102 protein-coding genes, 1 tRNA gene and 1 pseudogene (1 of these 104 running past the window's edge) are annotated in these 115,343 nt (G+C 44.7%); 49 read left to right on the top strand and 55 right to left on the bottom strand.

Features of this window, described 5'->3' with window-relative positions:
• Positions 1-616 carry the 5' portion of an SDR family oxidoreductase gene (locus tag ABDW16_RS03900; protein ID WP_343667841.1) on the bottom strand. Its footprint begins 110 nt before the window's first position, so the window shows 616 of its 726 coding nt (coding positions 1-616); it begins with the start codon at positions 614-616; its stop codon lies off the left edge, out of view.
• A 61-nt stretch (positions 617-677) separates the two neighbouring features.
• Positions 678-1,559: an AraC family transcriptional regulator gene (locus tag ABDW16_RS03895; protein WP_343667839.1), complete on the bottom strand. Its 882-nt coding sequence runs from the start codon at positions 1,557-1,559 to the stop codon at positions 678-680.
• A gap of 98 nt (positions 1,560-1,657) precedes the next feature.
• Between ABDW16_RS03895 and ABDW16_RS03890 the strand changes: the two genes are divergently transcribed.
• A complete protein-coding gene (locus ABDW16_RS03890; protein WP_343667838.1) occupies positions 1,658-3,451 on the top strand; it encodes a sugar-binding domain-containing protein in 1,794 nt (597 codons plus the stop codon).
• A 45-nt stretch (positions 3,452-3,496) separates the two neighbouring features.
• On the opposite strand, the gene ung is transcribed toward ABDW16_RS03890, so the two are convergent.
• The gene (gene ung, locus ABDW16_RS03885; protein WP_343667836.1) at positions 3,497-4,168 is read right to left on the bottom strand and encodes a uracil-DNA glycosylase; all 672 of its coding nucleotides are present in this window, start codon (positions 4,166-4,168) and stop codon (positions 3,497-3,499) included.
• Between the two features lie 104 nt (positions 4,169-4,272).
• Here ung and ABDW16_RS03880 point away from each other — a divergent pair.
• Positions 4,273-4,346 (top strand) — tRNA-Arg (locus ABDW16_RS03880).
• Between the two features lie 221 nt (positions 4,347-4,567).
• Positions 4,568-6,097, top strand: a complete 1,530-nt coding sequence (locus ABDW16_RS03875; RefSeq protein WP_343667835.1) for a phage integrase SAM-like domain-containing protein — start codon at positions 4,568-4,570, stop codon at positions 6,095-6,097.
• 148 nt (positions 6,098-6,245) lie between these two features.
• On the opposite strand, the gene ABDW16_RS03870 is transcribed toward ABDW16_RS03875, so the two are convergent.
• Positions 6,246-7,634, bottom strand: coding sequence for a Fic family protein (locus tag ABDW16_RS03870; protein WP_343667834.1), 1,389 nt, complete (start codon positions 7,632-7,634; stop codon positions 6,246-6,248).
• Positions 7,635-8,580: 946 nt separating this feature from the next.
• Between ABDW16_RS03870 and ABDW16_RS03865 the strand changes: the two genes are divergently transcribed.
• The 4 genes from ABDW16_RS03865 (at position 8,581) to ABDW16_RS03850 (ending at position 11,285) form a co-directional block, all read left to right on the top strand.
• The gene (locus ABDW16_RS03865) at positions 8,581-9,099 is read left to right on the top strand and encodes a hypothetical protein (protein WP_343667833.1); all 519 of its coding nucleotides are present in this window, start codon (positions 8,581-8,583) and stop codon (positions 9,097-9,099) included.
• Between the two features lie 79 nt (positions 9,100-9,178).
• Positions 9,179-9,706: a hypothetical protein gene (locus tag ABDW16_RS03860; protein WP_343667832.1), complete on the top strand. Its 528-nt coding sequence runs from the start codon at positions 9,179-9,181 to the stop codon at positions 9,704-9,706.
• Positions 9,707-10,155: 449 nt separating this feature from the next.
• Entirely contained in the window at positions 10,156-10,761 is a 606-nt protein-coding gene (locus ABDW16_RS03855) for a hypothetical protein (RefSeq protein ID WP_343667831.1), read from the top strand.
• 2 nt (positions 10,762-10,763) lie between these two features.
• Positions 10,764-11,285 (top strand): hypothetical protein, encoded by a 522-nt coding sequence (locus tag ABDW16_RS03850; protein WP_343667829.1) that lies wholly within the window; start codon positions 10,764-10,766, stop codon positions 11,283-11,285.
• Between the two features lie 6 nt (positions 11,286-11,291).
• Here ABDW16_RS03850 and ABDW16_RS03845 read toward each other — a convergent pair whose 3' ends face one another.
• A complete protein-coding gene (locus ABDW16_RS03845) occupies positions 11,292-12,167 on the bottom strand; it encodes a hypothetical protein (protein WP_343667827.1) in 876 nt (291 codons plus the stop codon).
• Between the two features lie 148 nt (positions 12,168-12,315).
• Positions 12,316-12,711: a helix-turn-helix domain-containing protein gene (locus ABDW16_RS03840; protein WP_343667825.1), complete on the bottom strand. Its 396-nt coding sequence runs from the start codon at positions 12,709-12,711 to the stop codon at positions 12,316-12,318.
• Between the two features lie 133 nt (positions 12,712-12,844).
• Between ABDW16_RS03840 and ABDW16_RS03835 the strand changes: the two genes are divergently transcribed.
• On the top strand, positions 12,845-13,285 hold the full coding sequence (locus ABDW16_RS03835; protein ID WP_343667823.1) for a nuclear transport factor 2 family protein: 441 nt from the start codon (positions 12,845-12,847) through the stop codon (positions 13,283-13,285).
• Positions 13,286-13,468: 183 nt separating this feature from the next.
• Here the strand turns inward: ABDW16_RS03835 and ABDW16_RS03830 are convergent, their stop codons facing one another.
• Positions 13,469-13,633, bottom strand: coding sequence for a hypothetical protein (locus ABDW16_RS03830; RefSeq protein ID WP_343667822.1), 165 nt, complete (start codon positions 13,631-13,633; stop codon positions 13,469-13,471).
• 263 nt (positions 13,634-13,896) lie between these two features.
• On the opposite strand from ABDW16_RS03830, the gene ABDW16_RS03825 reads away from it, so the two are divergent.
• Complete coding sequence (locus ABDW16_RS03825; protein WP_343667820.1) at positions 13,897-14,646, top strand: 1-acyl-sn-glycerol-3-phosphate acyltransferase; 750 nt, start codon at positions 13,897-13,899, stop codon at positions 14,644-14,646.
• 21 nt (positions 14,647-14,667) lie between these two features.
• Here ABDW16_RS03825 and ABDW16_RS03820 read toward each other — a convergent pair whose 3' ends face one another.
• The gene (locus ABDW16_RS03820; protein WP_343667819.1) at positions 14,668-17,310 is read right to left on the bottom strand and encodes a putative LPS assembly protein LptD; all 2,643 of its coding nucleotides are present in this window, start codon (positions 17,308-17,310) and stop codon (positions 14,668-14,670) included.
• A 419-nt stretch (positions 17,311-17,729) separates the two neighbouring features.
• Here ABDW16_RS03820 and ABDW16_RS03815 point away from each other — a divergent pair, with 419 nt between their 5' ends.
• From ABDW16_RS03815 to ABDW16_RS03775, 9 genes are all read left to right on the top strand, one after another.
• A complete protein-coding gene (locus ABDW16_RS03815) occupies positions 17,730-19,325 on the top strand; it encodes an N-acetylmuramoyl-L-alanine amidase (RefSeq protein ID WP_343667818.1) in 1,596 nt (531 codons plus the stop codon).
• Between the two features lie 203 nt (positions 19,326-19,528).
• The gene (locus ABDW16_RS03810; RefSeq protein ID WP_343667817.1) at positions 19,529-20,527 is read left to right on the top strand and encodes an MlaD family protein; all 999 of its coding nucleotides are present in this window, start codon (positions 19,529-19,531) and stop codon (positions 20,525-20,527) included.
• A gap of 8 nt (positions 20,528-20,535) precedes the next feature.
• Entirely contained in the window at positions 20,536-22,554 is a 2,019-nt protein-coding gene (locus ABDW16_RS03805) for an OstA-like protein (protein ID WP_343667815.1), read from the top strand.
• A gap of 292 nt (positions 22,555-22,846) precedes the next feature.
• On the top strand, positions 22,847-23,305 hold the full coding sequence (locus ABDW16_RS03800) for a hypothetical protein (protein ID WP_343667814.1): 459 nt from the start codon (positions 22,847-22,849) through the stop codon (positions 23,303-23,305).
• Between the two features lie 63 nt (positions 23,306-23,368).
• On the top strand, positions 23,369-23,881 hold the full coding sequence (locus tag ABDW16_RS03795) for a hypothetical protein (protein ID WP_343667812.1): 513 nt from the start codon (positions 23,369-23,371) through the stop codon (positions 23,879-23,881).
• A gap of 72 nt (positions 23,882-23,953) precedes the next feature.
• Positions 23,954-25,468, top strand: coding sequence for an NAD(P)H-hydrate dehydratase (locus ABDW16_RS03790; RefSeq protein ID WP_343667811.1), 1,515 nt, complete (start codon positions 23,954-23,956; stop codon positions 25,466-25,468).
• Between the two features lie 133 nt (positions 25,469-25,601).
• Positions 25,602-27,815: a sodium-translocating pyrophosphatase gene (locus ABDW16_RS03785; RefSeq protein WP_343667810.1), complete on the top strand. Its 2,214-nt coding sequence runs from the start codon at positions 25,602-25,604 to the stop codon at positions 27,813-27,815.
• A gap of 232 nt (positions 27,816-28,047) precedes the next feature.
• Positions 28,048-28,461, top strand: a complete 414-nt coding sequence (locus tag ABDW16_RS03780; RefSeq protein WP_343667809.1) for an Rrf2 family transcriptional regulator — start codon at positions 28,048-28,050, stop codon at positions 28,459-28,461.
• Between the two features lie 52 nt (positions 28,462-28,513).
• Complete coding sequence (locus tag ABDW16_RS03775; RefSeq protein ID WP_343667807.1) at positions 28,514-29,143, top strand: NAD(P)-dependent oxidoreductase; 630 nt, start codon at positions 28,514-28,516, stop codon at positions 29,141-29,143.
• Positions 29,144-29,161: 18 nt separating this feature from the next.
• Here the strand turns inward: ABDW16_RS03775 and ABDW16_RS03770 are convergent, their stop codons facing one another.
• Positions 29,162-30,160: an AraC family transcriptional regulator gene (locus ABDW16_RS03770; protein ID WP_343667806.1), complete on the bottom strand. Its 999-nt coding sequence runs from the start codon at positions 30,158-30,160 to the stop codon at positions 29,162-29,164.
• A 94-nt stretch (positions 30,161-30,254) separates the two neighbouring features.
• Between ABDW16_RS03770 and ABDW16_RS03765 the strand changes: the two genes are divergently transcribed.
• From ABDW16_RS03765 to ABDW16_RS03735, 7 genes are all read left to right on the top strand, one after another.
• The gene (locus ABDW16_RS03765) at positions 30,255-30,470 is read left to right on the top strand and encodes a hypothetical protein (protein WP_343667804.1); all 216 of its coding nucleotides are present in this window, start codon (positions 30,255-30,257) and stop codon (positions 30,468-30,470) included.
• A gap of 135 nt (positions 30,471-30,605) precedes the next feature.
• Positions 30,606-32,984 (top strand): TonB-dependent receptor, encoded by a 2,379-nt coding sequence (locus ABDW16_RS03760; protein WP_343667803.1) that lies wholly within the window; start codon positions 30,606-30,608, stop codon positions 32,982-32,984.
• A 5-nt stretch (positions 32,985-32,989) separates the two neighbouring features.
• On the top strand, positions 32,990-33,868 hold the full coding sequence (locus tag ABDW16_RS03755; protein WP_343667801.1) for a DUF4249 domain-containing protein: 879 nt from the start codon (positions 32,990-32,992) through the stop codon (positions 33,866-33,868).
• A gap of 99 nt (positions 33,869-33,967) precedes the next feature.
• Positions 33,968-34,603: a hypothetical protein gene (locus tag ABDW16_RS03750; protein ID WP_343667800.1), complete on the top strand. Its 636-nt coding sequence runs from the start codon at positions 33,968-33,970 to the stop codon at positions 34,601-34,603.
• Positions 34,604-34,844: 241 nt separating this feature from the next.
• Positions 34,845-35,237 carry a BlaI/MecI/CopY family transcriptional regulator gene (locus ABDW16_RS03745; RefSeq protein ID WP_343667799.1) on the top strand — a complete coding sequence of 131 codons (393 nt, stop codon included), beginning with the start codon at positions 34,845-34,847 and terminating at the stop codon, positions 35,235-35,237.
• Positions 35,238-35,248: 11 nt separating this feature from the next.
• Positions 35,249-37,204, top strand: a complete 1,956-nt coding sequence (locus ABDW16_RS03740; protein WP_343667798.1) for a M56 family metallopeptidase — start codon at positions 35,249-35,251, stop codon at positions 37,202-37,204.
• A 119-nt stretch (positions 37,205-37,323) separates the two neighbouring features.
• On the top strand, positions 37,324-38,457 hold the full coding sequence (locus ABDW16_RS03735) for a C1 family peptidase (protein ID WP_343667796.1): 1,134 nt from the start codon (positions 37,324-37,326) through the stop codon (positions 38,455-38,457).
• 240 nt (positions 38,458-38,697) lie between these two features.
• Here the strand turns inward: ABDW16_RS03735 and ABDW16_RS03730 are convergent, their stop codons facing one another.
• The 14 genes from ABDW16_RS03730 to ABDW16_RS03665 all read right to left on the bottom strand — a co-directional run bounded on the left by ABDW16_RS03730 (position 38,698) and on the right by ABDW16_RS03665 (position 51,399).
• Positions 38,698-38,976 (bottom strand): acylphosphatase, encoded by a 279-nt coding sequence (locus ABDW16_RS03730; RefSeq protein WP_343667794.1) that lies wholly within the window; start codon positions 38,974-38,976, stop codon positions 38,698-38,700.
• Between the two features lie 315 nt (positions 38,977-39,291).
• Positions 39,292-39,903, bottom strand: coding sequence for a 2'-5' RNA ligase family protein (locus ABDW16_RS03725; protein WP_343667793.1), 612 nt, complete (start codon positions 39,901-39,903; stop codon positions 39,292-39,294).
• A 215-nt stretch (positions 39,904-40,118) separates the two neighbouring features.
• A complete protein-coding gene (tpiA, locus tag ABDW16_RS03720; protein ID WP_343667792.1) occupies positions 40,119-40,880 on the bottom strand; it encodes a triose-phosphate isomerase in 762 nt (253 codons plus the stop codon).
• Between the two features lie 31 nt (positions 40,881-40,911).
• The gene (locus tag ABDW16_RS03715; protein ID WP_343667791.1) at positions 40,912-42,081 is read right to left on the bottom strand and encodes a putative sugar nucleotidyl transferase; all 1,170 of its coding nucleotides are present in this window, start codon (positions 42,079-42,081) and stop codon (positions 40,912-40,914) included.
• 72 nt (positions 42,082-42,153) lie between these two features.
• Entirely contained in the window at positions 42,154-42,405 is a 252-nt protein-coding gene (locus ABDW16_RS03710; RefSeq protein ID WP_083723668.1) for a type B 50S ribosomal protein L31, read from the bottom strand.
• Positions 42,406-42,566: 161 nt separating this feature from the next.
• On the bottom strand, positions 42,567-43,058 hold the full coding sequence (locus tag ABDW16_RS03705) for a YajQ family cyclic di-GMP-binding protein (protein ID WP_343667789.1): 492 nt from the start codon (positions 43,056-43,058) through the stop codon (positions 42,567-42,569).
• Between the two features lie 170 nt (positions 43,059-43,228).
• Positions 43,229-43,945 (bottom strand): head GIN domain-containing protein, encoded by a 717-nt coding sequence (locus ABDW16_RS03700; RefSeq protein ID WP_343667787.1) that lies wholly within the window; start codon positions 43,943-43,945, stop codon positions 43,229-43,231.
• Positions 43,946-43,970: 25 nt separating this feature from the next.
• Positions 43,971-45,059, bottom strand: a complete 1,089-nt coding sequence (locus ABDW16_RS03695) for a hypothetical protein (protein ID WP_343667785.1) — start codon at positions 45,057-45,059, stop codon at positions 43,971-43,973.
• Positions 45,043-45,594: a hypothetical protein gene (locus ABDW16_RS03690; RefSeq protein WP_343667784.1), complete on the bottom strand. Its 552-nt coding sequence runs from the start codon at positions 45,592-45,594 to the stop codon at positions 45,043-45,045. The genes ABDW16_RS03695 and ABDW16_RS03690 overlap by 17 nt, the downstream gene beginning before the upstream one ends.
• Positions 45,594-46,166: an RNA polymerase sigma factor gene (locus ABDW16_RS03685; protein ID WP_343667782.1), complete on the bottom strand. Its 573-nt coding sequence runs from the start codon at positions 46,164-46,166 to the stop codon at positions 45,594-45,596. The genes ABDW16_RS03690 and ABDW16_RS03685 overlap by 1 nt, the downstream gene beginning before the upstream one ends.
• A gap of 175 nt (positions 46,167-46,341) precedes the next feature.
• Complete coding sequence (locus ABDW16_RS03680) at positions 46,342-48,789, bottom strand: TonB-dependent receptor (protein ID WP_343667781.1); 2,448 nt, start codon at positions 48,787-48,789, stop codon at positions 46,342-46,344.
• Between the two features lie 276 nt (positions 48,790-49,065).
• The gene (locus ABDW16_RS03675; protein WP_343667780.1) at positions 49,066-49,494 is read right to left on the bottom strand and encodes a hemerythrin domain-containing protein; all 429 of its coding nucleotides are present in this window, start codon (positions 49,492-49,494) and stop codon (positions 49,066-49,068) included.
• A 2-nt stretch (positions 49,495-49,496) separates the two neighbouring features.
• Positions 49,497-50,795, bottom strand: a complete 1,299-nt coding sequence (locus ABDW16_RS03670; protein ID WP_343667779.1) for a prolipoprotein diacylglyceryl transferase family protein — start codon at positions 50,793-50,795, stop codon at positions 49,497-49,499.
• A 190-nt stretch (positions 50,796-50,985) separates the two neighbouring features.
• Positions 50,986-51,399: a BrxA/BrxB family bacilliredoxin gene (locus tag ABDW16_RS03665; protein ID WP_343667778.1), complete on the bottom strand. Its 414-nt coding sequence runs from the start codon at positions 51,397-51,399 to the stop codon at positions 50,986-50,988.
• Positions 51,400-51,632: 233 nt separating this feature from the next.
• Between ABDW16_RS03665 and ABDW16_RS03660 the strand changes: the two genes are divergently transcribed.
• Positions 51,633-52,100 carry an Hsp20/alpha crystallin family protein gene (locus ABDW16_RS03660; protein WP_343667777.1) on the top strand — a complete coding sequence of 156 codons (468 nt, stop codon included), beginning with the start codon at positions 51,633-51,635 and terminating at the stop codon, positions 52,098-52,100.
• A 123-nt stretch (positions 52,101-52,223) separates the two neighbouring features.
• On the top strand, positions 52,224-53,063 hold the full coding sequence (locus ABDW16_RS03655) for a hypothetical protein (RefSeq protein ID WP_343667776.1): 840 nt from the start codon (positions 52,224-52,226) through the stop codon (positions 53,061-53,063).
• Positions 53,064-53,459: 396 nt separating this feature from the next.
• Here ABDW16_RS03655 and ABDW16_RS03650 read toward each other — a convergent pair whose 3' ends face one another.
• Both ABDW16_RS03650 and ABDW16_RS03645 read right to left on the bottom strand, forming a co-directional pair.
• The gene (locus tag ABDW16_RS03650; RefSeq protein ID WP_343667775.1) at positions 53,460-54,857 is read right to left on the bottom strand and encodes an arginine decarboxylase; all 1,398 of its coding nucleotides are present in this window, start codon (positions 54,855-54,857) and stop codon (positions 53,460-53,462) included.
• 237 nt (positions 54,858-55,094) lie between these two features.
• A complete protein-coding gene (locus tag ABDW16_RS03645; protein WP_343667774.1) occupies positions 55,095-55,727 on the bottom strand; it encodes a WbqC family protein in 633 nt (210 codons plus the stop codon).
• Between the two features lie 329 nt (positions 55,728-56,056).
• Here ABDW16_RS03645 and ABDW16_RS03640 point away from each other — a divergent pair, with 329 nt between their 5' ends.
• The gene (locus ABDW16_RS03640) at positions 56,057-56,512 is read left to right on the top strand and encodes an LEA type 2 family protein (protein ID WP_343667773.1); all 456 of its coding nucleotides are present in this window, start codon (positions 56,057-56,059) and stop codon (positions 56,510-56,512) included.
• 69 nt (positions 56,513-56,581) lie between these two features.
• Here ABDW16_RS03640 and ABDW16_RS03635 read toward each other — a convergent pair whose 3' ends face one another.
• Positions 56,582-56,959: a cation transporter gene (locus tag ABDW16_RS03635; RefSeq protein WP_183288121.1), complete on the bottom strand. Its 378-nt coding sequence runs from the start codon at positions 56,957-56,959 to the stop codon at positions 56,582-56,584.
• A gap of 39 nt (positions 56,960-56,998) precedes the next feature.
• Positions 56,999-57,637 (bottom strand): orotate phosphoribosyltransferase, encoded by a 639-nt coding sequence (pyrE, locus tag ABDW16_RS03630; RefSeq protein ID WP_343667770.1) that lies wholly within the window; start codon positions 57,635-57,637, stop codon positions 56,999-57,001.
• A gap of 181 nt (positions 57,638-57,818) precedes the next feature.
• Here pyrE and ABDW16_RS03625 point away from each other — a divergent pair, with 181 nt between their 5' ends.
• Positions 57,819-58,445, top strand: a complete 627-nt coding sequence (locus ABDW16_RS03625) for an NUDIX domain-containing protein (protein ID WP_343667769.1) — start codon at positions 57,819-57,821, stop codon at positions 58,443-58,445.
• A gap of 28 nt (positions 58,446-58,473) precedes the next feature.
• Here the strand turns inward: ABDW16_RS03625 and ABDW16_RS03620 are convergent, their stop codons facing one another.
• The 8 genes from ABDW16_RS03620 to ABDW16_RS03585 all read right to left on the bottom strand — a co-directional run bounded on the left by ABDW16_RS03620 (position 58,474) and on the right by ABDW16_RS03585 (position 64,090).
• On the bottom strand, positions 58,474-58,905 hold the full coding sequence (locus tag ABDW16_RS03620; RefSeq protein ID WP_343667768.1) for a hotdog fold thioesterase: 432 nt from the start codon (positions 58,903-58,905) through the stop codon (positions 58,474-58,476).
• 18 nt (positions 58,906-58,923) lie between these two features.
• Positions 58,924-59,394: a pantetheine-phosphate adenylyltransferase gene (gene coaD, locus ABDW16_RS03615; RefSeq protein ID WP_343667766.1), complete on the bottom strand. Its 471-nt coding sequence runs from the start codon at positions 59,392-59,394 to the stop codon at positions 58,924-58,926.
• A gap of 7 nt (positions 59,395-59,401) precedes the next feature.
• Entirely contained in the window at positions 59,402-59,953 is a 552-nt protein-coding gene (locus ABDW16_RS03610) for an RsmD family RNA methyltransferase (protein ID WP_343667764.1), read from the bottom strand.
• Positions 59,944-60,819 (bottom strand): DUF3822 family protein, encoded by an 876-nt coding sequence (locus ABDW16_RS03605; RefSeq protein ID WP_343667763.1) that lies wholly within the window; start codon positions 60,817-60,819, stop codon positions 59,944-59,946. The genes ABDW16_RS03610 and ABDW16_RS03605 overlap by 10 nt, the downstream gene beginning before the upstream one ends.
• Before the next feature lie 69 nt (positions 60,820-60,888).
• The gene (locus tag ABDW16_RS03600) at positions 60,889-61,644 is read right to left on the bottom strand and encodes a hypothetical protein (RefSeq protein ID WP_343667762.1); all 756 of its coding nucleotides are present in this window, start codon (positions 61,642-61,644) and stop codon (positions 60,889-60,891) included.
• Positions 61,645-61,699: 55 nt separating this feature from the next.
• The gene (locus ABDW16_RS03595) at positions 61,700-62,050 is read right to left on the bottom strand and encodes a dihydroneopterin aldolase (RefSeq protein ID WP_343667760.1); all 351 of its coding nucleotides are present in this window, start codon (positions 62,048-62,050) and stop codon (positions 61,700-61,702) included.
• Between the two features lie 61 nt (positions 62,051-62,111).
• Positions 62,112-63,065, bottom strand: a complete 954-nt coding sequence (trxB, locus tag ABDW16_RS03590) for a thioredoxin-disulfide reductase (RefSeq protein WP_343667759.1) — start codon at positions 63,063-63,065, stop codon at positions 62,112-62,114.
• A gap of 167 nt (positions 63,066-63,232) precedes the next feature.
• On the bottom strand, positions 63,233-64,090 hold the full coding sequence (locus ABDW16_RS03585) for an RNA polymerase sigma factor RpoD/SigA (protein WP_012793808.1): 858 nt from the start codon (positions 64,088-64,090) through the stop codon (positions 63,233-63,235).
• 328 nt (positions 64,091-64,418) lie between these two features.
• Here ABDW16_RS03585 and ABDW16_RS03580 point away from each other — a divergent pair, with 328 nt between their 5' ends.
• The 3 genes from ABDW16_RS03580 to ABDW16_RS03570 are packed head-to-tail and all read left to right on the top strand — an operon-like array spanning position 64,419 to position 68,688.
• Positions 64,419-65,441 (top strand): GntG family PLP-dependent aldolase, encoded by a 1,023-nt coding sequence (locus ABDW16_RS03580; RefSeq protein ID WP_343667747.1) that lies wholly within the window; start codon positions 64,419-64,421, stop codon positions 65,439-65,441.
• Positions 65,442-65,486: 45 nt separating this feature from the next.
• Complete coding sequence (locus ABDW16_RS03575; RefSeq protein WP_343667746.1) at positions 65,487-68,138, top strand: valine--tRNA ligase; 2,652 nt, start codon at positions 65,487-65,489, stop codon at positions 68,136-68,138.
• A 58-nt stretch (positions 68,139-68,196) separates the two neighbouring features.
• The gene (locus ABDW16_RS03570; protein WP_343667745.1) at positions 68,197-68,688 is read left to right on the top strand and encodes a hypothetical protein; all 492 of its coding nucleotides are present in this window, start codon (positions 68,197-68,199) and stop codon (positions 68,686-68,688) included.
• 121 nt (positions 68,689-68,809) lie between these two features.
• Here the strand turns inward: ABDW16_RS03570 and ABDW16_RS03565 are convergent, their stop codons facing one another.
• The 3 genes from ABDW16_RS03565 to ABDW16_RS03555 all read right to left on the bottom strand — a co-directional run bounded on the left by ABDW16_RS03565 (position 68,810) and on the right by ABDW16_RS03555 (position 73,756).
• Positions 68,810-71,599 carry a hypothetical protein gene (locus tag ABDW16_RS03565; protein WP_343667744.1) on the bottom strand — a complete coding sequence of 930 codons (2,790 nt, stop codon included), beginning with the start codon at positions 71,597-71,599 and terminating at the stop codon, positions 68,810-68,812.
• A gap of 197 nt (positions 71,600-71,796) precedes the next feature.
• Positions 71,797-73,227: an L-serine ammonia-lyase gene (locus tag ABDW16_RS03560; protein WP_343667743.1), complete on the bottom strand. Its 1,431-nt coding sequence runs from the start codon at positions 73,225-73,227 to the stop codon at positions 71,797-71,799.
• Positions 73,228-73,264: 37 nt separating this feature from the next.
• Positions 73,265-73,756, bottom strand: coding sequence for an FKBP-type peptidyl-prolyl cis-trans isomerase (locus tag ABDW16_RS03555; protein ID WP_343667742.1), 492 nt, complete (start codon positions 73,754-73,756; stop codon positions 73,265-73,267).
• A 154-nt stretch (positions 73,757-73,910) separates the two neighbouring features.
• Here ABDW16_RS03555 and ABDW16_RS03550 point away from each other — a divergent pair, with 154 nt between their 5' ends.
• The gene (locus ABDW16_RS03550; protein WP_343667741.1) at positions 73,911-74,696 is read left to right on the top strand and encodes a 2OG-Fe(II) oxygenase; all 786 of its coding nucleotides are present in this window, start codon (positions 73,911-73,913) and stop codon (positions 74,694-74,696) included.
• Between the two features lie 27 nt (positions 74,697-74,723).
• Here the strand turns inward: ABDW16_RS03550 and ABDW16_RS03545 are convergent, their stop codons facing one another.
• From ABDW16_RS03545 to ABDW16_RS03525, 5 genes are all read right to left on the bottom strand, one after another.
• A complete protein-coding gene (locus ABDW16_RS03545; RefSeq protein WP_343667740.1) occupies positions 74,724-75,986 on the bottom strand; it encodes a hypothetical protein in 1,263 nt (420 codons plus the stop codon).
• Entirely contained in the window at positions 75,958-76,872 is a 915-nt protein-coding gene (locus ABDW16_RS03540) for a FecR domain-containing protein (RefSeq protein ID WP_343667739.1), read from the bottom strand. Before ABDW16_RS03540 ends, ABDW16_RS03545 begins: the two co-directional genes overlap by 29 nt.
• A 2-nt stretch (positions 76,873-76,874) precedes the next feature.
• Complete coding sequence (locus tag ABDW16_RS03535; RefSeq protein WP_343667738.1) at positions 76,875-77,435, bottom strand: RNA polymerase sigma-70 factor; 561 nt, start codon at positions 77,433-77,435, stop codon at positions 76,875-76,877.
• Between the two features lie 141 nt (positions 77,436-77,576).
• The gene (groL, locus tag ABDW16_RS03530; RefSeq protein WP_343667737.1) at positions 77,577-79,211 is read right to left on the bottom strand and encodes a chaperonin GroEL; all 1,635 of its coding nucleotides are present in this window, start codon (positions 79,209-79,211) and stop codon (positions 77,577-77,579) included.
• Between the two features lie 56 nt (positions 79,212-79,267).
• Complete coding sequence (locus ABDW16_RS03525) at positions 79,268-79,549, bottom strand: co-chaperone GroES (RefSeq protein WP_072356767.1); 282 nt, start codon at positions 79,547-79,549, stop codon at positions 79,268-79,270.
• 357 nt (positions 79,550-79,906) lie between these two features.
• Between ABDW16_RS03525 and nusB the strand changes: the two genes are divergently transcribed.
• The 6 genes from nusB to ABDW16_RS03495 all read left to right on the top strand — a co-directional run bounded on the left by nusB (position 79,907) and on the right by ABDW16_RS03495 (position 86,295).
• Positions 79,907-80,803, top strand: coding sequence for a transcription antitermination factor NusB (gene nusB / locus ABDW16_RS03520; RefSeq protein WP_343667736.1), 897 nt, complete (start codon positions 79,907-79,909; stop codon positions 80,801-80,803).
• Between the two features lie 14 nt (positions 80,804-80,817).
• Entirely contained in the window at positions 80,818-81,252 is a 435-nt protein-coding gene (locus tag ABDW16_RS03515) for a DUF1573 domain-containing protein (RefSeq protein WP_343667735.1), read from the top strand.
• Between the two features lie 44 nt (positions 81,253-81,296).
• Positions 81,297-81,641, top strand: a complete 345-nt coding sequence (yajC, locus tag ABDW16_RS03510) for a preprotein translocase subunit YajC (protein WP_343667734.1) — start codon at positions 81,297-81,299, stop codon at positions 81,639-81,641.
• Positions 81,642-81,715: 74 nt separating this feature from the next.
• Complete coding sequence (gene coaE / locus ABDW16_RS03505; RefSeq protein WP_343667733.1) at positions 81,716-82,312, top strand: dephospho-CoA kinase; 597 nt, start codon at positions 81,716-81,718, stop codon at positions 82,310-82,312.
• Positions 82,313-82,331: 19 nt separating this feature from the next.
• Positions 82,332-85,178 carry a DEAD/DEAH box helicase gene (locus tag ABDW16_RS03500; RefSeq protein ID WP_343667732.1) on the top strand — a complete coding sequence of 949 codons (2,847 nt, stop codon included), beginning with the start codon at positions 82,332-82,334 and terminating at the stop codon, positions 85,176-85,178.
• Between the two features lie 22 nt (positions 85,179-85,200).
• On the top strand, positions 85,201-86,295 hold the full coding sequence (locus ABDW16_RS03495) for a glycoside hydrolase family 5 protein (RefSeq protein ID WP_343667731.1): 1,095 nt from the start codon (positions 85,201-85,203) through the stop codon (positions 86,293-86,295).
• 289 nt (positions 86,296-86,584) lie between these two features.
• Here ABDW16_RS03495 and secDF read toward each other — a convergent pair whose 3' ends face one another.
• On the bottom strand, positions 86,585-89,776 hold the full coding sequence (secDF, locus tag ABDW16_RS03490; RefSeq protein ID WP_343667730.1) for a protein translocase subunit SecDF: 3,192 nt from the start codon (positions 89,774-89,776) through the stop codon (positions 86,585-86,587).
• A gap of 220 nt (positions 89,777-89,996) precedes the next feature.
• On the opposite strand from secDF, the gene ABDW16_RS03485 reads away from it, so the two are divergent.
• The 5 genes from ABDW16_RS03485 to ABDW16_RS03465 all read left to right on the top strand — a co-directional run bounded on the left by ABDW16_RS03485 (position 89,997) and on the right by ABDW16_RS03465 (position 95,707).
• Positions 89,997-91,217, top strand: coding sequence for a serine hydrolase (locus tag ABDW16_RS03485; protein ID WP_343667729.1), 1,221 nt, complete (start codon positions 89,997-89,999; stop codon positions 91,215-91,217).
• 41 nt (positions 91,218-91,258) lie between these two features.
• Positions 91,259-91,972 (top strand): DUF4397 domain-containing protein, encoded by a 714-nt coding sequence (locus tag ABDW16_RS03480; RefSeq protein WP_343667728.1) that lies wholly within the window; start codon positions 91,259-91,261, stop codon positions 91,970-91,972.
• Between the two features lie 148 nt (positions 91,973-92,120).
• A complete protein-coding gene (locus tag ABDW16_RS03475; RefSeq protein ID WP_343667727.1) occupies positions 92,121-93,749 on the top strand; it encodes a S8 family peptidase in 1,629 nt (542 codons plus the stop codon).
• Between the two features lie 103 nt (positions 93,750-93,852).
• On the top strand, positions 93,853-95,052 hold the full coding sequence (locus ABDW16_RS03470) for a pyridoxal phosphate-dependent aminotransferase (RefSeq protein WP_343667726.1): 1,200 nt from the start codon (positions 93,853-93,855) through the stop codon (positions 95,050-95,052).
• A gap of 178 nt (positions 95,053-95,230) precedes the next feature.
• Positions 95,231-95,707, top strand: a complete 477-nt coding sequence (locus ABDW16_RS03465) for a hypothetical protein (protein WP_343667725.1) — start codon at positions 95,231-95,233, stop codon at positions 95,705-95,707.
• A 91-nt stretch (positions 95,708-95,798) separates the two neighbouring features.
• Here ABDW16_RS03465 and ABDW16_RS03460 read toward each other — a convergent pair whose 3' ends face one another.
• Positions 95,799-96,725, bottom strand: coding sequence for a M23 family metallopeptidase (locus tag ABDW16_RS03460; RefSeq protein WP_343667724.1), 927 nt, complete (start codon positions 96,723-96,725; stop codon positions 95,799-95,801).
• A 124-nt stretch (positions 96,726-96,849) separates the two neighbouring features.
• Here ABDW16_RS03460 and ABDW16_RS03455 point away from each other — a divergent pair, with 124 nt between their 5' ends.
• Together ABDW16_RS03455 and ABDW16_RS03450 are read left to right on the top strand one after the other, a co-directional pair.
• On the top strand, positions 96,850-98,397 hold the full coding sequence (locus ABDW16_RS03455; protein ID WP_343667723.1) for a methylmalonyl-CoA mutase family protein: 1,548 nt from the start codon (positions 96,850-96,852) through the stop codon (positions 98,395-98,397).
• 27 nt (positions 98,398-98,424) lie between these two features.
• Positions 98,425-99,321 (top strand): class I SAM-dependent methyltransferase, encoded by an 897-nt coding sequence (locus ABDW16_RS03450; protein ID WP_343667722.1) that lies wholly within the window; start codon positions 98,425-98,427, stop codon positions 99,319-99,321.
• A 100-nt stretch (positions 99,322-99,421) separates the two neighbouring features.
• Here ABDW16_RS03450 and ABDW16_RS03445 read toward each other — a convergent pair whose 3' ends face one another.
• Positions 99,422-100,252: a M57 family metalloprotease gene (locus ABDW16_RS03445; RefSeq protein ID WP_343667721.1), complete on the bottom strand. Its 831-nt coding sequence runs from the start codon at positions 100,250-100,252 to the stop codon at positions 99,422-99,424.
• A gap of 466 nt (positions 100,253-100,718) precedes the next feature.
• On the opposite strand from ABDW16_RS03445, the gene ABDW16_RS03440 reads away from it, so the two are divergent.
• On the top strand, positions 100,719-103,478 hold the full coding sequence (locus tag ABDW16_RS03440) for a S8 family peptidase (RefSeq protein ID WP_343667720.1): 2,760 nt from the start codon (positions 100,719-100,721) through the stop codon (positions 103,476-103,478).
• A gap of 115 nt (positions 103,479-103,593) precedes the next feature.
• On the opposite strand, the gene lpdA is transcribed toward ABDW16_RS03440, so the two are convergent.
• The 3 genes from lpdA to ABDW16_RS03425 form a co-directional block, all read right to left on the bottom strand.
• Positions 103,594-105,000, bottom strand: a complete 1,407-nt coding sequence (gene lpdA, locus ABDW16_RS03435) for a dihydrolipoyl dehydrogenase (protein ID WP_343667719.1) — start codon at positions 104,998-105,000, stop codon at positions 103,594-103,596.
• A gap of 327 nt (positions 105,001-105,327) precedes the next feature.
• Positions 105,328-105,999 (bottom strand): outer membrane lipoprotein carrier protein LolA, encoded by a 672-nt coding sequence (locus ABDW16_RS03430; protein ID WP_343667718.1) that lies wholly within the window; start codon positions 105,997-105,999, stop codon positions 105,328-105,330.
• Positions 106,000-106,170: 171 nt separating this feature from the next.
• The gene (locus ABDW16_RS03425) at positions 106,171-108,750 is read right to left on the bottom strand and encodes a DNA translocase FtsK 4TM domain-containing protein (protein ID WP_343667717.1); all 2,580 of its coding nucleotides are present in this window, start codon (positions 108,748-108,750) and stop codon (positions 106,171-106,173) included.
• A 70-nt stretch (positions 108,751-108,820) separates the two neighbouring features.
• Between ABDW16_RS03425 and ABDW16_RS03420 the strand changes: the two genes are divergently transcribed.
• Positions 108,821-109,081, top strand: a complete 261-nt coding sequence (locus tag ABDW16_RS03420; protein ID WP_343667716.1) for a hypothetical protein — start codon at positions 108,821-108,823, stop codon at positions 109,079-109,081.
• A 52-nt stretch (positions 109,082-109,133) separates the two neighbouring features.
• Here ABDW16_RS03420 and ABDW16_RS03415 read toward each other — a convergent pair whose 3' ends face one another.
• Genes ABDW16_RS03415 through ABDW16_RS03400 form a run of 4 tightly spaced genes read right to left on the bottom strand, consistent with a single transcriptional unit; the run spans position 109,134 to position 112,109 of the window.
• Positions 109,134-110,558 (bottom strand): alpha/beta fold hydrolase, encoded by a 1,425-nt coding sequence (locus ABDW16_RS03415; protein ID WP_343667715.1) that lies wholly within the window; start codon positions 110,556-110,558, stop codon positions 109,134-109,136.
• 8 nt (positions 110,559-110,566) lie between these two features.
• Entirely contained in the window at positions 110,567-110,968 is a 402-nt protein-coding gene (locus ABDW16_RS03410; protein WP_343667714.1) for a DUF423 domain-containing protein, read from the bottom strand.
• Positions 110,961-111,470: a shikimate kinase gene (locus ABDW16_RS03405; RefSeq protein ID WP_343667713.1), complete on the bottom strand. Its 510-nt coding sequence runs from the start codon at positions 111,468-111,470 to the stop codon at positions 110,961-110,963. The genes ABDW16_RS03410 and ABDW16_RS03405 overlap by 8 nt, the downstream gene beginning before the upstream one ends.
• Positions 111,471-111,494: 24 nt before the next feature.
• Positions 111,495-112,109, bottom strand: a complete 615-nt coding sequence (locus tag ABDW16_RS03400) for a 4'-phosphopantetheinyl transferase superfamily protein (protein WP_343667712.1) — start codon at positions 112,107-112,109, stop codon at positions 111,495-111,497.
• Between the two features lie 47 nt (positions 112,110-112,156).
• On the opposite strand from ABDW16_RS03400, the gene dcd reads away from it, so the two are divergent.
• Complete coding sequence (gene dcd, locus ABDW16_RS03395) at positions 112,157-112,693, top strand: dCTP deaminase (RefSeq protein ID WP_343667711.1); 537 nt, start codon at positions 112,157-112,159, stop codon at positions 112,691-112,693.
• Between the two features lie 165 nt (positions 112,694-112,858).
• Here the strand turns inward: dcd and ABDW16_RS03390 are convergent, their stop codons facing one another.
• Together ABDW16_RS03390 and ABDW16_RS03385 are read right to left on the bottom strand one after the other, a co-directional pair.
• Positions 112,859-114,787 (bottom strand): c-type cytochrome, encoded by a 1,929-nt coding sequence (locus ABDW16_RS03390; RefSeq protein ID WP_343667710.1) that lies wholly within the window; start codon positions 114,785-114,787, stop codon positions 112,859-112,861.
• Positions 114,788-114,815: 28 nt separating this feature from the next.
• Positions 114,816-115,343, bottom strand: a pseudogene (locus ABDW16_RS03385) (DUF1080 domain-containing protein); the annotation flags it as partial.

The raw sequence follows: 115,343 nt of genomic DNA, 5'->3' as shown, positions 1-115,343 counted from the left end.
CCGGGGTACTGGTACCCTGGTGCCCTGTAAAATCTGTTTGTGTATATCCCGGGCAAACTGCATTGACTTTAAATGCTGTATCGCGAAGTTCGTAAGCCAGGTTCACCGTATACATATTTAAGGCAGACTTGGAGGATTGATACACTACATAGCGCTTTGGATAATTGTCATTGAAAATATCTGCTGCTGCAGAGAGAGAGGCCATCGCTGTGCTTACATTCACAATTCGTGGTTCGGGTGCATTTTTTAGCAGATCAATAAAAGCCTGGGTTACTCTTACTACACCAAATACATTGGTATCGTATACCTGTTGATACTGATCTGCTGTAGACGTCAATGCTGATTGTTCAAAGCCCCCGGCAATGCCGGCGTTGTTCACCAACACATCCAGGGAACTGATTGCCTTTCTTGCTGCATCTACTGAAGACTGACTGGTGACATCCAGTTGCAGCGCTGTAATATTGGTCAGCCCCTGGGCTTTCAGCTTTTCTACCGCCGCCTGTCCGTTTGCAAGGTTACGACTACCTAAATAAACAAAGAAACCTTTTTGCGCAAGTATTTTTGCTACTTCAAAGCCAATACCTTTGTTAGCGCCTGTGATTAATGCTGATTTCATACCTTCTGATTTAGGAAACGAAGGTAGCAGGCAGGAAATGAGGTGATGGGGACAAATCGTTCTAATTGTGGGACAAATCCTGTAATTCAGCCAGGTAGGCACTTACACTCTTTCCTGTACTTTTTTTGAATACGCGGGAGAAATAACGGGGATCAGTAAAACCCAGTTCATAGGCCAGTTCTTTCACTGACATTTTCGAATATTGCAGCTTTCTTTGTGCTTCCAACATAAGACGGTTTGTGATCCACTCTTTCGGAGAAACACCTGCAAATTCCTTCACTATACCATACAGCGTGCTGGATGTCAAAGCCAGTCTGTCTGCAATACCCTGTACATCATGCTGCTCTGAGAGGTTTGTTTCAACAGCCAGTTTAAAAGCGATATACTTTGATAACTTAGTACCTGTATTCACTTCTTTCCGTTCGTACCTTTCAAAATAAGCAGTATTGAATTCGGTCAGCACAGCATGTAAATGTGCGAGAATGACTTCTGACTTCTTTTGTTTTCCAGGAGCGTGCAGGAGCTGAAACAGGCCGGATAGCAGGTTCTTCACACGCTGTTGGGCAGCGGTGTCAAAAGAGATCGTATTGGCGTTGTAAGGATTGATGAGGAATGGGTAGGTACCAGGCAACAGCATCAGGGTACTTTCATCGAAAGAGAGTGCGTATTGCTGCATGTTTTTGTCGTAAGGCAATTTGGTAAATACCTGGTTAGGCAGGCCAAAAACCAGTCCGCCATTGCCGACGGTAAATTGCTGCAGGTCTGCTATAAAAGTTGCGGAACCCTGCACGATGTACTGAAAATAATAAAAGGAGAGCCGGTGAGGTTTTACAAGGATCTCCATTACATCACCTGGTAATGGAATTGCACAGTTCTCATTCAACGCGATAGATAGTTTATCGTGATGCCTGATCTTTTCCATCATTCCTCTTGTTTCTTCCATTTTTTTAAATACAAAGATCAAATATACATCAGATATCTTTAGTTTTCGGGGTGTTGATACACTTTCCTTCCTTCTTTAAAATTTGTATTTTGTTTTTTATGAAAACACTGGTTTACTTATTATTCCACGGTCTCCTCCTTCATCATGCTGTAGCCCAGACCGCCCAATTACCTACCCGATGGACAAAAGCTGCGATGGCAGCAGCAGTCCCTTTTCCAGAATATCCACGTCCGCAGTTAGCGCGAAAGGAATGGTTGTGTTTGAACGGAAAATGGGATTATATAGGAGGCAGGCAGGTGACGAGTGCCCTGAACCCTGTGAAGCCCATTACCTTTGGTGATAAAGTGGAAAAGATATTGGTTCCTTACTGCCCGGAGTCAGTGCTTTCAGGCATTGAGCGGAACCAAGAGATCAATATGTGGTACCGGCGCACATTCGAAATTCCCGCTTCATGGAAAGGGAAGCAGGTGATCATCAATTTTGACGCGGTGGATCACGATGCAACCTTATTTGTAAATGGGGAAAAAGCAGGATCGCATAGTGGCGGGTATAGTTCCTTTCATTTCAATATTACAAAGTATTTAAAGACTGGTAGCAATACGATCATTGTAGCGGCTCATGATCCGAATGATGGAAGAACGCCTTCGGGTAAAAATGGCCCACGAGGTGATTATACCTTTACATCAGGTATCTGGCAAAGTGTATGGCTGGAACCTGTGAGCGAAACTTATATTAAAAATGTTCGTCTCCTGCCTGACCTGGTGAATAGCCGGCTCGAAGTATTGGTTGATGCTGCTCCGGCACAGGTAAAGGCAGTTGCATTGAATGATGGCAAAGTAGTGGCAGAGGTTTCAGGGCGGTCAGGAGCTCGTTTATTTGTGCCAATAAAAGACCCTGAATTATGGTCTCCTGATCATCCATTTCTATATGATCTGAAAATAACACTGGTGGATAACAAAGGAAATATCACGGATGAAGTCAGCAGTTATTTTGGGATGCGCGATATAAAATTGGGCAGTGTGAATGGGGTGATCAGGCCACTGTTGAATAACAGGTTTGTAATGCAGGTGGGCTTACTGGATCAAGGGTATTGGCCCGATGGTATTTTGACAGCGCCTACAGAAGAGGCATTGCAATCTGATATCCTGTTCACTAAAAAAGCGGGGTTCAATTTAATCAGGAAACATATGAAGACGGAGCCCAGGCGGTTCTATTATTGGGCCGACAAGCTTGGGCTGCTGGTATGGCAGGACATGCCAGCTATATGGTACCAACATGAAGATACGGCCAGGAATAGAAGCGTTTTCAGGAAAGAATTAACTGAAATGATGGCTGATCTTTACAACGCGCCTTCTATCATTACCTGGGTACCATTTAATGAAAACTGGGGAGCATTTGATGTGAAGGAGATCACTGACTGGGTGAAGCAAATGGATCCATCCAGGTTGGTGAATGGTAATTCAGGGTTTAATAACAACCCGGGATACCAGGAGGCAGCGGGTGATCCGGGGAATGGAGATTTTGTAGATACACATATTTACGTGGGCCCTTATGGCGCTTCAGTACCTGATGAGAAGCGGGCGGCATCGTTGGGTGAGTTTGGAGGTGTGGGTATGTTTGTAAGAGGACATATGTGGCCGGTGGAGAATAACGCATATGATTATGAGGCGACTAAGGAGCGGCTAACAGATAAGTATGTGCTTTTAATGAACCAGGTGGAGCAGTTGATGCGGTATAAGGGATTGAGTGTGGCGATATATACACAGACGACGGATGTGGAACATGAGGTGAATGGGATGCTGACTTATGACAGGGAGGTGGAGAAAATGGATATGGGGAGGGTGAAGGAGGTGAATGAAGCGGTGGTGAAAGCGGGAGATGCTTTAAAATAAAAGATGTCTACTTGTTGTACGCTATGCAACAAGTAGACATTATGGTTATAAACGCCAGTCCACAGGTTCGATCCCTGCTTTTGCCAGGAGTTCATTTGTTTTGGAGAAGTGTCTGCAGCCGAAAAATCCTTTATCGGCACTAAAAGGCGATGGGTGGGCTGCTTTCAGGATATGGTGTTTGGTCGCATCTATGAGCACTTGTTTGTCCTGTGCAAACCGGCCCCAGAGAATGAATACCACGTCTTTTTTATTTTCTGACACCTTTCTGATCACGGCATCTGTGAAGTTTTCCCAACCGGCTTTTGAATGTGAAGCAGGCTCATTGGCGCGTACGGTCAGGAATGCGTTGAGCAGCAAAACGCCGTGGTCGGCCCATTTGGTGAGGTTTCCACTTTGTGGGATGGGCAGGCCAAGGTCTGCATGCAGCTCTTTAAAAATGTTTACAAGGGAAGGTGGAGGTTTTACGCCATCCTGTACAGAAAAGCATAAACCATGTGCCTGCCCGGGGCCGTGATAAGGGTCTTGTCCTAATAAAACAACTTTAACTTTATCGAAGGGAGTTTTGTCGAAAGCATTAAAAATAAGGTTGCCGGGAGGGTAAATGGTCCGGTTTAAAGCTTTCTCCTGCCTGAGGTGGAGGGCGATTTGCTCAAAGTAAGATTTCTGGAATTCATCTTTTAAAACTTCTTTCCAACTTGCTTCAATTTTTACGTCCATACTTTTTTTTTATTTTGAATGGCAAAAACTTGTTTTATAAAGGGAATTTTCACTAGATTTGCACTCCCAAATGAAACGGTAAATATACGGGAAATTTGGGAAATGGATCGGTAGCTCAGCTGGATAGAGCAGCTGCCTTCTAAGCAGCAGGTCATTGGTTCGAATCCAATCCGGTTCACGAAAGCGCAACGAGAGTTGCGCTTTTTTTGTGTATATAACTTCACTGGTAGCGCGTTTCAGCGGATTTAAAACATTAAAATATATCATTCTGTATTAAGGCAAATGGTGGCTTATTCAGTGACCATTTCGGTGACCTATCTTCATATGGTCACCGAATTAAATGATGTGAATTGCTAATCTTTGGATAAAACAATTTTTAATCGAATTAAATCTTGATTTATGAATTTTAAGCAAAAATTGGCTATTCTTTTCTATGTAAAACGGAGTAAAGCCTCAAAAAACAGTAAAATACCTATATATGTCCGTATCACCATTGATGGTTTGGACAAGGATTTCTCCTCCGGCTGTAAGGTACTGGACAGAGATTGGGATTCCAAAACCAAAAAGGTCCTGACTAAAGACAAATCCCATAAAGAAATCAACAAAAAGCTCTGTCAAATCCAAACCGATCTCGAGCGCCATTTTGACCTTGTTCAGGTAAAACATGGTGTCGCCACTCCAGTCTTAGTCATCGAATCTTACAAAACGCCTCTTAATGGCAAACAATTGCAGGAAGAAAAGGTACAAAACCTTGCCTTTAGTGAAAAACTGGATGATTTAATAAATAAATACATTAAATACTGCGAGAAAAAGAGAAAAGCATATGAATTTGACCAAATTCCCTCGCCCGAGAAAAAAGTACTTCTTGAAAAGGAAGAATCTGATTTAAAGGAGGATTTGGGCAAAATAGTCAACCAGGCTAATACCATTTTTGATAATAAAAATCACCAGAAAACACTGGTCATCGCCATAGATGAATATCATTTAAACTTCCTGCAGTTGGTATCGGTAAACAAACGATCGATAAACAGCCTTGAAAAAATGATCGGAAGAAAGCGTCGCTTCCTTGAATTTCTTAAATATCGTTACAAAAAAGAAGATCTTCCGCTGTCTATCCTCGAATATAAATTTATAACCGACTTGTATAATTATCTGTTAATAGCGCACCAGGTCAATGAAAACACTGCCAGTAAGTATGCGCAGGTAATGAAGGAGATTATGGACAGAGCAGTGGCAAATGGCTGGCAAACTCACAATAAATTTGCCTTATTTAAGTGCTCTTATACTATTCCAGAACAAGACCTGCTTGAATTGGATCACTTAAGAATTTTACAGGAGCATCTTTTTGAAAAGCCAATTCATAATACCATACGGGACATATTTATTTTCTGCTGTTATACAGGCTTTTCTTATCAGGAGGTATACAATTTAGGTCCTCATCATGTAAGAAAGAGTGACGATGGCGAATTATGGGCATCTATCAAACGTCAGAAAACCAGCAATAGAGAAGGTGTTCCCTTACTTCCACCAGCTGTCCGGCTTATAGAAAAATATAAGGACCATCCTGTTGCAGCAAGAAGAAACAGGCTTTTCCCGGTACCAGCGAATCAAACTTTCAACAGAGAATTGAAGGTAATGGGCACAATATTAAATTTTGAGATAGAGCTGGATACTCACGATGGAAGAAGAAGCTTCGCTAATGCAATCACCTTTAATAATGGCGTAAACTTAAAAACAATTGGTGGTTATTTAGGCCAGTCATCAATTAAAACGACGGAAGTCTATGTAAAAAACAACAAACGTAATCTTAGTGAAAATATGAAAATGGTGAAAGAGAAATTGTTTGATGAAAATGGAGAATTAAAACCAACTACCCCTGTAGTTGATATAAATAAACCACTGAAAGTAGTCCATATAGCAAGTAAGTAAAGTTCATAACGGAAAGTACCTTGTCTAATAGCAAAGTACTTTCCGTTAAAGATTCAGTAGATTTTTATAACTACCTAAATACCTTTAACGCTAAGTATTTCATGGATAGATCCTTTTCCCTGAGGATACCACCAATACTAAATTGTCTTCAAGATTTTTTCCAGATTGCTTCCCAATTTTTAAATTCTGTCGGTCGAACATAATAAGTTGCAAAATTACCTTCGTGGAGGGACAACAATTCTGTGTCAACAGTTTCAATGAATCTCTGCTGATCTATCAGGGGAAGGGCTGCAGCTTTCCTGGCTATCAATTTCCCAGCTTCTTTCGGAGGTATAGCGTTTGCAACTATTTCAGTAATAAGGCTACGAATATCATTTCTATACCTGATTCTGAAGGGGTCCGGTTCTCCTAATGACTGGCGTAAAGATGCATAGCGAAGTGCGGAACGTTCATATGCCCACATGTAAACATCTTTTAAAAGTTCAACGCGATTGAGCTCATAGACTCCTAGTGTTCCCATTATATAAATATCATTAGGCACATCAACAAATGCCAGTGGAGCAAGGTTATATCTGTTTAATGATAAATTCGCCGCAAGGCGGGAAACCCGTTTATTTACATCGTCAAAAGGCTGGAGGTAAGGCAAATGTACCATTACAAAAAATGACTGTTCAAAAGGGTCTTTAATTTCCCTTGCCTTTTCAAGTATGATTTCAAACATTTCTTCAATACCCTGTGGAATCGCCAACGGGGTAAACACTGAATTGCTGATACCTACGCCAAATGTCCGCAATCGCCCTCTTGCTCCGGGATCCGGCAATAAGTTATTGGACAACAAAGCGTGCAGATTAGTTATCGTATAGCGATTGTATCCGATATCCTCAGTGGTTTGGACCATAAATTCAATTGCATCCTTATGATTGAGTATCATTTGAGCTTCTGCAGCTGATTTTTCGTCAGCAAGTTTTCCGAGAGAGATCAATTGTTGCGTATCTAACAGGCTGTATGTATTTCCCTCAAGGCGGCTAGAGTTCCATGATAGATCTATCAACAGGCGTTGCAGAATTTCTTTAGCATATGTGCCTGCGGGCTGGTCCAATCTTGCTGTCTTTCCTAGCGTGGCGAGTTTACGTTTGTCTTCCTCAGTAAGATAACTATCAATATTAGGGCGGTATGAAAGTAAAAAATCACGCTGATATCCTACAGGATAACGGGTATTGGTCGGTCGGGAAATAATCTCCTGTATTTCTTTTCCTCCTTCTGATAATGGGATAGTATTATTTGCTAGACCACCATTTTGCTTCTCGACAGCTGGAGTGGGAATTAAATGATACAGCCGGGCTTTAGTTTTTCCAGAAGTAGTAATTATTCCTTCATCTATCAGTTTTTCCAAACGTCTTTGTAAAGTCCGGAGTTCTATGTCTATATCCAGCGCATTTTTTATCATCTCAATGGTTGCGCCATCCCCGAAACTTTCAAAGGCTTTTCTAATAAGTTGTAATTCCTTAAGAATCTGAGCTTGACTTGTTTTGGACATATATTATAGATTACGACAAATTTACGACAAAAAAATAGGTTTATTGTCGTAAATAATATTTTTATGACATAAAAAACAGGATCAATGGTTGGACAAAACTCTTGGCGAGAAAACCCATTTCTGAGTTTAATTACGACAAAAAACTGGAGAAATTGTCGTAATTAAATTATTGAAAATCAGAAGTATTATTTCAAAGACTCCTTCATAATTCACTATATATCAAATGAATAAAAAAGAACACGGATAAGAAAAATGAATGATAATGGCATCCGATAGATTCGAACTTCTTCATTAATTTCAGGTCGCAAAAGTTCTTTACAAAGAATAACAAAACGCATCATTTTGTACTGGTGCCCTATTCGGTGCCCCATGTCCAAAACGGTCAATAATATATTGATAATCAGTCATTTGAGACACATTTCGAATATCCGGTTCACTAAGGTGCGACGAGAGTTGCGCTTTTTTTATGCATATAATCTTACTGGCAGCGCGTTTCAGCGAAATTAACACATTAAAGTATATCAATCTATATCAAGGTGTTCGGGACCCTATCTTCGTGGGCACCAACCAAAATGGTGTGTTTTGTAACCTTTAGAAAGAGCGATCTTAAGTTCTATTAATGGCAGCCAATCAAAATTTAGCCATTCCTTTTTCCCTTAAAAGGGGTAAAATCACCTGCGAGAAAAAGAGAAAAGCATATGAATTTGACCCAATTCCCTCGCCCGAGAAAAAAAACTCCTTGAAAAGGAAGATTTACCGGCTTGCCGGAAGTAGATGTCAGGTCATTCCTGCATTAGCGTAAAATTACATAGGGATCAGTGCCGCAGTGGCCCGCAATTTATCCATCAAAGGCATAATAATTCCAAGATGAAAAGTTTACTTTTTTGTAAATAGTTTACATAATTGTAAATTATTTACATATCTTTAGATAGTAAATAAGTACTGGATGATAGATGCACCATTGAATGTACGACTTAAAAATCTGAAGACGGGAGAATTGGTTGAGGCTGTCATTGAACCCGTCGTAGTAAAGGATTTTACCTTAATAAAAAAAAGTAAGGACAGATTCGATAAGTTTGATTGGAGTAAATATAAAAAGAAAGAGGTTTATAAACTAAGGTTGAAAGAGGATGATTTGATAGTGGGACTGCTCTGCTTAATTGACCACGACGATCCAGGAGTAGATGCAATCGAAATTGAGTTGTTGGAAGCTTCAATTGAGAATATAGGTAAAGGAAAAACGTATGATCAGATTGGGGGATGCTTAATTGCCTTTGCCTGTAGAGAATCATTTAAAAGAGGGCATGGAGGTTGTGTATTTCTTACTCCTAAAACATCATTAATTAATCATTATGCCAGTAAGTATGGCTTTAAATATGAGCCAATCAGGACACATGGCAGACCTAATGGATTTATGGTTCATTATGAAGAAGGTGCCCGAAAAATGATTACTGATTTTTTATAGATGAAATAATTGTTCGATAATAGTTAGCATTCCTAATGCATGGTGTTCCCAGTTTTTAAATAATAAACCGTCTGTCAATATGAAATCGAAGAAAGAAACAGAAAAAAAACATACTCCAAAGGAAATAGCGGAATCCATTGTTTTCCCCATGTCAGCAGATGCCAATGAACGCAAAGAGATGATATCGGCTTTTAGTGAAATTCGAAAAAGGTATAAAGAACAACAATCTGAAGAAAGCAAATTAATAGCCAACTTACTTCAGTTAAGATTCTTAATTGAAGACTATCTGAAAGCAAATAGCTTTAATAAGGAATTATATTTTGGATATTTCTTGAAGGAATATATTGTCAGGTTAGAAAAGAAAAACAAGCAATTTGCAAATGAAATTGATGTGGATCCAACTGAATTAAGCCAAATCATTAATAGACATAGAAAGCCAACAGATAAGATTATATATAGGCTGGAATTACATTCAAACAGAAATTTTCCTGCTGTTATGTGGTTTAAGCTATTGGAAAAAGAAAGAGAATATGAACTAATGCATAATAGTGCTATCATTGAAAGTGAAAAAAAATATGTGAAAGAGCATCTGCCTTTTTCTTTTTAAGCATTTCACAAATCATTATAAAATGCAATCCTTTTAATAGCTACTAGTCTCCATAAGCGTTTTTCATAAAAACTGATCTTTTATAAGTGTTTTTCCAATCTTATAAGCACTTTTCCAAAAAGATGTCTATTTATAAGCGTTTTTCCAAAATGCCAGAATGAATTTGCGAAGATAAAACGGATATATTCTACGCACTCCATACGTAGAATATATCCGTTTTTAGCTGGATGTTATTATGATTTACTCCAAATGGCTTTTCAATTCCTGAACGCCAAAGGCTTTATGAAAATACCAACTACTTTGTATTGCCTGACTCAAATAAATTCAGGAAATTTGAAACAGAACAGCAGATGTAATAAACCACATTTCCGGCAGATCATCCCAAAGACCCAAAGCAATTGTGTATCCTTAGCCGGACCTAAAGCAATTTATTAACCTTAATATACTATATGCCCGCAATTTGTTATTGGTGTAGCATTAAAGGAACTAGTGTTATATCAAACCCTCTAGGAAAACAGGATCATCCATTTGGTTGCTGCTATAACTGCCATGTCCTGGCTTGTGGTTACCACGCTGTCAGAGATAATGCAGCGAAAGAATTTGTCTGCTTTGATTGCGATAAAAACAACCTTTGTAAAATGGTAGCGAATATCGCCGGCGTGGCCGATAACAGCTTTACTGTTAGAATAAGCATTTCTCCGCACGATATCCTCTTAAAATTATTAAAAGAATTAGGCCTTTCAGGCCAACTAATTCTTCCCCAAAACTTTCCAACTGATGTATCAACCTTCTACGAACAGCGCCCTGGCTATAAGGTGTGGTTTGATAAATTTCAGGTCAATGACTTCAGCAATCAATCATTTACCAGTCAACTCATCAATTCCGGAGTTGCCTACGATACCAGGTTAGTTTTAGAAGAGCTACCTTACCATGCAAAAGGATTGCTGATAGCAGCTGCCATTATCACGGATCATATGTACACCGGGAGCCTTCGGGAAGAGCAACCTGAATTACTGTTAGATCTGGCAAAGGCTTTACATAAACTGCAAAAATAACAATGGCCTCAGAAATAATAATAACCTCAATGCCGGATTATAAACTCCAACACCGCACTGATTTAAAAGGACAGGCTGTAAAAAAATTTGAAGCCCATTTTTCCAGCACTGTAAATGGGGAAAAAATTCCTGACAAAGACATTACCGGCTTTTTCCGGGTTTCCTGTGGCCCCTACTCTGCCTGTGTAAAAGGGAAGCCGTACAATGGTAATGATGTAATTTTTGTAAATCCTGCAGTAATAGACGTAGCGGAAAATGCAGCGGTTACCAGTGTTGAAAGGATTTCTTCGGGTGAGTACGTCAGAAATAAAATCAAAGAAGATACAAATGAGAAAATGGCTTTTTACGGTTTTCTCATTGCACTATCAGGACTTGGTGTTGATTTAATTATTGGCTTTACAAAAATTGAAAATCATTTTGCCTGGCTTAAAGAAAACATACTATACATTACTATATTGTCATTTATTCTAAAAGCAATAGGACTATTCCTCGTTTACATAAAAGGCATACGGGAATGGAAGTAACATAAATTACGAAGTCGCTTTTGGCGTATAAGTTATATTTGTCCGCTTCTCCAGTAAGGATACCCCGAAAAGCACTACAAATATCACCAGTGTTAAACTCATCTCAAACCAGTATTCATAAGGTTTAACCCATATCTCATTCAGGATATTCCACCTTCCCATGATCTCTATGAAATTCCAGAATATTACTACTGTTGGGATGGCGTATCGGATGGCATATCCCATTTGTTTTATCCTGAATAAATTGCGGATCAGGAATAGTGACCATAACAATGATCCGAAGGCAATCAGGTATGTTACGGGATGACGATCTCCAAAAAAGGTATGATCATAAGAGAATAACAATACCAGGTAGAATGTCCATAATAACGCTATTAATTCTACTGTTGTAATAACGGCAAAGTTCTTATGTGCCTTAATGGGTTGATTACGGGGAACAGGTATCCGTAAACGTTTCTGTAACCAGCAGAAGAATACACATCCTGTTTTTGTACTGAACAGGTAATGTAAAATCATGATTACAAGAAATCCCGCGGAAGCAGGCATGATCAGGTATTCAGGTTTGGTGACTACTGCTCCGTTTTCGATGAGGGGTTGTACATTGTACCGGTGTGCAATGTAAACGAAACCAAATTCTATCCAGCCTGTCCAAATGAACAAGCCGGCAAATAATCCGGCAAATGTGCTTTTATTCTCCGTTTTCAGCTTGCTGCCGAAGATAAGGAGCAGTAACCCTGCGAATCCAAGCAGGAAGGCTGCCAGGTACACATGTTCATGACCAAAGGTTTTCTCCATTACAATCATCAAAGCATGCCCAAGAGGCATAGTGAACAAAACGATCAGGAATCCGAGCAGCCCCGTGAATCTTGTCAGGTATTTCATTTTTATTTATTTACGCTGATAGAATAGACGGGGCGATGAGTGGAGTAATTCATCTATTGGAGTATTCCGCCTTCGGATGTAAAAGTAATGTATTTGTCAGAAAATTGTAATGGATTTATAATTTGTCATGATATATTTTATAAAATCTTTAAGATTTTGAAGCACCCGAAGCTGCTATATCATTCTTTATCTTCTCCCGGTGCTGCATTCCCCACCGGGTCATCGCCCCAACAACTTCTTCGAGCGTATGACTGTAAGGCAATAATTCGTACTCAATGCTAACCGGATAGCCCACAGAAACCTTTTTTACAATAAAACCGTTCAGCTCCAGCTCCTTTAACTCATTTGAAAGAACCCGCGCAGAAATTCCTTTGACTTGTCGCTGAAGTTCGGTAAATCTGTTATTGCCCCTCGCCATAGCAATTATTATCATCAGTTTCCACTTACCGCCAATGGCATATAGCGCGTCGCTAACCGCCGCCAGTATTTTGCCACATTCCTCTGTAAATTCCTTGTTTACTGCTTGTTTGTCATTTGCTTCCATAATCGATATTATTCAGATTAGTTCCTAACCTTTAGGTAACAACTAATAAATAGTAAGCAAGTGTAGGGTAATTTTGTCAAATAAAAATAAATCAAGGCGGTTTTGCCATTATTAATTTTAAAGGACAAAAATCATGACATTAGAAACTTTAAGAAGCAAAGAAGAATTAAGAGATCTGGTAGATGCTTATGCCACTTTGGGTGACGAAAAAAAGATTTCGGAACAAATGACCTTACTTATGCCGGACGCTAACTATACAGTTTACATGAACGGCGTTGAGGTCGCCAATACGACCGGAACTGATAAACTGGAAAAAGAATTTAACGGACACGCTGCCCTTGTAAAAACCTATTTTACATTGAATGGACAACATACGGTAAAAATAGATGGCGACACCGCAACAGGCGTTTCATTTTCACAAATTAAGATGATAAGGGAAACTGACGGAAAAAATATTCTTACAGATTATAGCGTCAGATATGATGATGAGTATGTGCGCCAAAATGGAAAATGGTTCATCAAAAACCGTATCGGTCACTTCATCATCATAGAGGCAAGACCTGTTTCGTTATAAAGTATTGCATGATGTTAAATAATTCAGGATAAAATATGGGGGCTTTCTGTTTCGGCAGGAACCTCCTTTCATCCATGCCCCTCTCAATGATCCCTGTTCATCCCCGCCATCTTCAATGCACGCCTATATCTCGCAAAAGACGGTCCTGTTATAAATCCGATATTCAACTGGACCCTGATTCCATTATACCTTCTCTAAACCTCCTATATAAGGATGATATTTAGATGTCCATACATACTTAGCAGAAAAATCGTAAGCCAGGCGTTTCCCCACCCGTGTAAATATCTCCGCTCCGGCTTCCAATGCAAAACGCTTTTGCGAATAATCCGTTGCATCTATATCAGCCATACTACCTTTAATTTTTATCAGTGTTGTATTGACTGCACATAGGGACGCTGTTTACCCTGATATTAGTGCCCTGCATGTATATGATTATTGATGGGTGGCGGTGAAAGTGAATAGGGCTTTTTCCATGAAATGATTTTATTCATCCGTATAACATGGTTTCATATATAGAAGACCATATTCCTGTGGCTCCCTTTTTTGATTTTTTCCACACCTAAAAAATATATACCATTTCATAATTATATTTATAATCTGAATATACATCTATGAACTGGCTTAAAAACCTGGTCGGCAGAGTTTATGCTTTATATGTACTGATTATTTTCACCATATTTATGCTGATTTTCCTGCTCCCAATGTGGTTGGTATCATTCTACTCCCTGAGAATCCGCGTACGCAAATTTGTCAAATCAGGCCGCCTCTGGTGCCGCCTTATGATGCCGCTGATCGGCTGCCCTGTCCGCACCAAAGGCCGCGAAAATTTCGCCCCCGGACAGACCTACATCATCGTCTGCAACCACAACTCCTTTATGGATATCCCTGCCACCTATGCCGGCATCCCGGGCACTCACAAAAGTCTGGCGAAAAAGGAAATGGTAAAAGCCCCCATCTTTGGTATTATGTACAAGATAGGCAGTGTGCTGGTAGACCGCAAAGACCCTGTAAGCCGTAAACATAGCTTTGTGGAAATGAAAGAAGTGCTGCAGAATGGTATGCATATGCTGCTGTATCCGGAAGGCACCAGGAACAAAACAGGTCAGCCCCTGAAGGAGTTCTATGACGGGGCATTTTCGCTCGCTATTGATACTAAAAAGCCGATTTTACCTACTGTCATATGGGGAACTAAAGAAATTATGCCCCCCGGAAAGACTTTCTTTGCCTGGCCACATGCTATCAAAATGGAATTCCTGCCGCCTATATCGACCATTGGATACACCATGGATGATGTAGAAGAGCTAAAGGCCAAGGTATTCCAGATCATGTGGGAACATTATGAAAAAGGGAGGTTTCTGTAGAAACCTCCCTTTTTCATAATGTTATAAATCATAGAACGTTCGGGACCTGTTAATCCTCAGATCCCTCAGAATACCTGCCTTCGGACTGATCGTAATACTAAACTGACGATAAGTACCAATTGGAATCAAATTAATTGACATCTGCCAACAGTGCAAATCACGGGAAATATACATATTTGTATACCCCAGCGCATGATTGATGAAGTCATAACCACTGTTCACTCCTATCTTCCACTTTGGCGTCAGGCTGAAGTCACCGCTAAAAGTCAGGTACTGGTAGAAGCTTTTCACCACCCCCCCTGAATCCGCTGAGATCGTATTACTATAAGTAAGGCTATAAGATAAATCCAACTTCCACGGAATATCAAAGTCTACATATTCACCCGGATTCTTTTTCACCGTAGCCAGCTGTCGCTGCTGTGCCTGGAATGCCGCATCCGTACTTTCTGCATTCTCTATATTATTAATCTGGTCCTGCTTGGCTTTCGCCTTCTTATCCGGTGAAGTCAGGGAAGTACTCAGGGCAATTGTCGCACTTGCCAGTCGGCCCGGGCTGAATTTACCTGTATTCCATACGTATTTGTCAATCTTCTTCCCCCTGTTATATACATAAGGGTCGATACTACCACTGGCCGTGATGTTAATTTTATCAAACAGGTTCGTACGGGCGTACAGACTGAAAGTAGACAATTTAAAACTGTCTGCCAGCAGGTTGTAGGAGCCGTTGAAACCAAAACCATCCAGGAGTTTGATCTTCTTCTCATGGTTTGCCGACGTATCCTTTTTCGAGAACACCTTCATTTCCAGGTTATTATCCAAGCCGAATGAGATGGACCCGGCTCTACCCTCCGAAGGCACCCCGACCGACGAGCTGGTAAAGTAAGATGCACGCTGGGAGGCACTATCCCTGTTATAATACAGGTTGTAATAAGCATTACTGGCCAGATCAGGTTGTGCACTGATACTCAGTGTCGGGCGCATCACATGGCGGATGGCCCTGACCTTAGACCCTTTCGGGAACACATACATACCATATATTGCCGTTGACAATGAAAGACTTGCACTCGCCTGGCGCGCTGCAAAGAATCCCTGCTGATAAATCGTATCCAGACCACCCAGTGAATCGACACTCACACGCTTGTTGGGATTCCATCTACGCTCCGTCTTTTTGGTATACCAATACTCTGCATAACTGATACCCGGAGACAGGGTAAAGTTTTTTAAGACAGGTATCGTAAAGGAGATTGGAATGTTCTGTTTCATACCTGACTGCAATGCATCCCACATCTTTGCCTTACCGAACACGGAATCCTTGAATGTCACGTTATTAGCCAGGACAGCGGTATAAGAAACACCCAGTTTGTGATACCATTTTGACTTCCCGACCAGTTCCTTTGGCTGGAAGGGGTACTGCGTATTCACATTGAAAGTGGCAGATGGGAAGGAAATAGACACATCACGGGTAGTCAGGTTCTGAGAGTGTGTAAGGCCCGATGTAAAGTTGTACGGCTTACCCTGCCAGGTTTTTGAGAAGCTGATAGAGGATCCGATATTATTGTTCACACGGGTAGCATAATCGTATACGTTGTAAGTATTATAGCTGGAGGTCCCAAAGTTCACGTTAGCGCCAAAGTTCACACCCGGTCTGGCCTTACTGTCCATACTATGGTTCCAGGTAACCCTGAAGTCACGAGAGCGGCTAAACTCGGACTTTACCGAAGGATCGCCGAAACGGGTATTGGCAAAGCTAAGGGTCATACCACCATTGTAATGGTAGCGCTTGCGGTAGGTCGGACTGGCAGTGAGCGACCAGCTACCATAGGAGTAGATGTCTCCCCGCATGGTGAGGTCAAAGTGCTCGCCCAGACCTAAATAGTAACCTCCATTCTCCAGGCCCATCCCCTTCTGGGCGTTCACAACATAGCCTGGTACCAGGATACCGGAACGCTGTCCCTGGGTGATCGGGAAAATGGCAAAAGGGATGAATAATGGTGTGGGAATACCTTCAATTTCCAGGTTTGCCGGACCGGAAATAACCAGTTTGTCAGGAATTACCTTGATCTTTTTAGCCCTGAACTGGAAGTGGGGCGTATCCAGGTTACAGGTAGTGTAACCGTTTTTGAAACCAAAGATGCTATTGTCAGGCAGGCGTTTGGTCTGCTCGCTATGCACATAGCCTTCTCCGTACTGGGATTTGGTATTATAGATTTTTGCTTTCTTGGTCTCCATTGCAAAGCGCAGGGTATCGGAATCGAATTCCTGTCCACCGTCTTTGAAATGCGGGCGGCCGAACGGCTTACCGGCCGTATCCAGCGCGGTAGTGGCTTCCATGATACCTGTTGCCTGCAGGTAGGTCATGCGTTCTGCTGTAACCTCCATCGTTTTATATTTGGTATTGGCAGTGCCATACATATAAAACTTTTTGTCTGGTATCACCAGGATGATAGAGTCCTTCGCTTTGTAAGCAACTGGCGCATCCAGGCTATCTTTGGAGAGCTTAGGGCCATGCAGGCTATCTATTCCCGTGGTGTCCGTCGAAGAACCAATGGTATCGATACGGGTTGGAAGCGGTGTATCAGTTTTTGCCCGTTCAGGCGTTTTTATAGCAGGAGTGGCTGTATCCGCCCCTTTCGGCACGGTATCTGCGAAAATATTTGAGGACACAGTGAAATTGGACCTCGGCGAGGCCAAACTGGTAAAAATTACAGGAACGGCAATTAATATTCCTCCAAATACCAGGTATATCTGTCTCAAAAACTTTTTATAATTATTTTTGTAACTCGGGTGCATGTGTTAAGTGGGCACAAACCTACAAGTTTTTGTACAAATTATTGTCAATTGTAAAATGAAAAAGAGTGCTGCTTGATATTATTTAACACCTTATATTAGGACGAAAGACGGATTTTAAACGATGAATTACTTGAGAAAAACCAAGAACTCCCTGTAAATTACTGACTGTGGGAGGTACCGGACAATACAAGTTTACTGTGTGGACCCCGGCCCCGTTGGAAAAACTCGATTGTAATTCGCAATTATTTTTTTATTATGACTAACGCCCATTAAATTAAAATAAAAACTGAGTCATGCGCTGGAACCGATTTTGGATTTTTTTAAGTTGTGCAACATTTTTTGGAAGTTTATTTCTTTACGCCAGGAACAAACCTGAACCAGCAGGCAAAAAACAAAATCCGCCCCTAAGGACTATCGTTATTGATCCGGGGCATAGTGCTACTACGCCGGGGGCAAAAGGAAAATTTTCCACGGAGGAACAGGTAACACTGGATGTAGCCCTTAAGCTGGGCAAGCTGATCGAAGCCAATATGAAAGATGTACGGGTGGTGTACACCAGAAAGACACCCGCTGCACTGGCAGGCTCGCTGAAGGCAGACCTGAATGAAAGAGCCAATATTGCCAACAGGGAAAAGGGAGACCTTTTCATTTCTATTCACTGTAATTCTGCAGGACCTACTCATAAAGTAACCGGCTACAAGACAGTCATGGTGAAGAAGGGGAAGAAGAAAGTGGCCACAAAGCGACCCATTTACTCGACCTCTCCCAGCACTGCAGAAGGTACTGAAACCTATGTATGGGCTACGGGAAAGAACAATGCCAAGACAGAATCCCTGCGTGAAAGCTCCGTTATCATGCTGGATGCTGAATCGGAAGGAGCCAATTCTGTGCTGGATATGTCTGACCCGGAAACCTTTATTCTGCTGAACACCTTGCGTAACGCCTATTTTGACCAGAGCCTTCGCCTCTCTTCCCTGATTGAAGATCAGTTTACAGAGGTAGGCCGCATCAGCCGTGGTGCCCGTCAGCGTGACGAAAAAGGTATCTGGGTACTGCAGGCGACTGCTATGCCAAGTGTGCTGGTGGAATTGGGCTTTATCTCCAATCCACAGGAAGAAAAGTACCTGAACTCTGAAGACGGGCAGCAGGAAATGGCACTCTGTATCTTTAAGGCTATCAAGCGCTACAAGGAGGAACTGAACCGCTACGATGGCGACCACCACTCTGGCAGCGAGCAGCCCTCTACCCTGCAGAACAATGCCACTACTACCAAAAGCAAATCGGTATATAAGCAAACTGGCAGGGAAGTGGTGAGCAGCACACCCGTGCAGACAAGCAAGCAATCTTATGAGGTACAACTGCTGGTAACCGAAAAGACCTATACCAGGGGTGCTACTATATTTAATGGTATGCACGGTACCATCAGGAAGTATTCGTATGTAAAAGACAGTAAGAAATTAAATAAATACATCTGGGAAAATTTCCGGACCGAAGCTGAGGCCAAGGCTGCATTGCAAAAAGCAAAGCAGCTTGGCTTTCGCCAGGCCTTCGTGATTAATAAGGATGGCTCCATAGGTAGTTCAAAATCAACAACTCCCGTACAGTTGGCTAAAACTAAATCGGTGAGCAAGCCGCCTGACTATAAATATAATATACAACTCCTCGTCACAGATAAGAAATACACCCGCTCCGCCCCGATCTTCAGCAAATTGAACGGTTATATTAAAAAACAACCAGTGTCTATTAATAATAAGACACTTAATAAATATGTATGGGGCACTTTTGGCTCCCTGAATGAAGCAAGGTCTGCGCTCTCCCGCGCCAAGAAAGCCGGTTTCTGGAACGCCTTTATTATGGACCCTGAGCAGAACAGCCTCGCCCAACGTTAATTCTTTCCCACCCCCCCTATCCTTTTTAACCCCACGAACCTTTCCCCAACTTTTTTCCCAAACTGATCATTTCCAATACTTCACGTTATATTTACCTTTTTAAATATTAGTTAAAACAGGTGTGCTATTTGCAATTGAAAATCAGGAATTGATTGCTCGCATCCTTTTTTGATTATTTTTGCAAGAACGTATAACGTATTCACATGCTTAAAGTATCGAACGAAACTAAGGTTGGCATCCTGGCGGCAGTAGCCATCGCTATGCTGATTTTAGGTTTTAATTTGTTAAAAGGTAAAAGCCTTTTTTCGCATAGCAAGACTATTTATGCTGTATATACTCAGGTAAATGGCCTCCTGCCTTCCAGCGCCGTGCAGGTAAATGGCCTCGTGGTAGGTAATGTAGCCAACCTGGACGTAATGGATAACAATGCAGGCCGCATCCTGGTAACACTGACTATCAAGAAGAAAATTGATATTCCGCGCAATTCTGTTGCCCGCATCACTAGTGACCTGCTGGGTACCAAGACCGTACAGATCGCCTTTGGTAACGCGAACGATTATCTCAAAGACGGCGATACGGTGTATGCAGCCGTAGACGGTTCTGTAACCGATGCCCTGAAAGAACAGTTGAACCCATTGGTACAGAAGCTGGAAGGTACACTGGGCTCAGTAGACTCCGTACTGATGACCGTAAACTCCATCTTTGACACTACCACCAAAGGTAACCTCAGGGAAGCGATCGCGCACCTGAATGCCACTATGGGCAACTTTACCCGTACTTCCGCATCCCTGAATGGTATGCTGGATCCTAAACATGGTAATGTGTCTGCCACTTTCGACAACCTGGAAGCACTCACTGCCAACCTGAAAGCAAACAACGATAAGATCACCGCTATTCTGAGCAATGCAGAGAAAACAACTGCAGCCCTGTCTAACGGTCAACTGGATAAAACACTGCAGGAACTGCAGCAAATGGCTACACGCCTGAACGAAACAATTGCAAAACTGAATAGTACCGATGGTACTGCAGGTATGTTGCTGAACGACAAGAAGGTATATGTGAACCTGCAAAATTCATTGAATAGCCTGAATAAATTGTTGGAAGACCTTCGCGTAAATCCAAAAAGGTATGTACACTTTTCTCTGTTCGGTAAGAAGTCCAAACCTCAGCCCATACCATCAGATACTGCTACGGCACAATGATTTTAAACATGCAGCATTTAGCTAAAGTCGGGCTTATCCTCGCCGGGATCTGCCTTGGTAGTATATTCTCTGCCAGGGCACAGGATACCCCTCAGCAAAAGACTGATACCGGGAAAGTGATTCACATCATTCACGCTGACTCGTTGAATGTTGTAACGAAGAATGGGGTTTCGCTGAACCGATTTATAAACGATGTCATTTTCCGCCAGGGAAATACATTGTTCTATAGTGATAGTACATTTATTGACAAAGCGACCAATGTACTTGATGCCTACGGTCATATTCACATTAATCAGGCAGATAGTATTCATATTTACGGCGACTACCTTCACTATGAAGGTGAAACCAGGCTGGCCACCATGCGTGACAATGCCCGCCTGACCGATGGTAAAGTGACCATTTCTGGTCCTGAGCTGCAATACGACATGAATGCCAGGATCGGTACTTATACCAAAGGTGGTAAACTCGTAAACGGTACCAGTGTGCTGACCAGCCAGGAAGGTTTTTACTATGCCGATACCAAAGATGTTTATTTTAAAAAGAATGTATTGCTCGTAGACCCGGAGTATACCCTGACTACAGATACACTCTTATATAATACCATTTCCAAAGTGGCGACCATCGTAGCCCCTACTACGATCAATGATGGTAAGACCATTATGTACACCACTTCAGGAGATTATAATACGGAGACCGGGGAAGGTAACTTCGACAGCCGCCCAACCATTGAAGATAGCACCGCTACCATCACTGCCGACAGGATCATTATGGACAAAAGAACCGGAATGGCTTATGCCTACGGGAACATGGTTTATAGAGATACCGCGCAGAAAATGAGCCTGCTCTCCAACTATGGTACGGTGAACCAGGCGAAGAAAACCATACTGGCTACACAACATCCGCTCATGATACTGGAAGGTAAAACGGATACCTTATACCTGTCAGCCGATACCTTGTATTCTGCCATACTGGGGAAGGATAGTATCGTGGTGAAAAAGCCATTGAAAGATACCATTCCTGTTGTGCTGGAGAAACCTGTTGAGAAAGGAATGCCGGACCTGGCAAAAGCGGATAGTATAGCCAAAGCATTACCAGACAGCACTGCAAAGGCATTGGCAGATAGTATACATGCAATTGTAAAAACAGATAGCGTGGCAATACCCCTGGTAAATAATCCTCCTTTCCTTGATACAAAAAGTGACACCACTGGCAAAAAATTCCAGGAAAGCCTGCAAAAAGCCAATGGCCTGGTTGATCGTGAACGGGATAGCCTCATGAACATTACTGACACCGCGAAACTGGCCGTTACCAATCCTGCCCTTTCAAAAGAAGTAAGGGATAGCCTGGTGAAAGCTGGTCCTGGCGCATTGCAGTCCAAACCGGATACAGCTGCAAAAGATACAACAGAGATCAGGTACATCATGGCATGGCACAATGTAAAGATCTACTCTGATTCATTGCAGGGTGTGGCAGATAGCGTATATTATTCAACAAAAGATTCCATCTTCCGCTTTTACCGCAACCCGGTATTATGGGCAAACGGTACGCAGCTGAGCGGAGATACCATTCACCTCTATACGAAAAACCAGACTGCTGATAAAATCTTACTGACACAGAATAGCCTGATCGTAAAAGAAGTGGACAAGGATCTGTACGACCAGATCAAGGGAAACTTCATAACCGGCTATTTTAAAAACCAGACACTCGACTGGATGCATGTAGATGGCAATGCAGAGAGTATCTATTATGTACAGGATGATGATGGTTCTATTATCAGTGTGAACAAAACACTGAGTGGTATAATCAATATGTACTTCCAGGGCGGACAGTTGCATCACGTGAATTTCATCAAGGATCCGGAAGGTACGATGTATCCATTTGGGCAGCGTCCTATCGATCAGATGCAGCTACCGAATTTTAAATGGGACATCAAGCGCAGGCCAAAGACCAAATATGAACTGATGGGTGGTGCGAGCGAAAAGCAACCTGCAGCAGATACTACGACAGTAACAACTACTTTACCGTAAAATAACAAACGAATCTTCTGTCCTTTTTACATCAGGTACAGCGACATCCCTGCTACTGGCTAATTCTCCTTTTCAGGAGAGCCGGTTGCAGGGATTGTTTCTTTTATAGCTGTTAAAACACGTATTGCGCATTGCCTTTTCAAGACTGTTGGTCACCATTATTAACTGGCAGGTATACAGTAAGATAGCGGTTATGGCCGCCGGATATTTTTATTTATGCAAAAGATAGCTATCTCATCCGCGCAATATTCCGTATCTTGGCACCGTTATTGCGAAGCATTGCAAATAACCAATGAAAAAGATCCTGTTCATAGCCTTGCTCCTGGGGTTGTACTTTAGTAACACAAAGGCACAAACAAAAGGCAATCCGCAATTAGGTTTGCGCGCTGGCTTGCCATTTGGCGCTACAGTACGATACTTTTTCGACGATGCCAACGCAATAGAAGGCATCGCAGGAGCTTATTCCAAAACTTACACTGTCACCGGATTATACGAACACCACTTTGACCTGTCGGCGTTGACCACGCAAGGATTTGCATGGTTTATAGGCGGCGGGGCACATATGGGTAGCCGGACGGTGGCGGGAAATACAAAAGTAATTGGTGGTGTGGATGGTATTGCTGGTGTAGACTACACCTTCCCTACCCTTCCGCTGAACCTGAGTATAGATTGGAAGCCTGCAGTTCATTTTAATACTGATGATGACCTGACTGATTTTGCCATATCGATCAGGTATACGTTTGGAAAATGATTTATTGAAAACACCTTTATAAAGATTATTGAAATAACCTTTTTTTAAAAACCAAAAACAGATATGAAACAACTTGTGTTATTATTCAGCCTGTGTACCGTAATGGCATTTCAGGCTAATGCACAACGTCGCGGTAGCGCTTCAGACTACGAAAACGCGATAGGCGTAAGAGTAAATCCATGGGTCGTAGGTGCAACTTTCCAGCACTTCTTTACTGAAAATCATGCTTTTGAGGCACTGGCTTTTACCAATTACAACCGTCGTTCAAATGTAACTTTCACTGCATTGTATGAGTACCATTTTGACCTGGGCGATACCCCCCTCCGTATGTATGCGGGTGGTGGTGTACACTTAGGTATTTACGATCGCTGGGATTATGATCGTGACCGTTATTGGAACCACGGTGATGGTTCTTATGCATCTCCTGGTATCGATGGTATCATTGGCCTGGAATACAAATTCAACAAAATTCCGCTGGTGATCAGTGCTGACCTGAAACCATATGTAAACTTCGTAGGTGGTACACACCACATTGGCGAAGAGATTGGTGGTGCTTCGGCAAGGTTCACCTTCTAAGAGGGAATATACTTTATTAGTGAAAAAGCTTCTGTCGCTGACAGAAGCTTTTTCTTTTTTATATTTATAACTATGAAGATTTTCTCTGCGCAACAGATTCGCGAAGCAGATGCATATACCATCGCGCATACGCCCATTAGCAGCCTGGACCTGATGGAAAGGGCCGCGGGTGCATGTACAACATGGATTTGCAGGCACTATGCTGCTGACACCCCCATATACATTTACTGCGGTATGGGTAACAATGGCGGAGATGGACTGGCCATTGCCCGCCTGCTCAGAAACAGGGGTTACAATGCCCATGCATTTATACTGCACCATAGTGAAAAAGCTTCTGTGGATCATGTCGCTAACAGGGAGGCGCTGCTGCAAAAATACCCGGACGCCCTGCATGATATTCCAGACACAAATTCTATTCAGGCACCACCAGCGAATGTGCTGATTGTAGATGCCATACTTGGAACAGGACTCAGCAGGCCCACGAGTGGCTGGATAGCGGGTATTATCCAACAGCTGCAGGCATTGTATGCGACCCATACCATCATCGCCATCGACCTGCCTTCAGGCATGCGGGCAGATAGCTCTTCTGTGAACACGCCTGTGGTAAAAGCGCATTATACGCTGAGCTTTGAATTTTATAAACTCGCTTTTTTATTTCCTGAAAATGCGGGGTTGACAGGCGAGGTACATATATTGCCCATTGGCCTGCATCCGGATTATATCCGGCAGACTCCTACCCCATTTCATATCAGTGAAGCAACCCTCATCAAAAGTATTTACAAGCCCCGCTCTCCCTTTGCACACAAGGGTACTTATGGCCATGCCCTGCTCATAGCAGGCAGTGAAGGAAAAATGGGTGCAGCAATATTGAGTGCCAAAGCCTGCCTGCGCGGGGGTGTAGGATTGTTAACCTGTCATGTACCTAAGTGTGGGTATACTATCATCCAACTGGCCGTGCCACCAGCCATGTGCATGGTAGACGAGCAATACGACCACAGCTCTGGCTTTCAGACGGATACTTCAAAATATAAAGTGATCGGGATAGGTCCTGGTATAGGCACTGCGGCAGGTACGGCCTGGGCGCTGGAAAGACTCTTTGAACAATATCGTGAACCCATGGTACTGGATGCCGACGCCCTCAACATTATTGCGACCACGCCGGGATTGATAGACAAAGTACCTGCAGGCAGCCTGCTCACCCCACACCCTAAAGAATTTGAGCGCCTGTTTGGCAAAACAGCCAACAATAGAGCGCAACTACAGGTTTTATCTCACAATGCGATTGAAAAGCGTCTCTGCATCCTGTTAAAAGGCAGATATACAGCCATGGCGTTTCCGGATGGCAACATTTATTTTAACACAACAGGCAATGCAGGCATGGCAACAGGAGGAAGTGGAGATGTATTAACAGGTATTTTGACCTCATTGTTGTCACAGGGATATAGCTCAAAAGATGCGATGCTGATGGGCGTATATATCCATGGCCTGGCAGGTGACTATGCCGCTGAAACCCTCTCCCAGGAAGCAATGACGGCAGAAGACATTATAGACAATCTCGGCAAAACCTTTCTGGGCCTGCGGGAATAAGGTACTGCATCAACATACACCTCAAAAAACCTAGAAATAACGGCTTTTTCCTATCAGTTACTTATCTATTTCCCATCAGACAATTCTTAATGGAATAAAGTTTATATTTATAGAATTGTAAAAAATCACGTATATGAATATCGTTTACCTCGTTCCATGTTTTGGCTTGCTTGCCCTGCTATTTACTGCAGTCCGCAGTGCATGGGTATCCCGTCAGGATGCCGGCAATGAAAGGATGACAGAAATAGCCCGCTACATTGCAGAAGGGGCAATGGCTTTCCTAAAAGCTGAATACAAGATCCTTACCTATTTTGTAATTATCGCCGCTATCCTGTTGGGGATTATGGGGGCTTCCCACAAAAACTCTGACTGGACTATTGCCCTTGCATTTATCATTGGAGCTGTATTCTCTGCTACCGCTGGTTTCATTGGAATGAGAATCGCAACGAAAGCAAATGTACGTACTGCCCAGGCTGCACGTACCAGCCTGTCACAAGCCCTCAAAGTTTCCTTTACCGGTGGATCTGTAATGGGTATGGGCGTAGCCGGACTGGCTGTATTAGGTCTGGGTTCCCTGTTCATTATTTTGAAATCTTACTTTGGTGCAATTCCCAACACCGATGAGATGATCAAAACCATTGAAGTATTGACAGGCTTCTCACTGGGTGCGGAGAGCATTGCGCTGTTTGCACGCGTGGGTGGTGGTATCTATACAAAAGCTGCGGATGTAGGCGCCGACCTGGTAGGTAAGGTGGAAGCCGGCATTCCGGAAGATGATCCCCGTAACCCCGCTACTATTGCGGACAACGTAGGTGACAATGTTGGTGACGTAGCCGGTATGGGTGCTGACCTCTTTGGATCTTATGTAGCCACTGTACTGGCAACAATGGTATTGGGGAGCGAGATTGTATCCAACGACAAATTTGGTGGTCTTGGCCCGATCCTGCTGCCAATGATGATTGCAGGTTTTGGTATCGTGTTTTCTATACTGGCGACCGTTTTTGTAAGAATCTCCGAAACTGCGGGCCTGAACACCAGCACTGTACAGAAAGCGCTGAATATGGGTAACTGGGGGTCTATCGTACTCTCTGCTATTGCCAGCGCAGCGTTAGTTTACTGGATCCTGCCTGAAGGCTCGATTTACCTGAAACGTGATTATTTACCAGGAACAGGTGATTTACGTGAAGGGGCCAAAGCGATTACGCAGGGCGGTGTAGTGGGAGCGATCTTTGTGGGATTGGCAGTAGGTACGCTGATGAGTATCATCACTGAGTTTTATACTGCGATGGGTAAGCGTCCGGTGTTGACTATTATCCGGCAGTCTTCAACTGGTCATGCTACAAACGTGATTGGTGGTCTGGCTGTGGGTATGGAGTCTACCATGCTGCCTATCATCGTGCTGGCTTCAGGGATCTACGGATCTTATGCCTGTGCGGGTCTTTATGGCGTAGCGATAGCAGCTGCGGGTATGATGGCAACGACTGCGATGCAACTGGCCATTGATGCCTTTGGCCCTATTGCAGATAATGCAGGTGGTATTGCTGAAATGAGCGAACTGCCTAAGGAAGTGAGAGAAAAAACTGATATCCTGGATGCGGTAGGTAATACAACTGCTGCTACAGGTAAAGGTTTTGCGATTGCTTCTGCTGCACTGACAGCGCTGGCACTGTTTGCAGCGTTTGTAGGGGTAGCAAAAATTAACGGTATTGATATCTATAAGGCGAATGTACTGGCTGGCCTGTTCGTCGGCGCCATGATTCCGTTTATCTTCTCTTCCCTGGCAATCCGGGCGGTGGGCGAAGCGGCGATGAGTATGGTGGAAGAAGTGCGGAGACAGTTCAGAACTATTCCGGGTATTATGGAAGGTACCGGCAAACCTGAGTATGATAAATGTGTGGCGATTTCAACACAGGCTTCTATCAAGAAAATGATGGTGCCGGGGGCGATTGCGCTGATTACACCAATCGTAGTTGGTTTTGTGTTTGGTCCGGAAGTACTGGGTGGTTTCCTGGCAGGTGCTACCGTAAGTGGTGTACTGATGGGGATCTTCCAGAACAATGCCGGTGGTGCATGGGATAACGCGAAGAAGAGTTTTGAGAAAGGTGTGGAGATCAATGGAGAGACTTACTACAAAAAGTCTGAACCACACAAAGCATCTGTAACTGGCGATACCGTAGGTGATCCGTTTAAGGATACTTCAGGTCCTTCCATGAATATCCTGATTAAGCTGATGTCTATTGTGAGCCTGGTGATAGCGCCGACATTGGCAGATATACACCATACAGGACAGGCTGAGACTGCGAAAAAGCAACAAGTGAAGACAGAGCAGGTGATTGCTAAAAAGTAATTATTTGAAGTTTATTTTGAAAGCCCTGGCTACTTAGCCGGGGCTTTTTAATTATACAGTAATCGAAGAAGCGTCGAACAAGCATCGAACAAGCATCGAAGAAAGCTTATAGCGAGCTTATAGAAACCTTATAGAAGCACTAGCTAACCAGCTGGTTTTGATTTAATTATTAATTTATTTGCTGGAATTGAAAAACTCCTTACCTTTGTACTGTAATCATTTTAATTACAGTATGGTCAAAAGTAAGTTTGCAATATCGGTTCACATTCTCAGCCTGCTCAGTCTTTCTGAGTCAGAATGGCTGTCGAGCGATATCATTGCAGGCTCACTCAATACCAACCCTGCGCTGGTGCGCAAGGAACTGGCTGCACTGAAAGAAGCTGGTCTTGTAGAAGGCAAGGAAGGCAAAAACGGGGGTAGCCGGTTGACTAAATCTCCAAACAATATTTATTTATCCGATGTTTTCCAGATAGTGAAGGAAAACCACATCTTCGGCTTCTCTCCCAACCTCCCGAATCCAGACTGCCCGGTGGGCAGGGATATCAATGGTGCGCTGGAAGGCCTTTTCGACGAAATCGACCAGGCAGTATTTGAGAAACTGAAGCATACTACACTGGCGCAGTTCAGTGCCCAGTTCGTGTCTTGATTTTTTTTATACCAAACTGTAACAATTTTAATAACAATAAAATCATAATACAATGAAACTGACTATCGTAGGTGCGTCTGGCTTTATCGGCGGCGCTTTATTGGCTGAGGCCCTGGAAAGAGGACATGAGGTAACTGCTATTGTGCGTAATCCTGAAAAGGTCACTGTTACGAATCCCAGGCTGACTGTAAAGCAGGGTGATGTAGCGGATGCAGACAAACTTGCAGAATTGATTAAAGGTACTGAAGCTGTGATCAGCTCTTTCAGTGCGCATGATACACCTACTTACCTGAAACTGATTCAGGGTCTGGCAAATGGTGCGAGAAAAGCCGGCATCAGGCGTGTACTGGTAGTGAGTGGTGCAGGTAGCCTGGAAGTAGCACCGGGTGTGCAACTGCTGGATACCCCTGAATTCCCTGCAGAGTGGAAAGGTGGTGCTACTGCTACCCGTGAAGGTTTCTACTGGCTGAGACAACAGAACGACCTGGATTGGACCGTAATGAGCCCTGCTGCCTACATCTTCCCTGGTGAGCGTACGGGTAAATTCCGCCTGGGTAAGGATACCCTGGTAACTGATGCAGAAGGCAACAGCAGGATTTCAAATAAGGACTACGCGGTTGCGCTGATTGACGAAGTGGAGAAAAACCAGCATGTAAAGGCAAGGTTTACTGCTGCATACTAAACATATTTAAGGGGGCAATTATAGCCCCCTTAATTTTATGGGACTGACCCCGAATTTTTTTCTGAAAGCTGTACTGAAATGCTGTACTGATGAAAACCCCAGCTGCTCTGCTATCTGCGTCACGGATTGTGCCGGCGATTGCAATAACTGCCGGGCATGTTCCATTTTATGATCATTCAGGTATCCATACACGGTATTATCAAATACCAGTCTGAACCCGTTCTTCAGTTTAAATTCATTTATTCCTGCTGCTCTTGATAACTCTGTCAGCGAAGGTGGCGCCTGCATATGGGTCAATAGAAAATCCCTGGCATAATAAATCCGTTCTCTATCTACTGCAGACAATGCAAACCGCTCTCTCCGTACAGCTTCTGCCTGCTCCTGCTGCTCGCATTGCAATGCCAGTAACTCTATCACCTTTGATTGCAGGAATAGTTTTTTATGTCCGCCCTGGAACTGGCAATTCCGGATATCATCCAGGATCATGAGCATGCGGGCGGTAATGGGATGGTTACTTTTTTTATTCAGTATAATGGGCCTGTTGCCAGCCACATTGTTTGCCAGCATATCCAGGACCCGGCCGTTATTGTTTGCCAGCTGCAGGAACCGCTCTTTACTGAAGTTCATACCTACTACTGCCAGTCCGTCCTGTTTGGAGATGTGTGCATGCTCCACGCCTGCCGGGTTAAAAAAAAGATTGTGCTCCCGGGAAGCAAACAGGCGCTCACGTTCATTTCCTACATTGGTATTAAACTGTCCGCGTACCATAAAAAACAGGGACACAGCCGGCACGGCTTCTGTAGAATCTACATGCAGGTTCTCGTATACAGAGGCATCGCCGGAGAAAATATGGTAACCGTCAAAAAAGGTTTCCCGGAATACCGCTTCTCCAAAGTGGTATTTGATTTCCTGCTTCTCTTCTACCAATATGGTAGATACGAGTTTTTCCTGCAGGTCGTCCCCCATCTCCTCCTCGAGCAATAATTCATTTATATCATTTCTGATCTGGACACCCATAATAATCCGTTAAATATAAAATTTTATCCTTTTCATGTAACAGTTAGCCGGACGAGGTGCATCACCTTTGCACAAAACTAAATATTATAATTACATGATCGGAATATTCAAAACAAATATCAATACAGACCTGGATAAGTTGAAAGTTATTTCGGCCATCCACCAGGAGTTCCGGGTTCAAGCCTGTACTGTAGATATTGAAGATTGCGATAAAGTATTACGGGTTGTGGGCCAGGGAGGTCCTGTGAACGAAGGAGAAGTTATTTTTCTTTTACAACGCATGGGTTATCAATGCGATATACTGGATTGAGGATTATTTTTTTAAAATTTCTACGCCAACCTATAGGGGTAACCCCAATATCCCACGTCATATATGCGTGTTTAGATTTACACTAGCGCACCTTACAACCATTTTGTAAAAAATTTATAACTATCAAATCCTTTTATGAAGACAAGGCTAGTAAAGCTCCTGTCCATTGGCATCCTATTGCTTTGGGCGCTACAGACTAATGCGCAGCAACGGTTTACATTAAGTGGATATGTAAAAGACCAGCAAAACGGGGAAAGCCTGATCGGCATTTCCGTTTCCAAAGCAGGAACAGGCATTGGTACAGTGACCAACGAATATGGCTTTTATTCTCTCACATTACCTGCCGGCGACCATGACATTCAGTTCTCTTATGTAGGGTATGCTCCTATTAAAACCCACATTTCCCTGAAAGGAAACCAGACCCTGGACATCAAACTGGATAAATCCAGCAGTCAGCTGAACACCGTAACAGTGATCGGCGATAAAAAAGAGAAAGCAGTCAATACACTGAACACGAGCATCAACCGCCTGGACATTGCCCAGATGAAAAAGATGCCCACCTTTATGGGTGAAGTAGACGTACTGCGTTCCATCCAGACCCTACCCGGCGTACAGACCGTAGGTGAAGGGGCCAGCGGCTTCAACGTACGTGGTGGCGCGGCAGACGAGAACCTGATTCTGCTGGATGAGGCACCTGTATACAACTCCACCCACATGCTTGGATTCTTCTCTGTATTCAACCCGGATGCAGTAAAAAGCGTAAACCTCATTAAAGGTGGTTTTCCGGCTGAATACGGTGGTCGTACCTCGTCCGTACTCGACATACGCATGAAGGATGGGAACAACCAGAATATGGCTGTAAATGGCGGTATCAGCAATGTATTTAGCCGTCTCTCCATCGAGGCACCTATCGTGAAGGATCAGTCCTCCTTTATCGTCGCTGCCCGCCGTTCTTATATCGACATTCTCATGAAGCCATTCCTGAAAGGAGATATGAAGGACACCAAATTAAACTTCTACGATATCACCGCTAAAGCGAACTTTAAACTGAACAAGACCAATACCCTCTTTGTGAGTGGTTACCTGGGAAGGGACGTATTCGGATTCGGCTCGCAGGTGAATATGAACTGGGGGAATAAAACCGCTACTGTAAGATGGAACCATGTGTTCAACAACAGATTGTTCCTGAACCTGACTACTTTTTATAGTAACTATGACTACAGTCTTGAGTTCAACAACGGTACTTCCAAAAACGAAAGTGATAATTACCAGGCTTATAACTGGACTTCCAACATCATCAACTACGGTCTGAAACCTGGCTTTACTTACTATATAAATGCAAAGAACAGTGTGCACTTCGGGGTACAGGGTATCTACTACACTTTCAAGCCGGGTAAGGGTGTGAGCCAGGACGGTGCGAGCATAAACGTAAAGAACCTGACACTGCAACATGGCCTGGAAGCAGCTGCTTACATTGATCATGAGTGGAAACCGAGTAAGAAATTTGGAGTGCAGTATGGCCTTCGCCTTTCTGAATACCAATACCTGGGTAACAGTACCGCCTACTACTACAATGATACCACACCCGGTATTCGTAAAACACTCATAGGCAGCAAAACTTATGGTACCAATGAACTGATTAAAGCTTATAACTACCTGGAGCCAAGAATCAATGTTCGCTATGGCATCAATGACAACAATGCCCTGAAAGCATCTTTCAGTCGTACTACGCAGTACATGCACCAGTTGTCAAATACCGCCTCTCCTACGCCACTCGATATCTGGACGCCAAGTACCAACAATGTGCAACCACAGGTTGCCGATCAGTACACAGTAGGTTATGCATACGATGCAACTTCAGGCAGGTATGAAATCTCTGCTGAACTGTTTTACAAAAACATGAACCACCAGCTGGACTACATTGACAATGCGAACCTGCAGCTGAACCAGTACATTGAAGCAGACCTGCTGCCAAGCAAAAGCCGCTCTTATGGTCTGGAAGTGATGGCGAAAAAAGAAATCGGTTCTACTACAGGCTGGATCAGCTATACCCTGTCTAAATCTGAGCGTAAAACTGAAGGTATCAACCAGGGTGAATGGTTCCTGAACCGCTACGACCGTACACACAATGTGAATGTCGTAATGACGCATGAAATCAACAAACGTACTTCCTTCTCTGCTAACTGGGTATATGCGACAGGTACGCCTACCACCTATGCAGACAGCCGCCTGGAGTACCAGGGTTGGGATATTCCATACAATAGTACTGACAAACGTAATACTTACCGCCTGCCAGCCTTCCACCGTCTGGATGTATCACTGACGCTGAAAGGTAAGCAGCTGCGCCGCTGGAAAGGAGAATGGGTGTTCTCGCTGTACAATGTGTACGCACGCCGCAATGCCTACTCTATCTACTTCCGGCAGAATGAAGATGACAAGAGCAAGAAAGAAGCAGTTCGCCTGTCTATCATTGGTTCTATCATCCCAGGTATTACTTACAATTTTAAATTTTAACCGCCATGAAGCAGAGATTTTTCCAACTTAGCATATTAGCAGCTTTCATGACAGGGATGAGCGCCTGTACGGATGTAATTGACCTGGATGTTCCCAATGGTACTTCTTATCCCGTGGTGGATGCATGGATTACCACTGAACCGGGTACACAATATATCAGGGTTACAAAGTCAGTTTCTTATACACAGTCAGGTTCAGCACCTGTGGTCAGTGATGCAACCATTACATTGTATGATGAAACAACCGGCGATATTTATCCATTTGTGTTTGCAGATTCAGTATACAAATGTGATCCGGGTAGCAAACAGATTGGTCAGGTCAATCATACTTACCGCCTGCGTGTGGAGTACGATTCAAATACATACGAAGCCACGGATACCATCAAACCGGTAGCCGCCATTTCAAAAATCGATTATAAGTACAAGGAAGAAGGGGATGATGGTGTAAGCAATGCAGGTTACTATGTACGATTCTATGCAACTGATATGGCAGGTCAGACAGATTATACCTGGGTCAGATCTTACAGGAATAATCTGAATAATAACAATATCGTAGAAGATTTCTATGTCATTGACGGTGGATTCTCTGAAGGTTTGTCTGACGGACAGGAGTTCCCACTGTTTGTAGGAGAGAGTGTGAATGATGACGAACATCCTTTTCTGAAAGGTGACCTGGCGATTGTGAAACTGCGCTCACTGAGTTATCCGAGCTATTTCTGGGTAACATCTGTGCAGTCACAGCTGGAATCAGGCGGATTATTTGCTACTGTACTGGCCAATGTAGGCACTAACCTCAGGAACGTTACAGATGGTGGTGGCAAAGGAAAGCTGCTGGGATGGTTTGGAACCTCCGCTGTAAGTGCTGACTCGATTACCACGAATTGATTTTCTTCTATAAGGGCGGGGGTCAGTAAGGCCAATTCAACACACCTTGACTGACCTCTCTCCCTCTCTTCTCTCTCACTTTTCTTTAAACTTAATTTTATGAAAAAAGCGCTGTTGGCGCTGCTGATACTGTCATCAGTACAGCAGGCCTGGGCTCAGACTGCCCAGACGGAAACGTTATTCTCTAAAAAGTCTACATCTGCAAAAATTGGTGCATATGGTGTGCCTGCGGCCAATTTAACATCGATAGATGGTAATTTCGCGGTTATGACCGGCGGTTATGGCGGGGTGCTGATAAACAGGAAGTGGATGTTTGGTGCGGGTGCCTATTCACTGGTAAACAATATCACTTCTACGTATGCACCAAGTGCCACCACGGGTTATAAGCAATATTTGAATTTCTGGTATACCGGGCTTGCTGTGGAATATACCCACAATACTGATAAACTGATCCACTGGACAGCAGGTGCGCTGGTAGGCGGCGGGGCCGTAGGAAGAAGGAACAAAGCAACTTTCGACCTTGATGACGACGATAGGCATTATCATTCTTACGACAGGAGCGGATTGTTTGTGGCAGAACCATTTGCCAATATAGAGCTGAATGTAACCAGCTACCTGAGACTGGACCTGGGAGCTACCTACCGCTTTGTACAGGGATCTAATACACCGAATATTTCTAACGGGGATCTGAGCATGGCATCTTTCCATTTTGGAATTAAGGCCGGGAAGTTCTGATAAAAGATACTTGTGCCAGGCATTGCTATCTGTTCTGTCTTGCTGTAATGGGTGGCCGAAGGATGGCATGCCTGTTTTTAAAATAATCACGACTTTTTCGAATAAACAAACCAGGAATACGGCCTCTTCCTTTCGGAAGGGGCCTTTTTTGTGTTTTCTGAAAAATAAATTTTGCAATTACGAAAAGTGTCGTACATTTACTTACGAAGATATTCGTAGATCAATAATCATTGAAAATAAAATGAGCACAGCAAAAAATAGCAAACCGACGGAAAGTGAACTGGAGATTCTGGGAATCCTGTGGGAGAAAGGCGCCTGTACGGTAAGGGATGTGCACGAAGAGCTGTCAAAAAGCAAAGATGCGGGGTATACTACCACCCTGAAGCTGATGCAGATTATGCATGACAAAGGCTATTTAAACAGGGATGCCAGCAGCAAGACGCATGTCTACACTGCTGCGATTTCACAGGAAAACACCCAGCAGCAATTGCTGAACAAAATGATTGATACCGTATTTAATGGTTCTGCTTCTCAGTTAGTCATGCAGGCCCTTGGTCATCATACTTCTTCGAAAGAGGAACTGGACAAGATCAGACAGTACCTGAATGACATAGAAGACCAGCAAAAAAGGTAAACTCAAGTCTTATGACAGCACAATTTGTTCTCCCGACTATTCTGATCCAGGCATTTGGATGGGCGCTTTTACATTCCCTGTGGCAAGGGTTTCTGATCTTCGCCTGTCTCCGGCTGGTACTGTATGTGTGGCCGCACATGAGCGCCAGGATCAAGTATAACCTGTCGTACCTGTCACTGACCGGCATTTTTGCCTGGTTCGCCATTACGCTGTACCAGCAGGTGACTGCTGCACTGCGCATCCGGCAGGCTACCTGGGTGATGATTGAAACCGGTGTACGGCAGCGGCACCTCGATGTTCCTCCGATATATCACAGTCAAAGCACTATTAAGCACTTCATTCCACAGCTGGAAATGTGGTTTCCTGTGCTGGTTGCCTTATATGTGACTGGAGTAGCTGTCATGAGTATCAAACTAATTATGGACCTGGTGCAACTGAAACAGATCCGGAACAAACAGGTGCTGCCTATAGATACAGCATGGGAAAAGCACCTGGAGCGGCTGGCTGCCCAGTTACGGATTCCACGCAAGGTGCAGTTGCTGATCTCTACACACATCCAGGTGCCGGTTATGATTGGCTTTCTGAAACCATTGATCCTGCTGCCTGTAGCCATGTTCAACAACCTGACTGCCGAACAGCTGGAAGCCATTCTCCTGCACGAACTGGCACACATCAAACGCAATGATTATCTACTCAATATCTTCCAATCTATTGTTGAAACAATCCTGTTTTTTAATCCTTTCATCTGGTGGATCACAAAAAACATCCGGCTGGAAAGGGAACACTGTTGCGACGACCTTGTTATTGCAAGCCAGGTGCAACCCCTGCAATATGCCAAAGCGCTTGTAGCATTAGAAGAATACCGGTTAACAGTTAATGCACTGGCCATGGCAGCGGCAGATAATAAACAACATCTATTTCACCGCATTAAACGCATCATGGAAATGAAAACCAAGAACATCAATTATACACAGAAACTTTTGGCGGTACTGATTATCGCCGTTAGCCTGGTCGCTATTGCATGGTTGAATCCCATTCAGGCACGGGCAAAAAAGACAAACAAAAGTACACCGGCACCTGTACTGACTAAAATATCCCGTACGCTGCTGGGTGATACGACTGTGCCAAAAACGAATGCTCACACAGAAGAGGAGCAGGATAAGGATCAATTGGACCACGAAGCTAAGCTTGCAGATGAACAGGCAGCTGCCGCCATGGCTAATATCAACTGGGATGACGTGAACAACGATATCGCCAATGCCATGAAAGAAGTGAACTGGGATGATGTGAACAGGGAGGTTGAAAACGCGATCAGGAATATAGACTGGACCCAGATCAACAAAGATGTTGAAAAGGCAATGAAGGATATTAACTGGAATGAGATCAATAAGGAAGTGAAGGAGAGTTTGAAAGATGTGAATGTGCATCCTAATGTGAATGTGAATACTAATGTAAACATCGATACCAACGATATCCAGGAGAGTATTCGCATAGGCCTGGATGCCGCCAGATCTGCAATCAAAGATGTAGCTATTCCTGCGGCCAAAATGGGTATAGAATCTGCCAGGGCGGCCATGAACAGCCAGGAATTTAAGGAGGCGATGGAGAAAGGTCGCCAGGAAGCAGCAAAGGCGATGAAAGAGTCCCGCGAGCAAATGGCACTCGCAATGGCGACCGCAAAAGCTGAGATGAAGAAAAAGCACATCGCTGAATCTAAATATCGGGAGGATGCGGTTCATGCCAAAGCTGACGGACAATACAAAGAAATGATTGATAAAATGGCTGCTGATAAGCTGATCGACGCCAGCAAGGGTTACACCATCCAGAAAAAAGACGGGGACCTTTACATCAATGATGTAAAGCAGTCTGCCGAAGTAGCTGACAAATACAAAAGCTACCTGAAGAATGCAAAGAAACTGTTGATTGCTGGTAAAGAGGACCGTCTGAGTATTAGTGTAGAAGAATAGATTATAGGGGGGCTTTCCGCCAAAGCCTGTTATTTATACTGCGCTACTGCCGTTCCTACGGCAGTAGCGTTTTTATTTGATGGTTCCCCCTTATCTTTATGTATTAAACCACCACAAGGATGAAGAAGATTTCCCAAGGGATACTGATGATGCTTTTAGCTACGGGTGCTGTAGCACAGGATTTAAATAAAACACTCCTGGACTTTACCGTCATTAAAAATAATGCCGCCACACCGGTAAAAAATCAGGGAGAAACCGGTACCTGCTGGTGTTTTTCGTCTACTTCGGTAGTGGAATCAGAATGCCTGAGAAAAGGGTTGCCAGCACTTGATCTCTCCGAAATGTACATTGTACGTAATATCTACCTGGAGAAGGCGAAGAACTATATTCACAGGCAGGGATTCACCCGCTTTGACGAAGGTGGTCTGGCGCATGATTTCCTGCATGCTGCAGCCATCTATGGCCTGATGCCTGAGAATGTTTACAGCGGTCTGAAAGATGGGCGCACCAGTCATAATCATGGGCCGATGGTGGAAGAGATGAAAAACTACCTGGATAGTTTGCTGAAGGTAAAGAGACCTTTGCCGGATAACTGGACGGTGCGTGTGAACAGCATCCTGGACAATTATTTAGGTACAGTTCCGGCTTCATTTACTTATAATGGCAAGACCTATACGCCTGTAACTTTTGCGAAAGAAGTAGTGAAGTTTTCACAGGACGATTATGTGAACCTGACCTCATTCACCGACCATCCTTACTATGCGCCTTTTATTGTGCAGGTGCCTGATAACTATTCTAATGGTGCTTATTATAACCTGCCACTGGAAGAGCTGGTGAATGTGGCAAAAGCTACGGTGAATAAAGGGTATACAGTATTGTGGGATACGGATATGAGCAACAGGGGATGGGTGCTTGGTAAAGGATATGGATTATATCCTGCAGAAGATTCCTTGTTGAAGAAAGTACCTTTCAATCCTGATATGAGTGAGAAGGCGTATAATGCAGCAGACAGGCAACGTTTGTATGAAGAGCTGGTGACGGAGGATGATCATCTGATGCAGATTACGGGGTTAGGTAAGTCAGCCGGTGGTAAGGAGTTTTTCATTGTAAAGAATTCATGGGGACCGAAGGCCGGGCCTTTTGATGGGTATATGCATGTGTCTATTCCTTATTTTGCGATGAATACGATTACGATGGTGGTGCCGAAGGCGGTGCTGGATAAGGCGATGTTGGGTAAGCTGGCGTTGAAGTAAGTTGGTGAGAATTGCTATAGGTTATGAAATGACAAGTCTATGAGTGAATCGATTTTGATTGGAATGAATTGCTATTGACAAAGAGAAATAATAAGCCTGCTGGTGAACCGATTTTGACAGGTAAGATGGCTTAAAATACTAATCAATAAAAAACCGCTTCTGCCTACGGCAGAAGCGGTTTTTTATTAGCTGGCATAGGTTGCAAAAGGCAATATATTTATCTGTAAAATGAATGAAAGATTAGTGATGCGAGACTTCGAAGGTCCTGAAGTCCTGTACTTCACCGGGTTCTATTGTAATGCCTGTTACTTTGGCAAGTGGAGGCCCCTGACGGCACCAGGCGATGAAAGCTTCCATTGGCGCCTCCTCTCCTTCTGCAGCAATCCAGACACTCCCATCGGGCAGGTTTTTGACCTGGCCTTTGATGTCAAGCCCATCTGCGGTCCGCTTGGTATTAGTTCTGAAGAAAACACCCTGCACCTTGCCTTTTACAATAATGACTTTGTGTATCTTTTGCATTGTTGTGCTGTTACGGTTGTAAAATATGTATTGTGAACATATTAAATCTACGAACAGTCAGGGGGAAATTAAAATTAATCTGCCGGGGGGCAGGGAGAGCTGACGAATGCTGGTTTGGTAATGGTTGACAAGGGTTGGGAACGCTGATAAGGATCATTTGATGAATGAGGATCATTAAAAGATCATTTGATGAGCAGGGATCATTAAAAGGTCATTCGATGAGTAAGAATCATTAAAAGACCATTTGATGAGTAGAAATCATTAAAGATCATTCGATGCCTGGGAATCATTATTAAACAGAATGCCCCCATCTCCTTACGCTGCGTAATTAAACAACGTATGCTCATGTCCGCGCATTGCCTCATCACCAAAGAAGAATTCCTTTACCGTTTCATACTGCCCACCTGCTGCTGGTTTCCGCAATAAAGTGAAACTCTTGCACTGAAAGCTGCGTACAAATACCTGGTTGTAAAAATGATCATATACCTGATCAAACTCACGGGTATTCATCCCCCTCGCTATCGTGATATGTGGCTTATATGGACTGGATTTGATATCGAACTCCTGTAAGATCCTTTTGTGCAGTTCTACAAGTGGCTTGGGATTCGCCACATTGATAAAGATCGTGCGCCTGTCGTGCTGCTGCTCGAAGTGATCAAAACGGGAAGTATATAAGGTAAAACCTGATTGTCTGCTTGCTATACTATCCAACAAGCTGACAAAGTCATCCTCAAAACGCACTGGAAATACAGAACGGAAAAGACTGATATTAGCCTGTGAAAACCGGGTATCACTAATGCCCAGCTCCTGTGCTACCATCCGCTTTAAAGCCATTACATCATTGTTGATATGAGTACCGGGATTAACTACTAATAAGTAGTCATACAATAATTCCTGTTCAGGAATAACGTTATTATTTGTAATCATAACCAAATAAGTTTTGAACTTAAAGTGTATTGGTTATTTGAATATTGACATTACAAATATAGAATCTTTATTTCAATAATACTAATTTATTTAGCATTTTTTACTAATTATTTTTGTTTAATACTAAAAAGTATAGCACCCGCAGGTATAAAAAAACCGGTACAGCAGCCATTTAAACGGCTACCATACCGGAGTAAAATAAATATGTAATTGGCTTATGCCAGTGCTTTAATGATTGCTACGAAATCAGCAGCTACCAGAGATGCACCACCGATCAGACCACCATCCACATCAGGGCAGGAGAACAGCTCAACAGCATTAGAAGGTTTTGCACTACCACCGTACAGGATAGAGATGTTCAGGGCAGCTTCACGGCCGTATTTAGCAGCGATCTGTGCCCTGATAAATGCGTGCATGTCCTGTGCCTGTGCTGCACTTGCAGTCAGACCAGTACCGATTGCCCAGATTGGCTCATAAGCAATCACAACATTCTTCAGTTGCTCAGCTGACAGGTGGTACAGGCTTTCTTCCAGTTGTTTTGCAACATATTCGTTCTGGGTTTCAGCTTTTCTCACTTCCAGTGGTTCACCGCAACAGAAAAGAGGTTTTAAACCGTTTGCCAGTGCCAGGTCGATCTTTTTAGCCAGTACTGCGTTACTTTCCTGGAAGTATTCTCTTCTTTCAGAATGACCCAGGATCACGTAGTCTACGCCTACAGACTGCAGCATTTCTGCTGATACCTCACCAGTATAAGCACCGGATTTTTCTGACGCACTGTTCTGTGAAGCCAGGAAGAAACCAGGATTGTTCTTCAGCAATGCTTTCGCTTTCACCAGGTAAGGGAAAGGGGTAGCAAATACAACTTCCTGTCCTTCCTTCAGATGCAGACCTGCCGCCAGTACGTCATTGATCAGCTGCTCACCCTGCGCCAGGGTCAGGTTCATTTTCCAGTTTCCTGCAACGATTTTTTTTCTCATGTTTATCGCTATTGTTAATGATATATTGAATCTAAGATTTTACTGCTGCATATACAGCTTTCAGCAAACGTTCTTCCACGTCTCCCAGCTGCTGACCTTTGAACTGCATCCACTGACGGGCATCCCGCAAAGCCTCCTGTTCCCTGTAAGGTCCAGGTTGTACCCCACCCCATGAAAAGGAGGGTACGAACTTAGGCGGAAATTCGCCTCCAAAGATATTACACGAAACGCCAATTACAGTGCCTGTGTTAAACATTGTACCAATACCGCTCCGGCTGTAATCGCCCATGATCAGTCCACACTTGGTACCAGCCGGTATCGCCTCGTTCCGGGCTTCGACCCAGATCCTTACTGTACTGGCGTTATTTTTCAGGTTTGAGTTCGTGGTATTTCCGCCCAGGTTGCACCATTCACCCAGCACCGAATCTCCCAGGTAGCCATCATGGCCTTTGTTGGAATATCCCAGCATTACCACATTCTTGATCTCTCCGCCCCCTACGCTACCAGGTCCCAGGGTGGTAGCGCCATATATTTTAGTGCCCATCTTCAGTACCGCACCTTCACAAAGCGCCAATGGGCCCCTGATCAGGCAGCCCTCCATCACCTCTGCTCCTTTGGCAATGTAGATCGGCCCCGTCTTTCCATTCAGGATACTGTGTTCTACCACAGCTCCCGGCTCCAGGAAGATATTTTCCGCGCCACTGACCTGGTTTGAACCCGATATCGGGGCAGAAATACGACCTGCTGTGAGCAGGGCAAAGTCCTGGCGCAAAGCACTATCATTTAATCGAAATATATCCCATGGATACGTCAGCTGCTGTACTGATTCCTGATAGTTAACCCGGTCACCGGTGGTGTTTTTTTGCAGATCACTACCAGCCACAGTTTTGGCCAGTAATATATTGTCTTTATACAGCTCCGCCCCTGTTTTTAAGGTCCTGATAGCCTGTACCAGCTGAGTATCGGGCAATATATGACCATTGATCAGCACGCAGTGATCACCAGGAGTAATAGATTGAAGGGGAAATTTTTCCTGCAGATAAGGAAGGGTCAGGAAGCTGGCGCTGGCATTGAGCCATCGCTCCCATTTTTCTCTTATGGTAAGTATCCCTACACGGATGGCCGCTACCGGCCGGGTATGAGTGAAAGGGTACAACAAATCGCGTGCAGGAGAGTCAAATAGAATATAATGCCGCTCCATAAGGGGATAAAAATAGAAAATCCCATCGAAAAAGTCGATGGGATTCTCATTAAATTATTTGACAGGCCTTTACTAGGCTTTCTTTCCGTAGCGTTTGTTGAACTTGTCGATACGACCTGCTGTATCCACCAGCACGTTCTTTCCGGTATAGAAAGGATGTGAAGTATTGGAAATTTCAAGCTTGATCACTGGATATTCGTTACCATCTTCCCACTTGATAGTTTCTTTAGTAGGAGCGGTAGACTTGCTCAAGAAAGTATGTCCATTAGACATATCTTTGAATATTACAAACCTGTAACTTTCCGGATGGATTCCCTGTTTCATCAGAATTTTAGTTTTCTTTGTTTTTTACCAGATGCAACCGCGCATATTCATTCTTCTTACAGTTGATGAACGCCCATGCTAGGTTTCATACCAATATTTATAATACAGGCTGCAAAGGTAATTATTTATTTTAAATTTCCAGACTTTAAGACTGAATTTTTTTAATCTTTCATGTTCACATACTGGAGGGGTATGTTCAGATTGCCCGATCTGAGCAGCTGTATAACCTCCTGAAGATCATCTCTTTTTTTGCCGGTTACCCGAACGATGTCGTCCATGATGGCCGCCTGTACCTTGGTGCCGGAATCTTTAATCATTTTGACAATCTTCTTGGAATCTTCCTGTTTGATACCATTGCGTACTGTGATATCTTTCTTTACCACCTTACCGCTCTGGTAGTGCTCTTTGCTCAGGTCATAAATGTTCGCATCCAGCCCCTGCTTTATAGTACGGCTGATCAGCACGTCAATCACCTGGTCCAGCTTCATCTCACTCTCTACTTCAATAGCCAGGCTCAGGTCTTTTTTATTGAGCGCAATATTGACATGAGAGCCTTTGAAATCGTACCTGTTAGTGATTTCTTTATTTACCGTATTTATCGCATTGTCAAGTGTCTGTGTGTCCACTTTGCTAACAATATCAAAGGATGGCATAATGAGTTATTTTTTTGTGACAGAAGGCAAATATAAATATGAATTAGGAAATAGCGACCATGTAGCTTATAAAATGAAAAACCCCGGGACGTTTCCCGGGGTAATTCCCTTCCTAGGCAGGGAACAGTGTCACTTGATATTTACAAGCGACCAACAACTCTCTTTCTTTATCAGTCGATCTTCGTCACCTTGGAGGAGCCTGAAGAAGACTGGTTAATGGAAGGATTACCTTTGTAACGTACTTTGGCGCCACCGCTTACACTGATATCCAGTTTCTTTGCTGCATATACAGCCAGGTCGCCACTACCTGATACCCCTACTTCCACATCCTGTGATTGCAGCGCCAAAGCGTCTACACTCGCTGATCCGGAAATACCATATTCAACATCTGGGATACTACCTTTCAGTGTGATTTTGGTTGAACCAGATACACCAACTTCCAGCTTATCTGCATTCAGATCCAGATCTATGATCACACTACCACTGATCCCCAATTCTACTTTGTTACCTTTCAGCGTACCCTTGCTATAGAAGCCACCGGAGCCGCTGGCAGCGAGAGACTTCACTTCGGCCATCGTCACATTTACCGTGATTTTCTGGGAAGGCTTGATGTTGTATCCTTTCTTTACATGCAACTGCAATTCGCCGTCTTCTATATCTGTCACGATGTAAGGCAGTATATTATCGTCTGCTTCTATCTCAATGCTACTACCTGAACCAGGTGTGATGTATACATTGAAACTACCTGAGGCAGCAATGCTTTTAAATGGAGACGCAGACCTTGATTCTTTCTTAATGGTTCCGCTACCGGTTATATGCTCCTTCTGTGCAAATACGGTCACGCTGGTGAATAAGAGCATCAGGAATGCAATAGTTGTTGTTTTCATAATTGTGTTATTTAAAGGATGGATTTTAGTTCGTACCAAATGAAACATCACTGTATGTACCATTTATTGTCAGTGTAGGCGACTGATCATTGCCACCTGCGGAGATGGCGTTATAGGTGAGTTGTGATGCTTTCTTTACAGAGCTTTCACTCTTCATAGACAGACCGCCGTTGTGTACATCACCGTTGTGCAAACTGATCCTAAACTGTAAGCCAATGCGCGAAGGCATACCCATCAGTTTAATATCCGCGTAAGTGAGCGTGATCCTACCGCCTTTGAAACCATTCCCTATGCTCTTTACTTTCAGATCACCATACACCAGTTTTGCATTTACTTCTGCCTGTAGTTCTGCAATATTGAAATCAGAATAATTGCAGGTGATATTGACAGAGGCAGCTCTGGCTACTTTGTAATCATCGTAGTTAGACTTTGAATCCAGCACTCCGACAGTACCGAGTTCGTATTCGGAGTAGTTGGAGCGGGTATTGAGAGAGCCGATATTATCACATTTCAGATTGGAATAATTAGCGTGTACAATCAGTGCATCGGCCTTGCCAATGCGGCCTTTATCGCAATAGTTCATACTCAGCGTTAAAGATTTTTGCACTTCCCTGATATCGTAGGTACAATAATTTAAGCCAATAGTAGCCGGGAAACTCAGCACATCTGTCAACACATCTCCGAAGCTATTATCCAGCGCCAGTTTGCGCAGATCTTCAGGTACGTATACTTCGTAGTCGATGTTTACATAATCTTTGCTATCTCTCCTGGCGCCCCAGTTGAATAGTCTGCCCGTGGAACCCAGCGGGTGATAACTGGTTTGCAGCGAAATATTTCCATTGGCATTGCTCTCATCAATATCTACCATATTCGCTGAGTTCTGTGCCTCGTCGGGATTCTTTCCAAAACCGGTAATGGTGATGGTTGCTTTAACATGATTCTGCTTCCAGGTATGGATAATGATCTTGCCGTATTTATTAGATATGGACAATACTGAATTACTTCCATTCGCATAATCTTTCGAAATAACGCGCTTGAATTCACTGTCCCCTTTTTTACCAAATGCCATTATGGGCAATAACAGTAGTAATAGTATTTTACATTTCTCTTTCATAATTTGACTGCTTTTGCTTAACGGGCTGTTTGTCTCTCAACTCATCAAGTATTTTATCAAGAAGGTCCAGCTTCAGTTGATAGTAGCGGACCATGGCTGCTTTAATTCTTTCATTTCCCGGGTTCTGAACCAGTTCTGCTTCCAACACCTTGTAGGTATCGTTGCGTAGTTCCAGTTCTTTGCGGGCGGCGCTATCCAGGCCCAGTACGGCCGGTGGATAAGCCTTGATTTCAGACAGGCGCTTCTCTATCTGGGAAGTATAGTAAATACCGGCTTCCTGCAACTCTGGCGAAACGGCGGCTACCTGCTGCTGTTTCTTCATTTGCAGAAACTGGAAGATGACAATGGTATTCACCACCAGCACCAGTACTGCTGCTACTTTGAGCCAATTGCGCCCCAACATTTGCAACACCTTTCCTTTTTTCTGTGGCGCAAGTTCCTTCTCCAGTTTATCCCACAAAGCGGGTCTGGGTCCGGGCTGCTCAAAATCTGAACGGTGCTGCCTGATAAATTCTTCAAAACTCTGTTCTGGCATCAGCGTATTGCATTTTTTTGTTTAATGATCTGCCGCACTTTGTCTTTTGCACGCATGTACTGCGTCTTCACAGTAGATTCAGATATATCCAGCATGGTAGCAATCTCCTTGTGGGAGTACTCTTCAAAGATGTAAAGGTTCAGCACAGTACGGTAACCATGCGGCAATCCCTGTATGGCATCTTTGATAGCGGAAACTGTCCAGGTGAAGCTATCTTCGTCCATTTCTGCTTTGTCTTCTGCGACATCTATATTGTCCACTTCTTCAAAATACACTTTCTTTCTGCGCAGGTGGCTCAGGCAATGGTTGACCACGATCCTTTTGATCCAGGCCGTCACGCTACCCGTATTTTCCAGGCGGTCAATGTTCCGGAACACCTGTATAAAGGCCTCCTGCAGTGTATCTTCAGCATCAGCTGCGTTACCAGTCATACGTAAACAGATGTTATACATTGCTTCCGAATAAGCATTGTACAGCTCGCGGAACGCGCGAACCTCTCCCTTTTTGCACTGGGCTACCAGGTGATCTGTTATAATGGTCTGATTCAAGTTGTTGTTGGCTGATGCTTGCATAATAAAGACAATATTTTTAAAAAAGGTTGCACCGCTGATGGGAAATTTTTGGGGAATTATGAATTAAAAGCAGTCAAAATGTTAGCAATCAAACGATTATGATTTGAAAAAAAAGGACGCAACCATGGGGTTACGTCCTATCCATCCTTATATGTACCTAAAAAACAGGCCGATGTTAGTTCGTCTTCACACGGTTTTGTTCGTCTTCCAGGCCGGTCTGGTGGTTACGGGCAGCCTTGATATTCATATTACCGAAGCGGTAGGTGAATGCGAGGCGAACCTGCCTGGATTCCCATTTGGAATTCACTGACATAAAGCGACCGGCGTTGGTGAAGGTGCCGCGGAAGCGCTGATTATTAAATACGTCGTTTACATTCAGCTTCAGGCTACCTTTCTTATGCAGGATGGATTTGGATAATCCGCAGTCAAATGCATACATCGGTTTCATTTTCATGAGTCCTTCATCTGCAATCTGGGAAGACAAATAGAAGAAGGTAGCTTCTGCTGTGATGCCGTAAGGCAGTGTGAACGTGTGCTGGGTACGGCCCATAAAACCACCGGATTCCACACTCACCAGGTTATTGTCTACCATGGTTTCGTACTTAGCATACAGTGCCTGGAAGTAAGTGTAGCTGTTCCACCACTTCGTGATCGGGAATGGCACAGAGATACTGAAGGTGAAGTTGTCAGACTTTGCAATGTTCAGGTACCTGTAGCGAAGGATGGATGTATCGCCGGTTGCCGGATCTTTTTCTGACTCTGCCACCTGTGTCAGTTTATCTGATGCATGTGCATACGCCACTGAAGTAGTCAGGAACTGTTTGAACGTATGGGTTACTTCAAAGTTGTTGCTGTAAGACGGCTTCAGGTAAGGATTTCCTGCAATCTTGGTATACCTGTCCAGGTAGAATTCGAAGGGGTTCAGGTCTTCGTAATCCGGACGCTGTATACGACGGCTGTAGGAAATACCCAGCTGATGGTCTTTGGCCACGTTGTAGCTCATGAACAGGCTTGGGAACAGGTTGAAGTAGGTAGTATCTGTCACTTTAGAGATGGTTACAGAGTTCCCTTCGATATGTGACAGTTCACCACGCAAACCTGCCTGCAGCGTGAGTTTCTTGAACTGTTTGGAAAAATTGACATAACCTGCATTCACATTTTCCTTGTAGATAAAATGGTTGGAACGGTTATAGTCATACACCCAGTTGTTGTAGCGTAAAGAGTCAAATCGTGCATCGTTATCAGATTTTACAAAGCTGAGCTTCACCCCTGCTTCCAGTTTTGCCTGGTGTTTCAGAGGATTGACATAATCAGCCTTGAAAGTTTTGATTTCGATTGTAGATGGCTGCATATTACGGGTAGTATCGCCGTGTGTAAAGTTTTTACCGCTGGCATCAAATGTGTTTGAATAGGTATTTAAACGTTTGCTATCGTGGTTGTGCGCATAGTCCAGGTCAATGCTCAGTTCCTTGCCGGTAGTATCCAGTATACCTTTATAGTTCAGGTTATAGGCCATCCTGTTCCAATCGCCAGGGTTCTTTGAATCGGTGCGCAGTGTAGAGTCAATAATACCATTTTTACCAATGTAGGTCACGGAATGGGAAGGCATGGTATAATCTCTCAGCGCCCCGTCTATCATGACACCGATGGTATGGTTCTTATTGATGAAATAATCGAATCCCAGTTTGGCGCCATTGTACTTTGAAGTCTGGTTATGGGTGTTGTGGTTATTGAACTCATTCACACTGCCTTCAGCAGGATAGCTGCGATACAGGTCCAGCGACTGGTTGTTCCGGCGGTAGTTATAGTTGTAAGAACCGAATACGTTGTACTTAGCGTTGCGGTGGTTCAGGTTCAGGCTACCATTATATTTAGGCGTTTCGCCATAGCCTCCACCAAGCGTAATGCTACCATTGGTACCTACGGTATTGTTCTTTTTCAGTTTGATGTTGATGATCCCGGCGTTGCCCGCTGCATCGTATTTGGCGGAAGGATTGGTGATCAGTTCTATTTGCTCAATATTGCTACTGGGCATACTTTTCAGCAGCGCGGCAACGTCCTGGGAACTCATGTTGGTGAGCTTTCCATCAATCATGATAACAACGCCGTTTTTTCCTTTCAAGCTGATGTTATCATCTTTATCTATAGTGATACCTGGTGATTTTTCCAATACCTCCATGGCATTGGCGCCGGCTCCTACTACACTGTTTTCAACGTTTACAACCATTTTGTCTACGCGCTGTTCTACGAATGGCTTTTTACCAGTCACGTTTACGGCTTTCAGGTTGCGGGTATCAGTGCTTAAGGTGAGGGCGTTCACTTTAACAGGTGAATTTTTTACTTCGAATGGCTGGCTATATGCTTTGGTCATACCTACATAAGCGGCAGCAACGAGATACTTACCATCTTTTACAGGTTCGATTTCATATTTACCATTTATATCTGCGATCGCTCCTTTTACCAGGGAGGAATCGGATGCTTTTAACAAGGTAACGATGGCAAACTCGACCGGCTTATTACCGGTCAAAACTACCTGGCCGGAGACTTTCCCCGAGCCTGGGGTTTGAGCCTGAGAAGCGATGCCCAGGGTCATAATTGAGAAAAGTAAAGCTATTGTCTTCATATAAGGCGGATTAAGGATTTCTAAGTTTCTGTTTTTTAATTAGTTAATTATTTAGAACTTTTACTTCTATAGTTCCTTTGTTTATCAACTACAGTGTAAAGGTAGGTAGTTTGCATTGCATAGTACATAGTTTTACATAAACGGTAACCAGATAGGGATGATTGGTAAAATTTGTTAAGGGCTATTTAACAGAAGACGAGGAAGGTGGGAAAAGGTTGCAAAAAAAATCGCTTCTACTCAGTGTAGAAGCGATTTATAATAAGGAAAGTATGAATTTTACCATTTGATGCTTTCCAGTACATCGGGTAGTTCGGTCTGTACTTTTTCGAAGAAAACTCGTTCTTCTTTGCGGATGTGGTCTTCGAGGCTACGCGCCAGCAGGTCCAGCGCGTCTATCATATCTTTCTCTTCGGTAACGGTGAGGGCACTGTACATGCGGGAGATAGCAGAATGTTCCTGGTATAGTTCTGCCAGGAGGTTGTCTATCTCAGCATTTTTGCCCTGGCACAATTCAAAGAGGTATTGTTCTTTTTGAATGTGTGGTACCATTACTTCCTGGAATACTTTTACGATATAAGCCAGTTTTGCATTAGTTTCAAGTGGAAAGCCTTCATAAGGAGCAGCATCTTTTTTAAGATAGCGGCATACAAATAATAAGCGCTGGTGCTCCTGCGAGAGAGGCACTAAGGTAGAATGACGTTGCATGTTCAGGATATGGTTTTAGCCGATGTATAAAGTTTACGGCAATACCAGATCAGCACAGCTCCGCCTATTACCATGAGTGTAGAAATAATTTCAGCCTGGGTAGGGTGAAATCCGAAAATATCATATTTAGTGTTCACTCTAATCTTTTCAATAAAGAACCTTTCAATACCATTCAGGATCAGGTAAATACCGAAGACCATACCTGGCACCTTTATTTTTTTGCGGATACTCCATAATAATGCAAATAACAGCAGGCAGGCGATGATTTCATACAGCGCGGTCGGATATACAGAGATGGGCAGCACACTGCAATATTTGCCTGTACAACCTGGCATCAGTACGCCTTCATTAATTACATTGTGCGGATAACCGTAAGCAAAGAACCAGTCAGGCAGGAAACTGAGGCCCTGAGGTTTAGCAAAGGCTGCATGTGGAATATGTTCCAGACCACCATACTGGCGGGCGAAAAATTGCTCATTGGCTTTAAGTACTTCCTGGAACCTGGAAGGATCTACCTGTGCTACCTGGCCGGTAGCATCTGTGATGTAAGCACTGTTGTAAATACCCCAGTCACCATCGCCGGAAAAGTGACAACCCATACGGCCTACGCCATAGGCCAGCATCAGACCTGGCGCAGCACTGTCAATCAGGTGATATACATTGATCTGTTTTTTGCGGGCGTAGCGGATGATTACAAAACTCGCTACGATCAGACCACCATAGAAGGTGAGCCCACTAAAAGATAATAGGGAACCAATCGGATCCTGTACGAAGTCGCCCCAGTTTTCCAGGTTGTGAAACACTTTCGCACCGATCAGCCCAGCGATTGCCGCCATCACTGTAAAATCAGGTACACGCTGGTGCGGGTATACCAGTTCAGTTACGGTGACTTCTTTCTCAGCTTTTTGTTTCTGACCACTTCTGTATTTAAAGTACGCTACAACAGCACCAACGATGATACCACCGATGAAGCTACCTCTCGCAGATAAGACGAATGATTGGAAGTCCTGGGATATATTTTCCCAGTCGGACACGATTCCTATTATTTTAAAACCAAGAATAAAACCAACTACACCATTAATAATGATGTCAGTGGTGCTTACAGGTTTGCCCTTTGTAATTTTTTCAGGAATACCTTTCAATAACCCAAGGCGTTCTCTCCTTTTCAACTCACTGGTTAGGGTATAGGCGGCTGCAAGGAATGCAATTGCTACAAAGAAACCGAAGGTCTGAAACAGTTTTAAAAAAGGTAGCTCTAAACCCAACAGATCCTTGAATGCGTAATATAAATTAGGATACATAGCCAAAAAAAATTGGTGATCTGAGTTTTCCTATGAACAAAGCCGAATTAGTCAGGAAGGAAAATCAAACCACCAAAGTAAGCTGTAAAAATCGCAAATTCCAAATCATATTTACGTTTAATGTGAAATGCCTGACACAAAAATCAAATATATTTAGCGCCAGGCATTCTACATCTTACGTAAGCTGATCTTAACAATATTGTTCGAAAGCGTCTACCAGGTTCGCTGCAATCATCTGTGCAGGGCGACCTTCGATCATGTGACGCTCGATGAAATGCACCAACTGTCCATCTTTAAACAGTGCGATAGCAGGTGAAGACGGAGGATAAGGCAGCAGGTGAGTACGGATCTGCTGAATAGCAGCGGTATCAAAGCCTGCAAAACTTGTAGTCAGTCTGTCTGGTTTCTTTTCGCTATGCGCAACAGCCAATAATACACCAGGACGTGCACTACCAGCGGAACAACCACATACGGAGTTGATCATCACCAGTGTAGTACCAGCACCTTTTAATGTTTCATCAACCTGTTCAGGTGTCAGCAATTCTTCAAAACCGTTATCTGTTAACTCTGCCTTCATCGGCATTACTAATGCTGCTGGATACATATGAATATAATTTTATTGTTCGTCAAATTTTTACAAAGTTAAACAATCAGCGGATAAATAGAAAAACTTGAATGAATATGACGTTTTGACTGTTCAATCCAATCATTTAAGACAATTTGTCTTATTAATTTATTGATTTCCTAGCAAAATAGCAGTTTTTATGCCATGGTATTCCATTTGCATATGCCTAATCGTTCAAATTTTTAAAACAAAAAATTAAAACTCATAAAACCATGACATACGTAAAATTTAATCAGCATCCTGCAGCAAAAGCATTTGGCGGTTTAGTAGAAGAGATTTTTAATAACAACGGATTTAAGCAGGCCCTGAAAGACGACTTTTTAACCAACGACTTTTTTGGCGCACATCCCCCTGTAAATATTTACGAAGGTAAAGATGGTTATACCATCGAACTCCTGGTACCAGGTTGGGCAAAAGAAGAAATTAAGATCAACGTTGAAAACAAGGCCCTGACCATCAGTGCCGAGAAAGCAGAAAAAACTGCTGAAAACAAGGACGAAGCTCCAAAACAAACCCGTAAGGAATTTGGTATCCGTTCTTCTTTCAAACGTTCCTTCAACATCAACGAACAGGTTGATGCAGAAAAGATCCAGGCCAAATATGAGAACGGTATTCTCAAACTGGTTCTGCCTAAGAAAGAAACTATACAAGCCGCTGCCAAAGCGATTGTTGTGGAATAAGGATTAAACGTAATAGCTATAAATCCCCTCTGTATTTACAGGGGGGATTTTTTTATAATTCACACAAACGTTTAAGAGTTATCCTGTTTTTATGGGATAATTTGCCATACAACCATATGGCCTATGCCTCAACTATTTAAAAGTATACAATCCCTGGCTGGAAAAATATACGTCACTACAGAAAATGCAGTGATAGGCAACGCTTTACAGGTTACTACCAACACGAGATTACAATGCCGGCTCAAGCTGATTTTTGATTATCTCTTTTTCCATATACTCCTGCTGATCCCCAAATTACTTGTATCACTTTATTATCAGAATAGCACGGACCTGTTACTCTTGTCAGGATATATTATAATATTACCTGCCGCAATGCTCCTTTTGAAAAACGGCACATCACCCAAAATGGTTAGTTTCCTGGTAGCCCTCGCTACATTGATGCTGCCTATGGCTTCGTCCTTCTTCAATAACCAGGATGTATCGCCTAAGTATACCATGACCTGGTTACTCAGCCTGCTCTTTTGTTATATTACCATCAACAGGAGAACGACTCTCTTTTTAGGCGCTGTATTGTGTGCTTACCTGGGTGTGGTATCATGGATCAAAGTGCATCACCTGGCATTTCCGGTTTCGGCTGGATATGTACCTGAGCAGTTGTCTCCATTTATGGCCATCTATGCCGGAATGTACATTTTATTCCTGATGCGGGTATTTGGCAAGCACTACCGTAATATATTTATGCTGGAGCATGAGCAGACCCTGCAAAAACAGAAACAGCATTCTTCTTTACTCAACCAACACCTGACCAAACAATTTATCATCCTGAAAGGACTGAGCCGGTCGGGTAAGTCGAAATACCTGGATGGAAATAAGGAATTGCTGGAAGCCTGCCTGGTGGAGATTGAAAAACAGTGCGAAAGTGCCATTGACTACCTGGACAATGGGAAGTTGCCAGAAAGCTGAGTAGGGTGCCTACACGTCTGTGTGAGCGTTACGAAATGAATACAGGTTTGGTTTTAACAGGATTCAGCCAAAATGAACCAATAAACAGGTTAAAAAATTACAACTTTCGGGTATTTTTCTATGACTTAGTCCAGACTATCTTTGTTTCATCATAGAACAGGAATCCTATTCTCCTGATACACCACAACGTTTATTTGTCTTATTCTTCCCTATACGAACGTACCTTATATCCCTACTTGTCTTATTTTCCTTTATGCTTTCGATGATAAACCTATGCCATGAAATAGGCTTCTCTGTATTGCTGGGGGAGCCTTTTTTTATTTGCAGGAACCTGATAAAAAAAAATAACCCCGCGAGAAATCGCGGGGTGTTTCAGTGGATTACTAACCCATTTTTTTAATAACCCAAAATCTTTAGCATACTCTGGGCAGATTGTTCCTTGGCATAGAGCCAGTCTTTCAGCTGCCCATTTTTATCATATCCAATGATCACGTGCTTAGGTGACGGGATAAGGCAGTGTTTGATACCACCATATCCACTCAGTTGATCCTGGTAAGCGCCCGTATGGAAGAACCCGATATACAATGGCTCTCCATTAGTCACTTTCGGCAAAAACACTGCATTGATATGTTCTTCAGATGTATAGAAGTCATACCCGTCGCAGGTCAGCCCTCCCAGGTGCACTTCCTGGTATTCCTGGTCCCATTTATTAATAGGTAGCATGAGGAACTTCTCCCCGATGCCCCAGGTGTCAGGCAGTGTGGTAATAAAAGAACTGTCGATCATGTACCAGATCTCACGGTCGTTCTGCATCTTCTCGCCTACTACGCTGTAGATAACAGCACCACTCTCACCCACTGTGAACGAACCGAACTCGGTATAGATATCCGGCACCGGTACCTTGTTCTTTTTACAAACACTCTTAATGGTCGCTACGATCTCATTTACCATGTAATTGTAGTCATAGTCAAAACCCAGGGAGTGCTTGATAGGAAAACCACCTCCTATATTAATGCTATCCAGTTCAGGACAGATCTTCTTGAGCTGGCAGTACAGTTGCAATACCCTATTGAACTGGCTCCAGTAATAAATATCGTCCTTGATACCTTTGTTCATAAAGAAGTGCAGCATTTTCAGCTCGAACTTCTCATTGCCTTTCAACTTGTCTACATAAAACTCCAGCACATCGCGGGAACGGATTCCCAGGCGGGAGGTATAAAAGTCAAAGGTAGGTTCTTCTTCAGCTGCAATACGCAATCCCAATTTAACCCTGTCCTTTGTCCGGATGAATTTCTGATAATCCTCCAGTTCTTCCTTGTTATCCAGTACCGGAATTACATTTTTAAATCCGGTGTTGACCAGTTTGGAAATGGCCCTTGTGTAAGCTTTGGTTTTGTAACCATTACAGATCACGAAGGTTTCTTTGTTGATCTTTTTCCTTTCATACAACTTGGTTATAATATCAATATCGTATGCAAAGGATGTCTCAATGTGTATCCCATGTTTCAAGGTCTCTTCCATAATAAAGGAAAAGTGAGAACTCTTGGTACAGTAGCAATAGTAGTAATTTCCATCGTACCTGTTCTTCTTGATTGCATCCTGGAACATCTTCTTGGCCTTGTTGATCTGCATGCCAATTTTGGGCAGATAAGTCAGTTTGAAAGGTGTTCCATATTTATCAATCAAAGCCTTGATATTCACCCCATTAAATTCCAGGTAGCTATCCTGTACGTCAAACCCTTCCTGGGGGAACTCGAAGGTTTGGTTAACGAGATCTGTGTAGGTGCTGTTCATTTAAACCTGCGATACATTGTTTAAGGATTAGTAAAAAGCATATCACAACCCTCGCTGGAAAACTCCTGGTTTACACACCTACGTCAGTTCTTAAAAACCCAGCAAAATTGGTTGCAAAGCTAAATATTTTGTCCAATTGGCCGGACAAAAAGTTTCTTTTTTTTTTAAATGGTTAGATATTATGCTAAATCTGTCGCTTTCAATATGTTAAACTCTATTATATATGTAGATTTTCCCTTATTTAAATAACGTCAGGCTGCGTTTTCCCTCACAAAAAATAAGGTCCAGAATGCTAAGATTTGGCAGGAAGCCTACCCTTTCCTGGAATACCTGGGTGTATTCCGGCAGGTCGGTTTTGGTACTTTCCCTACCCGGTACCATGATATCGCGGGCATCTGTCAGCATCAGGTCGGTATATTGCTTACTATATTCAGTAGTATATGTGATAGGGGAGGATAACCCGATGACCTTGTTAGCCCATTCGAAGCATGCCTGGTTCCAGTCCATCAGGTAATCAAAAGGGCGTTCGTACAGTTGACCCAGTTCCTCTTCATAATATTCAAACCAGGGTGAACGACGGTAGGCGGAGACCAACGTCTTCCAGTGCTGTGCCTGCCATTTTTCTTCATTGCTGATTCTCACATCTTTCATCACTGTTCGTTGGTTCTTGCCGCGGGCCAGGGGAACACTCAATAGTATGCTTCCATTCGGACCGGCTATATAGCAACGGTTCCTGAAACTAAGCTTTTGATAGTGTTCATATTTCTCAATCAACAATATGTCATGCTCAATTAAAGTCTTATAGAAGAAAAGATTCGGAAAGTATTGAGATTCAATCAATAAAGTTTTTCGAGTTGCATCAGCTGCCATGTTGTCAAATTTTGTTGTTTTAGACCAGAATAGCCCTCATTTAAGAAATGGAGTTTACTTATGAATAAGTATCTAACAATTATTTGTAAGTGATTGTTAAACAGTTCATAGCACTCTCAAAAATATGCTAGTGGATTTAGCATTTTCACACTTAAAGTAAAAATTCAGGTAGCTGCAAATTTACTAAATAGTTTAGTAGGTTTTTCATTCATTTCAAGGGGTTTCTGCTTCAAGTAAAATCTGAAGAGGGAGAGTTATTTAGAGAACGTTAAATCGAATGCCGAGGGGAAGAAAATGCATTAACTTTGACGAAATCCATTTTAGACATCATGAAGTATTTACGTCTATCGATATGCGTTTTCCTGATCTGGGGCATGGCAAGCTCTTGTGAAAAGTTCAAAGACCTCGAGTTTGTGAGAGTAGCCGGCCTCAATCTTGACAACCTCGGTTTTCAAAAGAGTATTGTACGGATGACTTTGGCATACTATAATCCAAACGGTTTTAACCTGAAACTGAAAGACGCCAATTTTGACCTCTTCTTTGACGATACCCAGGTCGGCCATTCCATCCAGGACACTATGATTATGATTCCTGCAAGAGACACATTTTACTTTCCCGTAAAGCTGGAAGTGAATATGGAAAATGTATTTAAGAATGCACTTGGCGCACTCATGAATAAAGAAGTGACTATCAAGGCTTCGGGAAATTGTAAAGTGGGTAAAGGGGGCGTTTTTCTGCCTTTTCCGATAAAATGCGAGACAAAACAGCCACTGAACTTCTTTTAAGTTCTTACAGCAAAGAAAATAAAAAAAGCCACATTCACGGTGGCTTTTTTTGTATCTACTTACTAACGCTTAATTTTTCTTCTTGTCCGGGTTACCGCCATCTTCTGGTTTTTTGCAGCAGGTAGGCAGTTTTTTGTAAGATTCTTCGTTAGCTGTCACATTATCCGCATCGTAACCCGCGTTTGCAATAGCAGTCTTCACGTTTTCGATATTGGTACGGTCACTGTAGAATTTTACTGTGGTGAGTCCTTTCTTAAAATCCACTTTGGAAGATTGTACACCTTCTTCGCCGGAGAGGTATCTTTCGATACGGTTTTTGCACTGTTCGCAGCGTACAGTTGGCGTTGCGATTTTCGCAGTTACCAGTGTACCTTTCTTAGTCTGGGCCATGGCAGTCATTCCAAAGCAACCCAGCATTAATACCATTACTAATCTAACAATACGCATGTTTTACGTTTTATAGTTCTAATATAGCAAAAACTTTGCTTATTTACCGGTCCATTGGTCCGGAGCACTTCTCCAGGCTTCCAGCAGGGCCAGATCATCGCCGGATACCACGCCTTTTTCAACGGCCAGTTCAATCAGCGCACCGTAGTTGCTCAGGGAGTAAAAAGGTACTCCGGCAGCTTCAAATGCCTTCACAGCTACGTCAAAACCATAGTTAAAGATGGAAACCATACCGATTACCTCCCCTCCTGCTGCACGGATGGCATTTACAGCTTCCAGGCTGCTTTTGCCGGTCGAGATCAGGTCTTCTACTACTACCACAGGCTGGCCTGGCTGCAGTACTCCTTCGATGAGGTTACCCATCCCATGTTCCTTTGCCTTGGCTCTTACATAAATGAAAGGCAGCTTCAGCTGGTCAGCTACCAGGGCGCCCAGGGGAATACCACCGGTGGCTACTCCTGCCAGCACCGCGGCTTCAGGAAATGTTTCAAATACCACGTTGCACAGCTCCGACTTTACGTAGTCGCGCACGTAAGGGTAAGAGAGGATTTTACGGTTGTCGCAATAAATGGGTGATTTCCAACCGGATGCCCAGGTAAAAGGGGCTGCCGGGCTTAACTTTACGGCTTGTATCTGGAGCAGTTTTTCTGCTACCTGTTTTTCGCTGATCTTACTCATAATTCGCAAAATTGCGGAATTAAGTGCAACGGCGTAAAACTTTTTGTCAACTTTTTCGACATTTCCTGTTAATAAATCAACATCCAATGTTTATTTAGTTACATTTAATGCAACTTTTTCTACAAAGGCCGTCAGAATTATCCCCCTTACTTAATTACCCCCGTTTCCTTATTTTTGCCCCATGCAAAAGGATACTGTAATTTACCTCAACGAACGTCCGCTGTTCATCCTTGCCACACATCAGGCCATACCAGCCGAATATAAGGAAGCAGCCCTGTTCACGGAACCCGACACAAAGACGATAGAAGAAATCCTCCAGTCCCTGGAAACAGGAAAATCCCCTGCCGCCATTTTCATACATCCGGACCCGCATGAACTGCTGGAAACGGTCAAAAGCTACTTCACCGTACTCGTAGCCGGCGGTGGCCTCATCACCAACCCGGAAGAAGAAGTACTCATGATGTTCAGAAATGACAAATGGGACCTGCCAAAAGGTAAACTGGACGATGGGGAAAGTCTCGAAACCTGTGCTTTAAGAGAAGTAAGGGAAGAAACCGGCCTTCACAATGTGCGCATCGAACACAAGATCATGGAGACCTTTCACTACTACACCTACAAGGAAAAGAAAATATTGAAACACACCTACTGGTATAAAATGAAGTTTACCGGTACGGAACTGACCATTCCCCAGATTGAAGAGGGCATTGTCGATATTCAATGGATCAAACCGGAGCACCTGGGCAGGTACCTGAAGTTCTCCTACCTGAATATAAAGGCGGTGTTTAAGATGGATGGTTATGCTGTATAAAGATAAAAAGACGGGGTGACCCGTCTTTTTATCTTTTATCGCGTATCGCTACTGTAAGGCGACTTATGCAAACCAGTTTATTGTGCTCATCACAAATCCTGATATCCCACACATGCGTGGTCGACCCCAGGTGCAAAGGCTTTGCAACTGCATGTACATACCCTTCTTTAATACCACGAATATGGTTGGCATTGATGTCCAACCCGACACAGACCTGTTTTTCAGGATCTATTATCAGTGCAGAAGCCACACTGCCCACCGTTTCGGCCAGGGCTGCTGAAGCTCCCCCGTGCAATAAACCGTATGGCTGACGGGTACGTTCATTCACCGGCATCATCATACGCAGATAGTCAGGCCCGATTTCCGTAAACTCCATTCCAAGAAAAGCTGCCATCGTGTTCTCCCCATTCTCATTCAACTGGTCCAGAGATATATCCAAAGAACGCCAGATCGGTTTCATTGCTGTTCTGATTAATAGTTAATGATTAATATGTTTTAACACCTGCTCAGGCAACAGGGGTGTTGCATCGCCCCCATACTTCAGCACGTCCCGCACCAGGGAGGAGGCGATCGTAGAGTATTTAGGTGTACAACTCAAAAATACGGTCTCCAGCTTATTGTCCATCATCCTGTTTACATCTGCAATGGCCTTTTCATATTCAAAATCCACTACCCCACGGATCCCTCTCAATATGAAACGGGCGCCGATCTCCTCGCAGAACTTAGCTGTCAGCCCGGCGTAGGTGAGCACTTTCACCTTAGGGGTGTGGCCATAAATGTCCCTGATCCACTGCATACGTTGTTCAAGGCTGAACATAGGTGTTTTGCTGGAATTGGTGCCGATACCGATCACAATCCCGTCGAACAGGTCCAGGGCACGATCTATTATATCAGTATGCCCCAATGTAATAGGATCAAAAGTGCCTGGAAATAAAGCAATGCGTTGCATGTTGTAATTATTTCTTCAGTTCCGGCCGGTTGATGAAGATGGAGAAAATGGTGGTACCATAGTTCCTTTCATCCCGGTAATATGGATATGATTTGTAGTTATTGCGGGGAGTATGTTCCAGCACGAACCAGCCTTCCGGTTCCAGCAGTTCCCTTTCAAAAATCAGGATAGGCAGCTGGTCGATGGTAGTGAGCGCATATGGAGGACCTGCAAAGATGAAGTTATACTTTTCTGTACACTGCTGCAGGTATTTGAACACGTCCATTTTAAACAGCTTCAGGGGTACATTCAGTTCCTTTGCTGTTCTTTTGATAAACTCTGCCATCTCATTGTCCTTCTCCACGATTGTCAGGTCTTCTACGCCACGGGAGTTCAGCTCATAACTGATGCTACCAGTGCCACCGAAGATGTCCAGTGTCTTCAGCGAAGGCAGGTCCAGGTTATTTTCAATGATATTGAACAGGCCACCTTTTGCAATGTCCGTGGTGGGCCTGGTATGAGGCATGTTTGCGGGTGGCTGAAATCGTAATCCCCCCTTCTCTCCTCCAATTATACGCATAATGCCAGGGAATAAAGATTGTTGAAGTAATAGCCGGGAATTTCTTCCATTTTACTGATGTACCAGAAACCTGTAAGACGGGGTACCCATTCCAGTTTGGGAACAAAGCGGTGCAGTTCCTCATATATCTGAGAATCCGGGGTCACAGGCCCTCCTACTTTCACTTTTACCTGCGATTCGTCCAATCCTGCCTGGCGAATGGTATTGATCAGGTGATATACCACATCCAGCCCGGTTTGGGAATTCATTTCCTGTTGTAATAACAGTTTGCCGAAGCGGTAAACGGTCAGTGTAAATTTATGTTGCTGGATATCCAGGTAGATGATGCCGTTCAGCTCCAGGTAGTCATTATCAAAACGGTAGCCTTTCAGCAGGCCGGTGTTCACATGCGCAAACTTATCAGTAGAAAACTCTTTGCGCAGGAATCCGAACAGGTCTTTATCTACGGAATAGACATTGACCATTTGCTGATCGGGGATGGTATCTGCCATCACCAGTTCCTGTGCCTGTTCAGGGTAGATCAGGTGCAGGTAGTCTTTTTTAATGGCAGGGTCAAAATGCACTTCGGGCACCAGGGTGCTGTTGCCCCCGTCAAATGCCAGCAGTACGTCACTGAAATTGGTAAAAAGCAGCTTATCTGTATCAAACACCTGTTCTATTACCTCGATATCCGCTATCGTGGCTTTCTGGGGCGTGAAGCGGTACGACTTCAGGGCCAGGAACTTCCTGGCAGCCGGATTGTATACCACATAGTTAAAGGAGCCCTTCCCCACCAATACCAGCAACTGGCAGGTGGTGAGGTCTGTTTCAAGCAGCGATGCATCATCCGCGGCAAAAGCAGGATGTATGTTATACGTCACAGACATTATTAATACATTAGATATGGCACAATAATAACCAAAAATAGCGACTTTTAACCCTATGTAGTAAACGAGCTACTGCAACGCGTCGAGCATTTTCCTGCATTCCACTTTCACATTAGCATCGTCCGGGTATACATTTCGCAGGCCCACGGCTTTCTTCAGCACTTCAATGCATTTGTCCTGTTCGTCATTATCCTTATAGGCTTTGGCCAGTTCAAAGTAATTTAAAACAATGGAGGGGTCCAGCTGACGACACTTTTCATAGTTATTAATGGCTTCCTGCAGGCTCCCTTCGGGCAAACCGCCGAAGAGCAGCTTTGCCGCTGTTTTTTCCAGGGTGCTCAGGTTGACCATTTCATAGTTCCACCTTCCCAGTACATGGTAGGCTTTAGCATGATTGGGATTGAACTTAATGGCAAGATCGGCATAGCGCTTTACCTCTCTGGCCGCCGTTACTTTCTCTTTGGCGCCTGCTATCAATGCCTGACGGCCCATGGCCATTGCCATTACATAATTGGCATCCGCATTTTCCGGTGCCAGTCTTACCGCCTGCTCGGCGTAGGCTTTGGCATCGTTATAATCCTTTAATCGCTCATCTTTGTCGGTCGTGCGGTACCCTTCGCGGCTACAGATCTCGCTGGCTGCAATAAGAGCGGTAAGATTATCGGGTTGGATTTTCAGCACATCTTTGTAAAGGCTTAGTGCTGGTGCCTCTTTCATTTGCTTTTCCAGTGATTTGGCCTGTTCGATCATTTCATCGGCCGTTTGTCCATACGCAATTCCCTGAGTGAGTAATACAAAAGCAAGTACCAGTGCTTTATTCAACATAGGAAGGAGTTTTTCATATATTAAAATAACTAAATTTAATGAAATTCAGGTAGATTTAATAAGTCTTTTCCAGGGAGACAACAGAATTACGTACAGAAGCGCCCATTGGAGGGTTCATTTTGCGCAGGGAAATAACGGTTTTCTGCACTTCCGGGTATTTATGTTTGATCGCATCAGTAATAGCGTACACCACCTGCTCCAGCAGGGGCTGGGGAATTTCCATAATGGGCTTGATTACATTCAGTAAGCCCTGATAATTAACGGTTTCTGAAATCTTGTCGATTGGAGAGGTACCGGGTATCGTTACATACACGTCAATAATAAAGTCATTCCCAATGATCTTCTCCTCAGGGTAAAGACCATGGAAAGCATGAAAATGTACTTGTTCGAGTCCGATTGTCAGCATGGGAAAAAATAAAAAAACCAACCGGACTTCCATCCGGCTGGTTTGATCAATAATAATATAATTACGCCTGGTGTTCTTTAGCAGATAAATATCTTTCAGCATCCAGGGCGGCCATACAGCCACTACCTGCAGCTGTTACTGCCTGGCGGTAAATTTTATCCTGTACGTCTCCGCAGGCGAATACGCCTTCCACGTTAGTTCTGGAAGAACCTGGAGTCGTTTTGATATAGCCTTGTTCATCCAGCTCCAGGTAATCTTTGAAGATGTCGGAGTTAGGCTGGTGACCGATGGCAACGAAGAAAGCGCTGACAGGGATTGTCTGCTCTTCGTTTTTGGCGGTATTGAGCAGTTTTACTGCTTCCACCTTGTTATCGCCCAGTACTTCCTGGGTTTCAGAGTTCCAGTATACCATGATATTGGAAGTTTTGAGTACGCGGTCCTGCATGATTTTGGAAGCCCTCATTTCGTGACGGCGAACGATCATGTGTACGTTTGAGCACATTTTGGACAGGTACAGGGCTTCTTCAGCGGCGGTATCACCGGCACCTACGATCGCTACTTCTTTTCCACGGAAGAAGAATCCATCGCATACGGCGCAGGCAGAAACACCGCTACCATTCAGGCGTTGCTCAGAAGGGAGGCCCAGCCATTTGGCGGAAGCACCGGTTGCGATGATCACTGCATCGGCGGTAATTACTTTAGATTCGTCGATGGTAATTTTATAAGGCTGACTGCTGAAGTCTACGGAAGTGGCGAGGCCATAACGGATATCAGCACCCATGCGGGTTGCTTGTTTTTCAAAGTCCACCATCATTTCAGGTCCCTGAATACCTTCAGGATAACCTGGATAGTTTTCTACTTCTGTTGTTATTGTCAATTGACCACCAGGTTGAATACCCTGGTAAAGCACTGGCTTCAGGTTTGCGCGGGCCGAATAAATGGCAGCGGTGTAACCCGCCGGGCCGGAACCTATGATCAATAAATGCACATGTTCTTGCTGTTGATTAGTTTCCATACTTGCTATGTAAATTAATAAAGTGTGGCTCGAAATTCATTTGACTTGCAAAAGTACACTTCCTTGTATAATAAAAAACACCGGCTATAAAAATTACAGCCGGTGCAGTTATAGACATAATAGATTTATAATATTGATGACAGAGGTCCTCTGTGCACACTTTACTATTATCCCAGATAAGATTTGAGTGCTCCGCTGTAGCGGGCCTTTTGCAGCCTCTTGATGGCGCGTTCTTTAATTTGACGAATCCTTTCTTTTGTAAGGTCGTATTTCTGACCGATTTGTTCGATCGTTGCTCCATTTTCTCCATCCAGACCAAAGTACGCATTCACAATTTCGGCTTCGCGTGGGCTGAGTGATTTCAGTACACGACGGATCTCTTCACGAAGTGAATCGCGCATTACATCATCATCAGTAATATCGCCACCTTCCAGCAGGTCACCCATAGCTACATCCTCTGCCTCGTGAACTGGTGCATCGAGTGACATGTGACGGGTATTGCTTTGGAAGATATTGTTGATTTCTGACTCAGACATTTCCAGGATCTCTGCTAATTCCTCTGTTGACGGCTCTCTCTCGTTCTCCTGCTCGAATGCCATGTAAGCTTTGTTCGCTTTATTGTAAGTGCCGATCTTATTTTGCGGCAGGCGTACAAGACGTCCTTGTTCTGCTAAAGCCTGCAGGATGGATTGACGAATCCACCACACAGCATAGGAGATGAATTTAAAACCTTTCGTTTCATCGAACCTTTGCGCAGCTTTGATCAACCCTAAATTGCCCTCATTAATGAGATCGCTCAGGCTTAAGCCCTGGTGCTGATATTGCTTTGCAACTGATACAACGAAACGCAGGTTTCCTGTGGTTAAACGTTCAAGAGCCTTTTGGTCGCCCATTTTGATACGTTGCGCCAATACAGTCTCTTCCTCAGGTGTTAACAAAGGGATCTTTGAAATTTCCTGCAGGTATTTTTCTACCGCCTGCGAATCACGGTTCGTGATCTGGGTGGCAATTTTAAGTTGCCTCATATTGAAAGTGTATTAGTTTATAAATTAGATAACAAGAGAAGATTTATTTTGTTGAAATTAGTAAAATATATATCTTACGAAATATTCCACCTCTCTATACTATCGTTATAACAAATTAGCCTGCAAAGATCGTGCTAATACCCCACACTACCAAATTCTTCTTTGCTTCACTGTTCTTAATAACAAAGTACTTTATATAAACGAAATTTAATAGCCCTTTAGTAGATATTTTTAATGGTTTATATAAATTTTAACGTTTGAAAAAGAATCTCATTCAAATTAATAACTTCACTAATTTATTCTTCAATAGATTGCAAATTCTTCAATAATGATAATTGACTTCAGGAGTGACACTTTTACCCGCCCAACGCCCGCCATGCTTGATGCTATGTACACTGCAGCCACCGGAGATGATGTATACGGAGAGGACCCTTCAGTGAATAAATTAGAAGACATGATGGCAGCCTACTTTGGAAAAGAAGCAGCCATGTTCTGCCCAAGTGGTACCATGAGTAACCAGATCGCAATCAAGGTACATACCCAGCCAGGAGATGAGGTGATTCACAGCAACTTAGCGCACATTTACATCTACGAAGGCGGCGGCATCGCTGCCACTTCAGGCGCCCAGAGCCGTGCCCTGGAAGGTGACAGAGGCATGATTACTGCCACCGACGTATTGGCAGCTATCAACCCGGATGATGTACACAAAGCCGCTACCAGCCTCGTTTGTCTCGAAAATACAATGAACCGGGGTGGCGGATGCTGCTATGACATGGAGGAGATTGTCAGGATCAAAGAAGTTTGTCTTCAAAATGACCTGAAACTCCACCTGGACGGTGCCCGGCTCTTCAATGCCATCATTGCCACCGGGGAAAACCCTGCCATCTATGGAGAACTTTTTGACAGTCTGTCAGTATGCCTGAACAAAGGGATGGGTTGTCCCATGGGATCTGTTTTATTAGGTAGCGCCGAATTTATCCGGAAAGCCCGCCGGGTTCGCAAAAGAATAGGGGGTGGTATGCGTCAGGCCGGTTTTATGGCGGCTACAGGTATTTATGCCATGGAGCACCATATTGACAGGTTAGCCCAGGACCACCTGCATGCTAAAGACATTGCCCAGGCACTGCTCAAGAAATCTTTCGTAGGCCACATGCTGCCAGTGGAAACCAACATTATCAGTTTTGACCTGAGAGGTGGTGAATGGACACCCCGTTATTTTTGCGATTACATGAAAAATGAAGGAATTCTGCTCAATCCTGTATCTGATACCGCCGTCCGGATGGTCACTCACCTTGACATTACCCCCGTTATGGTGGCAAAAACCTGCGCTGTAATAGCCGAAATGGAATAATCTCTTATTTTTGCACACTCTTATATAATCAGATATATCGATAGCATGGAACTTTCTAAAAATTATACGCCTGCTGCTGTTGAAGGCAAGTGGTACCAACACTGGATGGACAAAGGGTATTTCCGTAGTAAACCGGACAACCGCCCTCCTTTTACCGTTGTAATACCTCCGCCAAACGTCACCGGCGTCCTGCATATGGGCCATACCCTGAATGAAACAGTACAGGACATCCTGGTGCGCCGTGCCCGTATGAGCGGCTATAATGCCTGCTGGGTGCCAGGTTCCGACCATGCTTCCATTGCCACAGAAGCCAAAGTGGTAAACATGCTCAAAACTGAAAAGGGCATTGAAAAATCACAACTTACCCGCGACGAATTCCTGAAATACGCCTTCGAGTGGAAGGAAAAATATGGCGGCATCATTTACAGCCAGATCAAAAAACTCGGCTGCTCCTGCGACTGGGACCGTGTCACCTTCACCATGGATGACCACTACTATGCTGCGGTGATCAAAGTATTCGTAGACCTCTATAACAAAGGTAAAATATACAGGGGCGCCCGTATGATCAACTGGGACCCCAAAGCTAAAACCGCACTCAGTGACGAAGAAGTACTGTACAAAGACCTGCAGGGTAAACTGTACCATGTACAATATGCACTGGAAGATGGCGATGGTAACCTCACCGGCGAATCTATCACCATCGCTACCCAGCGTCCTGAAACCATCATGGGGGATACCGCTATCTGCGTAAACCCTGACGATGAACGCTACAAACACCTGGTAGGCCACTTCGCGATTGTTCCCTTGGTAAACCGCCGTGTACCTATCATCTTCGATACTTACGTTGATAAAGAATTTGGTACCGGTGCGCTGAAAGTAACACCTGCTCACGATATCAATGACTACAACCTGGGTCTGAAACACAACCTCGAAGTTGTAGACACACTCAATGACGACGGTACCCTCAGCACTGCTGCCGGGGTATTCATTGGCGAAGACCGCTTCAAGGCCCGTAAACTGGTGGTTGCTGCCCTCGCAGAACAGGGACTGCTGGTAAAAGAACAGGAATACACGACCCGCCTCGGTTACAGTGAACGTAACCCAGACACTGTAGTGGAACCCCGCATCAGCACCCAGTGGTTCGTGAAAATGCCGGAACTGGCAAAGCCAGCCCTGGATGCAGTGGTAAACGGCGATGTAAAAATCCACCCCGGCGATCGCTTCCTGGCTACTTACAAATACTGGATGGAAAATGTAAAGGACTGGTGTATTTCCCGTCAGCTCTGGTGGGGACAGCGCATTCCTGCTTACTATGCGCCGGATGGTACTTTTGAAGTAGCTACCAGCTCTGACAACGCCATCGCACAGTTCAAGGCAAAAGGCATTGAAGTAAAAGCGGAAGACCTGCGCCAGGATGTGGACTGCCTGGATACCTGGTTCTCCAGCTGGCTCTGGCCAATGGAAGTGTTCAACGGCGTTTCCAACCCTGACAACGAAGAGATCAACTACTACTACCCTACCAACGTACTGGTAACCGGTCAGGATATTATCTTCTTCTGGGTGGCACGTATGATCATGGCGGGTATGGAATATAAGAACGAAAAGCCTTTCGGTGATGTATACTTCACCGGTATGGTACGTGATAAACTGGGTCGTAAGATGAGTAAGCAGCTGGGGAACTCCCCTGACCTGCTGGAACTGATTGACCGCTTTGGGGCAGATGCCGTTCGTTTCGGTATCATGATCGCCTCTCCTGCCGGTAATGACCTGCTGTTTGACGATTCAAGCTGTGAACAGGGACGTAACTTTAATAACAAGATCTGGAACGCACTGAGACTGGTGAAAATGTGGGAAGGACGTGTTGCAGATGGCGCCAGCTCAAGTGAAGAAGCTCACTTTGCCGTGAAATGGTTTGAAAGCAGGCTTAATGAAGTAAAATCTCAGGTGGCCGAGCTTTTCAAAGACTTCAAACTGAGTGAGGCCCTGAACCTGATCTGCAACGGCCTGATCTGGGATGATTTCTGTAACTGGTACCTGGAATGGGTGAAACCAGGTTTCGAACAGCCAATCGATGCAGCTATTTACAAAAAGACGGTTTACTTCTTCGAAGAACTGATGCAACTGGCACATCCGTTCTTACCTTTTGTTACTGAAGAAATCTATCAGCTCCTCGCTACCCGCGAAGCTGGTGATGACCTGGTAATAAAACAATATGCAGCTCCTGGTGCGGTGAATGCCAATATTCTAGCACAGGGCGAACTGGCTAAAGAAGTAATCACCAGCATCCGCGATGCACGTGTGAAGAACCAGATCAAACCCAAAGATCCGATTGCATTGCATATCGATACTGCACAGATCCCAGCTTTCCAACAGATTGAAGAAATGCTGATCAAACAGGTAAATGCAAAATCTATCGCTTATGTAAATTCTCCTGTGAGTGGTTGTATCGCTTTGGTAGTACAGAAAGATAAGTTCTACCTGGAAACGGAACAGGAACTTGACACCACTGTGCAGAAGGAAGAATTACTTAAGGATCTGGAATACCAGAAAGGCTTCCTCCTCTCTGTAGAGAAGAAGCTTGGCAATGAAAAATTTGTACAGAATGCTAAACCGGAAGCTGTTGAACTTGAACGCAAAAAGAAAGCCGATGCCGAAGCTAAGATTGCTGCCATTACGGAAAGTTTAAAATCCTTATAATTTTAGACATCGCCCGGACGTTAACTCTCCGGGCGATTTTTTTATACCCTTCAGTATTATGCGCAAACACCTTATACTATCCGGCATCTTCGTTGTCATGTCTGCTTTCTCACTGTATGCTCAGTCAGGAAAACCAAAGGTTACGCCTGCTAAAAAACCGGCGGCAGCCAAAACTACCACTACCAAATTACGCTTCAGAAGTACCTGGGGAATTTTCCTGAGTGATAGTATTCCCCGTCCGGAAATCGTGAAATTACTGGATTCTGCACTTGTAGTAAGAGACGAGAAGAATGTGAAATACCCCGTGGTATCGTTTGATTTTACTTATGAGAATAAAGAGTATTTCCTGAATGATACAACCGGCAAACCGGGTATCTATACAGAGTATGTGGGAGACAGTTTTAAAGGTGATAAACTGCCTGCACTCTGGGTGAGCAGGATTAAGGAAATGCTGGATAAAGGAGAGGTATTTTACTTTGATAATATTATTGTGAATTATACAGGAGATAAATTGTACAGAGCACCGAAGCTTCAATTTATTGTAAGATAAGAGAAAGGCCTGCGAAATCAATCGCAGGCCTTTTAAGTATACAAGCAGTATACTAGCACCCTTTTAGCAGTATAGAATGAGTATACAATCAGTATAGAACGAGTATACAATCAGTATAGAATCAGTAATTAAATAACTGCTGTATCGGTATAATAAACGTAAACCGGTCCTTCGCATTATCCGATGGATCCTTGTCAAACAACCTGCTATACCTGAACCCAAAAGAGAAAGGCAACACATTCCCAATCTTCGTATCAAAAAATACCTCTGTACCTGCCGATGTAAACTGACTATGCAAATTATTACGGAAGTTGTAAGACCTGCTATAATCATAAAACAGGTTCGCCCGCACCCGCATAATATAAAGCAACTGCCCAAAGCCCCAGTCAGGATAAGCAATCGGGAAATGATAGTTCACCCCCAGCTTATACACCCATTTATAGTACGGTGTATTATATCCTCTTGCATAAGCGAAATTGTCCGTGAAGGTGTAATTCCTCATAGTATCCCGCTGCTGGAAAGCTGCCTGTAAGATCAGGTTATGATTCTGACTCAGCCCCGGTAAATACAGATCAAATCTGCCATAGAACTGCTCTGCAAACAGGTTGTCCAGCGAATGATTATAGGTGAGCAATAAATACTGACCAAAATGTGTAAACAGGTTCTGTGTCGCTTTTATTCTTGCATTGTAGAACACAAATGAATTGCCGAGATACTGTAATGAAGGATGCAGGAATTTGAAATTCCCCTGCGGATACCGTTCCAGGTAGTGATACATGGAGGAGAAGGAAATGCTGCGGCTATACATTCCCTTTGACAGGTTCAGTGGTATTGTAATGCCACCATGTACATCCATTTCATTCCAATACAATCTTCCCCTGTTGGCATACAAATCGGAGCGGTTAAATGTATATGTAGCCCCTGCCTGCAGATACGGGAACAGCGCACCGTAAATGAAGTTGCCAGTCAATCCGGAACTACCTTCATTTCTGTTGTAAGTATACCCCAGGGTAGTCGATGCCGTATTCAGAATATTGTCACCATAAATAGTCAGGCTATAATCAGGATCATCGAAGGTAGGCAACCAGCTATGCAGGTTGATCAGCTTTGTGCTCTTCCTGTATTTTGTAATCGTGTAATCCTTGTCAGGCACGGTAGACAAAATGTTGCCGCCTTCCTGGAAATCAGGCCTGAGCCAGCTGCTATGATAGTTTACACCAGCATCTACCGGTTTCCAGTTGATGCTGTCAGTATATAACTGGTACCCCCTGGAAGTAAATCCACTATATACAACGCCCCTGTCTTCGACCGTTGCATGCAGTACACCGTTGTCATGATTGGTGACCTGGTGAATCTGTTTGTCGGCGAGGGTGAGGGCGTAAATATTATCTACATCTTTATAACTGGCCGTGTAGTAGACGGTATCATGCTGTACATTCGGAATGCTCAGCATGTTAAAGCTGAATGGTGTCAGCAATTCTGTTTCACCGCTGCTGATAGATTGTCTGACCATGGCCATCTCTCCTTTTCCATTACGTACTGCACTGATTACACTTTGTTCATCCGCAGAGAATTTTGGATAAGTGTAATACCAGTTTTGTGGGTTGGGCAAGGTGGCGATTACTTTACCGTCTGCCGCATCCAGCAATTGTAAACCGAATGCCTGTGAAGACAAGGTATAAGCTGCAATGATCTTTTTACCATCCGCACTGATATCAGGAGAGAAATAACGGGTACCTTTTGTCAGTGTTTTTTTCCTGCCTGTTGCCCGGTCATACAGTTTGATGACGGAGTAGTCTTTCCATCCCCAGCGTGGATCGTAGCGGGCTTCTGTCCAAACTAAGCGGCCATTTTTATACCCGAAATAATCGTCGAACTGTATGCCCGGTCTTGTCAGCAAAGACTGATTGCCAGTGCTGTCTACCAGGTAAAACCCGGGTACCTTTTTGTAAGAAGATTTATAAACGATCCACTGACCGGGTTGTATGGTGTAGATGTATTTATAGTTTGTCACAGTACCAGGTGCTCTCATCAGGGGGGCTCCCGGAACTGCGGAGTCCCGGGCATAGGTATTCCATTGTGACTCGTATTCATTCAGCATGTTGTGATAGAAGCCTACCACGCCCTGCCCGGTATGTTTTTTCAGGCTACGGCTCAAGGGATAAAACAATCCCCTGTACCGCACAGCATCTGTGGTAATGTCTTTCCAGAACATACGGCCATAGTGTTCGCGGCCATACATACTCATGAGGTAACCCAGCGGATAATGATTCGGTGTATAGTCTATATAAGAACCATTACGCATCTTCATGAAGGAGTAGTTTCTCTTTTCAAGTGAAAGTGCACGGAAACCATCAAAGAACGAAGGCAGTCTGCCCCGCCCCTGGTTGCTGAGCGCTGTTTCCATTGTAACTGCATCCCCTTCCCAGAACCAGTTGGGCACCGCGATGCTGGTAGCTGCCGCTAAGCCCATTTGTCCGAATATATAAGAGACTACTTTACTTGCTCCCTGATCGAAGTTGCTGTTCTGTAATACGTGACGGTATTCATGGATAGACAGCTGCTCTTCCCATCTCAGGGAACCAAGGTCCGGATTGGGAGGAGGTGTCAGGTAAAACTCTGAGCGGAAAGGCCCCAGTGCCACATAGCCATTGGATTCCAGGGTTTGGTTCTGCAATACAATGTTCACCTTCATCTTTCTGTTACCAATAGAGCCACGGGTGTTGGCATCCAGGTAGTTGACAATATTGGCTACCCGGCGGCCTTCTTTTTCAAGACCCGCGGGGAAGATTACACGGACAGTATCCGTATTGATCTGGTGCCATTTTAAAGATGGTGGGTTTCCCCCAAACACCTGGGCATACAGGCTGGTGGGAAAAAGTAACAGGAAGAGATACGTGAATAATCTCATAACAGTTGTTGGTATAGCCTGACAATATACACAATTATTGCGGTACACCATATTAGCTTTCGGTGAGATAAGGTTTGGCACAGGCAAATCAAACAATTCACAAAAAAGGATTAGCTATGCCTAAAGGCAAAACCAATCCCTACTGTAAAAAATAATAAGATCATTTCCTTGCTGCCGCAGGCCAACTTCTCAGGCTATCAGCACTCCGGCAAACTAATCGGAATATTCACTGCCAGTCCACCATCCGATGTTTCCTTATACTTACTATTCATATCCATTGCCGTATCCCACATCGTCTTCACAACAGCATCCAGCGATACCTTGGCCAGCTCAGGGTTACTCTGCAAAGCCAGCTGCGAAGCTGTAATAGCCTTTATAGCCCCCATGGTATTCCGTTCTATACAGGGCACCTGTACCAAACCGCCAATCGGATCGCAGGTAAGTCCCAGATGGTGTTCCATCGCTATCTCCGCAGCCATTAATACCTGTCGCTGAGAACCACCGAGGCATTCAGTCAGTGCTGCTGCTGCCATTGCAGAAGAGACACCTATTTCCGCCTGGCAACCACCCATAGCTGCTGAGATAGTAGACCGTTTTTTGAAGATGCTGCCTATTTCAGATGCAGTGAGTATGAATTGAATAATTTTGTTTTCATTATAGCCATCACAAAAGGTGATGAAGTATTGTAACACAGCTGGAATCACGCCCGCAGCACCATTGGTAGGCGCTGTCACCACACGGCCAAAGGAAGCATTTTCTTCGTTCACCGCAAGCGCAAAACAGCTCACCCAATCCAGCGTATAAGCAAAGTGATTGCCACCCTGGCGAATGGCCATGATCCAGGAATCGTAATCAGTATAGGTACTTCCTTTCAGTAATTTCTTATTGAGTGCTGCAGCTCTGCGGGCTACATGCAAGCCACCGGGGAGTTCGCCGGCAGTATGACTGCCGCGGTAGGTACATTCCTTCATAACCCGCCATATGTTCAGCACTCCTTCGCGGGTAGCTGCTTCTGATCTCCAGGCAAGTTCATTTTCCATTACTAATTCAGAAATGGAATACCCTGTTTTAATGCAAAATTGCAGCAACTGACGGGCGGTATCAATAGGGAAAGGCAGGTCTACCTGCGAAGCGGCACCCGCTACCTCTCCTTCTTTCACGACAAAGCCGCCACCTATTGAATAATAAGTAGCTGCCTGCTGGCCGCCATCTTCAAAGGTGACTAAAAAAGTAAGGGCGTTAGGATGAAAAGGGAGCGATTCTTCGTAGAGGAAACTGATATCTTCCAATGGATCGAATGCGACTAATTTTTCTCCCCCCAGCAGCAGGGTTTTGCTGCGGCGGATGTCATCCATTTTTTCATTGATCCTGCTGACATCGAAGGTGACGGGATCATCTCCGCATAGCCCCAGCTGTACGGCAATATCAGTACCATGTCCATGACCGGTTTTGGCCAGAGAACCATATAATAAAACGCTGACATGCTGTATTTCGGAAAGTGTACGGCCTGCTTTTTTCAGTTCGGCCAGGAATTGTAGCGCTGCCCGCCAGGGGCCTAATGTGTGAGAGCTGGAAGGACCGACGCCTATTTTGAAAATGTCAAAAACGGATATGCATTCGTGTGCCACTAGGTGTAATTTCACCAAAATTAATGCATTCCTGCTATCATTTAAAATCTACCAGTTGTACGGTGCACACCAGTACGGTATTAGCAGGAATAATGCTGCCTACGGCTACGTCACCAAATCCGAGGCGGCTGGGAATGATCATGAAGATGGTACCACCTTTGCCAATTTTGCGGAGGCCTATCTGCCAGCCGGCAATGTGGTCTTTGAGTTGGCGGCCGTCAAAGTCGGTGGAGCCGAAACTGGCATCCAGCAGGGTATCCTGCAGGTTGCTGCGGGTGTAAATGAGGGTAGGTATGGAACTGAGGGTCATTATTTGAGTAGAGTCGCCAGTTTCCACGATTTTGTAGTACATGCCACTGCTATCTCTTTTCATGGTCAGGCCATGTTTGGAGATGTACGATTGGATGCTATATTCCTGCGAACCTATGCTCGATGGATCGGAGGAGTTCGACGGGTTGCCGTCATCGTCTGATACAGAACAGGCAGACAGGCACAGTAAAAAAAGGATAGATTGTAAAAATATCTTCATGTATATATAACGGCATATGCTCATGTAAAGTTACAAAGCCTGTCGGTAAAAGGAGAACCATTAGCGACGAAAAATAACCACTGACCGCAAAGTCAGAGACGACGTAAGGGTATAAATATCGGGCAAATGTCTGAAGAATATAAAACACTTTTCTATGTACATCTTTAAGCCTGACACTCACCAATTGCAAGCTATTGCCAAACAAAATCGTGAAAAGTACAACAAAGCAGCACCATTTCCTCATATTTACCTTGATGATGTATTTCCAGAACCGGCATTGGAGACAATCCTGGAAGAGTTTCCCACCACCAAACAGGCTCACTGGCAGCAATTTAATAATAACAAAGAGGTAAAACTCGCGGCGAAAAATGAACAGGACTTCGGAGACTTTACCCGTCATTTCATTCATATACTCAATTCAAGACCTTTCATTGATTTTCTGGAAACCCTCACAGGCATCAGCGGGTTATTACCAGACCCGTACCTGGAAGGAGGCGGCCTCCATATGATTAAACGCGGTGGTATGTTAAAAGTGCATGCAGACTTTAATAAGCACCCTGTAACCGGGCTTGACAGAAGATTGAATGTGCTGATATATTTAAATAAGGAATGGGAAGAATCTTATGGTGGGCACCTGGAGCTGTGGGATAAGGATATGGAAAAGTCAATGGTAAAGATCCTGCCTGTTTATAACAGGATGGCCATCTTTTCAACAACTTCGCATTCCTACCATGGACATCCAGATCCGTTAATGTGTCCTGAAAACCGTACCCGCAAATCAATTGCATTATATTATTATACCAATGGCAGACCTGCCGAAGAAGTAACAGCAAGCCATAGTACCATCTTCAAATTGAGAAAAGAAGATGTCAAAAGCAATTTGAAGCAAACATTAAGAGACTGGGTACCACCGGTTTTACTGAGAACTTTCACCCGGTAAGAAAGTAACCTGTAGCAGTACTACAGGTTATTTTCTTCTTAAATTGTAAAATATGGATACCCGGGCGCCTACCCACGTATATAATTCACTATATTTTCCATTGGAGCCAATCCCTGCGTTATAGACAGGTGTGCCATATCCAAAATAATGCGTTTCCATATTCACCTTATTCACTGTAGAATCATTTGATTTTTTAAGTGTTGAATAATTCACTTCCACCTGCAGGTTCAAACGTGGGCGGATTGTTCTGGACCACGACAAACCGTAGGAGTTCATTCGTTCATGCAGCAGGCCTACCTGCGGAACTGTATCTATAGATTTCCTGGATAGTGCACCGGTGGTAAACTCGGCATGCAATGCTGTATATTCATTCAGCGGAACACGTATACCAGCACCATACCTGAACCGCATGCCGCGGAATGAAAAGCCCAGCGTTGCAATGCCATAAAAATACTGTATGCCGGCTTTTACACTGGCACTGAGATATACGATGTCATTTGCAGTAATACCTGCTTCGGCCAGCGGTGAAGCCCACCCCTGTGGCAGCGCAATATGTCGTCTTTCTTTTTCGGGGGGCGCTTCTTTTGTGTTACTTACTTTTCGCTCATTAATTGTCATATGCCGTGGCGCTACGTAGGGTGCCGGTGATGTGATATAGTAATCAGAACGAAGCGGACTTAAAACATACGCCGGGTAAGCAGGTGCCGGTACAATCTGGTCCGGTGCCGGCGTACTTTTAGTGGCTATCGGCTCACTTTTTGCGCCTGCTGATGCACTTTTAGCAGCTGCGGGTGTTCTTTTAGGCGGTGCCTGTGTACTTTTAACTTGTGCCAGCGTGCTTTTAGGCGGCGCCGACACCTTTTTAGTGGCTGCAGGCACACTTTTAGCAGCTGCCAGCTCACTTTTTGCGCCTGCCGGCAATACTTTCCCGGGTTTAGCTGGTACCATATCCTGTTTCTTCGCTGGCTTGTAGTCCGTAAATAAAATATGGTCTCCCAATATTTTATAATCCAGCCCCACCTGCAGCTGCACCTCCCGCATCACATCCTCCAGTTTCCATTTTCCGGGTTTCAGATGTACACTCTTTTTCAGCGATGTATTCTGCATATTCAGTGAATATTCCACCCCCGTCTGGGCTGCAATGGTCTTTGCCAGTTCCGGTATATCTACCAATGGCCGGGTAATGGTGATAACACGTTGAGTTAACTGGGCATACAATGGTAGATTGGACAGGATCATTACAATACAGTATAGCAGAAAGTTATTCTTCTGCTTCGATAGATATTTCATCAGCGTTCAGATAAGTATATTTTAAATTAAGTGTTGAGGTTATAACTTCCAGAATATACTCCAACGACTTATTATCAAATATGCTGGAAATGCGGAGTTGTGCCAGAGCAGCATCTTTGATGATGATCTTTTTCCGGAATGCGATAGACAACCGGGTGATGATAGTCCCTAATTGCTCGTTGTCGAAAGCAAAGTGATACGTCTCCAAAAATAGTCTGCCGCTTTGTTTGTGAAAGTAGCCCATTTGCCCTGCAGATATCACAATATTTTTCCCCTTTTCCTCCATACTTACTTTGCCGGAAGTTACCTGCACGGTAATGAGACTATCATTTTCTGCCACATGGAAACTGGTACCAAGTACTGTAATGGTAACAGGACCTGTCTCTACAACAAAGGGCTTTGCCGGGTCGAATGTCACATCGAAATCGCCACTTCCTTTCAGTTTAATAGTGCGGGTATTTCCTTTGAAATTTTCAGCGTAGCTGATTTCGCTACCCTGAGCGATTTTAGCAACGGAGCCATCCGGCAGGGATTGTATACCAGCTATACCCGTACGATAAGCAGTTTTTTGTGAGAATAACAGCCAGGCTGCCAATACGGTAATCACCGTGAGCAGGGAGGCGGCAGCCAGCCAGGGTATATAGCGTACTTTCTTTGTCGATTTGGGGGCAACCACTTTCCATACAGCCTCCTTATCCGGTAAGTGATAGGGATGGCGGCTGGTAGCATTCCAGGCTTTCCAGCTGGCATTGAAGAGCCCTTCATTGTCAGCATGGCTGGCTCTCCATCCATCAATGGCCATGGCTTCTTCCGGGAGGGCTTCCCCGGCAAAATATTTTGACAGCAGCTCGTCTGTAATGGAAAAGTTTAATCCTCCTTGTGCCATAGTTAATGAAAGAGTTTATAAATTTCGGTCAATAAGTATATCACCAGGTTCGGTCCTGTCAGCAATAGTGTGCGTAGTATGCGCAGGGCTTTGCCCATTTGTCCTTCCACTGTTTTAAGGGAGATCCCCAGTTCTTTGGCAATTTCCGGGTACGTCTTTTCTTCAAATCTGCTCTTATAGAATATTTCCCGGCATTTTTCCGGCAGTGTTTCCATGGCCTGCAAAACTTCCTTTTTCAATTCCCGGAAGTTTAACTGGTCTTCGCTGGCAGTAGTGGTCCATTCTTCGCGGGTGGCGAAGTGGTCGTAATACCGCTGCCGTGTCTGCCGGCTTTTGATCCTGTTCAGACAGTGATTATGTGTAGCAGTGTACAGATAGGCCCTTACCGACTGGTTAATGGATATTGAATCTCTTTTTTCCCATAGTTGCATAAAGATGATCTGTACTACATCTTTAGCTTCATCGTTGTCTTTCAGTATGGTATAGGCATATCGATGCAGTACTTCAAAATATTCGTTGAAGTAGCCTTCTAATACACCAGTATTGGTTATGACGTCTTTCACTCAGTTCAATTGCGAAATTGGGTAGCTATGCCCAAAGGTAGACAACTGTGGTCCAGGTATACCCTTATGAGAAGGAATAAAAAATAAGAAAGCCGCCTCATAATGAAATGAGACGGCTTCTTTAGTAAGATATTACCAATATTAGTAATCCATACCCATACCGTGGCCACCTGGCATTGCAGGAGCTGCGGACTTAGGTTCTGGTTTATCTGCGATCACACATTCAGTGGTCAGCAGCATACCAGCGATAGAAGACGCATTTTCCAGTGCGATACGGGTTACCTTAGCTGGGTCGATTACACCGGCAGCCAGCAGGTTTTCGTACACTTCAGTACGGGCGTTGAAGCCAAAGTCACCTTTACCTTCTTTCACTTTCTGAACTACGATAGAACCTTCGATACCTGCATTTGCAGTGATCTGGCGCAGAGGTTCTTCAATCGCACGTTTCACGATTGCGATACCTGTCTGCTCGTCTTCGTTATCACCTTTCAGTTTATCCAGGGATTCGATAGAGCGGATGTAAGCAACACCACCACCAGGAACGATACCTTCTTCAACAGCAGCGCGGGTAGCGTGCAGGGCATCGTCAACGCGGTCTTTCTTTTCTTTCATTTCAACTTCGGTAGCAGCACCTACGTACAGTACGGCAACACCACCGCTCAGCTTAGCCAGACGTTCCTGCAGTTTTTCACGATCGTAGTCAGAAGTAGTTACTTCGATCTGAGCTTTGATCTGATTGATGCGGGCCTGGATAGCTTCTTTTTCGCCTCTACCACCTACAACGGTAGTATTGTCTTTATCGATAGTTACGGATTCTGCACGGCCGAGGTAGCTCAGGTCAGCATTTTCCAGTTTGTAACCTTGTTCTTCGCTGATTACGATACCACCAGTCAGGGTAGCGATATCCTGCAGCATTTCTTTTCTTCTGTCACCGAAACCAGGAGCTTTAACAGCAGCTACTTTCAGCTGACCACGCAGTTTGTTTACAACCAGGGTAGCCAGTGCTTCACCTTCCAGGTCTTCAGAGATGATCAGCAGTTGCTGGCCGTTCTGAACGATTTTTTCCAGGATGTGCAGGATGTCCTTCAGGGTGCTGATCTTTTTGTCGTAGATCAGGATGTAAGGGTTCTGCAGTTCAGCGTGCATTTTCTCGCTATTGGTGATGAAGTATGGAGACAGATAACCACGGTCGAACTGCATACCTTCTACTACTTCTACAGTAGTGTCAGTACCTTTTGCTTCTTCTACAGTGATTACACCGTCTTTGGTTACTTTGCTCATAGCTTCAGCGATCAGCTTACCAATGGTAGCGTCGTTGTTAGCAGAGATAGCAGCAACCTGCTCGATTTTCTGAATGTCGTTACCAACTTTTTCAGACTGACCTGCCAGGTTTTCAACGATAGCCTTTACAGCCTTGTCGATACCACGTTTCAGATCCATTGGATTTGCACCGGCAGCTACGTTTTTCAGACCTTCAGAGATGATAGACTGAGCCAGAACGGTAGCAGTAGTGGTACCATCACCAGCGATATCTGCGGTTTTGGAAGCAACTTCCTTTACCATCTGGGCACCCATGTTCTCAATTGGGTCTTCCAGTTCAATTTCTTTAGCCACGCTAACACCGTCTTTAGTCAGACCAGGTGCACCAAACTTTTTCTCAATAACAACGTTACGACCTTTTGGGCCCAGGGTTACCTTAACAGCATCTGCCAGGATATCAACGCCCTTCTTCATTTTATTGCGGGCCTCGATGTTAAAGAATATTTGCTTTGCCATAATAGCTTGTAATTTTTTAAAATTTTACGGATTGTTTTGTGTGTGCACCAATTGATTTAAACAATTGCTAAAATGTCAGACTCACGCATGATTAAGTAATCACCACCTTCAATACTGATCTCTGTACCGGAATATTTACCATACAGTACAGTATCACCAACTTTCACAGTAACCGGCTCATCTTTTTTACCGGGACCTGCTGCTACTACAGTACCTCTTTGTGGTTTCTCTTTCGCAGTATCCGGGATGATGATACCACCAGCGGTCTTTTCTTCTGCTGCTGCGGGTTTCACAATCACCCTGTCAGCTAAGGGTTTAATACTTAAATCTTTTGCCATATAATTATACTTTTTAAAAAGATAAGATGATTTTCTGTCCCTTGGCCCTCGATAATTGTGCCAAGGCCCCGTTCGGGTCATTTTTTCAGGAACCCCTGTTTTCTTCGCCCGTGGACGCCTGACAAAAATGCCAATTTTTCAGCAAAAACTGACAAAACATTCTAAAATGTGAGTAACTAGCAGATTAAAAGCCTGTTAGCCTGCCTGAAGTTACACCCGTTTTTATTCTCCCCTATCAGACTGTTACGTAAAAAGTCTCGCCCCCTGTTCGATTACCCCTTTTTTTCCCTAGCTTTGCGCCCTCATACAGTTCTTGATTATAAGATGATTAGCAGAAGAAATATCCGGGTAAAGGTCATGCAAACCCTTTATGCCCTGGAAACGATGGAGCCAGGTACTATTAAACCAGGTACGGCTACCAGCTTACTGAACGAGAAGCTGGACCAGACCAGTCAGATCTTTACCTATTTACTTTATTGCCTTACCCAGGTAGCGCAATATGCGGAAATAGACGCACAACAACGTGCATCCAAGCACCTTCCCTCAGCCGAAGACCTGACCGTGAACACCAAAATTGCAGGCAACGAATTCATTTTCCAGATCATTAATGACAAAGGATTCCAGGTAAACCTGGAAACCTGGAAGCTTAAGCACGTGCCGGAGCAGGATATGCTGCGCAAACTCTATAATATTCTGGTAGCCTCCGAGAGCTATCAGGCATATATCCAGGAGCCTTCCCGCAATAAGAAAACTGAAAAAGAAATTATCGAGTATATCTATAAGGAAATTCTTTCGAAAAACGAGCTTTTCCTCCAGCACATGGAAGATACCTTCCTCCACTGGGGCGACGACGCAGAGATGATGTCCCTGCTCATTGCCAATTACATGCACAAACCACACCTGTTCAACTTCCTTCAGCTCATCAGCAGGGAAAAACTGGAGTATGCCAGGGAACTCCTGCTCACCGTACTGGACAAGAAGGACTACAGCATGGAACTCATCAAGCCAAAACTGCAGAACTGGGATCCTGAACGTATTGCCGCTGTCGATATGCTGCTGATGGAAATGGGCGTGTGCGAATTCCTCTTCTTCCCGACTATCCCTACCAAGGTCACTATCAACGAATATATTGACCTGGCCAAAGCCTACAGCACGCCACAAAGCGGACAGTTTGTAAACGGCATACTGGACAATATCCTGAAAGACCTGGATGCGGCTAACCAGATAAAGAAAGTAGACCGTAACAAAAAATAGCTAATTTTGAGACTATGAAGAAGGTATTCTACCTGCTTGCCTGCAGTACCCTCCTCTTAGGAGCCTGCGGCGGAAACAAAAAAAGCACTGAAAAAGGTACCGGTACACCCGTTACCGAAATAAAAAAAGGCACACCAACTATCTCTTTCGAAGAAATGGAACATAGCTTCGGCAACGTGGTAGAAGGCGAAAAAGTAGAGTACTCCTTCAAATTTACAAACACTGGCGATGCGCCCCTGGTCATTACAGACGCGTCTTCCAGCTGTGGCTGTACCATCCCGGATTGGCCAAAAGAACCTATCCCGGCAGGCAAAAGCAGCTATCTCAAAGTAGCGTTCAACAGCGCCGGCAAATCCGGCTTCACGACAAAGCAGATCATTCTCCATGCCAATACCACCCCAGGGCTGGTGCAGGGACCAACGATCATTTGTACCGTGGTAAAACAATAATAAACTAACAACAACAAATACAAACATTTACGATGTACACAAACATGCTTAACATTTTACTGATGGGAGCTCCGGGTGGAGCCCAGGGCGGTAACGGAGGTATGGTGCAATTGCTGTTCTTTGGTGGTATGATCCTGGTGATGTGGTTATTCATGATCCGCCCCCAGACAAAAAAAGCTAAAGCACAGAAAGATTTTATCTCTAACCTGAGAGAGGGTGATAAAATCGTTACCATTGCCGGTATCCACGGTAAGATCAATAAATTCAATGATAACAATACCGTAAAGATCGAAGTTAGCGCAGGTACCTACCTCACTATCGAACGTTCTGCTATCTCCATGGAATATACCACTGCTCAGCAGAAAGCTGCTGAAACAGCTGCTAAATAATTCTACACCCCGCAAAGGTGACAGATCCCAAATTCCTTTACCGGAGTTTGGGATTTTTTTTGATCTTTGGACATATGTTAAAAATAGGTATTACAGGGGGCATCGGCTCCGGCAAGAGTACAGTATGCAGGATCTTCTCCCTGCTAGGTATCCCCGTGTACTATGCAGACGATGCCGCCAAAGAAATCATGCATACTGACGCACTTCTCAAAGCCAGTATCAAACAGCACTTCGGCGAAGATATGTACGACGAAAACGGTCAGCTGCAGCGCGCTGCCCTGGGCAAAATCGTCTTTAACGACAAAGACAAACTGGAACTGCTCAACTCCCTCGTACACCCCGCCACCATCCGCCATAGCGAAGAATGGGCCGACAGGCAGCAGGCTCCCTATATCATTAAGGAAGCTGCCCTCCTGTTCGAATCCGGTTCTTTCGCCTACCTGGATAGAATCATTGGCGTAACCGCCCCTCAGCCCCTGCGTATTCTCAGGGTCATGAAGCGCGACAACATCTCCCGCGAGGATGTGCTGGCCCGTATATACAAACAGATCGAAGAACCCATCAAAATGAAGTTGTGTGACGATGTCATTCACAATGATGAACAACAGATGGTCATACCTCAGGTACTTGCCCTCCATGCTAAATTGCTGGAACTGGCAGGCGCCCAATAAATAACCTTAAAATATCTGCATGGGGAAAACCGTCAATTCATCCAAAGCTACACCCGTACTGCTACTGGAGCTGCAAAGTAATCACCCGGAACCAATTAAGATCAGCGCCGGTTTATTGAAAGAAGATGCCGGTGGCCGTACCTGTCAGCGAATGCCCCTGCATGATAAAAAATCATTGTCCATATTCAATACCTTGCCTGCCGGCGTTCAACACCTGCTGGCTCCCTGCACACAGGAAGCCATGCTGTACAAGGAACTGCAACTGAAAGAAAAATTCAGAGAGGCCCCCGTAAGATCACAGACCTTACAACAGTACGTGCAGGAAGGCATGCAGCAATATCTCTATCATACCTTACAGCAACTGCGTTCCCTCACACCGGTACTACCCTGGTATACCATGATTACCGACGACAGCATGCTGATGAAACATACCCGGCCCGCTACCGTCAATAACTATACTCCTACCCTCTCTTTCGAGCTGGTACAGGGTGACGACGGCGTGATCCGCATGGTGGCATTCGTCAATATCAACAACCAGGCTTTTCCACTTTCCGGCTTTGAGCACTATGGCTTCTTACTGCGCAGCCGTGGTGAACTCTTTATATTACCACCTGCCAGTGCCAACGCCCTGGCAAAATTCTCCGGCGGCTACATCGACGCCATACCCGGCGAAGAAGGCGCTTTCCTGCAACAGGTGGTAGAACCCCTGAGCGAACTATTCCCTGTCAATAAAAGCATCCTGCTGGATAAGGAAGTGATCGATGTGACCCCTTCCTGCAACATCTGGCTCAGTGAACTGAATAAATCTTTTCTCGTACTCACGCCGCAATGGCAGTACGGACAATTCACCATCGAAGATACCCCGGATAAGGTAGTGCTGCGCACAGAAGGCGATACCCAATTCGAGATCAAAAGACACCCGGAAGAAGAACAGGAAATCATTGCATTCATCCGTTCTTTACATGCACGCTTTGCACAACAGCGCAATGGCTACTTCTACCTACCCTTTGCCGATGCAGAAAAGAACCAGTGGTTTGTAAAATGCTATCGTAAACTCACCGATCGGAACATTGGTGTATACGGTATGGACCAGCTGCAACATTTCAGGTATAATACCCATGTACCGGTGATGGATATACAATGGAGCGGGGATGATAAAGATTCCTTTGATCTGGAAATAAAAATCCATTACGGCGACATTCCCGTGGCCCTGGTAGACCTCCAGAAAGCCTTGCTGCACAAGCAACCGCACCTGTTACTGAAAGACGGCACCATCGGCGTAATCCCCGATGAATGGTTGCATAAATATGACCTGCTCTGGAAATTAGGACAGGTACAAAAAGATAAACTGAAACTTTCGCGCCTGCACTTTACCATTGCGCAGGAGATGGTGCAAAGCAATCAGTCAGAAGATACCCTGCAAAAATTACAACGCTTGCAGGCTCAGCCTGGTAAGCATTTTCCTGTGCCCGCAGCTATTCAGGCACAATTGCGTAACTACCAGCAGGCAGGTTTTGAGTGGATGTGCCTACTCGATGCCATGCGCTGGGGTGGCTGCCTGGCAGATGATATGGGCTTGGGTAAAACCCTGCAGACCATCACTTTTTTACAACACCTCACAAATACCTACCCCGGTGAAACCCACCTGGTCGTATGCCCCACTTCCCTTATTTATAACTGGGAAAGTGAACTGAAGAAATTCGCGCCTGACTTAAAATACACCGTCTATCACGGAGGGAACCGGCAATATGACCCTGCCGGATATGATTTAGTGATTACCAGCTACGGTACTGTGCGCAGTGACCAGGAGATCTTTGCCAGTCATGTGTTTGGCTATATCGTGCTGGATGAAAGCCAGGTGATCAAGAACCCTGCGTCGCAGACTACAAAAGCCCTGCAGGTATTGCAATCACGCAATCGCCTGATTCTGAGTGGTACCCCTATCCAGAACAATACCATGGACCTGTATGCGCAAATGAACTTTGCCAACCCCGGGTTATTAGGTAACCAGGCATTCTTCCGGTCTGAATTTGCCATGCCTATTGACAAATATTCAGATGCAGAAAAAGCTGGTCAGTTGCGCCGCCTGATCTATCCATTCCTCTTAAGGCGTACAAAGGAACAGATAGCCCAGGACCTGCCGGACAAAACGGAGATCATTATGTGGTGCGAAATGGGCGATGAACAGCGACAGGCCTACAACCGGGTCCGCGATCTGTACAAGGAGAAGGTCTTTAACCGGATCCAGGAGCAGGGAATCGCAGCTAGCACGATTTATGTACTGGAAGGTCTGACCCGGCTGCGGCAGGTATGCAATGCCCCCCAGCTGGTGGAATCCGAATCGCATATTACCCATTCTGTAAAACTGGATGAGCTGATGCGCGAAATCAGTGAAAACACCGGTGCACACAAGGTACTCGTCTTCTCACAGTTTACCGGCATGCTGCAGCTCATAGCGAAAGCGATGGAACAGGAAGGATTGAAATTCCTATACCTGGATGGCAGCACGAAAGCCGAAAACCGCCAGCAGCTGGTGAACCAGTTCCAGGAAGAGGAAGAAATGCGGGTATTCCTGATCAGTCTCAAGGCAGGTGGTGTAGGGTTGACCCTGACAGCGGCAGATTATGTGTACCTGGTAGACCCCTGGTGGAACCCGGCTGCTGAACAGCAGGCCATAGACCGTACACACCGTATTGGTCAGCAGAATAAGGTGTTTGCCTACAAGATGATCTGTAAAGACAGTGTGGAAGAAAAGATCCTTGCACTGCAGCAACGAAAGAAGATGATTGCAGATGACCTGATCAGTGAAGATACCGGCTTTGTAAAGAAGCTGACAGAAGATGATGTCGCGTTTTTGTTCAGTTAACAAAATTTTCGAAATTTGTGCCATGTTAAATAACTCCAGGTCAATTATCATGCTTATGGTGGCCTTCCTGGCCACTTCACTCACGATCCATGCCCAACAACCGGCGCCTCCTAAATTCCCTGAAGGATTTAATATTCAGAAAGGGGTAAATATTGGTTACTGGCTGTCGGAATCTAATGGTCGGAATGGTACTGCACAGGTAGATTTTTTTGGTGAGCAGGATGTAACCTTACTGGCTCAGAAAGGTTTTGATCACCTGCGCATACCTGTAGATGAAGGTGAACTGTGGAATTATAAGAACGAGAAATACGCAGATGCTTTTAAGTATATACACGCTGCCATTGGTTGGTGTAAAACAAACAAGCTACGTGTGATCATAGACCTGCATACGCTGAAAGGACACCGGTTGTGGAGCAGCGATGATGAGCAGGACCGTTTCATCCAGATCTGGAAAGAACTGGCGCTGGAACTGAAAAAATATCCGACGAACCTGGTCGCATATGAGTTGCTGAATAACCCGACTGCAGATAGTGCAGCAGAATGGAATGAGCTGCTGGCAAAAGCAATTAAGTCAATCCGGGAAGTAGATCCTAAAAGGGTAATAGTAATAAGTAGTAACCAGAGCGGCAGCTACAGCACGCTTTCACAGCTGAAATTGCCTGAAGGAGATAATCGCCTTATCCTTAATTTCCACTATTACGAGCCTGTTTACTTTACCCATTACCGTTATAACGGCAGCAGACAGCAGGATTACAGCGGACCGGTTCACTATCCCGGCGCAACTATTACCGCCAAAGAGCTGAACCAGCAACCAGCCACAATCAGGAACCTGCTGGCCGGTAGTACACAGGACTATAATGAAGATATTATAGCAGACCAGGTAGCAACGGCGGCGAAGGTGGCAAAGAAATTTAAGGTACCGCTTATTTGTGGGGAATGGGGCTGTACGAATCTTGTGCCCAGAAAGGACCGGATGCGCTGGTACAGGGATATGAAAAAGGCGCTGGATAAGAATGCGATCTCATGGACCGTATGGACGTATAAAGGAGATTTTGGGATTGTGGAGGATAATGGTGCGGAAGATGAAAAGCTGCTCAAACTGCTCACAAAGGATTAAGCTATTTCACAATCCAATACGCAATCGCCAGCCATATTAAACCTTTGATAAGGAAGAACAGGAATCCGCCAATGCCGATCCGCTTGATCCATTTAACCCAGGATTTTTTTTCAGTAGACACGGTGATGTGATTTTATATGTAAAATAATAAATTGTCATGGTAAAGTGCATGCAAAATACCCCGGGCATGTGACATGTCAACATCGCTTTTATCTATACCCAAATAGGTAATAAAAAAGCCCCTCGGTTACACCGAAGGGCTCTTGTTTATCAAACATTTAATTGAACACTATTTCTTTACAGCGGCGCCAGCTAAGCCTTTCTTATCTGCATCTTTTACAGGAATGGCTTCGCTTTCGTTAGCCAGCTCATTCTTTTTGTCGAAGTCCACCAGAACCGGTGCAGCTACGAAGATAGAAGAGTAAGTACCAGTGATCACACCAATCAGCATCGCAAATGCGAAACCACGGGTTACTTCACCACCAAAGATGAAGAGGATCAGGATGGTCAGGAATACTGTCAGAGACGTCATTACTGTACGGCTCAGGGTATCGTTGATCGCCTTGTTGATAATGCTGTTTCTTGACTCGCCCTTCATCTGGCCGTTGCGGAAGTACTCACGGATACGGTCGAATACGATCACGGTATCGTTCATTGAGAAACCAATTACCGTAAGGATCGCCGCAATGAAGTGCTGGTCAACTTCCAGTGAGAATGGAACAAATTCGCGGCAATAAGAGAATACTGCCAGTGTTACCATCACGTCGTGCAACAGGGAGAAGATTGTACCAATAGAATATTGCCATTTGTTGAAACGCAGCAGGATGTACAGGAAGATCACCACCAGGGACAGAATTGTCGCCTTCACCGCACCTGCACGCAGGTCATCAGAAATGGTTGGAGATACTGTCTGGGAAGCTACGATGTAACGAGGTGAAGAGAATACTTCATAAGTCACATTGCCGTCGTAGAATTTCTTCAGACCATTGTACAGTTTCTCAGTTACTTCCTTGTCAACTTCAGGACTCTGATCGTTGATTTTATAGTTGGTAGTAATGTTCAGCTGGTTAGTATTACCGATCGTTTTCACAAACGGTTCAGTACCAAATTCTTTTTCCAGCACGCTACGCACTTCTTCGGTCTTCATTGGCTGTTCGAAGCGGATGGTGAAGCTACGACCACCGTCAAAGTCAACACCGTGGCGGAAGCCATGGAAGAAGGAAGATGCACCCAGCAGGATCATGATACCAGAAATCACATAAGCGTACTTTCTCTTACCCACGAAGTCAAAAGCAGCATGCTTGAAAATCTTCTTTGAGATTGGTGTGAAATACTCGAAGTGACGTTTCTTGTTGGTATAGTAGTCTGTTACGATACGGGAGATCATGATACCACAGAACAGGGACAGTAACAGACCGATGATCTGAGTGGTAGCAAAGCCCAGTACCGGACCTAAACCGAAGTAGAACAGGATAATTGCTGTGAGCAGGGAGGTGATGTGACCATCCAGTACAGGAGCGTAAGACCGCTTGTAACCGAATTCCACTGCCTGTTGGTAAGTTCTGCCATGCACCAGTTCGTCTTTGATACGTTCGAAGATGATTACGTTCGTATCCACGGCCATACCTACAGTGAGTACCAGACCGGCTATACCAGGCATTGTCAGTGTAGCACCGAGCGAAGCGAGGATACCGAAGGTGAACAGCAGGTTCAACACCAGGGCGATGTTTGCCACGATACCGGCAGTATTATAATATACCAGCATCAGCACGAAGATCACAATGAAGGAGATAATGAAGGATTTAGCACCAGCTGCGATAGATTCAGCACCCAGGGTTGGTCCGACAATCTGCTCCTGAACGATTTTAGCCGGAGCAGGCATTTTACCTGACTTCAGGATATTTGCAAGGTCTTTCGCTTCTTCAATGGTAAAGCTACCAGTGATCTGCGAGTTACCGCCAGGAATTTCATTAATAATAGAAGGAGCTGTGTAAACGATGCTATCCAGTACCACCGCTACAAAGTTCAGGTTGCCACGGTCATCGTCTGCACCACCTTTAGGAGCCAGTTCGCCGGTCAGCTTTTTCCATGCTCTCGCACCCACAACGTCCATCGTCATGCTGATTTCCGGATTACCATTCTGGTCGAAATCCTGTTTAGCATCCACCACTCTTTCACCGCTTACGCGTGGAGCTGGGTTGGTAGGATTGATCTTCAGACCGAATACCTCGATCAGGCCGTGACGATCAGTTTTATTTTCAGGACCGAAGGCAAATACCAGGTCTTTAGGCATTACGGCTTTCACTGCTGGCAGCGTCAGGTAAGCTTTGAAGGTAGCTGTGTCAGAAGGGAGGATTCTACCGATAGTAGCACTTGGAATAGGACCTTCCTGTGTAATATTCGGATGCAGAATAGCGAACAGCGGGTTGGTCTTCACGAATTCCTTCTCTGCGTCAGCCATCAGCTTGGCAGAGTCTACTTTACCACCTTTATTCTTTGCAGAATCGTTCATGAAGGAAGCCAGGCTACCTTCTTTAGTAGTATCGGCAGCAGCTTTGGCAGCTTTAGTAGTATCGGCTTTCGCAGCAGCAGAGTCAACGGCAGCTGGTTTACCTGTAGAAACATCTTTCAATGCTTCGTTCATTTTAGCCAGTACGTTGTTAAAGAAGTCTGCATCGTTTCTGTAAGTTTCGCGGAACTCCAGGTTTGCACTGGCCTGCAGGTATTTCCTTACACGGTCAGGATTGTCTACCCCGGCCAGTTCTACGGAGATGATACCTTTGCTTTCATCCAGGCTGATGTTTGGAGAAGCTACCCCGAACTTGTCAATACGTTTTTGCAGTACGAGGTAAGTATTTTTAATTGCAGCACCTGCTTCGCTACGGATTACTTTCAGTACGTCTGCGTTGGAGGTGTTGAAATTGATGTCTTTCTGATAAGTGTTGGCAAAAATAGTTGCCAGACGGCCGTTAGGCGCGATCTTCTGATATTCCTGCCCGAACAATGTTACAAAATCCGACTGGCTGGTCTTTTTTGCTTCCGCTGCATTCTTCAGCGCCTGGTTGAAAGCTGCATCAGTCGAATGACCGCTCAGGGAACGGATCACATCTTCCACGCTCACATCGAGCACTACGTTCATACCTCCCTGGAGGTCAAGCCCAAGGTTCAGCTCTCTTTCCTTGGCTTTGGTATAGGTTATGTACCAGGGAAAACCCGCGATCTGTTGATTGCTGGTGCTATCCAGGATTCTTTGTCTTCTTACTTTAATCAGCTCAGTCAATGTATCCTGATAAAAAGCCTGTTGCTCTTTACTGTCTGGATACTTTTCCACAGCACTTTTGTTCGTCTTTAAGACGTCGTTTTTGGCTTGCAGGTCTACCTTGCTCTCGTAGCTGCGTACCAGAAACGTGAAAGACAAGTAATACACAGAGATAAGGATCAATGCACCGGCAAAAAATCTAACCAGTCCTTTAAGTTGCATATTGTTTCGGGTTTATAAAAAATTTTTAAGAGTTGCAAAGATAGAATTTAAATTGATATATTAAAGCCGGAGAAACTCAGAAAAGGAAAAAGGTGGAAAATATTGGTTTTCAACTCTTAAACCGGAGTTTTTTGCCCTCTATTTAGTCTTCTCTGATATGAGCCAATGCTTTTCTATCTGGTTGATACTATGCTTTGCAGGCTGCAATACTAATAAAAATATGCAAACCTCCAATTACCTTCTCCAAGACTCTTTTTTAGATTCTCTGTTAAAATCACAGGCAACCCGCCTTGGACCTGTATTTGCCGATCCGGAAAGGTACCGGCTGCAGATTATTTACACCCGGATCGACCGGGATGCGCAAAACCACCCTCAATGCACAGATTTTACCTATAATCTGGACAAAAACGCCTATTTCTACCCGGCCTCTACTATAAAACTGGCTGCCACCGCCCTTGCCCTGGAAAAGCTGAATGACCTTTCCATCCGGGGACTGGACCGCCATACACACATGATTACTAAAAGCCTGCCCGGCGCTACCCCAGCCGCCCTTACAGATGCCTCTTCCCCTTCCGGGTTCCCCACCATCAGTAATTATATAAAGAAGATCCTGCTGGTCAGTGACAACGATGCCTTCAACCGGCTTTATGAATTCATTGGCCAGGAAGCCTTTAATAAAAGTCTCTGGGCCAAAGGGTACCCCGGGGTACAGGTCAGGCACCGGGTGGGGGTCACCGGCATTTCCACGGAAAAAAACCGGTATACCAACGCTATTACCTTTCGCAGGGGCCGGAAAGTTATCTACCAGCAACCCATTCAATACAGTCTCCTCACCTTCTCTCCCCGGCAGGACCAGATGGGAAAGGCCTGGTATAATGAACAACATGAACTGGTCAACGCCCCGATGGATGCTTCGGAGAAAAACAGGATATGGCTGTCAGACCTGCATAGTATTTTAAAAAGCATTATTTTTCCTGACGCTGTAACAAAATCACAACGTTTCCGTTTAAATGATGACGACTATGGATTTTTATACCACTGCATGTCAGCACAGCCCGAAGAATCGGAGCAACCAACTTTCGATCCGGCAGCATTTCATCATAATTATGTGAAGTTTCTGTTGTTTGGTGCAGGGAAAAACAACCATATCAGTGGTGATGTACGCAGCTTTAATAAACCTGGATGGGCGTATGGCACCTTGACAGACGTAGCCTATATAGCGGACTTTGCCCACGGAATTGAATTTATGTTATCTGCAACTGTTTATGTAAATGACAACACCGGAATCTTGTCTGACGAAAATTACCAGTTCAAACAGATAGGCGAACCTTTCATGCAGGCTTTGGGTGAGCTGATTTATAATTATGAACGCCAGCGCCAGCGGGCATATCGTCCCGACCTGTCCCGGTTCAGAATTGACTATTCCAATAAGATCTTTTAAAAAAAACCAAGTTCTAATTCTATATTAAACAAGTGAGTGAAATGGCAACAAGTAAACGTTTCCGGGCAGTAGCCGCCCTTCTTGCAATGGTAACAGGGTTTACCGCATGTTTGAAAACTGAAAACACAACTCCTTCAAGGCCAGTAGCTGCCTTCGTAGTGATCAATGGTATCACAAGTACCGCAAAACTGGACTTTTATGACAACTCTACCAAAGTAAAAGACAGCATCTCCACAGGATTTGCAGGTTACAACTACCAGGCGTACGGTGGCTATCACCTGTTTGACCTGAAAAGATATGCAACCAGCACCACCGTGGTATCTACTACCGCTGCCAACTACGATTCACTGACCTATTACACCCTGGTAGCATTCGGTGATTCCACTTCACCTGTATTCTACCCGATCAAAGACGATTTTGAAGGTGCGAACAACGCTAACCTGAATATCCGCTTCTGGAACTTATCTCCTAATATCGGTGCGGTAGACGTATACCTGAATACCACTAAAGTGGACAGCAACAGAACTTTCTCCCTGGCCAGACCTGCTTCCGTGTTCAAGGCACTGACTACCGTGTCCAACGCGACCAGTATCACCATTAAGAAAGCTGGTACTGAAACGGTTGTAGCAACTAATAACACTTCTTCTACCCAGCTGACTCAAGGGGGTGTATACACCATCTTCCTCACAGGCGATGCCAGTGCCACCAGTGGTACACAGGCGCCTTACGTAGGGTATATCAAGAACTATTATTAATAGAGGTGCCTGGTAGTGTATCAGTTTGATTTTGATATGGCCGGCCGCAGGCCACTTCCGAATCTTTCGTGCAGTTGCCTGCAACTGCACGAAAGATTCGGGTGATTTTGGAGTAAGAAAAATGAAACTGATACACTACCTTAGCCCTATGAGGCTCACTATCCTGTTTATATTCCTGCTATCCTATTCCTTTAGTAAGGCCCAGACTCCCCGCTATATTATCCAGTTGCATGACAAGGGCAACGCCACCTGGTCGCTCGATCAACCTTCGCATTTTCTGACTGCCAGAGCCATTGAGCGCAGAACAAAACAACACCTTTCCATAGACAGTACAGACCTGCCGGTATCTGCAACTTACCGCGACAGCATTGCTGCCGCCGGAAATGTACGCATACTTTATACTTCCCGCTGGTTCAACCAGGTCATTATCCAGACTACTGACACCGCCGCCCTGCGAAAAATTCAGTCCTTTCCCTTTGTGTCGAAAACCAGCCCCGAAGGCCGGAAAGCCTCCTTTCGCAAAGCCATTTCTGCTGCCGGCAATAATACTAAGCAAACTGGTACCGGTATATACGGTGGCGCAAAAGGGCAGATGGAACTGCACAATGCCATCAGCTTACATGACAACAATTATAAAGGACAAAATATGGTCATTGCTGTCATTGATAATGGTTTCCCATCTGTGAATGTAAACCGGGCCTTTACCAATACAACGATCATCAGCACCTGGGATTTTGTCAACGCGACTGCTAACGTATACGACTATGGCGAACATGGTGCCGAAGTGCTCTCCATACTGGCTGCCAACCTGCCGAACGAGATGATTGGATCCGCACCGGAAGCGGGTTACATGCTGCTCCGCACAGAAGAAACAGACTGGGAAAAACCCATTGAAGAAAATAACTGGGTGGCTGCTGCCGAATATGCAGACAGTATGGGAGCCGATCTCATATCCTCCTCACTTGGTTACAATACCTTCGATGATCCTGTTTATAACCACACCTACGCAGATCTGGATGGAAAGACAACCCTCATTGCCCGTGCCGCGGCATTGGCTGCTGCAAAGGGAATGATTGTAGTCATCGCTGCAGGCAATGAAGGTGCCAATGACTGGCATTATATATTAACACCGGGTGATGCAGATAGTATCCTGACAGTAGGCGCTGTCAGCGCCGAAGGTGTGCTTGCTGATTTTAGCGGCCGTGGCCCTGCTGCCGATGGCCGTATCAAACCAGATGTAGTTTCTGTGGGGCAGTATAGCCAGATCGTACGGCCAGATGGTGTGCTCACACTGGGCAGTGGTACATCCTTTGCCACACCGGTGATAGCTGGCCTCACCGCATGCTTATGGCAGGCGTTTCCCAACAGTACGAACCAGGAGGTGATCAATGCAGTCAGGGCCAGTAGCAGCCAGTACACATCGCCAGACAATGAGCTGGGCTATGGTATTCCAAATTATGGTGTTGCTTTCAATACATTATTAGCCAGCACTTTATCCAGCGATAGCATGCAGTTACAGCATAGCTGGCTGAAAGCACTGCCCAATCCCTTTTCCGGCTCAATCAAAGCCTACGTACATGCAACTGCAGGCCAAAAGGTGGAACTGGCGCTGTATGACAATAGTGGCCGCAGGATCAGGACGACCAGCTTTACCGCTGCCACAGCTTATTATTTCTACGAGTGGCCGGCAGATTTTTCTGCCTTACCCGCTGGTATATATTATTTAAGCGCACAAAAAGGTGGGGATAAGGCCGTGGTTAAACTGATAAAACGTTAAGTATTTCTCCCTCTCCTAATTACGATCACAGATTTCTTCTCCCATCAGTTACAAAATTATTGTAGGTTTGTTGCTGGTCGCGCACCTACTAAACATTTTTGTTATGAAGCATTTGGAATTAGCAGAAAGGCTGTCAAGAATCTCTGAGCCACAAACGATCAAAATGGCTAAGCTGAGCCGTGAGTTGAAAGCGCAGGGTATAGACATTGTAGATCTGAGCATCGGCGAACCTGACTTTGACACGCCTGCCCACATCAGGGAGGCAGCAAAAAAAGCCATCGATGAAGGCTTTACGCATTACACACCCGTAGCTGGTATTGCAGATCTGCGAGCGGCAGTTGTGAAAAAACTGCAACGCGATAACAACCTGGAATATCTGCCGGAGCAGATTGTGGTATCGACAGGTGCCAAGCAAAGCATTGCCAACGCAGTGCTGAGTGTAATCAACCCCGGTGATGAGGTGATTATCCCTACGCCATATTGGGTAACTTATTCAGAATTAGTAAAACTCTGTCAGGGTAAGGTTGTATTCGTACCCTGCAGTATTGAGAATAAATTCAAGATCACGCCCGCACAACTGGAAGCGGCCATTACACCAAAGACAAAGTTGTTCATGTTCTCTTCGCCCTGCAATCCTACCGGATCTGTATATAGTAAAGACGAACTGAAGGCACTGGCCGATGTATTTGCCAGATATCCTGGTATCTACGTGCTGGCTGATGAGATCTATGAATACATCAACTATGTGGGTAAACACGAAAGCATCGCACAGTTTGAAGGGATGAAAGAACGTACCATCATTATCAATGGTCTGAGTAAAGGCTTTGCGATGACGGGATGGCGTCTGGGCTACCTGGCTGCACCGACAGCAGTAGCAAAGGCGGCAGAAAACATCCAGAGCCAGTTCACCTCTGCCACCTGTTCTATTACACAAAAGGCGGCAGTAGCAGCGCTGAATGGTCCTAAAGATTCTGCTGATGAGATGCTGGCAGAGTTCACCAAAAGAAGGGCATTTGTTTTCGAACAAATGAGCCAGATACCAGGCTTGAAACTGATCAACCCGGACGGAGCCTTCTATATGTTCCCGGATGTAAGCAGCTTCTTTGGTAAGTCTTACGACGGTGTAACCGTGAACAATGCCGATGATCTGTGTATGTATCTTTTACACAAAGCGAACGTGACATTTGTGACAGGTTCTGCCTTCCAGCAACCAAATGCCATCCGTATTTCTTATGCCGCCTCTATGGAGAAGCTGCAGGAAGGGATGAAGCGTCTGAAAGCCGGACTGGAAAAACTGGCCTGATTAATTCATTTTCTATAGAAAAAGCTTTTGTCAGATCGGCAAAAGCTTTTTTTTCGTCCCTACATCTGCACATTATTATTTATATATTTGCACCTGCAAACAATCATTATACATGGGTATTTCAAATCAAAGCCTGCTTTTTTTTGTATTAGGAATTGGCATCTTAACTATTCTATATATGACCTTGAGGGACATGTTCCAAAAACCTAAAGACAAGGAGGCAAAGCCTGCCACCGCGCCTGCTGCCGAAACACCGCGCAGCAGTGACAAAGCAGTACTTCCCCTGCAATTACAAGCCTATGAAAGAATGGCCCTGCTGGTAGACCGCATCAACCTGCAAAACCTGATCGGCCGTGTATATCAACCCGGCCTCAGTGCTACAGACATGCAGGTAGGCCTGATCCACACGATCAAAGCAGAATTTGATCACAACGTTACTCAGCAGATCTACGTTTCTCCACTCGCCTGGGAAGCTGTAAAAACACTGAAAGAACAAACCATCACGATCATCAACCAGGTAGCCAGCCAGCTCCCTGCCGAAGCCACCGCGATGGATCTCAATAAACAGATACTGGAAGTATTCCTGCAAGCAGAAACATCACCTGCCGAAATGACCGCGCAGATTGTAAATGCCGAAGCCCGCAAGTTATTCTAACCAAAAGAGGATCATGAGGATCACATAAAAGTTTTCCATCAGGTACCCGAATTAAAAGGGGTTGTATCGTGAGTGATACAACCCCTTTTAATTATTTCTCTACCATCATCACCCGTTTTGGCCGGATCACCTCATACAGTAAATATCCTTTTCCATTGAAGTGAATATAGAGTGGCGGCCCCTGGTACCACGGCACTCCCGGTACTTTTTTATGCGCCTGAATATGCAGGTGCGGCTCCGAACTAAACCCTGAATTTCCCACACAACCCAGGGCCTGCCCTTGTTGAACCAGGTCCCCGTCATGCACAATCACACTCCCCTCCTTCATATGCCCTAAAAAGATGTAACTATTGGTGGTTTCAATAATCACCTGGTTCGTATTATTGGGCCCACGACTCATGTCAGGAGGAATATTATCCGGGTTATTTCCATAGGCTTTTAATACCCGTCCATCGCAAGGACTGTAGATGGTATCACCAAAGATTTCATAATCCTTTAACTTCCTGCTGAAGATCTTATTTGCACGCCTGCCATCCGGCTTCAGTTTTACGATATCCATGGCATAAATCGCTCCCCGCAAGCTGTAGTGAAACAGGTTGGTGGGCAAGCTCTTTCCTCCCTGCAACACGAAATATCGCCCGGTTTTCATGGGGAAAGCCAGTTCAATCGTTGCGGGTTTGGGAGTGGTACCGGTGAAATAAAGGATACTCAGCAGGGTAAACCCGGTGGCAAATAATAAATTAAAGCCTACCTGCCAGGTCCGCGATGCCCGTTTCCCTCTTTTCCGGCGCAGGGCGCCAATGACCAGTGCGAGCAGGAGACAGATGCCAAAAGCATACTTGGCTTCGATAGTAAGGTACACCCAGGTGCCATAGAGATAAATGAATACGCCCAATGATAATCCTACTAAAAGGCGGGACCAGCTGTGGCGGAATAGGGCTGCAGCAGCAGTAAATGTAAAAAAGATGCTGAACAGGGCCAATGCAAAAGTCAGTAATAACAGTGCGTAAATAAACATAGCTTATTCGGTAATCTTTCAGAAATGGTCCTGCAAATTATCAATATTTTGGCCTTCGCAGCAATACGATAATAATTATGTAACATTGTCTATCATACATCATTATTCCACGAACGCATAGATTATGGAAAATATCATCAAAACAGATGCCGGTATTGTCATTGAGCCAGTATATACCCAACCGGTACCCATGGATGAATTGCCCGGACAATTCCCTTTTACCAGGGGGGTACATGCCTCCATGTACCGCGACAAACTGTGGACCATGCGGCAGTATGCGGGATTTAGTACCGCCGAAGCTTCGAACCAGCGCTACCATTACCTGCTTAGCCAGGGGGTAATGGGGCTGAGCGTGGCCTTTGACCTGCCTACACAGATCGGGTATGATTCTGATCATGCCATGTCTGAAGGAGAAGTGGGAAAAGTAGGTGTAGCGATTGATTCACTCGAAGATATGGAACGGCTCTTTGCCGGCATCAAACTGGAAGATATTTCCACCAGTATGACGATCAATGCAACAGGGTTCATTTTACTTGCTTTATATATTGCACTTGCCAAAAAACAGGGGGCAGATCTGCATAAAATATCCGGTACTATTCAAAATGATATCCTGAAGGAATACGCGGCGAGGGGGACCTATATTTATCCGCCCAAGCCGTCTATGCGCCTGATTACAGACATCTTTGCATATTGCAGTAAAGAGGTACCCAAATGGAATACCATTTCTATTTCGGGGTATCACATCCGGGAGGCGGGGGCAAATGCGGTACAGGAATTAGCTTTTACACTCGCTAACGGCAAGGCCTATTTAAAAGCGGCGATTGAAAAAGGGTTATCGATCAATGTGTTTGCCCGCAGGTTATCTTTCTTTTTCAATGCACATAATCACCTCTTTGAAGAAGTGGCAAAGTTCAGGGCCGCACGTAGAATGTGGGCACATATAACGGCTGAATTGGGGGCCACTGATCCAAAGGCACAGATGTTACGCTTTCACACACAAACAGGTGGCAGCACACTGACCGCACAACAACCCCATAATAATATTGTACGTGTTGCCGTACAAACCCTGGCGGCCACTTTAGGTGGTACCCAATCTTTGCATACCAATGGCTATGACGAAGCACTCTCACTGCCCACGGAAGAAGCGGCACGAATTGCTTTGCGCACCCAGCAGATAGTGGGGTATGAAAGTGGAATTGCGGATACCGTAGATCCGCTGGCAGGGTCTTATTATGTAGAAGCCCTGACGAACGAGGTGGAGGCAAAGGCCTGGGAACTGATACATCGCATAGATGCAATGGGGGGTGCGGTGAGTGCAATAGAACAGGGTTTTGTGCAGGATGAGATCGCGCGGAGTGCATACTTATACCAGCAGGAAATAGAAAGAGGTGAAAAGATAATAGTAGGAGTAAATAAATTTACGGTAAAGGAAGAAGAGACGCCAGAGATTTTCAGGATAGATGATAGTATCAGGCAGGTGCAAACGGAAAGGCTGCAATCCCTGCGGAGCAGGAGGAATAATGAAGCGGTACAGGCAATATTACAAAGGCTGGAAACCGCGGCACATACGGAGGAGAACCTGATGCCTATCGTTGTGGAAGCTGTGGAAACTTTGTGTACCCTCGGTGAAATAGCGGATACCTTGCGGAAAGTATTCGGTGAATATAAATAGTATTGCTGTAATTCATTAATTTTGGCCATGTCTTTTATCTACCATAACACCTGTCCGGTATGTGGAGCCGCAACTTCACATAAAGTACTGACAGCCAAAGATTACACCGTTTCAAAAGAAACCTTCGACATCAACCATTGCGGGCATTGCAGCGTACGTTATACACAAAATGTTCCTGATAGTGCCAACATCGGGCGCTATTACCAATCGCAGGAATACATCTCCCACTCAGAAACCCGCCAGGGTCTCATCAACCGTTTATACCACAGCGTAAGGAAAATCACCCTGCGCAGTAAACAAAACTGGGTAAAGGCAGCAACCGGTCTCAAACAAGGTTCCATCCTCGACATCGGCTGTGGAACAGGTGCCTTCCTTCACTTCATGCAACAGGGCGGCTGGCAGATCACCGGTCTTGAACCAGACCAGACAGCCCGTCAGAACGCAAAGACATTATACAACATAGACCCTCGTCCTTCAGAAGATCTTTTCTCACTTCCTGCCGGACAGTTTGATGCAATCACGATGTGGCATGTACTGGAACACGTACATACCTTACATGAATATATCCGCCAGATCCGTACTTTGTTAAAACCGGAAGGCGCACTCCTGATCGCTGTTCCCAACTACACCTCTCCCGATGCAGAACACTATGGTGAATACTGGGCAGCCTACGACGTGCCACGTCACCTTTATCACTTCTCTCCTGCTGCCATGGAAGCATTGCTGAAGCAGCATAAAATAAGAGTAGTGAAAAAGCACCCGATGGTGTTCGATGGCTTCTATGTAAGTCTGCTGAGTGAAAAGTATAAAACAGGAGGGAATGGTCTCTTCAAAGGCTTCCGGCATGGGTTTATCTCCTGGCGCAAAGGATTGAAAGATGTGGACAGGTGTAGTTCTGTGGTGTACGAATGTAAAGCAGAATAAACAAGTACGATTTTATTCAGGATAATACAATGAGCCGGTAGCAATGTGCTACCGGCTTCTTTGCTCATGCATCAGCTAATAAGAATATCTTTCTTACTAATTAATACAAGTAGTTTAATGCGATAATATCGTTCGCGTTGAAAGTACGGTTGCCGCCATTAGAGCAGGACAGCATCCATGAATTTGCATCAGCACCGGTTGGAGTACCTGGAATCCAGATAGCACCTACGCTTGAAGCACCTTCGTTTGTAGCAGTACCACCACAGCTGTAAGAACGATCGAAGTAATCAGTGTGACGGAAACCAATACAGTGACCGATTTCATGCTGTATTACAGAACCTACATACAGCACGTTAGGATTGCTGCCATATGCCTGAGAGTTAGTATTCATCAGGATAGAGCTATAAGGATTACCGCTGCTGGTTGGGAAACCAGAAGAACCCAGGGTGATGTAACCACCGCTTGGACCCTGGTTGAAACCAGAGATGGTAATGCTTGCAGTACCACTGGTAATGCGGGAGAATGTGATGGCCAGGCCAAGACGGTTGTAACGTGCAATAGCAGTATCAGTACCTGCTACATATGCGCTACCCAGGCTGCTGGCTACTTTTATAGTAATCGTGCGTGGAGTGCCCGTTACCAGGTTAGTAGTGCGGTATTGTTCAGAAGAAGCAACACGCAGTACAGGACCTGTGTATTTACCATTCAGATCATCTTCGGTCAGGCGGATATCACCTTCTACAATATAATCGTCATGGAACTTATGTACATCAGCAGCGCTGAATCCCAGTGCTTCGATTTTTGCCAGGGTTTCAGTGGAGATAGCATCAGCTGACTTTGTGCTGCTTACATTATCTTTTTTACAGGACACAGTTGCTACGGCGATGCCCGCCATCAGACACAATAAGGCGTTGAATGAATGTTTACGCATACATTTAGATTTGGGTTTGGGTTTCTGGAAAATGAAGATATTATTAGCTGATTCGCTGATGAAAAATGGACGTATTCATCATCAGTAAATACAGCTAACGACAGATAATAACTCGTGCTTACAATTGCTGCACATTACGTGCATCATGCATGTTTAAATTGTTTACTGCTAATACATAATTTTAGTGCTCATAATGTGATGTAGGTAAAAGAAACGGTATGGCAAAATCCGTGTCCTCTCCGGGTTTTCAATGACTATTTGATTCCATCGGTTAACGCCATTACACGGCTGTATGTTTCATCTCTGGTATCAATTGCCTCGACGTTTAGATTTTAGTTGCTCGGTTCCAATATTACAACTTTCCATGAAACCAAAAAAAATTTTTCTTTCCCTGTTAATCAAAGTTATGAATGAATTACATTAGTTTTATTTGAAGCAACGAGCAACCTGTCAACCCAAAATCTTTATGAGAGCAACCCTTGTATTGTTACACTTATTAGTATGCCAATCATTATCAGCAGGCGCACAGGAGCTACCCGACCCGGTAGCTGAACAATACGCCAGCAGGGACATTGCGGGTCCACATTCGCGTAAACATACAGATTATTACCTCGTAAAGTTCCGTGAATTTCCCGGTGAATCACTGCATGATTATGGGGTGGTAAAATCATTAAGTAAAGTGCATTTTATACTAAAGAAGACAAACTTCGATAGTACATTGCAGCAAGAAGTGGTATATACCTATCCTGCAAATGATAACTGGAAGGCGAGTACGAATTTGTTACATATGCTTTCGGAAAAAGATAGCATCCGATTGATTGTAACTACTACACAGTCTCCGGCCTACTGCCGTGTGCTACGTCAGTATGGATCTTCTTACACCGTTTCTATTCATACCAAAGACTGGTCTTCTTTTATAGCGCAACCTTTTATTTCCTTTGCAGATATACAACGCAAAGCATCGCCGGAACAGAGAATTAATTCAGCAGACAACTCTGCAAATGCGATCAACACTGCACAACAGGCTTATCCCGCAATAAGGGGTAGTGATATTACCATATCATTGAAAGAAGATTTATTTGACACGACAGATCTTGATTTAACAGGGAGATTTTTATATAATAAAAATGCTGCTGCAAATTTTTCTTCGCATGCTACTATTATGGCGACTATGATAGCAGGTGCGGGTAATACCGGTGAAAAAGGCATGGGGGCAGCACCACAGGCATTGTTATGCCCTGCGGATTATAGTTATAGTTTACTACCTGAGGATAGCAGTTATATGCAGGCATATCGTATCTCTATTCAGAATCATTCTTATGGAACAGGTATAGAGAATTATTATGGGGCCGAAGCAGTGGCCTTTGATGAGCAGGTGTATAATACAGATACTGTATTGCACGTATTCTCTTCAGGGAATATAGGTACGGAAGGTGATTCTACAGGCATCTATCAAAACCTGAACGGGTTTGCAAACCTGACAGGTACTTTCAAACAGGCAAAGAATGTATTAGTAGTTGGCGCTACAGACGACTCACTGCATGTACTATCTGTCAGTTCAAAAGGGCCTGCTTACGATGGACGGATTAAACCGGAATTAGTAGCATTCGGCATAGATGGTTCTTCAGGATCAGCAGCGCTGTGTAGTGGTACTGCGGCATTATTACAACAGGCTTATAAACAGGTATACCATACAATGCCCTCGGCAGCACTGGTGCGTGCAATTTTGATCAATAGTGCACAAAGTAATGGTATCAGTTATAGCAACGGGTTCGGTAGTTTACATACACTGCATGCAATACAGACATTGGCACAGGCACATTTTTGGGGGGGCACGGACAATGGTACTTTCACAATACAGGTACCTGCAGGTATACAAACATTGAAAGTAACACTGTGCTGGAATGATCCCCCTGCCCAGGCGAATGCGGCGGTTGCATTGGTGAATGACCTGGACTTAACCGTACAGGCAAATGGCAGTAATTATCTTCCATGGGTATTATCTGCAGCACCTGTTCCAGATTCGTTGTCTGCAGCACCACGTCGTGCTACTGATAGTTTGAATAATGTAGAACAAATTACAATTGAGAACCCCGCGGCAGGAGCTGTGACGATACAGGTCACTGCGCATCATTTAAATGTACCAAATCAGGCGTTTTATATTGCTTATGGTTATATACCCAAAAACACATTTGAATGGCAGAATCCAGGCTCAAAAGAAGTAATAGCAGCAGGTAGCCCCGTGCCCTTTCCATTACGATGGAATTCAAATGTAACCGGCAAAGGAGACCTTGCATGCAGTTATGATAAAGGCGCCACCTGGCAGTCAATAACGACCCAATTGAATACAGCTGTCGGTTTATACTACTGGACTATTCCTGATACTTTCTGTACTGCCTTACTGAAATATACTACTACTGATACAGCCTTTGTGAGCGATACTTTCTACCTGTCACCACGCCTTACCCTGCAAACAGGTTATGACTGCGGAGACAGTGCGATGATCTTCTGGAATACATTGCAAAACGCCGGCGCTTACCAGTTGTATCATATGGGTACCTCCTATCTGCTACCTTATACACAAACAGTAGATACCTTCCTGACGATTACTGCTTCGGGCAATTCTGCTTATTATGCTGTGAGCCCATTGCATACCGATGGCTGGTCGGGATTGAAAAGCTATGCCACCAATTACCAGTTACAGGGCACTGGTTGTTATTTCAAAAGCCTGCTGGCGAATGAAACAACTTCCCGGAATATATCCCTTGTTCTGACACTGGGTACAACCTGGCATATCAGTGAATTGTATTGGGAAAGATTGTCCGGCAATGACTATGTATCTATTGGTACCAGTGCGATCAGTACTGCCACCAGTTATACCTTTGAAGATGAAAATGCACCGGAGGGATTACTTTACTATAGAGTCAGGCTCGTTACAGACAATGGTACAAATATTTATTCAGACCCTGTGCCTGTATACCTGCTGCGGCAGCATGACCATCTCATATTTCCAAACCCCGCCACCAGTTTGGTGAATGTAATCAGCAAAAGCATGAGTAATATGCAGCTGCAACTGTTTGATATGAACGGAAAACTGATCCTGACTAAAAACCTGGCCAGCCTGCAGGAAACGCTGTCTATCGAACAATTATCGCCGGGGGTCTATACCTGTGTATTGTATGATGAGGGGAAGAAAGTATTTTCTACAAAGCTGGTAAAATTATAATGATCCGGATGGTATAGAAATCGCTTCAATGATTCTTTAAGTCGGTACCAAATTAAAATAAAAAGGTCCCGGGGTATTACCTCCGGGACCTTCATTATAGCGTTAATACCTTTTCTTACAGGTGTATTGCTTCACCGTACGCAACCTCAATGGCATCTTTCACAGACTCACTCATAGTTGGGTGTGGGTGGATAGAATCCAGCACTTCCTGGTAAGTAGTCTCCAGCTTACGTGCAGTTACAGTCTGGGCAATAATTTCGGTTACATTCGCACCGATCATATGGGTACCCAGCCACTCGCCATACTTAGCATCAAAGATCACCTTGACAAATCCTTCAGGCGCACCGGCAGCAGTTGCTTTACCGGATACAGTGAATGGGAATTTACCAACCTTCACTTCGTAACCAGCTTCTTTCGCTGCTTTTTCGGTGTAACCAACAGAAGCAATTTCTGGTGCGCAATAAGTACAACCAGGAATGTTCATATAGTCAATAGGCTCAGGTTTGTGCGCATATTTCTTTTCGTTGTAACCGATCGCCTCGAGACAAACGATACCCTCCTTAGAAGCTACGTGTGCCAGTGCCTGGCCAGGAACCATATCACCGATAGCGTAAATGCCAGGTACATTTGTCTGGTAGTACTTGTCTACCAATACACGGCCCTTGTCGGTCTTTACGCCTAATGCTTCCAGGCCCAGGTTCTCGATGTTAGCCTGAATACCAACGGCGCTCAGTACTACATCTGCTTCCAGGGTGATTTCGCCGGTTGCAGTCTTTACTTTCGCTTTCACGCCCTCACCGTTTGCTTCTACAGCTTCAACAGATGCATTGGTCATGATTTCGATACCTTTCTTCTTGTAGATCTTTTCCAGTTCTTTAGAGATATCCTCGTCTTCAACCGGAACGATGCGCGGCATGAATTCAACGATAGTCACCTTGGTACCCAGGGTAGCGTAGAAATAGGCAAACTCAACGCCGATAGCGCCGGAGCCTACTACGATCATGGATTTAGGCTGTTTAGGCAGTACCATTGCCTCACGGTATCCGATTACTTTCTTACCATCAATTTTCAGGTTAGGCAGTTCGCGGGCGCGGGCACCAGTGGCCAGTACGATGTGCTTAGCTTCGTGTACTGCGACTTTGCCGTCCTTATCTGTAACTTCTACCTGACCTTTAGCTTTCAGCTTACCGGTACCCAGCAGAACGTCAATTTTGTTTTTCTTCATCAGGAACTGTATCCCTTTGCTCATCTTGTCTGCAACACCACGGCTGCGCTTGATAACTGCATCAAAATCAACGCTGCTTTCTCCTGCGTTGATTCCATAGGCCTTGGCATGCTGTATGTATTCCAGTACCTGTGCAGATTTTAACAATGCCTTGGTAGGGATACAACCCCAGTTCAAGCAAATACCGCCCAGGTTCTCCCTTTCAACGATTGCCGTCTTAAATCCCAGCTGAGAAGCACGGATAGCAGCCACATATCCACCGGGGCCACTACCAATTACGATTACGTCGTATGCCATAATGCTTAATTTTAATTAAAACTGGCCAAAGGTAGTAAAAAAATGTGCAATTGCTAGTATGCAATTAATCACATTGTTGGTGAGCCTGCGGCAGCAAAGAAGGCTTCTTTTTTATGGGCTGACGCCCAATGGTGGAACTTAGTGACAATGACCTTGGGGTGGAGCCTGTGGCAGCAAAGAAGGCTTCTTTTTTATGGGCTGACGCCCGCGTAATGAAAATGCTCGTTTTTGCCAGATTTGCGGCATCTCTCCCCAAAAAAACAGAAAAAGCCCGGCCAATATAAGCCAGGCTTTTCTTTTCTTCTTAATCGAAGATCCATCAATATCTTATCGCAGATCCACTACCTCTACCCCCGGATACTTCTTAGGATCAAAGCTAAATGTCGCATCCGTCAGGTTCGTATTAGGTGTGAAATTGGTAATCTCGTATGTGTAACGGTTTCCGTTCTTCTCAAACATTTTCATCTTCGAAATGTTCTGGTTTTTCTTGTCAATTGACACAATTACCTTGAAAACATTCTTAGACTTGTCTGTAGGCGTCATCTCAATATTCTGATACACCTTACCCTTCTCAGTAGTCTCTGCATCCAAACGGTACAGATAATCCTTATCGTAGAAGTTGGTAAACAATTTAGCAGGTGTGAGCTGTGTGCTACCCTGATCTACATTGTTGATTGTCACCTCATTAGCATCTTTCTGGTAGGTCCAGGAAGTCTTGTTATCGCTAATGATCTCCTGACCCTCCAGGTTTACTTTATACTTGCTGCCTTTTACATATACAGTTCCTTTCTTGGAATCTGCCACACTGTTATTGCCCCCTTCTACTTTCAATACGAAGTTGGCTACCACTGTCTTGAAGGTTGAAAACTTCTTGCTAACATTATCCAGGATCACCTTTGCTTTCGGGTCATTCGCACCCAGGCTGCCTGTTCTTGTCTGAGCTATGCCGCTCATTGTTACACTCCCTGCCAACATGCTCATGAATAAAATTTTCCTCATTACGGTAAGTTTTTTTATTGTTGTAGTAGTAAAAACAAATGTTATGCCGGGACCTGCCCGGATTGTTAAGATTGTGCCAAAAAGGCGCAATATGCCTCTTCAGCCTGCTTTAAATGCCTGGGTTTGTTTAAAACCCCTTACGGTTTAGCCCGTTTAAAATAATCAGTTCTTTTAAAAGCCCCCGCCCAGGTCGTTTAAGATCATTTCAAGGTCAGTTTCCGTTTTCACATTCACCTCCCTGGCCTTGCTGCCCAGGTTCGGGCCTACTATACCAGCAGCTTCCAACTGATCCATCAGTCTGCCTGCCCTGTTATAACCCAGTTTCATCCTGCGCTGCAACAAAGAGGTAGATCCCTGCTGATTTTGTACGATGACCCTGGCCGCTTCTTCAAACAGGGGATCCCTGTCCTGCAGGTTCACTTCCTTGCCTTCCAGATCCTTCTCATCCACATATTCCGGTAAGAGATAAGCTTCGGGGTAAGAGCGTTGTTGCCCAATGAATTCCGCCACTTTTTCCACCTCAGGGGTATCCACAAATGCACATTGCAGGCGCACCAGTTCTCCTCCTAATGATACCAGCATATCCCCCTGCCCTATCAGCTGTTCTGCACCACCTATATCCAGGATGGTACGGGAGTCGATCTTGCTCGACACCTTGAAGGCGATACGGGCCGGGAAGTTCGCCTTGATGGTACCCGTGATAATGTTTACTGATGGACGCTGGGTAGCGATGATCAGGTGAATACCTACCGCACGGGCCAATTGGGCCAGACGTGCTATTGGCATTTCCACTTCCTTACCCGCCGTCATGATCAGATCTGCAAACTCATCGATCACCAGTACTACAAATGGCAGGTAGCGGTGTCCCCTTTGCGGGTTGAGCCTGCGCTGTACGAATTTATGGTTATACTCACGGATGTTACGGGTACCCGCTTCTTTCAGCAGGTCGTAGCGTAAGTCCATTTCTATACACAACGCATTCAGGGTATGAATTACCTTTTTGGTATCAGTGATAATGGCATCTTCTTCGCCCGGTAACTTGGCGAGGAAGTGCTTCTCGATCAATTTATAGAGGGAGAGCTCCACTTTCTTGGGGTCTACCAGGATAAACTTGAGCTGGGAAGGATGTTTTTTGTACAGCAGGGAAACCAGCAGGGTATTGATACCCACAGATTTACCCTGACCCGTAGCACCTGCCATGAGCAGGTGAGGCATTTTGGCCAGATCGGCAATGAAGTTTTCGTTGTCAATCTTTTTACCAATTGCGATAGGCAGGTCCATATTGCTCTGCTGGAACTTTTCGGAAGCCAGCAGGTTGCGCAGGGATACCATACTCTTTTTCACATTTGGTACTTCTATACCAATCGTTCCTTTACCGGGAATAGGCGCAATGATACGGATACCCAGTGCTGACAGGCTCAGGGCAATGTCATCTTCCAGGTTTTTGATACGGGAAATGCGCACACCGGCTGCCGGTACAATTTCGTACAGGGTAACAGTCGGCCCCACAGTTGCACTGATCTTCTGGATAGAAATATCGTAGTTTTTGAGGGTGCTGATGATCTGGTCTTTGTTTCTATCCAGTTCAGCAGCATCCTGCACCACTTTTTCTGTATTATGGTTGTCAAGCAGTTCCAGCGAAGGATGTTTGTAATCGCGGAGATCCAGTGATGGATCGTAAGGATCCAGCTGAACCGCTTCGCCTACGGTGCCGGTAGTTTCTGCCAGCTCCTCATCGGGTTCGTCTTTGCTGGGCTTGATTTCCCAGGCAACATCTAATGGTGCATTGTTCTTTTTATTGTTGCGGGCATTGGTTTGCTCCACGGTTTCTTCGATGTACAGCAGTGGACCCGGATCTTCTTCCTCTTCTTCTTCGGTGAGTTCTTCTTCTACAACAGGTGGGGTGACTGTCAAGGGCATGTTTTTTTCCACCAGCTTCATGTCTTCCATTTCCGGTTCCTCTACGGCAGGCGCGATCACGGTGGTGCTGTTTTCTTTCAGACCATTTTTACGGCCCGGATCTTTTTTCACAGGGGCTACAGGCACTTCCGGTTCCGATTCCACGTCTTCCAGCTGTGGCTTAGGTGGTTTTGGTTTGCGCAGTACCCATTTGAAATCCAGGTTGTACTTCCAGATACACCAGGCCAGGCCAGCTACCATCAGGAGCAGGGCAGCACCGGCAGTACCGAGAAAACCAGAGATCCATTTGCTCACGGCATCGCCCATGGCGCCCCCCCAGGCAAATTCTGCTGCCGCAAGACCTGCTACGAATGCAGCAGTGGTGCTGATGAACAGTAAACCAAAGAGGATATATTTAACATTGCGCCATACTCTGAATACGCGGCGGCCAACGATGAAGTTGACACCGAGAATAAAGAACAGGTAGCAAAAAAGATAAGAGGCAACGCCAAATCCTTTGTAAAAAAACCAATGGGAAACAAATGCACCTAAACGACCGAGGAGGTTTTCCACTTTTACAGCATCGTTGTCCATGAGCAGGATGTTGGCACTGTAACGGAATACTTTGTCCTGGTCTTCCTGCCAGGTGAAGAGGTAGGAGGTGAAAGCAAGAAAACAGTAGAGGGACAATAAAAGGCATATCACCCCCAGGACTTTGTGGGTGCGCTCATCTTTTACCAGCTCTTTTACTTTTACCTCAGCTTCTTTTTCCTGTTTCAATACGTTGGGGTCATTAGCACGAGGAGGCTTTTTGCTGTCTGGTTTTTCAGTTTTTAGTTTGTTCTTGGACATATTCTATTGCGCTCCAAAATTAAGGCCACAGGTTGATATATTAAGAATTAATTTTCATATATACCTGAAAATGGCTACCAAGGGGGCCTGCGGCAGCATGGAAGGGCAGCTTTTTTTATTTGGCTTCGCCATTGAGGCGGAATTTTTTGCAGTGGCCATTTACCAGAGGAATTTTTGCAATAGCCATTTACTAGAGGTAATTTTTTGCAATGGCCATTTACCAGAGGGATTTTTTGCAATGGCCTTTTACCAGAGGAATTTTTGTAATGCCCATTTACCATTGGCATTTTTGCAATGGCCATTTGCAATTGAGCTTCAATATTTTCAATAAAAAAAGGCTTTGCTTTACAGCAAAACCTTTTTCCTTTAAATATTTTCAATCATTAATCTTCATACAACAACCACACCCACTTCGCCATGAACTCCATCACCATCGGTTGAATCGTCTCATCCAGCGTACCATATTCCTCTATTCTGCACGTCGTACACTGCTGAAACAAATGATTCAACCCTGCAAAATTCCTCATGGTCAGCAACTCATTTCCGCCTGTTTTCAATCCGGCCTGAATACCCTGTAAATTGCTGCTGGCGTCCGTCTCTACATCCCTGCCACCATTCAATGCCAGCACCGGGCATTTGATCTTCGCCAGGTAAGGCGCCGGATCAAATTTCAGTAGCGACAGCGCCCTTGGCCGGGTATCTGCCGCATATACTTCGCGTACAAACTGCTGTTTGCCCGCTACATTCGTGCTATCTCCGAAACGGTTGTATACCAAACCTAAATAGTTATAAGCAATCGTCTTACGGGAAAGGGTATCCTTCTGATTCACCAGTACTTTCAGGTAAGGCTGATAAAACCCTTTATAATCCCTGATACGATCTTTCGAATCTCCATAAGATGCCGCCGTCGTCATCATCCTGTTTATATACTGCGTCTGCCCATCTACCCCTGGCGCAGCCATCAGCATCAGGTAAGCAATCATTTTATCATTCGCAGCTACCATTTCAGCCACAGCACCACCTTCGCCATAACCCAACAATCCAATTCCCACAGAATCAATATCCTTCCTGCTCCTCAAATAATCAAGGGCAGCCTGCACGTCATTGGCCAGGTTACCAACACTGGCAGAATCATAATTCCCGGTGCTATTTCCTATACCACGCTGATCGAATCGTAAGGTTGCAATACCTCTTCTCACAAAGTAGTCTGCCAGCACGGCAAACGGGCGATGTCCCAGAATTTCATTGTCCCTGTCCGGATGTCCTGCACCGGGAATGAGTACAATTACTTTAAAAGGTTCCTGTGCTTTGCTACCCGGTTTGGTCAGTGTGCCACCCAGAAGTACTTTATCAATCTTATTGACAAATTTAATGTCTTCGGTATCGTAGGCAAACGGTGGCTTTGGCGTCTGCGGACGCTCTGCCGGCAAATCGTCTTCCTTCACTTCCTTACGGGAAAAGTAAATGCTCACCCTGTTGTTCACCTGGTAGAAGAACCCGTTGTAAGTATTACGGTTCGTCCATGCGCCCATAAACACCACGCCGATGCGGGGAATGGAAAACTTCAGACTATCGTTGGTGAGGGCTACGGTATCCATGTCTACAGGTGCATCCTCCTCATCAGGATTTACCATCTGCCCTTCCCACTCACCATCTACTTTGTCGAAAGTGAGTACTAATCTTTGTTTCTGCCCCTGCGGGGTTTTCAGAATACCATACCATTTCCCGCTAATGTCAGGACCGGATTGTGCAAATACAAATCCGCCCAGGCATATACCCAGGCAGGTCAAAATCACATATCTAAGCATACGTTCTTTTATTTCTTAATTACCGCCAGCAGCAGGCAAGCCCATCCCGCGATGAAGAACACCCCACCGATTGGTGTGAGAATACCAATTATCGAAGGAATATCTATTTTAGCGAATTTCACCAATGTCATCAGGTAAAGGGAACCTGAAAACAGGATCACGCCGGTGATAAAGCAGCGCCCGGCCCATTGTGCAAGGGAACCTGGAATATAAACATATAGCAATGCAACTGCTATTAAAGCAAAAGCGTGGTAGAACTGGTAAGTTACGCCTGTCTTGTAAGCCCTGTCTAAAAATTCCTTTAGTTCCGGCGTAGTAGCCAGTTCGTTAAACTTATGTGCACCAAAGGCACCCAGTATTACGCCCAATATGCCAAATACCGATGCCCAGATTAAAAAGCCCTTATGCATTATTGTTCAGTCTTTTGGTAAATGTTTCTAATGTTACGCTGTCAGATTCAGCTATTGTAATTTGTGCCTGTTGATAAAAAGGCTGCCTTTCGGCCAGTTTTTTCTCTACAAATGCCAGTATCTCTTCATCCGGCAAATCCGCTATCAGCGGTCGTTTTGCCTTCTTGCGCTTCAGGCGGTCTACGATCAGGGGCAGTTCCGGGTTCAACCAGATAGTGATACCTCTTTCATTCATCACATCCATATTATCCTGGAAGCAGGGCGCCCCTCCCCCACAGGAAATCAGGAAATTGTCTTCTTCAGACAGCTCGCGCAGCCAGAAACTTTCCCTTTCACGGAAATAATCTTCGCCTTTGGTAGCGAAGATATCACTGATGGACATTTCTTCTGATTCTACAATTACATCGTCCAGGTCATAGAATGGTAACTCAAGATGCTCGGCCAGCTGTTTACCCCAATAGGACTTGCCGGCACCCATAAAACCTAATAAAAAGATCTTCAAGCAGTGTATATTTAAAGTGATGCATTAAATGGTCCAGGATAGGCACAGGCCGTCCGCAATAATATATTGCAAAGATAGCCGGGCTTTTTTATCTGCTTTGTTAAAATTACAGTGCATAAACCCATATAATTGATATGGGAATGGCTCTAACTGCATATTTTCCTTAAAATCAACCTTTCCCAGGCCATACCATTTGAACACTGCCTCTTTGGCGCTCCAGCAAATAGTCTTGTGAGCCAGGGCATTGTCCGGATCAATAAATTTCCGCTCCCTGGGTGACAGGAACTTATGGGAGACTTTGTCAATTTTGTCGTTCATGCGCTCAATATCCACTCCTACCGCACTATCCTCGCTCACAATGGCAGCTACAAAATCGCCACAGTGAGAGATAGAAAAGTGTAAACTATTACAGCTTAATACAGGTTTTCTGCTTTCCATGATCTGGATACTATCCAAAGGGAAGTCAGGATATAGTTCCGTCAACAGGTAACGGCCAGCAAAATGCTGCAGGCGTTTATGCGGATGATGTATGGCCGGGGATATGTTCACCCTTTTCCTGAAGAAGGTTTCGTCCTCTCCGATCTGCCAGACTCCCAGCCGGCTGCCGGGAGATATTTGTATCGTACGTATTAATGGCATATCTTGCCAAATTAATACTAAATAACCAAAAACAACTTACCCGATCTATGATCCTGTCAGACAAAAGGATATTGGAGGAAATTGAAAAAGGCACTATTGTCATTTCGCCTTACGACCGGAAGTATCTCGGCACTAACTCTTACGATGTACACCTGGGCAAGTATATGGCTACTTACAAAGACCGTGTACTGGATGCCCGTTCGCACAACGAAATTGAACATTTTGAAATTCCCGAAGAAGGATTTGTACTGCAGCCGGGTACACTGTACCTGGGTGTGACAGCCGAATATACCGAAACGCACGCTCATGTACCTTTCCTGGAAGGGAAGTCGAGCACAGGGCGACTGGGAATCGATATTCATGCTACAGCAGGTAAGGGTGATGTTGGTTTTTGTAATACCTGGACACTGGAGATTAGCTGTGCACAACCGGTAAGGATTTACGCAGGAATGCCGATCGGACAGTTGATTTATTTTGTAGTGGAGGGGGATGTAGAGACTTTCTATAATAAGAAGGGGAATGCAAAGTATAATGGGAGAACGGTGAGACCGGTGGAGAGTATGATGTGGAAGAATCAGTTTTAAGTTTTGTTTTAAATATATTATAAAAACGCTTTTGCCTTGCGGCAAAAGCGTTTTTGTTTGAGGAGCGGGACTTGCCGCCGGATTGAGATTGTTTTAAACTGTCTGAGGGCGAGACCTGCCACCGGCTTAAAATTGTTTTATGCTGTTTGAGGGCAGGGCCTGAGCTTATTTTAAGCTGTTAATCCAGGCTGCTATCTTCAGCGCATCCGCTCTCGGTACCTGCGGCATTGGCGCCATTTCTGTCGCATAGTCCGGCCAGTTCTGTGGCTTTGGATTCGCAATCAGTTTTAAGATCTGCTCGCTGGTGTATTTCCTTTTTGCGATGTCTTTATAAGCCGGACCTACCTGGCGCTTGTCAGGATTATGGCAGGCAAGACAGGTATATTTGGCAAGCAAAGGTTTTACTTCTTCAAATGAAGGCGCTTTTTTCGCAACAGCAGGTGCTGTTGTAACAGCAGCCTTTGCAGGCGTAACCGCCGCCGGCTTTTTCACCTTCTCTGAATTGTATGTGCTCACCTGGCTTACAGACAGCTTTGCACCCTGTGGAATATGATGCAGCGTATAATAACCATTGTTGTGAATCAATGAATAAAAATGCTCCTTCTCTCTCACACCATCCAGCACAATATTGTGTACATAATCCAGTCGCAGACTATCCACAATGATTCTTGCCTTCAATCCATCTTCAGATACCTTCACACCCTTTACAGGACACTGCCCCATGTTTACCATCGGACTTCCATACACCGCATGATACTTGTACGTGAAATTCTCCACATGGTAAGAAGCTAAATCTTCTGCAGATTTTCTATCAACCGGCAGTGTAAATTCAATCTCAAAACCATCCGGCATTGCCTTGATCGTTTTCATTTCAAACGGCATCTTTTCATTCCATACCAGTCTTTGCAAACCTTCATTTGCATCACCGGCAGAACCCCAGCCACGGTTGGTTTCGCCTACAAACAAGGTATTACCGTCTTTAGACCATGCCATTCTCAATACACCTGACTGGAAACCCTGGCGGAAGTCAAAAGATACCCCCTGGTATTCTCCATCTACCTTCTCCATCACCACACGCATGATCTTACTCTGGCCCTGATCACCTACCAGCAGCTGGCCAGAGAAAGGACCAAAGCTACCTTCAGGAACAGGTACAATCTCAGAGTTGGAAATACCCTGTATACCATGTGGCAGAATCACCGCCGGCAGCTGTAAATCTGGAATTTCTTTCTTCACATCCATCAGGGTCACAAATTTTTCATTCACCACATTCTCTGGTTTGATATAACGGCCTTCTGCATTTTTTACCCGGCGGCCATCTACCAGCGAAAAGAATTGCTTTTCCGTTACCTTCACCGGCGAATTTGGTTCCTGTGACCAACGTAAGCCCGCAGGGTGGCCGATGAAAGCACCTTTCTTCACCTGCCATACGCCACCGGAGCCTACCCAGTCGCCCTGGTTCTCTGAATAAAACAATTCGCCATTGATCATACCCAATCCGCATGGAGAACGGAAACCAGTAGCATACGGCTCCATATGCCCATCTTCAAAGATGTGCATCATCCAGCCTCTCCAGGGTACACGGCTCTCCCCTCTCCACCATTCTTCGTCACCAAAGGCAACGTTGCCAGATACAAAGAAAGATCCGTCAGGTGCCAGTTTAGGGCCAAAGCTATATTCATGATAGTGACCAGACAGCGGCCAGGCATATACTGTTTCGTATACATCAGCCTTTCCGTCCATATTGGTATCCATTAGTTTTGTGAGTTCCCCGCGCTGTGCGCAATACAACGCGCCGTCTTTGTATACCAGTCCTAAAATCTCGTGCAGGCCGCTGGCAAACTTTGTCCAGTAAGGGTTACGGCTGTCAGGTGCGTGTACTAACCAGATATCGCCTCTGCGGGTAGATACACCCAGGTCACCATTTGGCAATACACACAAGCCACCTACTTCCAGCAGGATCCCTTCGGGGGCTTTCATTTTTAAAATCTTAAAGTAGTCTTCTTCTTTCGGCGTTTCCTGTGCCTGTGTGGCCATCGAGGTTACAGCCAGCATCATGCCGCAAAGCACCGCCTTTTTTAATATGTTTTTCATGTGCAGGATTCAAAAGATTAAGGAACGATTAGAAAAGAATGGCATAGCTCAGTTTACCGTGAACAGGAATGATCATTTCCTTTCCTCCGGCTGCATCACGGATCAGGGGCTGTTCATTGCCGGTATTTTCCAGTTGCAGGTAATAGGCTTTGCCATCTACGATGTACAGATCTTTTGAAACAGGTTCTATTGTGTTACCTGCTACAATCTTTGCATACAGTCCATCTACCGGGTTGGCGACGGTTATTTCGCGATGTACGCCATGGCCTTCTGAGAGCACACGAACTTCATCGGTTACAGCAGTGCCATAGATGAGGTATTTGAAGGTAGGGCGATCTTTGTCATCCAATACATAACCCTTGGGGCGATAACCGGTACCGGTGGTATCTGTGAGCCAGGTCGCCTGCGCGTTGGCGAGTTTGGCCAGGGTAAGGGAAGGTTTGCCTAAAGTCTGCACGGTGCCACGGGGGCGGGAGGTTCCATTCCCCCTGTCATGCCACATAGGGGTGGCGTCGAGGAAACCACCTCTCCATACCTGTGCCAGCATGCCTCTGTC

This window comes from Chitinophaga sp. (genome assembly GCF_039596135.1).
Classification (GTDB): Bacteria; Bacteroidota; Bacteroidia; order Chitinophagales; family Chitinophagaceae; genus Chitinophaga.
Note: the sequence above shows the minus strand (reverse complement) of the source record. Positions and strands in the feature narration are given on the sequence as shown.

What these genes read in the sequence shown, in the direction of transcription:
- ABDW16_RS03795 (WP_343667812.1), top strand. Translation starts at nt 23,369, where the DNA reads ATGAAACAACTTGTGTTATTATTCAGCCTGTGTACCGTAATGGCATTT.
- ABDW16_RS03860 (WP_343667832.1), top strand. Translation starts at nt 9,179, where the DNA reads ATGAAATCGAAGAAAGAAACAGAAAAAAAACATACTCCAAAGGAAATA.
- ABDW16_RS03665 (WP_343667778.1), bottom strand. Translation starts at nt 51,399, where the DNA reads ATGTATCCAGCAGCATTAGTAATGCCGATGAAGGCAGAGTTAACAGAT.
- trxB (WP_343667759.1), bottom strand. Translation starts at nt 63,065, where the DNA reads ATGGAAACTAATCAACAGCAAGAACATGTGCATTTATTGATCATAGGT.
- ABDW16_RS03635 (WP_183288121.1), bottom strand. Translation starts at nt 56,959, where the DNA reads ATGCGTATTGTTAGATTAGTAATGGTATTAATGCTGGGTTGCTTTGGA.
- ABDW16_RS03545 (WP_343667740.1), bottom strand. Translation starts at nt 75,986, where the DNA reads ATGAAATATCTATCGAAGCAGAAGAATAACTTTCTGCTATACTGTATT.
- ABDW16_RS03595 (WP_343667760.1), bottom strand. Translation starts at nt 62,050, where the DNA reads ATGCTGACAATCGGACTCGAACAAGTACATTTTCATGCTTTCCATGGT.
- ABDW16_RS03815 (WP_343667818.1), top strand. Translation starts at nt 17,730, where the DNA reads ATGCGCTGGAACCGATTTTGGATTTTTTTAAGTTGTGCAACATTTTTT.
- ABDW16_RS03655 (WP_343667776.1), top strand. Translation starts at nt 52,224, where the DNA reads ATGCCTCAACTATTTAAAAGTATACAATCCCTGGCTGGAAAAATATAC.
- ABDW16_RS03575 (WP_343667746.1), top strand. Translation starts at nt 65,487, where the DNA reads ATGGAACTTTCTAAAAATTATACGCCTGCTGCTGTTGAAGGCAAGTGG.
- ABDW16_RS03660 (WP_343667777.1), top strand. Translation starts at nt 51,633, where the DNA reads ATGACATACGTAAAATTTAATCAGCATCCTGCAGCAAAAGCATTTGGC.
- ABDW16_RS03790 (WP_343667811.1), top strand. Translation starts at nt 23,954, where the DNA reads ATGAAGATTTTCTCTGCGCAACAGATTCGCGAAGCAGATGCATATACC.
- ABDW16_RS03875 (WP_343667835.1), top strand. Translation starts at nt 4,568, where the DNA reads ATGAATTTTAAGCAAAAATTGGCTATTCTTTTCTATGTAAAACGGAGT.
- ABDW16_RS03480 (WP_343667728.1), top strand. Translation starts at nt 91,259, where the DNA reads ATGGCAACAAGTAAACGTTTCCGGGCAGTAGCCGCCCTTCTTGCAATG.
- ABDW16_RS03835 (WP_343667823.1), top strand. Translation starts at nt 12,845, where the DNA reads ATGACATTAGAAACTTTAAGAAGCAAAGAAGAATTAAGAGATCTGGTA.
- ABDW16_RS03740 (WP_343667798.1), top strand. Translation starts at nt 35,249, where the DNA reads ATGACAGCACAATTTGTTCTCCCGACTATTCTGATCCAGGCATTTGGA.
- ABDW16_RS03640 (WP_343667773.1), top strand. Translation starts at nt 56,057, where the DNA reads ATGAAGTATTTACGTCTATCGATATGCGTTTTCCTGATCTGGGGCATG.
- ABDW16_RS03800 (WP_343667814.1), top strand. Translation starts at nt 22,847, where the DNA reads ATGAAAAAGATCCTGTTCATAGCCTTGCTCCTGGGGTTGTACTTTAGT.
- ABDW16_RS03725 (WP_343667793.1), bottom strand. Translation starts at nt 39,903, where the DNA reads ATGATTACAAATAATAACGTTATTCCTGAACAGGAATTATTGTATGAC.
- ABDW16_RS03445 (WP_343667721.1), bottom strand. Translation starts at nt 100,252, where the DNA reads ATGCGTAAACATTCATTCAACGCCTTATTGTGTCTGATGGCGGGCATC.
- ABDW16_RS03785 (WP_343667810.1), top strand. Translation starts at nt 25,602, where the DNA reads ATGAATATCGTTTACCTCGTTCCATGTTTTGGCTTGCTTGCCCTGCTA.
- ABDW16_RS03780 (WP_343667809.1), top strand. Translation starts at nt 28,048, where the DNA reads ATGGTCAAAAGTAAGTTTGCAATATCGGTTCACATTCTCAGCCTGCTC.
- groL (WP_343667737.1), bottom strand. Translation starts at nt 79,211, where the DNA reads ATGGCAAAGCAAATATTCTTTAACATCGAGGCCCGCAATAAAATGAAG.
- ABDW16_RS03765 (WP_343667804.1), top strand. Translation starts at nt 30,255, where the DNA reads ATGATCGGAATATTCAAAACAAATATCAATACAGACCTGGATAAGTTG.
- ABDW16_RS03845 (WP_343667827.1), bottom strand. Translation starts at nt 12,167, where the DNA reads ATGAAATACCTGACAAGATTCACGGGGCTGCTCGGATTCCTGATCGTT.
- lpdA (WP_343667719.1), bottom strand. Translation starts at nt 105,000, where the DNA reads ATGGCATACGACGTAATCGTAATTGGTAGTGGCCCCGGTGGATATGTG.
- secDF (WP_343667730.1), bottom strand. Translation starts at nt 89,776, where the DNA reads ATGCAACTTAAAGGACTGGTTAGATTTTTTGCCGGTGCATTGATCCTT.
- ABDW16_RS03775 (WP_343667807.1), top strand. Translation starts at nt 28,514, where the DNA reads ATGAAACTGACTATCGTAGGTGCGTCTGGCTTTATCGGCGGCGCTTTA.
- ABDW16_RS03805 (WP_343667815.1), top strand. Translation starts at nt 20,536, where the DNA reads ATGCAGCATTTAGCTAAAGTCGGGCTTATCCTCGCCGGGATCTGCCTT.
- ABDW16_RS03650 (WP_343667775.1), bottom strand. Translation starts at nt 54,857, where the DNA reads ATGAACAGCACCTACACAGATCTCGTTAACCAAACCTTCGAGTTCCCC.
- ABDW16_RS03455 (WP_343667723.1), top strand. Translation starts at nt 96,850, where the DNA reads ATGGAAAATATCATCAAAACAGATGCCGGTATTGTCATTGAGCCAGTA.
- ABDW16_RS03550 (WP_343667741.1), top strand. Translation starts at nt 73,911, where the DNA reads ATGTACATCTTTAAGCCTGACACTCACCAATTGCAAGCTATTGCCAAA.
- ABDW16_RS03890 (WP_343667838.1), top strand. Translation starts at nt 1,658, where the DNA reads ATGAAAACACTGGTTTACTTATTATTCCACGGTCTCCTCCTTCATCAT.
- ABDW16_RS03390 (WP_343667710.1), bottom strand. Translation starts at nt 114,787, where the DNA reads ATGAAAAACATATTAAAAAAGGCGGTGCTTTGCGGCATGATGCTGGCT.
- ABDW16_RS03760 (WP_343667803.1), top strand. Translation starts at nt 30,606, where the DNA reads ATGAAGACAAGGCTAGTAAAGCTCCTGTCCATTGGCATCCTATTGCTT.
- ABDW16_RS03440 (WP_343667720.1), top strand. Translation starts at nt 100,719, where the DNA reads ATGAGAGCAACCCTTGTATTGTTACACTTATTAGTATGCCAATCATTA.
- ABDW16_RS03865 (WP_343667833.1), top strand. Translation starts at nt 8,581, where the DNA reads ATGATAGATGCACCATTGAATGTACGACTTAAAAATCTGAAGACGGGA.
- ABDW16_RS03855 (WP_343667831.1), top strand. Translation starts at nt 10,156, where the DNA reads ATGCCCGCAATTTGTTATTGGTGTAGCATTAAAGGAACTAGTGTTATA.
- ABDW16_RS03600 (WP_343667762.1), bottom strand. Translation starts at nt 61,644, where the DNA reads ATGTTGAATAAAGCACTGGTACTTGCTTTTGTATTACTCACTCAGGGA.
- ABDW16_RS03400 (WP_343667712.1), bottom strand. Translation starts at nt 112,109, where the DNA reads ATGCCATTAATACGTACGATACAAATATCTCCCGGCAGCCGGCTGGGA.
- ABDW16_RS03745 (WP_343667799.1), top strand. Translation starts at nt 34,845, where the DNA reads ATGAGCACAGCAAAAAATAGCAAACCGACGGAAAGTGAACTGGAGATT.
- ABDW16_RS03840 (WP_343667825.1), bottom strand. Translation starts at nt 12,711, where the DNA reads ATGGAAGCAAATGACAAACAAGCAGTAAACAAGGAATTTACAGAGGAA.
- ABDW16_RS03825 (WP_343667820.1), top strand. Translation starts at nt 13,897, where the DNA reads ATGAACTGGCTTAAAAACCTGGTCGGCAGAGTTTATGCTTTATATGTA.
- ABDW16_RS03735 (WP_343667796.1), top strand. Translation starts at nt 37,324, where the DNA reads ATGAAGAAGATTTCCCAAGGGATACTGATGATGCTTTTAGCTACGGGT.
- ABDW16_RS03670 (WP_343667779.1), bottom strand. Translation starts at nt 50,795, where the DNA reads ATGTATCCTAATTTATATTACGCATTCAAGGATCTGTTGGGTTTAGAG.
- ABDW16_RS03495 (WP_343667731.1), top strand. Translation starts at nt 85,201, where the DNA reads ATGTTAAATAACTCCAGGTCAATTATCATGCTTATGGTGGCCTTCCTG.
- coaD (WP_343667766.1), bottom strand. Translation starts at nt 59,394, where the DNA reads ATGCAACGCATTGCTTTATTTCCAGGCACTTTTGATCCTATTACATTG.
- ABDW16_RS03570 (WP_343667745.1), top strand. Translation starts at nt 68,197, where the DNA reads ATGCGCAAACACCTTATACTATCCGGCATCTTCGTTGTCATGTCTGCT.
- dcd (WP_343667711.1), top strand. Translation starts at nt 112,157, where the DNA reads ATGATCCTGTCAGACAAAAGGATATTGGAGGAAATTGAAAAAGGCACT.
- ABDW16_RS03680 (WP_343667781.1), bottom strand. Translation starts at nt 48,789, where the DNA reads ATGAAGACAATAGCTTTACTTTTCTCAATTATGACCCTGGGCATCGCT.
- ABDW16_RS03515 (WP_343667735.1), top strand. Translation starts at nt 80,818, where the DNA reads ATGAAGAAGGTATTCTACCTGCTTGCCTGCAGTACCCTCCTCTTAGGA.
- ABDW16_RS03770 (WP_343667806.1), bottom strand. Translation starts at nt 30,160, where the DNA reads ATGGGTGTCCAGATCAGAAATGATATAAATGAATTATTGCTCGAGGAG.
- ABDW16_RS03420 (WP_343667716.1), top strand. Translation starts at nt 108,821, where the DNA reads ATGGCTACCAAGGGGGCCTGCGGCAGCATGGAAGGGCAGCTTTTTTTA.
- ABDW16_RS03695 (WP_343667785.1), bottom strand. Translation starts at nt 45,059, where the DNA reads ATGAAAGAGAAATGTAAAATACTATTACTACTGTTATTGCCCATAATG.
- pyrE (WP_343667770.1), bottom strand. Translation starts at nt 57,637, where the DNA reads ATGAGTAAGATCAGCGAAAAACAGGTAGCAGAAAAACTGCTCCAGATA.
- ABDW16_RS03620 (WP_343667768.1), bottom strand. Translation starts at nt 58,905, where the DNA reads ATGAAACCGATCTGGCGTTCTTTGGATATATCTCTGGACCAGTTGAAT.
- ABDW16_RS03810 (WP_343667817.1), top strand. Translation starts at nt 19,529, where the DNA reads ATGCTTAAAGTATCGAACGAAACTAAGGTTGGCATCCTGGCGGCAGTA.
- ABDW16_RS03750 (WP_343667800.1), top strand. Translation starts at nt 33,968, where the DNA reads ATGAAAAAAGCGCTGTTGGCGCTGCTGATACTGTCATCAGTACAGCAG.
- ABDW16_RS03645 (WP_343667774.1), bottom strand. Translation starts at nt 55,727, where the DNA reads ATGGCAGCTGATGCAACTCGAAAAACTTTATTGATTGAATCTCAATAC.
- ABDW16_RS03485 (WP_343667729.1), top strand. Translation starts at nt 89,997, where the DNA reads ATGCAAACCTCCAATTACCTTCTCCAAGACTCTTTTTTAGATTCTCTG.
- ABDW16_RS03540 (WP_343667739.1), bottom strand. Translation starts at nt 76,872, where the DNA reads ATGGCACAAGGAGGATTAAACTTTTCCATTACAGACGAGCTGCTGTCA.
- ABDW16_RS03675 (WP_343667780.1), bottom strand. Translation starts at nt 49,494, where the DNA reads ATGCAACGTCATTCTACCTTAGTGCCTCTCTCGCAGGAGCACCAGCGC.
- ABDW16_RS03605 (WP_343667763.1), bottom strand. Translation starts at nt 60,819, where the DNA reads ATGTCTGTGACGTATAACATACATCCTGCTTTTGCCGCGGATGATGCA.
- ABDW16_RS03430 (WP_343667718.1), bottom strand. Translation starts at nt 105,999, where the DNA reads ATGAGGAAAATTTTATTCATGAGCATGTTGGCAGGGAGTGTAACAATG.
- ABDW16_RS03470 (WP_343667726.1), top strand. Translation starts at nt 93,853, where the DNA reads ATGAAGCATTTGGAATTAGCAGAAAGGCTGTCAAGAATCTCTGAGCCA.
- ABDW16_RS03830 (WP_343667822.1), bottom strand. Translation starts at nt 13,633, where the DNA reads ATGGCTGATATAGATGCAACGGATTATTCGCAAAAGCGTTTTGCATTG.
- ABDW16_RS03460 (WP_343667724.1), bottom strand. Translation starts at nt 96,725, where the DNA reads ATGTTTATTTACGCACTGTTATTACTGACTTTTGCATTGGCCCTGTTC.
- ung (WP_343667836.1), bottom strand. Translation starts at nt 4,168, where the DNA reads ATGGACGTAAAAATTGAAGCAAGTTGGAAAGAAGTTTTAAAAGATGAA.
- ABDW16_RS03730 (WP_343667794.1), bottom strand. Translation starts at nt 38,976, where the DNA reads ATGCAAAAGATACACAAAGTCATTATTGTAAAAGGCAAGGTGCAGGGT.
- ABDW16_RS03415 (WP_343667715.1), bottom strand. Translation starts at nt 110,558, where the DNA reads ATGCTTAGATATGTGATTTTGACCTGCCTGGGTATATGCCTGGGCGGA.
- coaE (WP_343667733.1), top strand. Translation starts at nt 81,716, where the DNA reads ATGTTAAAAATAGGTATTACAGGGGGCATCGGCTCCGGCAAGAGTACA.
- ABDW16_RS03850 (WP_343667829.1), top strand. Translation starts at nt 10,764, where the DNA reads ATGGCCTCAGAAATAATAATAACCTCAATGCCGGATTATAAACTCCAA.
- ABDW16_RS03450 (WP_343667722.1), top strand. Translation starts at nt 98,425, where the DNA reads ATGTCTTTTATCTACCATAACACCTGTCCGGTATGTGGAGCCGCAACT.
- ABDW16_RS03525 (WP_072356767.1), bottom strand. Translation starts at nt 79,549, where the DNA reads ATGGCAAAAGATTTAAGTATTAAACCCTTAGCTGACAGGGTGATTGTG.
- ABDW16_RS03755 (WP_343667801.1), top strand. Translation starts at nt 32,990, where the DNA reads ATGAAGCAGAGATTTTTCCAACTTAGCATATTAGCAGCTTTCATGACA.
- ABDW16_RS03715 (WP_343667791.1), bottom strand. Translation starts at nt 42,081, where the DNA reads ATGGAGCGGCATTATATTCTATTTGACTCTCCTGCACGCGATTTGTTG.
- ABDW16_RS03465 (WP_343667725.1), top strand. Translation starts at nt 95,231, where the DNA reads ATGACCTTGAGGGACATGTTCCAAAAACCTAAAGACAAGGAGGCAAAG.
- tpiA (WP_343667792.1), bottom strand. Translation starts at nt 40,880, where the DNA reads ATGAGAAAAAAAATCGTTGCAGGAAACTGGAAAATGAACCTGACCCTG.
- ABDW16_RS03565 (WP_343667744.1), bottom strand. Translation starts at nt 71,599, where the DNA reads ATGAGATTATTCACGTATCTCTTCCTGTTACTTTTTCCCACCAGCCTG.
- ABDW16_RS03475 (WP_343667727.1), top strand. Translation starts at nt 92,121, where the DNA reads ATGAGGCTCACTATCCTGTTTATATTCCTGCTATCCTATTCCTTTAGT.
- ABDW16_RS03410 (WP_343667714.1), bottom strand. Translation starts at nt 110,968, where the DNA reads ATGCATAAGGGCTTTTTAATCTGGGCATCGGTATTTGGCATATTGGGC.
- ABDW16_RS03555 (WP_343667742.1), bottom strand. Translation starts at nt 73,756, where the DNA reads ATGAAGATATTTTTACAATCTATCCTTTTTTTACTGTGCCTGTCTGCC.
- ABDW16_RS03710 (WP_083723668.1), bottom strand. Translation starts at nt 42,405, where the DNA reads ATGAAACAGGGAATCCATCCGGAAAGTTACAGGTTTGTAATATTCAAA.
- yajC (WP_343667734.1), top strand. Translation starts at nt 81,297, where the DNA reads ATGCTTAACATTTTACTGATGGGAGCTCCGGGTGGAGCCCAGGGCGGT.
- ABDW16_RS03895 (WP_343667839.1), bottom strand. Translation starts at nt 1,559, where the DNA reads ATGGAAGAAACAAGAGGAATGATGGAAAAGATCAGGCATCACGATAAA.
- ABDW16_RS03610 (WP_343667764.1), bottom strand. Translation starts at nt 59,953, where the DNA reads ATGCGTATAATTGGAGGAGAGAAGGGGGGATTACGATTTCAGCCACCC.
- ABDW16_RS03625 (WP_343667769.1), top strand. Translation starts at nt 57,819, where the DNA reads ATGCAAAAGGATACTGTAATTTACCTCAACGAACGTCCGCTGTTCATC.
- ABDW16_RS03690 (WP_343667784.1), bottom strand. Translation starts at nt 45,594, where the DNA reads ATGCCAGAACAGAGTTTTGAAGAATTTATCAGGCAGCACCGTTCAGAT.
- ABDW16_RS03585 (WP_012793808.1), bottom strand. Translation starts at nt 64,090, where the DNA reads ATGAGGCAACTTAAAATTGCCACCCAGATCACGAACCGTGATTCGCAG.
- ABDW16_RS03700 (WP_343667787.1), bottom strand. Translation starts at nt 43,945, where the DNA reads ATGAAAACAACAACTATTGCATTCCTGATGCTCTTATTCACCAGCGTG.
- ABDW16_RS03500 (WP_343667732.1), top strand. Translation starts at nt 82,332, where the DNA reads ATGGGGAAAACCGTCAATTCATCCAAAGCTACACCCGTACTGCTACTG.
- ABDW16_RS03425 (WP_343667717.1), bottom strand. Translation starts at nt 108,750, where the DNA reads ATGTCCAAGAACAAACTAAAAACTGAAAAACCAGACAGCAAAAAGCCT.
- nusB (WP_343667736.1), top strand. Translation starts at nt 79,907, where the DNA reads ATGCAAACCCTTTATGCCCTGGAAACGATGGAGCCAGGTACTATTAAA.
- ABDW16_RS03580 (WP_343667747.1), top strand. Translation starts at nt 64,419, where the DNA reads ATGATAATTGACTTCAGGAGTGACACTTTTACCCGCCCAACGCCCGCC.
- ABDW16_RS03705 (WP_343667789.1), bottom strand. Translation starts at nt 43,058, where the DNA reads ATGCCATCCTTTGATATTGTTAGCAAAGTGGACACACAGACACTTGAC.
- ABDW16_RS03870 (WP_343667834.1), bottom strand. Translation starts at nt 7,634, where the DNA reads ATGTCCAAAACAAGTCAAGCTCAGATTCTTAAGGAATTACAACTTATT.
- ABDW16_RS03685 (WP_343667782.1), bottom strand. Translation starts at nt 46,166, where the DNA reads ATGCAAGCATCAGCCAACAACAACTTGAATCAGACCATTATAACAGAT.